Raw genomic sequence first — 115,343 nt, forward strand, 5'->3', positions numbered from 1 at the left:
AACAGCAGCATCGGCCACAGCAACCACTTCTGATTGGATTTGGGACCAAGCGGACGAGGCTCCAAAGCATACCGAACACAGAACGGAATACACAAAAACTCGAAGAACAATCATTACATTCACATCAAGGTTCCATAAGCAATCACGGCCAGAGCAACGACCAGAATGAAAAACAACACTAGCAAAGACGCCTTGTGCCCACCCGACCGGCCACGCTTTTGCCGGGTTTTGCGCATCTCCGGTTTTCGTGTGACGTTAGGCTCCAGCTGTTGCGATTTGATCTGGGGCACGTCCAGATCAATCTCTGCGACCCTTGCATAGTCACGCGCGGTTCGAATGCGATCACGCGGTAAAAGCTTGCACCCCAAGTCAATCGCGTTCAGCAGGGCGTCATCATACGTATCCTGTACCCTGTTGCGGACCAGATTTTGACGCACGGGAACATACGGGTCACGCCCGGAAGAGCGCACGTCTTGCCAACGCTCTTCCGCATTGGGCGGCAAACTTTGGGATACCATTTCGTACAGGATCACTGACAATGCGAATAGATCGCTCCACGGTCCTTCATGTACGCCGCCAGCCAAACCCGTCTTTTCGGGGGGGAACTGTTCAATCGCTGCGTATTTCCGCGTGAACATTGACGCCAGCCCGCTGGATTTTCCCATTAAACGCGCGGCCCCAAAGTCGATCAGGATAGGCTGACCATCTTTTCGGATCATGACATTTGCTGGCTTCATATCCCGATGCACAACACCCACCTTGTGCACTGCATCCAAAGCCCCGAGCATAGACCGCAGAAAAGTCTTTACCAGTTCCTGCGGCACCGATCCGCGTGCATCGATCATACGCGCCATCATCCGGTCCAGCGGGTCGCCATGGATGTATTCCATCACACAATAGGCTGTACCGTGTTTGCGGAAAGCGGCGCGCACGCGCATCAGGCCCTGCTGCTGTGGCAGATCACGCAGCAAATTGGCCTCCTGCAGAAACGCCTCCAGCCCCATGTGAAACAGCTGCCGCCCCTCTGACGTCGGAGCAACTGCATTGTTGGGCCCTCGGTTCGCATAATCTGCCGGAAAATACTCCTTGATCGCGAACCTTTCACCGGTTTCCCGATTGCGCGACTGATAGGTAATGCCAAAGCCCCCTTGCCCCAGCACGTCCCCCAGGACGTAGCCGGCAAAGGTTTCTCCCTTTGGCAAGTGAACGGACACGGGCGGGGCTACTCCTGATCTATTGCACCTAAGGACGGTTGCTCGTCCTGATTGGTCACTTCGTCCGGGGTTTGATCCTCGGCGGCTTCAGATGATTCAGCTGGTGCACTGCTTTCATCCGTATCACTTTCATCGGTTGCATCCGGCTCAACTTCAGGCACCTGAGTGTCAGCCTCGTCAGACGGCGCGATCTGTTCCCCATCCGATGTGTCATCTGACGGTTCCGGATCGGTCGTAACCGAACGATCGCCTATGCTACGCTCTTCCTGAGACGGTGCCGCCGTCTCTTGCGCGGGATCAGGCTCGGTCTCGGCCACTTCTTCGCCTTTGAAGGTGAGCGCGCCAACAGCGGCCCCAATCGCCAAAGCGCCAAGGCCAATTGCAGCATATTTCAACGTTTTCTTATTGTTTTCTGCACCGTTGAAAGCCCATTGGCTGCCGCGAAGCATACTGCTCATGCCATCTTGAACATGGGCATAAACAACAACCGTTGTATTATCCTGCTTTGGCTTACCTTTCGCTTCGACCGCGTTCAGCAAGTCCGAGGCAACGCCACGCATATCTCTGCTTTTGCCGTTTTGCAGAACGCTAGCGATTTCGGCTTGGGGCAATGTGTCCAGCCCGTCCGAACACGCCAATACCACGTCGCCGGGCTTGAGGCTTATTGCATTGACGTCCGTCAACGAGATCCGATCGCCCATGAGCGCAGACCGCAGCGCGTTGCGGCGTGGATGATTGTCCGCCTCTTCTTGCGTGATCTGGCCTGCGGCCACCATTTGCAGCAATTCGCCATAAAGCGAATGATCTGCGTTCAGCTTTTTCAACCTCCCGTCGCGTAGCAGAAACAGACTGCTGTCGCCCACGGAAACCCAAACCAGACGATCCCCCAGTTTGAGTGCAGCAATCAGTGTGCAACCCATACCCTTTAGGTCGGGCTGGCTGGCGATCTTCTGACGCAGTGCTTCATTCGCTGCGGTCAACGAATCCTGCAACCGTTCACGCGGGCGCGGTGCGACCGAGCCTTCGATGAAATGAGATTTAAAGACCGACAGCGCCAGATTTGCCGCCACCTCGCCCCCGGCATGGCCGCCCATTCCATCGGCGACCAGCATGAGGATATCGGATTTTGGGTCGCGCTCGTTTTGAAAAACGATGTCGAACGCGTCTTCCTGGTTCTCTCGCTGACCCAGGCTCTGTTTGCCGCTGATGATTGTCATCTGGATCAGTCGTCAGAGCTTTCGGCCAGTTCAGACCAGTCAAAATCCTCGTTACAGAAGGCCACAAAGCGCACATGCGTCTGTTTCGACAACTCGATCAGCGCGTAATTCTCCAGCGGCATGGTCGTTGCCACGATCTGGCCGTTGATCCGGCTGATGTTCCGCCCGGTCCCCGGCGCCGCAAAGAACACTCGGTTTGCGTCATCGAAGATAACCCGCAGATGGTCCTTGCCGGAAATCATCTTGTCGCCGAAATCCAGGGCCACACGCTCATCACCATCCCGGCCCAAAGTGTTCATGCCAGAGCCCAGATTGACCGATTGGCCAAGGCCCGGACCTTTGACTACGACCAGCCATCCGGTGATGGGATCGACCATAGGATCGAACTCGGCCTTTCCCGAAAACTCTTTGGACATCCCGCCATGATAAATCTGAGTTTTCTCGGATTCGACGTATTCGGTTGGAGCTTCGCTGAACGACGACCCGCCAATCGCGTGTGTCGGTTCGTTGTCAGACGGAGAAATGCTCTCGGTAAACCCTTCATCCGAGCCGAAATCCACGTCGCTCAGCTCTTCTTCGTCCTTGTCGAACAGCCAGCTGGTTTTGTTGTCATTTCCCATTGTTTTCACCTTTCCTGTTCAGTTGATCCCGCGGCCTATGCCCGGACCAGTTTCAGGCGTACGGACCCAAGGCCCACAGTGTCACCTACATTAATCTTCTGCGCGCCTTTGATTTTGCGGTCATTCACAAGCGTGCCGTTCAGACTGTCCAGATCGCTGAGCGTAAACCGCCCGTCCTGAGTTCCGCTCAGCTCGGCATGGACACGCGACACGCCACCGTCAGGGATGACCACTGCGTTAGTGCTGCTGCGCCCCAGCGTCGAACGGCCTGCCGGAACCGGGAAGCGATGCCCGTTATCGACACGCACCAGATAAGCTACCGGAGGTGGAGCATATGCTGCGGTCGGTGCGCTGTCTTGCGCGGGCATTTCCGTTACATCCTGCAGATCATCTGGACCAAGATCGTCCAGATCATCCTCTTCTTCGGTGCCACCCCGGCGCATAAGCAAAACCGCCAGCAAAAGGGCCAGCAGGGCAATAACACCAGCGCCAATATAGACATAAAGCGCAGGCAGGCCAAAAATCAGCGGTTCTTCCTCAGCGGGCTCGGCTGGTTCCTCCGGTTCTACCGCTGCAACGTTTACGGGCTGGAATTCAGCTGAGTAGCTTTTGGTCTGGGTTTGACCAGGCTGCCCAACCACCGGTTCAATCATGTCGATTGTGATCCGTGCCGGGGCCGGATCACCAACCGGCACAATCAGCCCAGAGCCTTTGACAGCGTTTCCGTAGCTGCGGATAAAACTGGAAACAACAGTGTTTGCCGTCTGCTGGTTCTGCAGGAAAACTTCTTCCATCAACCCGTTTTGTGGGTCGGTCAGGCGTTTCAAAACATCTATGCCGCGGGTGGTGCGCGCATTGCCTTGCGCGCGCCAGAACATCCCCAAAGCAGAGACCGACACGCCAGCCTTTTCCGCCGCTTCCGAAATTTCTTCGACCGTGGCCAGCCCTTCTTCGTCGCCATCAGTGATCAGGATCAGGTTCTTTAGAAGAACATCGTCCTGCTCGCTCAGCAGTTCTATCGCCCGCGTGGAATTCGCCACCAAACGCGTGTTCTGTTCTTTGATTTCCAGCCCATCGATTACGTCTTCGGCCCGAGACCGACTGGTGGAGAACGGCGAAAGCTCGACAATATCGTTGCCAAAGCCGTAGATCGCCACTTTCTCATCCGGTGGCAGGTTGGCTACCACGCGTGAAATGAGGTCGCGCTCTCGGGTCCAACTACGTACGCGACCGCTGCGATCCCCGACCGACAGGTCAATCAGAACCATCGTGGCGGACAGAGTCAGGTTTCCGGGGATTTCATCAACGTCTTTCACGAACTCAAAATCGGCTTGGCTGTCGCCCAACGACCGAAAGCTCATGCCACCCCGTTCGTTGCCCGAAGGGACGCGCACCAGGCAACTGTCTTCTGGCGCGGGCTTTGCAGGAGCGCAATCGAGAATGGCAAGACCCGTCGCTGGCGCGCGTGTCTTACCGTCTTGCGCGGTGGCCGCGCCTGCAAAAAACATTGCAGCCGCAACCGCAATAAATGTGCGTGAAATTCCGTAGGTCACGATCCCAAGACCCCCCTCAGGCAAGACGTCCCGGTCGTCGCATGCGTCGACAAGCGCCGACCTGACGTGTTTCGTATCAGATTGACAGCGCGCGGTAGGCTGACTTGATCCGGCTCAACTCCGAACGCACCACAGATGGGCTGGCCCCTGCGGCAACATCCCGTTCAACAGCGTTGAGCTGGCTGTCCAGAGCCTGCACTTGTTGCAGTTTGGCCGGATCCGATGCCGAAGCGGCACGCGCCTTGGCCCCTTGCGCCTTTACATCGGCAATCTGCTGCCGCAGCGCGTTAATCTCGCTTTGGTTGGCGTCACGCTGTGCTGCCAACTGTGCGTTACGCTGTTCAGCAGCTTTGTTCTGGGCCAGGATAGCGTCCGCCTGCGCTTTGTTCTGCGCAATCTGGCGGTCGTATTCACCCGAGTTTAAGTTTGCAATGTTGTCGAAAAGTGTTGCCGTAGTCGGGTCAGTCGACCCTGTACATCCTGCTACTGTGATGACGGAAACCAGTACGAGCGGTTTCGAGAAACGAAAAAGATCAGAGTTCATTTTACACACTTATGATTAGAAAACCCGCGCCTGTCGCCAGGCGCGGGTCAAAGAAATTCTTAAAGAAGGTTGATGGACGCACGTGTGCGCGCAAGGCGATTCTTATTGCTGACTGCCGCGTTGGTCGCGCCACCCAGACCGGGTTGGCCCTTGCTGGATGCGGTGCGCAACTCGGAAATCGTTTTGTCCATATTCTGTTCACTGCGCTTCAGCTCGTTCGACACAACCTGACGGTTCGATTTGATCGCGTTGACGCGCTTGTTGTAGGCGGACTGTGACAGTTGCCCACCGTCCAGCTGCCGACGCAGAGACTTCAACTCGGCGTTTTGCGACGCCAGAACCGAACGCAGGTTCGCCTGAACCGAATTCAGCTGAGTGCTTACGTTGGACAGGTTGGCCAGAACGGCCTTGCTGTTGACGATTTCAACATTCTTGGCTGCAGCTTTCTTGCCAACCTGGTTGCCGCCGACACCACCGATCAAGCCGCCTGCCGCTGCACCAGCGGCACAATCACTGGCACCGCCGCCAAGCAGCAAGGCCACGCCACAGCCCACTGCGGCACCGGCCAGTGCGCCCTGCACCGTATTGTTCACGATGATATCCTTTGAAACCTGATCAAGGCTGCGCACCTGTTTCTCAAGTTGCTTTTCCTGCTGCGTCTTGCCCGCAACTGCCGACGATGTGGCAGATTGAATTGTTTCTTCAGTACAGGCTGACAGTAGCAATGAAAAAGCGGCAAAAATGGAAATAGCGACTGAACGCATCAAGTAACTCCGTACATATAAATTATTCTTCGTAGTTGATTATGAACTCACATACTTTTTATTTTCAATCAACGATTCGCGTGTTCGCGTGATTAACAAAAATCGATGACGTTTGGTGCGGCTTATATTATGGACACTTTCTCTCAAAGCTTGGTTACAATATGAAATTACCCTTTGAAGTCAGAGACAAAATCTCTCTTGCAAATGATGTTTTTTCTTTTCTTGGCAACATTGGCGCCGGAATTGGCGCATTGTTGGCATTTCTTGGAATTACCTCTAATTTAGCGAACAATACCACAAATGTCATATTTAATGTTCAGGTTTCTTCACTCTCGCTACCGGTGCGCCTTACACTTCTACTTTTGATTGCAGCGGCTTTGGGATGGGGGATTGGGGCAGTTGTTGGAAAACTCTGCCGTTCCAGAAATGACTCGCTGAGTTTCATAGCATATATTGTTGCTCTGCTCTGGGGGGGCTTGATGGTCGGGGCGGCTGACTGGCTTGCTGTTGCACCGCGCCATCAGGTCTTGTCCGAGACCTTGTTGTTCACCGTGGCCGGAACCGGACTGGCCCTTTGGATCGCCGGATTCCATTTCCAAAGCGCCTCTTCAAGGAGCAAGCGCATACTGCGTGTTCAATGCGATGCGTTGCTTTTGTTTTCGATTGGTTCAGCCTTGTTCTTGGCACTGACACTGTTGGGGGCAGGCACATGAAGCTTGGTGGTCCACTAGATTCCAAAAGCGCGGCACGCTTGCTGAGCGCGGCCGCAATACTCGACTTCATGTTTCTTGGCTTTGTGCTGGCAACCATAGAACCTGTCCTGCGTCAGGAATTGGGGTTGCGCCACGTCGGCCTGGCCTTGCCAATCGGGCTCTATGTGGCTCTTGTACTGATCTATTGGCTGATCTGCGAAGGGTTCCTAGGTGGGCTGAGCCTTGGGCGCTACGCCATGCGCCTGAACATGCGGGACAAGCAAGGTAAACCCATTTCACCTGTGCGGCGATCCACCCGCGCCGTCAAAAAGATCATGTCTCTAGGTCTTACAGGAATGAACCCCAATGCCGTTTCGGGATATGACCGAGCGGCTGAGGTGACATGGTACAGCCCCATGGCACCGCGCCCCCTGGCCTATTGGCAGCTTGCCGTAATGGATGGCCCGGATCGCGGCAAAGTCATCGAGTTTCGGAAGGTGGCGGGCTTGCAGAAATCCCATCAAATCAAGATTGGCCGCGATCCAAACTGGGCAGATCTGACACTGTCCCGCAGCGAAAAAGCCTCGGGCCAACATTGTGTGTTAAGGGTTGAAAAGAAGGGTGTTCTGTACATCCGGGACATGAACTCTTCCAACGGCACCTGGACAGGTGGTCGCCGGGTTGGACCCGAAAAATGGATGCCTCTGGCACCAGACGGTCGGTTCCGCGTCGGGAATATAACGGTCGCTGTGCTGCGGTGATGCGATCATAAGCCGCTGCTTCAAGTTTCAAACGCTCCAGCTTAGTTTCGCTGGCTGCAACCACCTTGAACCAGTTGACGGGTCTTCAATTGAAAACCAGGCGAGGGAATCCTCGCCTGGTTTTTTCATACTTTAGGCGACCAGATCAAACCGGTCGTTGTTCATGACCTTAGTCCAGGCCGCAACGAAGTCGCGCGCGAACTTCTCGGCGTTGTCATCCTGAGCATAAACCTCGGCATAGCCACGCAGGATCGAGTTCGAGCCAAAGACCAGATCAGCACTGGTGGCCGTGAACTTGACCTCACCGGATGCGCGATCTCGCAACTCGTATGTACCACCCTCGACCGGCTGCCAGCTGAGCGACATATCCGTCAGGTTGACGAAGAAGTCAGTGGTCAGCTGTCCGACACGGTCGGTGAAGACACCGTGCGCCGATCCGCCATGATTGGCACCCAGAACACGCAGGCCGCCGACCAGAACGGTCATCTCAGATGCCGTCAGGCCCAGCAATTGCGCACGGTCCAGCATCATCGCCTCGGGCGACACGGCGTATTCTTTCAGCTGCCAGTTACGGAACCCGTCAGCCAGCGGCTCGAGCACCGAGAAGCTGTCTGCGTCGGTCTGTTCGTCTGTCGCGTCGCCGCGACCAGCCGAGAAGGGAACCGTGACATTAAAGCCTGCAGCCTTGATCGACTGTTCCAGACCGACATTACCTGCCAGAACGATCACGTCAGCGACCGACGCTCCGGTTTCAGCAGCGATCGGCTCCAGCACGCCCAGCACTTTTGCCAGACGCTCAGGCTCGTTGCCCGCCCAGTCTTTCTGCGGTGCCAGACGGATGCGCGCACCATTTGCGCCGCCGCGTTTGTCAGACCCACGGAAGGTGCGGGCGCTGTCCCAGGCGGTGGTGATCATCTCGACTGCAGTCAGGCCGCTGTCCGCGATCTTTGCTTTGACCGCATCAACGTCATATCCAGTCGAACCTGCAGGGATCGGATCCTGCCAGATCAGGTCTTCTGCGGGCACGTCCGGACCGTAGTAGTTAACGCGTGGGCCCATATCGCGGTGGGTCAGCTTGAACCACGCACGGGCGAAGGTGTCCGCGAAATAGTCCGGATCGGCCATGAATTTCTGACAGATCGCGTTGTAGGCCGGATCAACTTTCATCGCCATATCCGCATCGGTCATCATCGGCATCCGGCGGACAGACGAGTCGGTCGGATCGACCGGCTTTTCATCTTCCGGCATGTCGATGGGCTGCCACTGATGCGCGCCAGCGGGCGATTTGCCCAGTTCCCATTCGTAACCGAACAGATAGTCGAAATAGCCCATATCGAACTTCAGCGGCTCTTTCGTCCAGGCTCCTTCAATGCCTGATGTGAACGCGTTGGTCGCCTTGCCGTTCTGATCAGGATTGTCCCAACCCAAGCCCTGGCCAGACACAGGGCAGGCTTCGGGCTCGGCACCGATGTTGTCACCCGCCATCGCGCCGTGCGCCTTACCGACCGTGTGACCACCGCATGTCAGCGCTGCAGTCTCTTCGTCATCCATAGCCATACGAGCAAAGGTTTCACGGATATGCAAAGCGGTACGTGCCGGGTCCGGGTTGCCGTTCACACCTTCGGGGTTCACATAGATCAGACCCATATGTACTGCGCCCAGCGGGTTTTCCAGCGTGCTGGGTGTTTCCAGATCGCCATAGCGGCTCTCGGACGGGGCCAGCCATTGGTTTTCTGAACCCCAGTACACGTCTTTTTCCGGGCCCCAGATATCTTCGCGGCCAAAACCGAAACCAAAGGTTTTCAGGCCCATGGATTCATACGCAACAGTGCCCGACAGGACGATCAGGTCAGCCCAGGACAGTGCGTTGCCGTATTTCTTTTTCACCGGCCACAGCAGACGGCGCGCTTTATCCAGGCTGGCGTTGTCTGGCCACGAGTTCAGCGGAGCAAACCGGATGTTGCCCGAACCCGCGCCGCCACGGCCGTCGCCCAAGCGATAAGAGCCAGCCGAGTGCCACGCCAGACGGATCATCAGGCCGCCGTAGTGACCCCAGTCCGCCGGCCACCAGTCTTGACTGTCGGTCAACAGCGCCTCGACATCGGCGCGAACGGCTTTGAAATCCAGACCTTTGACCGCTTCACGGTGGTTGTAATCCGCATCCATCGGGTTGGTGCGCGTGTCGTGCTGGCTCAGAATGTCCAGGTTCAGCGCATCCGGCCACCATTTGGTAACAGAATTGCCCGTGCCTGTGTTCCCGCCATGCATAACAGGGCAGCCGCCGGATTGGTGATTGTGAGGGTTACCGTCCATTGTAAATCTCCTGAGTATTTACCTAGGGGTTCAGATAGGTTGACTCGTACCCGACCCTAGCGATAAATGGAAATTTGTATTTTCTATCATTGTGATTAGTTTTTCAAATGAAAGCACTGACACTCAAGCACCTGCGTTACTTCGAGGCTCTTGCCACTCATGGTCACTTCGGCAAAGCCGCGGCAGCCAGTGCAATCTCGCAGCCTGCCCTCTCCATTCAAATCAAAGAGCTGGAGGCCATAATGGGCGGTCCGCTGGTGGAACGCGCCGCGCGTGAGACCCGGCTGACGGCACTTGGAGAAGACGTTCTGAGCCACGGCCGTGAAATCCTGATGCGGGTCGAAGATTTGGGCAATCTGGTACAATCACCGTCCGGCCCATTGTCAGGCCGTTTGCGGATTGGCGTTATCCCGACAGTGGCACCCTACCTGCTGCCGTCGATCATCAAGGCTTTGTCGCAGCGATTCCCACAACTGACAATCGAACCCAAAGAGACCATCACAGAGTCGGTGATCCGGGAGATTCTCGACTCGCGGCTGGATGTCGGCGTTGTCGCCCTACCTGTTTCCGAGCCCAGCCTTCGGGAGTTTTCGCTGTTCAACGAAGACTTCTTATTGGTCCGCCCAGCACATGACGCCAGCCTTCCGATGCCCAGTTCGTCGCAGCTCAGAACAATGCGGTTGTTGTTGCTGGAGGAAGGCCATTGTTTCCGTGACCAGGCCCTGTCTTTTTGTTCGATCCGCAACATCGAACCGCAGCAGATCATGGAGGGAAGTTCGCTTTCCACGCTCGTACAGATGGTTGGGGCCGGGATTGGCGTGACGCTGATACCGGAAATGGCAGTCGGCTTGGAAACCCGTTCCGCCGACGTTTCAATCGCCCGGTTCCAGGACACACCGCCTGCCCGAACGATTGGATTGGTCTGGCGCAAAACAAACCCGCTCAGCGAAAACCTTCTCAAGATCGGTGCGATTGTGCGCAAAACCGCGGAAGAGAATATTCTGCACGCGGGACAAAATGGCCAAGCGATCGCTGATTGAGTGTGAGGCGAGGTCAGCCAGGCCTTTCAGCGCTCATCTGGCTGTCTGACGCTCACGCAGAAAAAACATCATAAGCTTTGAGAGCCTTTGCACTGTAAGCATAGGACGGCCCGCCGCCCATATAGGTCGCCATGGCCAACGCCTCGCACATCTCTTCGCGCGTGGCCCCCAAACGAACAAGCGACTTCACATGAAACCCGATGCAGCTGTCACAACGGGTCGCGACAGCGATGCCCAACGCGATGAATTCCTTGGTCTTCTCGCTCAATACACCGTCGGACTTGGCGGCCTTGCCCATGATGCCAAAGCCACGCACCGTTTCGGGAACCTCTTTCGAGAAGGTGCCGATGTTGGCCTCGGTCTCGGCCATGAAATCTTTCCAGTCCACAAGTAAGCTCCTTATCCGCGCTCATCTGCGCCCATGCGGCGTTCCAACCAGCGCACACCAGCACTGATGATCAGTACGAGGATCAAATATTCAAAGATCAGCAGTGTGTAGATTTCCAGCGGGCGGTATTCCGTCACCACCAATTCATTCGCGCGGCGAGTCAATTCCTGCATCCCGATGACGCTGGCAAAGGCGCTCATCTTGACGATGTAGATGAACTGGTTGGCCAGCGGCGGTAGAATACGCCGGATCGCCTGAGGCAGGATCACGTAACGCATGGTCTGTACATAGTTCAGACCTATGGTTTGCGCCGCTTCACGCTGACCGCGCGCGATGGATTGAATACCCGCGCGATAGATCTCGGCGGTAAAGGCACTGTCCGAAATCGCAAGGGTAATAATCGCGCCCCAGAATGGATCGATTGGGACGTTCATTCCCATCGACTGGAACACGATGGGTAATCCGTAGAACACCCAAAACAGCATAGGCAGCAGTGGAATGGCGCGAATGAATTCCACATAAACCCTGTTGACCAGCCGCCAGCCGCGTTTCTCGGACAACCCCGGCAACGCCACCATCAGGCCCACGACAATTGACAGAACTGCGGCGATCAAAGAGATCTGGATCGTCGCCCACATGCCCGAAATCAGGAATTTTACATTGGTCCAGCCTGATGCCGTGGTGGGGTCGATCACATACCATCCCCAAGTCTGGGACGAGGAACAACCCGCAAGCAACAGCAAGGGCGCTATCAGAAGTAGTTTTTTCATAGCCCCTCTCAGTGCTGCAATATCTGCGATAGGAATTTACGACACCGCTCGGATTGCGGGTTGGTGAAGAAATGCTCGGGATTGCCTTCTTCGACGATCTCGCCCGCGTCCATGAAGATCATCTTGTCGGCCACCTTGCGCGCAAACCCCATCTCATGGGTTACAACAACCATGGTCATGCCCTCATTCGCCAACTCGACCATGACATCCAGCACTTCCGAAATCATTTCGGGATCCAGCGCCGAGGTCGGCTCGTCAAATAAGAGCACACGCGGCTCCATGCACAGAGATCGCGCAATGGCGACGCGTTGTTGTTGGCCGCCGGACAACTGAATGGGTTTCTTGTCCGCCTGATCGGGAATATGCACACGCTCCAGATAAAGACGTGCCTTTTCCTCAGCCTCTTTACGGCTGAGACCCCGCGCCTTGATCGGACCCAATGTCAGGTTCTCCAACACAGTCAGATGCGGAAACAGGTTGAATTGCTGAAACACCATTCCAACTTCAGACCGGATAGTCGCCGCAGATTTGGCGTCGTCCGTCAACTCGACCCCATCCACGCGGATGGTGCCTTTCTGGTGTTTTTCCAACCGGTTGATACACCGAACGACGGTCGACTTACCTGAGCCCGAAGGCCCGCAAATCACCACCTTTTCGCCGCTGTTGACCGTTAGATTAATGTCTTTGAGAACGTGAAACGTGTCGAACCACTTGTTCACGCCGACAAGTTCAATTGCGGCGTCTGGCATAAGCTGGTCTGCCCCTGTTTTAGTCGCGTTGTTTTATTTTCTTGAGGTTATCTTTGTCTTTCGGCTTAAATCAATGATGAATACGGCAGCAAGGCCGAAACGCCACCAACAGGAGAATTCAATGAACACTTTTTGGAAAACCGCGGCTGCTGCCGCGCTTGGACTGGTATTGTCGAGCGCCGCACACGCGCAATCTGCACTGAATGAGGTGTTGGATTCCGGCGTGCTAAAGGTCGGCACTACCGGCGACTGGAACCCTATGTCGCTGCGTGACCCGGCCACCAACAGCTATAAAGGCTATGACATCGACATCATGAACGAGTTGGCCGCCGATCTAGGGGTTGAGGTTGAATATGTGCCAACCGATTGGAAAACACTGGTCAATGGCGTGGTGGCAGGCAAGTACCACCTGACCGGTTCGGCCTCAATCTCGCCGCCGCGCATGAAAGTGGCCGGTTTCTCGGATAGCTACATCGCGGTGGAGCTATTCCCGTACACGACCAAGGACAAGGCGGACAAATTCGACGGTTACGACTCCATCAACCAGCCGGGTGTCACGGTTGCCACCACGCTGGGCACGACGTTTGAAAAGCGTGTGCGTGAATGGTTCCCGAACGCCGAGATCAAGGTGGTCGAAGCCCCGGCCCGTGGTTTTCAGGAAGTGATCGCTGGACGCGCAGATGTGTTCATCACGTCAAACATCGAAGGCTCAACACTTGAAGAGAAGTTCCCTGTGGTCCGTGTCAAGAATGCAGGTCCCCGGTCGCCGTCGCCCATCGCGATGATCCTGCCGCAGGGCGATCAGGTCTGGATCAACTACGTGAACAACTGGATCGAAGTGAAAAAAGCGCAGGGCTTCTTCGAAGCTAACCGCGCGAAATGGGGTCTCTGATCCCTTTTCAGAAAGACCCTGCACCTTAACGCCCGGTCTTCAGGATCGGGCGTTTTCTATTTTGACGTGACTGGGCAAAGTGCTTTGCGCACTAATTTTTCGATTAATACGTCCGCGGAACCAGACCGGCCTGAAACCACTGAATGAACGAGACGATAGAAAACACGGGCAACCCGGTGGCCTGTTGGATATCGCGTGCATAGGGGCACATATTTGTGCATTCCAGCACGATTGCACCCAAGTCAGGGTTGTCCGCAACCAAGGTACGCGCCGCCTGAACATTATCTTCACGCGCTTTCTGAACATCCAGCCTTAGCTCATTTCCAAGGATCGCGCGGGTGAACTCCTGCCCGCCTTCGGTTGTGCCAATCGGGGTATCCAACGGCACGTTGGCCGCGCGCAGATGATCTTTCGTCAGGGTCGAGGCTGAAATGGTCAATACCCCGGCACGCTTACCCGCAGGCAGAACGCGATTCACCATCTCGACCTGCATCAAGGACGATGTAGCCACCGGAACCGGGACGGCTTGGGCCAGTTCTTTCTGGAACAAGGACAGGAAACCGCAATTGGTGGTTATGCCATCCACACCATCCCGCACCAGATCCTGAGCCGCCTCGATGAACGGATCCAACATCCCCTCGGCCCGGTGCCGAACCACCCGATCCGGCGAGGCATCGCGGACAATGCGATAGAGCACCGGAAACGGCCAAGTCAGCGCGTTGCCCATGTCACCCGGGATTCTCGGGAACTGGGCATCCAGCATCAGAATACCGACGGATGCGCCGTAGATGGATTTTCCCCCCTGCGCGATCATCCCTCGACCTCCTCGATTATCCGGGCCGAGATTTCTTCGGACCCTTCCATATAAATGCTGCTAATCCCGTGACGCACAGCGTCCTGCACCTGATCCATGCGCTTGGTGATATGAGCGCCCAGAACACGTGCGGCTTCTTCCGTATCCCGTTCCATCAACGCCTGCATAACTCGCTTATGCTCGTCTTTTGAACGTTGCACCCGGTCCATACTCATGGAAATCCATCGGATATAGCGAATACGCTCATTGATCCGCGTCAGAGTTTGCAAAAGTTCCATATTGCCCGACAGTTTAGCTATCCCAAGGTGAAACGCCTCATCCCGGCTGACGGCTTCTTCGACGGTCAGGCCGGTGATATCGATGCCCGTTGAGTAAAGCTCATCCCGCAGATTCTGCAGGTCTTTGTCAGAGGCCTTGGAACACGCCGCACGCGCGGCGGCAGTTTCGATAATCTGGCGCAGCTCGAAAAGGTCAAACACGCTTTGCGCATCCAACGGGCGGCAGAAAAACCCTTGCCCGGGGCGAAAGTCAAAAAGCCGCTCGGCAACCAGCCGGTTCAACGCCTCGCGGAGTGGCGTTCGGCTGACGCCCAGTTCCTTGGACAGAGCAACTTCATTCAGACGATCCCCGGGGCGCAGGCGGAACGAAACCGCCATCGCCTTAACCTGATCATAGATGTCGCCGACCCTTGGACCCGCCATTAACCTACCTTTCCTCTTGTTTGCCACAGGTGCCACAGGCAGAACTTGAAATCAATATACAAAACTGTATACAGTTCTGCGTACAGATAGGAATCGAGAGGCTCGCAGATCATGACAGGGACGAATTATCTGACCGGAGCAGAGGCTATGGTGCGTATGCTCGAGGCACATGGCGTGAAGCACATGTTCGGTCTGTGCGGCGATACCACCTTGCCATTCTATGACGCTCTGGCCCGCATGGATCACGGTATTCAGCACATTTTGACACGGGATGAACGGCACGCAGCCTATATGGCGGATGGTTACGCGCGTGTGACAGGAAAACCCGGTGTCTGCGAAGGTCCCTCGGGCGGTGGCGCAACTTACATTCTGCCCGGCGTTGTCGAAGCCAATGAAAGTTCCGTTCCGATTCTGGCGATTACCTCGGACGTCGCGACAACCAGCCGGGGCAAGTACCCGTTGACCGAGCTGGATCAGCCCGCCCTGTTCAAGCCGTTGGCCAAGTGGAACACCTCGCTGGACGACGCCGCGCGGCTTCCGGCCATGGTGCGGGCAGCCTTCCGGGCAATGACTACGGGCACGCCGGGCGCCACGCATCTGGCTTTGCCCTTCGACACGCAAAAAGCGCAGGTGGATGAGGCCGAAATCTGGGCGGATGACAGGCATCGCAGCTATCCTGCCGAACGCGCTGCCCCGGACATGGATGCGATCGAAGCCGCGGCGGATATTCTGGCGCGAGCCAAATCCGCTGTTGCGGTCTGTGGCGGGGGGCCAGTTCTGTCAGGTGCAACCGACGCACTGCGACAGGTCGCAAATTTGTTGGACATGCCCGTTGCCACAACCGTTTCCGGCCAAGGTTCCATCGCCGAAACCGACCCTCTGGCTTTGGGCGTTGTCGGGTCTAACGGAGGTGTGCCCGCGACACGTTCTGTCGTGGATCAGGCGGATGTTGTTCTGTTCATAGGCTGCCGCGCCGGCTCGGTCACAACCGAACGGTGGAGAAGCCCAGGGCGCGATACCACGATCATTCACATCGACAGCGATCCCATGGTGATTGGCGCAAACTACCAGACCGAAGTGGCAATCTGCGCAGATGCCCGACTGGCGCTGGAGGCTCTGGCACGCGCACTAGAAGATCGGCAGGATCTAAACGCACAAGGCGGGGCGGATAAAGCCCGTGCCGCGTGGGATGCCAAGCTGGCCGCTTTCGCGCCACTGGCCGCAAGTCGTGAAATGCCGCTCCGACCCGAAGCTGTCATGGCTGCGTTGATGGATATTCTGGATGACGACGCAATTGTTGTGGCGGATCCAGGCACCCCCTGCCCCTATTTCAGCGCGCATTATCGCTGGCGGACATCGGGACGGCAGTTCATCACTAACCGGGCGCATGGCGCTCTGGGCTATTCATTAGGTGCGGCGATGGGGGCACATGTCGGGCGTCCGTCGGTCAAGACCCTGGCCGTCATGGGCGATGGCTCGTTCGGCTTCACATGTGGTGAGTTCGAAACGATGGTACGTCACAAAATGCCCATCACATCGATTGTCTTCTCAAATGCGGTCTTCGGCTGGATCAAAGCGGGTCAGGATGCGGGCTTTGGTCAAAGATTCTACAACGTTGACTTCAACCGCACAGATCATGCCGCAGTGGCGTCAGCCTTTGGTGTGAAATCATGGACGGTCAAAGACCCCGAAGACCTGCCAAAAATCCTGAAGCAGGCCATCACACATGACGGTCCCACACTGGTCGACATCCATTCGCAACAGCTTCACAACGCGGCTGCGCCAGTATCCGAATGGGTAGCGTAAGAGGCGATTGACGGGATCAGCTGATCCAGAAACTCCTGAGCGATCCTGGATAAGGGGCGACCTTTGGCTGTGATGATTGCAAGTTCCAACATGACTGCGGGTTTGAAAGGGCGGGTTTGATATCCGCTCTCTTCATCGAATGTTACGGTGAAGGGGTCGATCATCGCGACCCCCATGCCTTGCTTCACGAAGCTCAGCAGGTTTTCTGACAAGTGTGTGTGAACCTGCGTTCGCCATGTCCGCCCGGCACGTTGAAAGATGTCACGGGTTTTACGATGCGTCTGGTGTTCCGGGCCCATGACAATAAAAGGCTCATTTTCCAGAATTTCTGGCGTCAGAACGTCATGCGCTGACAAAGGACTGTCTTCCGGGAAAGTGGCCAGCGTTTCGAACTGAAACACCTGATAGTTCAGCGTGTCATGCAAAATGGGCATCTCGACGATACCGATCTCAAACAGGCCAGACGTCACCCATTCTTGAATCTTCGACGAGTATTGCGACTGAAAGCTGACGGACAGGTTCGGGCGACTTTCGGCAAACCGCGCGATCTCACGTGGCATGAAACCAAATGAAAGCAGGTGTGGCGCAGCAACCTGTAACTGACCGGGATGCTTGTTTTGCAAATCCGTTACTGCCTGCGCAACATGGTCCAACCCACGCACAACAGTGTCGACTTCGCGGTACAACAACTCGGCTTCGGGCGTAGGCAACAGACGCCCCTTGTTGCGTTCGAACAGAGGTAATCGCGCCTCGCGCTCCAGTTGCGCCAAAAGGTTGCTGATGCCGGGTTGCGAGATGCCAAGAACCGATGCTGCGCCGGTCACGGTTCCGGTTTCCATGATGGCGTGAAAGGCTTGAAGCTGACGAAAGCGCAATGACATCGGTATAGTATCATTTTTTTTGATGAACTGTCGAAGATATAGTATTTGAAATGATATGCCGGTCAAGGCAGGCTTCCGCACATCTATAGGGGGCCGAATGAGCGATCTGTCACAAAAAATCACGGGCTATGACCTATGGCACCTCAAGCTGCCAGTGACCTCGCGGCGGGATCACGGCATTGGATCTGTCGAAGGCTTTTGTGAAATTGTTATCCTGCGGCTGACATCCGAGGACGGCTCGCAAGGGTTTGGCGAAGCATCGCCCTGGTCAGTATTCACCGGCACGCCAGAGGCAACCTTTGCTGCGCTCGATCGGTATCTGCGCCCACTTGTTTTGGGCGCTAAGGTCGGAGACAGATCCGCGATCATGGCGCGCGCCGCTTATGCCGTGGCGCATTGCACCGAGGCCAAAGCCGCACTGGAAACCGCGCTGCTGGATCTTGCAGGCCAGATCAGCAACGTTCCTGTTTGGTCCTTGTTGGGCGGGAAATGCCGGGACGCAATACCGCTGAGTTGTTCCATCGCCAACCCTGATTTCTCGCAAGACGTCGACCTGTTGGCACGGTTGCAGGACGATGGTGTCCGGATTGTCAAACTCAAGACCGGGTTCAAGGATCACGCCTTTGACATCATGCGGCTGGAATACCTGGCCCAGAACTGCCCCGAGTTTTCGGTGCGCGTGGATTATAACCAAGGACTCAGTATCGAGGATGCCCCGGCACAGGTCCGCGACGTCGCCCGGTTCGATCCCGATTTCATCGAACAGCCCGTGCGCGCTCATCACTTCGGCATGATGGCCAAGCTGCGCCAAATGACAGATGTGCCTTTGCTGGCAGACGAGAGCGTTTTTGGCCCCGAAGACATAGAGCGTGCGGCACGCGAAGCGATTTGCGACGGTGTTTCCGTCAAGATCATGAAATCCGGCGGCCTGACGCGCGGTCAAACCGTTGCGCGTATTGCGGCGGCTCACGGCCTGACAGCCTATGGTGGCGACATGTTCGAGGCTGGCCTGGCCCATTTGGCCGGCACGCACATGATTGCCGCGACACCAGAAATCACTCTGGGCTGTGAGTTCTATCAGGCGTCGTATTTCCTGAAAGAGGACATATTGGAAGAACCGTTCCAGATCAGGAACGGACAGGTGTGCGTGCCGGATGGTCCTGGGCTTGGCAGCAAACCAGACTTGGACAAACTGAACCACTTCGCAGTGTCAAAGGCGGTGGCGGCGTGAGCGAGAAGAAGACCATAGCCATCATCGGGGCTGGAATTGTCGGAGTCTCCGCGGCTATCTGGCTGCAGCGCGACGGTCACGATGTGATTTTGATCGACAAGGCCGGACCGGGCGAAGGAACCTCGCATGGCAATGGCGGCGTGCTTGCGTCATGCTCTATCGTGCCTGTGACGGTTCCGGGACTGCTCGGCAAAGCGCCGAAGATGCTGTTAAGCCCCTCTCAGCCGCTGTTCCTGAAATGGGGGTACTTACCGAAGTTATTGCCATGGCTAAGGCAGTATTTAAGCCATGCAAACGCCACAGACGTGGAGCGGATCGCAGCAGCCCTGACGCCCATCGTGGGCGACAGCCTGAACGACCACAAAGCGCTGGCCGCCGGAACTGGCGCTGAGAAATGGATCGTCCCCAGCGATTATCTGTTCCTTTATGAAAACCGAGCCCATTTCGAAGGCGATGCCTTTGGTTGGGGCATTCGGCGTAAGCATGGCTTTGCGTGGGAAGAATTGGAGGGCAAGGCTTTCCACGATTACGATCCCGTGTTCAGTCAGGATATTGGGTTTGCGGCCAAGCTGTCAGACCATGGCCACATCACTGATCCGGGGCGATATGTCAAAGACCTAGCTACACATGTTGAAGCGCAAGGAGGTCGGATCATCCGAGCCAATGTCGAAGACGTCAGGCGCGAAGGCGGAAGCGTCACCGGCGTTCGCACGAGCGGTGAAACCATTGCGTGCGACACAGCTATCGTGACGGCAGGCGTCTGGTCAGGACCTTTGGCCAAGCGCCTGGGGGTTTCGGTCCCACTGGAAAGCGAACGCGGGTATCATCTTGAATTGGTGGAACCTTCTGCCATGCCGCGCAGCCCGGTCATGGTTGCATCGGGTAAGTTTGTTGCAACACCCATGGATGGGCGCATACGCTTGGCAGGCATTGTAGAGTTCGGAGGGCTGGATGCACCGCCCTCTCGCGCGCCGTTTGAATTGATGCGCAAGAATGCCCGGGCAGCTTTCCCGGGCATAACATGGAAGGAGGAAGTGGAATGGATGGGGCACAGGCCTGCCCCGGCTGACTCGATCCCGATTATTGGCGACGTGCCCGGCATCAAGGGGGCCTATATGGGCTTTGGGCACCATCACATCGGCTTGACAGGCGGGCCAAAAACCGGACGCCTTTTGGCCCAAATGATCGCGGGCAGAACCCCAAACGCGGATGTCAGCGTCTACGCGCCGTCACGCTACACAACATAAGAACAAGCTGATGAGAAACATCGGCGTTTCAAAATCCACTAGGGAGAAAACGATGAAAAAACTGACAAACCTTCTGGCAGCGACAGCTCTGACTGCAGCTGCAGCCGCACCGGCCATGGCCGAAAAATGGGACATGCCGATGGCTTATTCGGCGTCAAACTTCCACTCGGCCACAGGCGCGGAGTTCGCTAAATGCGTGACCACAGGCACTGGTGGTGAGATCGAGATCGTCACACACCCTTCCGGTTCACTGTTCAAGGGCGCCGATATCAAACGCGCAATTCAGACAGGGCAGGCCCCGATTGGTGAACGTCTTCTATCCGGCCACCAAAACGAAAACGCGCTGTTTGGCTTTGACTCGATTCCGTTCCTCGCGACCTCTTTCGACGACAGCGCCAAGCTTTGGGAGGCCGCCAAGCCATCTATTGAAAAAGTACTGGCCGAACAGAACCTGACGTTGCTTTACGCTGTACCGTGGCCGCCTCAGGGTCTGTATTTCAAGAACGAGGTAAACTCGGTCGCTGACATGAAGGGCATTAAGTTCCGCTCATACAACAATGCGACCTCGCGGTTGGCCGAGCTGACCGGGATGCTACCGGTGACGATTGAAGCGGCGGAAATCAGTCAGGCCTTTGCAACGGGTGTGGCAGATTCGATGGTGTCATCGGGATCGACCGGTTATGACCGCAAAGTCTGGGAAAGTCTGAACTATTTCTACGAAGTCGATGCGTGGTTGCCGCGTAATTACGTGATGGTCAATTCTGATGTCTGGTCTGGTGTGTCTGATGCCAACAAGAACGTCATCAAAGGCTGCGCTGAACTGGCAGAGTACGCAGGCAACTGGCGCGCCAAGGAATATACCGGGTTCACCCTGCAGGGTTTGCGGGATGGCGGTATGACTGTTGGTCCGGCCTCTGAACAGATGACCAACGAGCTGAAAGAGATCGGCGTGACCATGACCAACGAATGGCTGGAAGCTGCCGGTGACGAAGGCAAAGCCATCGTCGACGCATTCAACGCGTCTCAGTAACCTTTCGATTTGGGCGGCGGTTCACCCGGCCGCCCTTTTCGCATCCAATCAAAAACAGCGGGGACAGTATGGCGGTTTTGCGAGGGCTTCGGTCCGTACTCGACTTCATCTATCTGGCGGCAGGGGTTTTAGCGGCACTCAGCCTGATCGCCATTCTGTTGCTGATCGTCGTGCAGATGCTTGCCCGCTGGACCGGTGAAGTGTTTCCCGGAGCACCCGACTATGCCGGTTACGCGATGGCCGCAGCATCTTTTCTGGCTTTTGCCAATGCACTGAACCGGGGCAGTCATATCCGGGTTTCCATCCTTCTGAACGCCGTTCCGGATGGGGTAAGGCGTATTCTGGAGGTCTGGTGCTTCGCCATAGGCACCGCTGTCATGTGGTATTTTTGCTGGTACGCATATCGCTTTGTCTATTGGAGCTGGAAGTTCAACGACATTAGCCAAGGCCAGGACCGAACTGCCCTTTGGATCCCACAATCCGCGATGCTGTTAGGCGCGATCATTCTGGCCATTGCACTGACTGATCATTTAATCCACGTGCTTTTCAAGGGCGAACACCGCATCGTCCGCGATCTCGCCGATCAGAGCCACGGAGAGTAAATCATGGAAAACCTCTCTGTCATCATCCTCTTTCTCTTTGTTCTCTTCACTTTGCTGGGCACCGGCGTCTGGGTCGGGTTGGCCCTGATGGGCGTAGCCTGGGTCGGGATGGAACTGTTCACCACCCGCCCCGTCGGGGACGTGATGATCACCACCATCTGGTCGGCGTCGTCGTCGTGGACCCTGACCGCACTGCCCATGTTCATCTGGATGGGTGAAATCCTGTATCGAACGCGATTATCGGAAGACATGTTCAAGGGCCTGTCCCCGTGGATGGCCCCTTTGCCAGGCGGGCTGGTACACACCAATATCGTTGGTTGCACGGTTTTTGCGGCTGTCTCGGGCTCGTCAGCGGCCACGCTTACAACGGTTGGCAAAATGTCGATCCCCGAACTGCGCAAGCGCAATTATCCCGAACGCATGATCATCGGAACATTGACCGGCGCGGCGACACTCGGGCTGATGATCCCGCCCTCGCTGACCCTGATCGTCTACGGTGTGACAATCAATGAATCCATCACCAAGCTGTTCTTTGCCGGGATCCTTCCCGGTCTGGTTCTGGCGGCGATGTTCATGGGATACGTGGCGATCTATTCCAAACTCGGCAAAGACTGGAGCCCCAATACCGAAGCCAAGCTGAGTTTCTCAGAAAAGATCAAGAACTCTCGCTTCCTTCTGCCTGTAATCCTTTTGATCATGGTGGTTATTGGGTCGATGTATCTGGGATATGCCACCGCGACCGAGGCCGCGGCTTTTGGGGTCATCGGCGGGCTGCTGTTGGCGGCGGGTCAGGGATCTTTGAGTTGGAAAACCTTTACCGAAAGTCTGATGGGGGCCACTCGCACCAGCGCGATGATTGCGCTCATTCTGGCGGGCGCGGCGTTCCTTTCGCTGTCCATGGGCTTTACAGGCTTGCCGCGTGGTCTGGCCGATCTGATTGCTGGCTGGGAACTGACCCGGTTCGAACTGCTCATGGTGCTGCTGGTTTTCTACATCATTCTGGGTTGTTTTCTGGACGGTATCTCTTCGGTCGTACTGACAATGGCGGTGGTCGAGCCCATGATCCGCGACGCCGGGATCGACTTGATCTGGTTCGGCATCTTCATTGTGGTCGTCGTCGAGATGGCGCAGATCACGCCTCCGATCGGGTTCAACCTGTTTGTGATGCAGGGCATGACCAACCACGAGATGAGCTATATCGCGCGGGCGGCCATTCCAATGTTCCTGATCATGGTTCTGATGGTCTTTATCCTGATCTGGTTCCCTGATCTCGCGACCTGGTTGCCTGAAAACCTGCGACAAAGCCCTGGCGGATAAGGCGGTTTTGAACCCGCTTCATCTGGCCGCGCGCCATGGACCTTATGTTCTGATCGGCGGATTGGCAGCAGGTCTTCTGTTGCCATCTCTGGCGGAACCAATGCGAGATCTGCTGGCCCCTTTGGTCGTTCTGTTGCTGTTCGTGACTGTGCTGAGGATGGACCCCAAAGCCATCGTTGGGTCATTGAGCGACCTGCCCAAAGTCGCCCTTACAGTTGTCGGATTTCAGCTGGTGACGCCGATGATCGTCATAGCATTTGGATATGCCTGTGGGTGGACCGGAACGCCAGTGCTGCTGTGCCTGCTGATCATGACGGCGGCCCCGTCTATTTCAGGCAGCCCGAATATGTGCATGATGATGGGTCACGCACCAGAACACGCGATGCGGCTGATGGTTGTCAGCACAGCTCTGCTGCCTTTGACCGCACTGCCCATTTTCCTGTTCATGCCCGCACTTGGCGATATTCAGGCGGTTTTAGAGGCTGGCTTGCGTCTTTCACTTACAATTTTAGGTGCAACCGGTGCAGCCATATTCGTACGAAAGACAGTCCTGCGCGCGCCTTCGCAATCCACTTTGCTAAGTCTTGAAGGATTGGGAACGCTTACGCTGGCTATATTTGTTATTGGCCTGATGCCGTCGGTCAGCGCAACAGCGTTGGAGGATCCGGCTTTGGCTGCATTCTGGATCGCCTTTGCCTGTCTGGCCAACTTTGGCGCACAGATTGTCATGTTTCAATTGACGCGAAGCAGGCTTCCCGCGGCGCGGGCAGCGGCAGTTTCGTTGATCGCTGGTAACCGAAACATCGCGATCTTTTTTGTAGCCCTGCCGCCCGAGGTGACTGCGCCAATCATGGCCTTCATCGGCGCCTATCAGATACCTATGTACCTCACGCCCATGATCATGCGGCGTTTTTACGGTCGCGGAACCCCTGATGGCCGTTCGACGTAAAGGCTGACCAAACGCGCAGAATCCTAGGATCGGCCCGGCGAACACCCCAATCTAATGCAAAAAGAACGATTTTGTTGAAGGTCAACACAAGTACGCGCGTCGCTTCCGGCGCAATGCCAGAACCCGTGTTAACCTTCCACGCCGGGGTATCAGCCAAGACTAACCCGCATAGATCGATCGGGGAGAGCTCAGTCTTTTTGCGGTGCCGTGAACAGGTCTTTGCGCAAGGTCATCAACGCACTTGGGTCAATTTTGGCCTGAATAACCGTTGTTTCATTCGACGCGATGGCCTTTTGCAACGCCGGGCCCATGCCACCGGGCCCATCGACCCATATACCTTTCCCACCACATAGTTCGGCAAATTTGTCAAAACGGGGCGATTGAATTTCTGAACCCAGCAAACGGCCTCCGTAAAACTCTTGCTGGTAAGCCTTTTCCGCTCCCCAAGCCTGGTTGTCCAAAACAACGATGGTGATTGGCAGATTGTGCTGAATGGCAGTCTGAATCTCGATCATTGTATAGCCGACGGCGCCATCACCCATCACAGCCACGGCAGGGCGATCTGGCGTAGCGGCCTTGGCTCCGATTGCGGCAGCGAGACCAAAGCCAACAAGACCAAAATCCAAAGGTGTGATCAGAGACATCGGTGCATAGTGGGCCAGCCGGTCTGCGGCTTGCAGGCAAGTGTTGCCCGTGTCCAGCGTTACGATGGCGTTTTCGGGCAAGGTCGCGCGGATTTCGGCCAGAGCACGGCGCGGGTGCATAGGCAAGCTGTCTAGCTCTGCCTCAGTCGCGCGCACGGCTTCGAGGTCGGACATGCCAGACCGAAACGCTTCGCGCCACGGATCGCAATCCGGGCGCGTTGCTGTATCTGTCAAAGCTTCGGCAGTCAGGCGGGCATCGCCCTGTGCCGCGATCTCGGCGGGGAAATAACGACCAACTGCTGCACCTTCGATATCGACATGGGCAATCCGGGTATCAGCCCCGACATAGTCGTTGGAATGAAAGGTCGAGTTGAACCCAAGGCGGGCTCCGAGGACCACCATGACATCCGCCTCGCGCGTCAGCCTGCTGGCGACCACATTGCCGCGTGGCCCGGCTTGCCCTGCAAACCACGGGTGGCCGTGGGGCATGACGTCGGCATGGCCGGTTGAGGCGACGACAGGAACGTCAAGCTTTTCGGCCAACGCCGTCAAAGCGTCGCGCCCGTCCCCCCATTTGAAGCCCCCACCGGCAAAGATCACCGGCCTTTCGGCCCCAGATAGCAGCTTGGCAATGGCGGCGACGTCCGACGGTGCGGCAGGGCCGGGGCGCGCGATGTTCACCCGGGTCGGCTCAAAAGCTGGTATCTCAGCGGCAAACAAGTCACGCGGGACATGCAGCACCACTGGTCCGCGTCGGCCAGTGTTGGCCAACCGGATGGCGTCTTCCAGCATCGGTGCCAGCCGCGCCGGATCTGTCACCATGACCGAACGCTTGGCAATAGGTGCAAACAACGCGACCTGATCTATTTCCTGAAACGTATCCTTGCATTGATCGGCACGGGTGATCGCTCCGGCAATCACCACAAGTGGGGAATAGGCCAGTTGCGCCTCGGCCACTGCTGTCACGATGTTGACCACGCCGGGCCCCGCTTGCGCGCCCAGAACCACACCAGGTTTGCCCGTCATCCGTGCCCAAGCATCAGCCATATGGCCCGCAGCACGTTCGTCCCGCGCTCCGACATATGCGATCTGACCGCCTTTATACATGGCATCGTAGAGTTCCAGCATCGAGCCGCCCAACAGGCCGAAAACGGTATCGATGCCGTTGGCTTTCAGAACGCGATAGACGGCTTCTCCGCCGTTGATGGTGGTCATGTTCAGTCTCCGGAAATTTGGCGTTCAATCTGGCGGGCAAAGCGCAGCAGCCGCGCGTCCGACCCTTTCGGACCGGTGATGTGAAGACCCACGGGCATACCGTCGGAGGACTGCCCCATGGGGATGGAAATCGATGGAAGCTCTAACGTCGGTGTCAGAGTCACTGTACGCCAGTCTTCGGTGATTTCCCCGTCTCGCAGGTCAGCGCTGAACGGCAATCCAGTGGCGGTGGGCCAAAGGGCAAAATCATAGTGGGCGAAGAATGTAGCAACAGAGTCCCAGACATGACGGCGTGTCGTCTGATAGGCGATCAAACCGGCAAAGCTTTGCCGTTCTCCCTGTGCGCAAGCCGTGCGATAGCTGTCTGTGGCCAGCGTCATGTCGGGATCGAGCGCCGCGCGAATTTGCAGGGCACATTGGCCCCGAATGATGTCGCCATATGCAAGCAGCGGCGCAAGGTCCGGGGCTGTGTTTTCATCGACATGCCAGCCCAAAGCGCGGAAAACATCTGCGATTGGTGCCAATGCCGCCTGAACCGATGGCTCAACACTTGACCCGAAGGGCGAAAGGCTCAACGCCACGCGGCCCGCAGTCAGCGGGGTATCAATCTCAACCGGGGCCGGGTAAGCGCCGGTGTATGCCAATGGCTGGTTGGGCGTCGGGCCTTGCATCACACTCAGCATCAAAGCGAGGTCCGAAACCGTACGCGCCATCGGGCATGGCACGGACAAACCGTCAAACGGGGCCGGGTTTGGATCCATGGGCACCAAACCCGATGTTGGCCGCATACCTACTACACCGCACCATGCAGCAGGTGTACGGGCACTGCCCCCAAGATCCGAGCCATCAGCAAGGGCAACCATGTTGGCCGCCAACGCGGCAGCCGCGCCACCAGAACTGCCCGCAACCGTCTTTTCAGGGTTCAATGGATTGCGCGTCGTGCCCGATACAAAGTTCGTGGTCTGGCCAGAAAATGTGAACTCGGGCGTGTTTGTCTTGCCAACGATCACGGCACCTGCCGCCCTCAGACGCGCGACGTGTAGCGCGTCACTGGACGGGACATGATCAGAAAAGCTTCTTGATCCATGCGTTGTGCGCAGACCGGCGGTATCAAAACAGTCTTTGATCGCGACCGGCAACCCGTGCAGTGGCCCTGCGAACTGCCCCCGCGCGGCCATCCTGTCCAGTTCATCAGCACGGGCGCTGGCAGCGTCCCAATCCAGCGTGACAAAGGCGTTCACACCGGCTGGATCGCCTTCGATACACGCGCGATAGGCTGCCAAAACCTCCGAGCTGCTCAGGGTTCCTTTACGCAGGTCTCCCGCAAGCTCGATGGCCGACTTCTGAGTGATATCTATCGGTTGCAGCAAGAGTTATTCCTCGGATCGGGGTCGCAAATTCTGCGGATCGAAGAGCGCATCTTGATGTACCGTAACCGGGATGTCACGATTTAGAATTCGAACGCTGAGGCCCGTTTGCGGGGTACCCTTGCGAACAAACAACCACCCCAGGGACTTGCCGATCGTATAGCCATACCCACCCGATGTGGTCAGGCCCACAGGCCGATCGTTCAGCAACACCGGTTCGCCACCATGAATGTCGATGTCTTCTGAGTGCAGCTCTGCATAGAATAGCTGCCATGCCGGATCTCGGCTGAGCAGCGCATTGCGGCCCAGAAAATCGCGTCCTTCGCTCACGACAAAGCGTTCGAGACCGACGTCAAGCGGGCCGACATCCGTGGTCAGATCCCCGCTGGCGCGATAAGCCTTTTCCATACGCATCCCGTTGAACGCGTAAGAACCCAGATCCGTCAAACCGTGTTTGGACCCGGCTTCGAAAAGCGCGTCGTAGATTGCACCAATCTGATCCAGCGGCGCGTGCAATTCCCAGCCCAATTCGCCGACAAACGAAACGCGTAGAGCATAGCAAGGAATTCCTGCAACGCGGATTTCCTGCCCAGATAACCAAGGGAAAGCGCGATTGGACAGATCAACGTCTGTCAGTTCAGACAGGATACGGCGGGTCGCGGGGCCTGACAGTGCCAGCATCCCCCAATCTGCCGAGCGGTTGATCATCGTCACATCCTCGCCGGGTCGGATGTGGGACTTGATCCAATCGAAATCCGGTGTGGCGCGGGCAATGGGGGAACCTGTGAAGAACCGGTCTTCGGCCATGCGCCAGATCGTGATTTCTGTCTCGAACCTTCCCTGCGCCGTCAGCAAATGGTTCAGGCTCATCCGCCCGTCTTTCGAAGGTATTCGGTTGGCCGACAGCCGGTCCAGCAAAGCGCCCGCATCCTTGCCCGAGATCTCGAACTGGGCAAAAGCGCAGAGATCAATGACACCGGCGGCATTGCGCGTTGCTTTTGCCTCGGCCGTCGCGTTTGCATGCCACGGCTGATGACCCCAGCCGATCTGTTCTGCTTCGCCTACTCCACCGAAATAGCGCGGACGCTCCCAACCGGCGACTTCTCCGAAAACTGCACCCTTGGCGGCAAGGCGGTCATACAGTGGGTGTTTTTTCAGCGGCCGAAGGCTGTGGAACTGCTTACCCGGGCAAGGCGTGTCATGGCGGCGCATGAACTCGTCCTTGGTGCGCTCGACAATGAAGTTGTCCGAGGCGAAATCTCCGTATCGGCGCGGGTCGAAACCGCGGGTGTTGATTTCGGCTTCACCATGCACCATCCAATCGGCCAGCACTTTGCCCGCGCCGCCGCCCCAGGCCAGCCCGATGGACGAGCCGCAGGACAACCAGACGTTCGGCGCACCCGATGGCCCGACCAGCATTCCGCCATCAGGTGTGTGCGTGATTGCCCCACGCACGACGCGTTTGATGCCAAGATCAGCCAGAATTGGCATTTTGTCGAAAGCCACCATCAGGAAATCGCCAATCGAGTCGTAATCGGCCTGGAACAGCTCATTCTCCGCCGCCCAAGGCGCGCCTTCGGGCATTTCCCAGACCGTTGGGCAGACATGGCCTTCGTAAATTCCGATCAAGCCGGATTTCTGCTCCTGCCGGATGTAACCGCCAAAGGCATTGTCCCGCATCACGGGCAATTCCGGACGGTCGGCGAACTGTGGTACGGTGTCCGTCACAAGATAGTGGTGAAGGCACGACACCGAGGGGATTTTCAGCCCGAACCACTCCCCCACCTGATTGGCGTAAGACCCAGCGGCAATCACCACATGTTCGGCCAGCACATCGCCTTTTTCGGTGCGCAACAGCCACATATCGCCTTTGCGGGACGCCCCGATCATCCGGTTGTGCCGTTCAATCCGGGCGCCGCGCGACCGGGTTGCAGCAGCCAGCGCCATGGTCACGCTTGAGGGGTCGATATGACCATCCTCGTAAGTGCGCACCGCAGCTTTAACGTCGTCGACTTTGTAGAAGGGATTAACCTGCGCCACCTCTTCCGGGCCGATCAGATCCATTGGCAGATCCAACAGCTTGCCCACGCCCATGATCGACTTCATCCAATCGACTTCATCGTCGGTGGTGGCAATCCGGATGCCGCCGACTTCGTGCCAACCTATGCTCTGTCCGGTTTCGGCCTCGACCCGTTTATAAGTTTCGATGGAGGTTTTGTTGATCCACCCCATCAGGCGACTGCCTACCGCATGGGCAATCTGTCCGGCCGCGTGCCAAGTGGAACCGCTGGTCAATTCGGCCTTTTCAAAAAGGATCGTGTCAGTCCAGCCATTCTCGGCCAGTTGAAACTGCGCGGCCACGCCCATGATACCGCCGCCAATGATCGCCACTTGGGTGGATTGGATCGTGTCGCTCATGCAAAAGCTACCTTTACGGGTTTGAGAGAGGCTTTGGCTGTGTAACGGGCGCACGCGATTTCGACTTCGAACCCGTCCAAAACGTCTTGGGTTTCAAGCAGGCCCAAAGGCGCGTTGATCAGGCCAAGCGCCACGGAACGACCAAACCGGTAGCTCCATGCGGCTGAGGTGATCTGCCCCACGACCTTGCCGTCAAAGTAAATGGGTTCATCATGCAGCGGGATCGCGTCAGGATCGTCGAACAGGATCGACACGATTTGCCGTTCGGGACTGTGATCGCGCAAGGCGTCTTCGCCCACAAAACCCGTGCCCATGGCGCAAAACGCACCTAGCCCGGCTTCAAGCGGCGTGGTGCCCGGTGTGAGTTCGTGACCGAATGCCCGAAAACCGCTTTCGATGCGCAAAGATCCACTTGCGTAAAGACCCGCATGGGTTGCACCTGCGGTGACCAGCGCCTCATAGGCGGCCATGGCCATGTCGGCAGGGATGTAAAGCTCAAAGCCTTCTTCCCCGGTAAAGCTCAGCCGACCTGCCCAACCTCGGGCCAAACCAATCTCGACGGGTGCAAAGCAGAACCGCTTGAGGTCCGGGACAGCCGCGTTTGTCGTGGCCTGAAGCACGTCTCGGGCCCGTGCACCAGCAAGGCCCAGAATGGCATACCCGCTGGTAACGTCCGTGAACTCCGCACGGTAATCACTTCTTGTGTCCCGCATCCGCTGCATCACACGAACGGTTTCATTGGCCCCGACGATCAGCAGAAAAGTTTCTTGCCCATGCCGCTGAACGGTCAGATCGCTTTCCACGCCGCCCTTCGCATTCAGGATCTGGGTATACGCAATGCGCCCCTCGGGCACGTCCATCTGCGCGGCACAGAGCCGGTTCAGAAAGGCACAGGCATCCGGCCCCTGCACCATGATTTTACCAAAGGCGCTTTGATCCAGAATGGCAGCGCCCGATCGGCAGGTTTCGACCTCTTGCCCGACCTGTTCGCGCCATGCAGGCGCGCCGAAGGTCAGTGGCAGATGGGCAGGTTCGCCCCCGAAATGCACGGCACGTTCCCAACCGCCCCGCGCTTCGAACCGCGCCCCGGCGGCGACGAGACCGGCATGGATTGGCGAACGACGCTGACCCCTTGCGGTCTCCATCGAACGACCGGGAAACGGGTTGTCATAGTGGCGTCCAAGAACTTCAGGAATACGGGCTTCCAACGCGCCCAGAACGTTCATTTCGGGGCTGAAGCGGCGAATGTCGGCCTCGTTCAACTCCATCGTGGGTTCTCCGGCGATGATCCATTCTGCCATGGCTTTGCCTGCCCCACCTGCCAGAGCAATTCCGGTCGAATTCATCCCTCCCATCAGGAACAGCCCCGGCACTTCGGGGCTTTCGCCCAGCATGAATTGGCTGTCGAGCGTGAAGCTTTCCGGGCCGTTCAGCAACATCCGAACCTCGGCCTTTTCCAGTGCCGGAATGCGGCGCAGTGCGTTTTCCATCATCGGCATGAAATGATCCCAATCCTCGTCCAGCAGATCGAACGAGAAATCGGCGGGCAGCCGATCCAGCGGCAGGCCTTTGGCATGGCGTTCGAACGAGCCAACAAGCAGCCCTTCGACATCGTCGCGGGCATAGAGAAACGCATCCTGATCGTTCAGCGTTGGCAGGTGCGCGCCTTTGCCAAGGGCCTGAACCTCGGGCAAGGGCTTGGTCAGAATGTAGAAATGTTCACAGGCATAAAGCGGCATGTGCGCCCCGGCCATGGCCGCGACCTCACGCGACCAAAGCCCACAGGCGATCACAACCTCGTCGGCCTCGATCACATGGTCACCGACCTCGACGCCCGATATCCGCCCGCCTATCTTTTGCAGCCCAGTCACGCGGGTATCTTCAAAGATCTGAACCCCTCGTGCCCGTGCACCCTTGGACAGCGCCAGAGCCACGTCGGAGGGGTTGACCCGTCCGTCCGACGGCGACCAAACCGCGCCGATCACGTCATCGACCTCGATCAGCGGCCACAAGTCCTTGGCACGGGACGCATCCACAACCTCGGCCTCAAGCCCAAAGGCGCGGCCAAGCGAGACCTGACGTTTGATATTCGTCAGTCGGTCCTGGTTGGTGGCCAGCGTCAGCGAGCCGGTTTGGGTCCATCCCGTGGCTTGCCCGGTTTCACGTTCCAGTTCACCATAAAGGTCGATGGAATAGTTGATCAGCTTGGTCAGTGTCGCCGACGGGCGCAAGCGCCGCACCAGACCAGCCGCATGCCACGTCGTGCCGCTGGTCAGTTTCGAGCGTTCCAAAACGACAATATCTTTCCGACCTTCGCGGGCCAAATGATAGGCAATCGAACAGCCGATGACGCCGCCACCAATGATGACGGTGCGGGCATGGGTGGGCAATGTCATGACAACACTCCGTCGCGGACCATATCCGAAATAGTGTCGCGGAAAAGTGCGACCGCCTCGTCAATCAGGCCGGGTGTATGCGGCAGGCCAGTTACGCAGGAGGTGAAAGACATGAAATCCACGCCTCGCTCTAACAACCCGTCACGCAAGCTTTTGACGACAGCGGGCGGCGTTTTTCGGATTTTTGCGGCATCCAGCCCTTCAATGGATCGTCCACCGAAATAGAGGTGGCAGGTCGAGCTGTCGCCATAAGCCAATGCCTGCACGTCCAGTTCAATGAAGGCTGCGTTGAAGCCATCCCGCAGACGCGCGGCCATTGCATCGGCATGGGCCTGAACGTCGCCGGTCGAAAGAATTTCCATCGCCTTAACCGCCCCCGCAGCCACCAAGGGGGCCGCGTTGAAAGTGCCTTTGTGTCCGACCGGAGGCGATAGCCCTTCACGAGTCTCGCCGGGGCTGAGCAAATCCATGACGTGAGCCCGACCAACAACGGCCCCGCCCGGCAGACCACCAGTGACGATCTTGGCCAATGTTGTCAGATCCGGCGTCACCCCATCTCGCGCCTGACGGCCGCCCGGCGACCAGCGTAGACCCGTGATTACCTCATCAAAAACAAGCACATGGCCCGTTCTTTCGGTCAAGGCTCGCACCCCCTGCAGAAAACCGTCCGGCAGCGGGACCGAGCCATAATTTGCGCCGGAGGCTTCGACAAAGACGGTTCCGATCTGTGGATCGCTGTCCAGCAGGTCGGCAACGGCGTCCAGATCCGGCGGGGATACCACCGTCAGGTCGGTCACGGCCTGCGGTATACCCAGACTCGGCGCTGTGTTGGTGCCGGGTTTGGCACCTTTCATCAACATGTCATGCCAGCCGTGGAAATGGCCGTCGATACGCAGCACCTTGTCACGGCCCGAGTACGCCCGACCCAGCCGCAGGGCCAGCATTGTTGACTCTGTACCAGACCCGGTGAACCGCACACGGTCGGCAGAGGGAAACAGGCGTGCCAGCCATTCGGCCCATTCAACCTCAAGCGGATGACAGTCTGCGGTGTAAGGCATCCTCTCCATCTGACGGGCCACTGCTTCAGCAATCTCAGGGTGGGCATGACCCAGAATCTGACTGGCCGCGCCTAGTTTGAAATCGATGTAACGCTTGCCGTCCACATCCCATTTCTCGGCCCCTTTGGCGCGGTCGAAATAGATCGGATACGGGGTTTTGTAACGCAACTCGTGACTGACGCCACCAGGCATAACCGCACGGGCGCGGGCGCTTAGGTTTTGACTTTTCATGAGGATCTGCCGGTTTGCTGTCGTGTCAGACGGATGTCGAAACACGTGCGCAACGCGCGGTCAACGTCGTCGGGAATGTGCTGCGGGAAGTGATTGGACAAAATCTCGCGCGCTTTTTCCCGAGCAACGTCACCGACAGGCTGAGAGCCGTCTTCCTGCCATTCCCGCGGCGTCCTCCGGTCACCGATTTCGGGATAGAAATAGTCTGATTTCATCCTGTTGAATGTATGCTGTTCACCCAAATAATGCCCCTCGCCCCGGCAAACGTCGGCGATTACGTCGGCAGCGATGTTTTCAGGCGTGGCTTCGATCCCGCGCAAAGTGCGTAGGATATTCCCCAGCATGTCATTGTCACTGACATAAGCCGCATGGCTAACGCCCAGCAAGCTGGCCTGCATCCCGGCCGCCTGGGTGACAATGTTCGAACCCGCGTGTGCAGCCATGGTGACAGCAAGCGATTTCTCGGCCCCGTATTGCGCATCCAAACACTTGGCATCGGTAATGCCCGCAATAGAGGAGGTTGGCAGGTCGAAATGCCGCCCCATCTGTGCAGCGCCCGCCATGAGGATCGCCTGCTCCCCTCCGCCGCCGCACATAGAGCCGGTGCGCAGATCCGCAACCAACGGTTTTGGTGCAAAGATCGCCTTGACCTCTGGGTCGACAAGACGGGCGAACACCAGCCCTGCCAGCGTTTCCGCAACGGCCTGAACCAATGAACCGGCAATGGTTGCCGGGCTGGTAGCACCGGCCTGTCCAGCGCTGATCAATTGAACCGGGAACCCGGCCAGAATTGCGGCTTCGAGAACTTCACACGCTTCTTCGGCAAAGCGCATGGGTGGCACGACGTGGCACACCATCACAGTCAAGAAAGGACGCGCGCGAAAGGCCTCTTCACTGCCGGCAATGGCATAACACAGCTGTGCGATCGCGGGCACATTGTCGGGCTCGGTGATCGAGATCGACACATGCTTGGACGTCCCCGCCAGACATGCATAAGCCGTGTTGAGATCCATAACCGCGTTGTCTTCGATATCCCGGGCAACCACTGAACGGCTGAAATGGTGGATATTGTCCATCTGGTCGACAATGCGGGCCGCGTCATACAGGTCAGCCAGTGTCGAGTCCCGATAGACGCCCGTGTCCAGATCAAAAACACCGGGGGCCGCGCCGCCACTGGACATGTGCGCGCGGGCCTGACTGATATCCAGATCATGTTCAGGAACTTGACCGCAAAGGCTAAAATCACGGTTTGCTTCGCTGATCGCCTGACGCACCAAAGCGCGGGGGAACTGCAAACGGTGGTCATCTGTCAATGACCCACCCGCAGCAACCACCTTTTCGATCATCGAAGGTATAGCCTGACTCAGGCCAAGCGTTTCCAGAAGGGTCAGCGCCGTTTCTTCAACCAGCGCGACCTCTTGGGGAGAAAGCGGCTTGAAACGCCCGCCACAGATACCTGGCCAAACAGGCGGGTTCGACTCGGGTTCTGTTGTTTGGGTGAGGCGCTGTTTGCGGCCACGCCTGCGCACTGTAGCGGTCATTTTACATGAGTCCAGATTACCTACTTGCCATGATTACAGCCCAAACAGCAGTTTACAAATGGTCTTTCCTCAGCGACTAGTAAGTTTCACTCATCATTAGGACGGTTATGCTCCCCTCTCTTTCCGCACTACGCGCTTTCGATGCAGCCGCGAAAACCGGCAGTTTTCGCGCCGCCGCCGAGCATCTTGTGGTGACGCCAACGGCCATCAGCCACCACATCCGTGGACTGGAAGATCAACTGGGCACCCTATTGTTTGAACGCGTGGGGCGCGAGGTCAGACTAACGGAGGATGGAACACGGCTGGCCGAAACGACTGGACGGGCGTTTGGGATGCTGGAAGACACGGTTGGAGCCTTGCGCAGAACATCACGCAAGGTTGTGCGATTGGCCGCCGGACCCATCTTAACGGCCCGGTGGCTGATGCCACGCATCAGCGACCTTTGGCAGAGTTTCCCCGAGGTCGAGCTTGAGGTCGTGCCTTCGTATCGTCCGCGGATGGCGGACCAAACCCACGCAGATATTGTTCTGAGCTGGCATCGATTGGCGGACATGCCGCGCGGCTCACTCAAACTGCTGGAACTTCGACCTGTCGCCATAGCAAGCGCGCAGTACATCGACCAATATGGGCCCATCGATGCGCCTGAAGATCTATTGAACAAACCCATCCTGCACCAACGCAATCATTGGGGCTGGTTGGACTGGTTTGCCGCGATGAACGTGCAGCCGGGGTCCCCCCTGATGGGCGTTGTGTTTGAAGATGCAAACATTCTGTTACGCGGGGCTGCCGAAGGACAAGGCGCAGTGGTGGGCTGGCTGCCACTGATTGATCAAGATCTCAGGGAGGGGCGGATTTTGCGCCTGTTCGACGAAGATATCAAACCCACACACGGCTATTTTGTCGAGGCACAGGACGGAAGCCGGGACAAGCGTGAAGTCCGGGACGTTATTGAGTGGCTGAGGTCCCAGAGCTGCGAACCTGGCTAAAAACATTGGCCATTGAACGCAAAAGCACGCCGCTGAAGGCAGCGCGCTTAATTTGTCTCGTCGGACACAGATCGGTTTTGACCTGGCGCGTCCTTCTAAGCCTATGTAAAGCTTAGCTTCGCAGTCTGCTGCCCATGGGGTCAAACGGCGCCTCTGACAGAACACGCCCTTTGTGCGCCTTGCCAATCACCTGAATCACCACCTCATCTCCGGGTTGCGCCACTTCGGGGTTGCGGAAGCCAATGGCCAGTGATTTCCCGACCGAATAGCCATACGCCCCGGATGTGACCCGGCCAACAGGCGTGCCGTCGGGTGTAAAAATCGGCTCACTGCCGGTGGCATCTGCGTCCTCGGTCACGTCCAGTTCGAAGACCGTCAGAACTTCTCGTGGGGCGTTGTCCTTTACGGAAAGGTAGGCGTCCTTGTGAAGGAAATCCTTGTCGAGCTTGATCAGACCGGTCAGCCCAACCTCTTGCGGCCAGTATTCCTGGCTGTATTCCCGACCCCAGGATCCATAGCCCTTTTCGATGCGCAACGACCCCAGCGCACGCCCGCCAACGGGACCGCCACCGCAGTCTTTGGCGGCCTCAAGCAATGCGGTGTAAAGCGCGACCTGATCAGCCTCGGCGCAGTGCAGCTCCCAACCCAGATCACCTGAAAAACTGACGCGGATGGCCACACAGTCCACACCTGCAACGGTGATTTTCTGGGATCGCATGAAACGGAACGCTTCATTGGACAGATCGGCATTGGTCAGACGTGCCAATGCCTCACGCGATTTCGGACCTGCGACGTTGAACCCGGCAATGCGGTCTGTCGCGACCTCCAGCGTGGTGCCCTCGGGCATCTCGACCATCTGGAAAAAGCGTTGATGATAGCGCTCGGCCATACCCGATCCGATCATCATGTATTCGTCTTCGGCCAGCTTGGTAATGGTAAAGTCCCCTGCCACGCCACCGCGAACCGAGATCAGAGGCGTCAGGCAACTGCGCCCGACTTCGGTTGGCACACGGTTGGCCACTAGACGGTCCAGCCAGTCGTAAGCACCCGGTCCTTTGATCACGTAATTTGCAAAGTTCGAGATGTCGATGACGCCCACGCTGTCGCGCAGCATCTGCACCTCGCGACCAACCGGATCGAACCAATTTTGGCGGGTAAAACCGGTTGTCTCTTGGGCGCCGGGTTCATCCGCGAACCACAGCGGGTGTTCCCAACCGCAGTTCAGACCAAAGACACAGCCCATCTGTTTTTGCATCTCAAAGGCCGGGCGCACACGGGCCGGACGGCCAGCGCTGCGTTCTTCATTGGGGAAGTGGATCTTGAAACGGTGCGTATAGGCGTCTTCCACCCGCGCTTTGGTGAATTTCTTGTCGGCCCAGTCGCCAAACCGTGCCAGATCCCAAGCGAACATGTCATATTGCGGCTCGCCCTCGATCATCCACTGCGCTGCCAGCAAGCCCAACCCACCTGATTGCGAAAAGCCCGGGATCAGACCGCCACAGAGGAAATAATTCTTCAATTCTGGCACAGGCCCCCACAGCATGTTGGCATCGGGCGACCAGATCATCGGCCCGTTGATCACCCGCTTGACCCCGGCTGTTGCTGCAACCGGTACGCGTTCGGTCGCGCGGATCACGTTTTCCATGATCCGGTCCAAATCGTCAGGGAACAGATCGTGGGCAAAATCCAACGGTGTGCCCTCTTCGGCCCAGAACTTCATATCCTTTTCATAGGCACCAATAAGAAGCCCGTTGCCTTCCTGCCGGAAGTAATACTCGCCATCCCGGTCGGCGATCGAAGGTAAGCGACGGCCCAGATTGGCGACTTCATCGATGGTTTCGGTCACGAAATACTGATGTTCGGTCGGTTGCAGCGGCAGCGTCAGCCCTGCCAGAGCCGCCACTTCGCGACCCCAAAGACCAGATGCATTGACCACCCATTGTGTGTGGATATCGCCTTTTGGTGTCCGAACAATCCAGCTGCCGTCCTGTTGCTGCTCGGTCCCTGTTACGGGGCAGAACCGCTCGATTGTTGCGCCCATGGCACGTGCCCCGGCAGCATAAGCATGGGGCACGCCCGAAGGGTCCACATTGCCGCCATCGGGTTCGTACATGATGCAACGGATGTCATCGAACTGAGCCAGCGGGTGAAGCTCTTTTGCTTCTTCGCGGCTGACCTCGTGAAAATTCAGGCCGTAAAAACGCGCTTTGGCCTCTTGCAGGCGCAATTGCTGCTCGCGTTCTTCGGTTTGTGCCAAGTACAGCGAGCCCGGCTGGAACACGCCGCAGCTTTGGCCGGTTTCCTTCTCCAGCTCTTTATACAGGTTCATCGTATAGTGCTGGATTCGCGTGATGTTGTTGTTGTCGTGCAGCCCGTGAATATTGGCCGCCGCGTGCCAGGTCGAGCCACTGGTCAGTTCATCACGCTCCAGCAGGATCGAGTCCGTCCAGCCGAGTTTGGCAAGGTGATACAAAATCGACGTACCGGCGAGACCGCCACCGATGACAACAGCTTGTGCGTGGGTTTTCATGAATCTGTTTCCCTAGATATGACGCGGCTCAGGCGGCGATTTCTTTCATAGCGGCAAGGAATTGAGCGACCTCGCCAATTGAGTTGTAGTGACACATCGAAACCCGCACGCACGAGTCGTAGCCCAACGGGGTGAGAATATTCCCTGAATAGTGATCTGCTTTGCGCAGATGGGTACGAATGCCCTGATCGTTCAGTCGTTTCACCACATCGACAGAGGCTACACCCTCAACACGCAGCGAGACCAAGCCTTCGCGCGCCGGGTTGTCGACCCCACCCAGAATGGTGACTTTCTCCATCTCGGCCAGGCCGCTCAGGTTGCCAGTGCCGTGGATCATCGCATCGGTCAGCGCTTTTTCCTGCGCGTGGATGGCATCACCCGCCGCCAGGAACTTGCCACGCCGGTCTCGGGCATCGCTGACTTGGCTTCCCAACCACTCGAAATAAGACACAACATCGGACATGGTGGCATAAGCCCCGGTGTCGCGTGTCCCCATTTCCCAATTTTCCGCAGGGCCATCCAAAAGAGCGTTGTGGTCCAACGCGGTCAATCGGTCGGATATCCAGGCAACACCATATCCATGACGCGAAAACACTTTGTAGGGTGAGATCACGTATCCATCGATGTCATAGGCAGTCAGGTCGATCCGACCATGCGCCGCGTGCTGGATGCCATCGACGATAATGAAACAGTCGGGTGCTACGGCGCGGATTACTTTTGATACGGCGGCCACATCCACGCCCATCCCTGTCACCGGCGACGTGTGCAGGATCGTTGCCACTTTTGTCTCCGGGGTGACGGCTGCTGCATAGGCATCGGCCGTCACAAGCCCCGTCTCGTTATCATGCGGTATCAACACATGTTCCTGCCCGGCAATGCGTGCCCAACGATCGCACGCCGAACGCGTGGCGGGGTGTTCCAGCGTCGATCCCAGTACGACACCTGAACCTGTGCCCAGACAGGCGTTCATGATCAACCGAAACAGTAATTCAGTGCCGCTTTCCCCAACAAAGAACTGCCCGCCGGGCGCATTCATGAAATCTCGCATATCGGCTTTTGCGGCATTGATGGTATCAACAAGCGCATGTGACCCCGGGTTGTCGCGCCCCTGATTGTCCGGGATCGCCGCGTAACGCACAGAACTGTCCAGAACCGAATTCAGGGTCAGCGCGCCGCCTGCATTTTCGAAAAAAATGCGCTCACCCTGTTCGGGGCAATGGTCGATCTGGGCAAACTGGTTGCGGATCTGCTCTAGCAGGCTTTCTGATATCTGGCTCATGACACGCGATGCTTTGTGTTGATGGTGCACGGTATGTCGCGGACCCTATGACGGTTCCACCTGCAGGACATGCAAAAAAAACGGATGCAATGCAGTCGAATTTTCTGCACCAAAGGCAAACACCGATTGGCTGGCTGGGGTGCAGTCGGGGTATCGAACGCACAGCTAGGAATGGACAGATTGACCAATCTGACCCTCCGTTTCAGCCGCGACTTTCAACAACCAGTTTTGAAACAGTCGAACCGCTGGCGTGGCATTCGCCTCGCGCAGATTGGCATAATACGCCCATGGGCTGTCGAGGTTCAGGGCAAATGGCTCGATCAGAAGCCCCCGTTCGACATAAGGCCGGGCCAGCGATTTCGGCAAAGCCACACATCCCAGGGATTTTGCCGCCAATTCCAGCGCCAGGTTCGAACTGTTGCTTCTTGGGCCTTCTTTCTGGTCCAGATCCTTTAGCCCAAATTTTGCCGCCACTTTTTCCCAATACGCCGAGCGACCCAGAATATGGATCAGTTGCGCATCGTGCAATTGCTGTGGGTCAGTCAAAGGTTGATCACCGACGGTATAGCCCGGCGCACAGACCACCGTCAGCTTTTCCGCCCACAAACGCGTCAGACTTTCAGATGCATCATCCCTATGGTTAACCGTGATCGAAATGTCCGAAACGTTGGGGTCCACATCCGTCCAGATGGTCCCGTGGACAGTCACGGAAATACCCGGGTGATTTTCGGAAAATCCCCGAATGACGTCGGGCAGCCAGTTTGCGGCGAGGCTAACAGGACAGGAGACGACCACAGTTCGGGTATGCGGTCGAAGTACAAGTGACTGAGTGGCTACGTCAATTTCCTGCAACGCATGGCGCACTGAAGGTAGATACGCTTTGCCCACATCGGTGAGTGACAGAGACCGTGGGTGGCGCACAAATAGCGGTCGTTTGAGAAACTCCTCAAGCGACCGGACGTGATTGCTGACGGCAGATTGCGTGCAATTCAACTCTTCCGCGGCACTTGTAAAGCTCAGATGGCGGGCAGCAGCCTCGAAGGAGCGCAGAAAAGACAGGTGCGGCAGGTTCATCATGTGCAGTGATCCGGTGCGGTATATATGTCGAGTATGGCGTGACCGGCCCGGCCTCTTGTTCTTTTGCGACATAAACACTGTTACGCAAGCGACATGGCCACCAGCGGACCCACAAAAATTCCGGTGCCATAGCCCAAAGATTGTTTTCGTGCCGCCGGACACAATTAAGCCTACCATGCGAGCTGAGACCGGTATCCAGACTTCAAACGCAAGCAGGCAGCCCGTGGCAGACAGATTTCACAAAATAGCATGTTTTACTCTTGAAACGACTGCCGGAGATATCCCGGAGTCGACGCTGAGCGCCGCAGCCAGAATGACGCTGGACACGCTGGGCATCACAATCGGCTCAGGCCCCATGACAGCAGGGGTGATCGCGCGCGAAAGCGCACTTGCCTTGTACGGCGCCGGTGACGAAACATTCAGCGCACGTATGATGTTTGATGGGCGTCGGGTCAGCGCCGCTGGGGCGGCTTATGCCGCTGCTACACAAACTGACAACCTGGACGGGCATGACGGCTACAACCCGACCAAAGGCCATATCGGGGTGGCGGTCGTTCCCGCGCTTGCAGCAGTCGCGGAAACGATAGGGGATATTTCTGGCCCCGAGGCACTGAGCGCCGTGACCATCGGCTACGAAGTTGCAGGGCGCGCCGGTATTTCACTGCACAACACTGTCAGCGATTACCATACTTCAGGCGCTTGGAACGCGTTGGGGGTGGTGGCTGTCGCTGCGCGATTGCGCGGAATGAACCAAGACCAGATGCGGCAGGCCATGGGTATCGCCGAGTATCACGGACCCCGCAGCCAGATGATGCGCGAAATCGCCAATCCCACAATGCTGCATGACGGCTCGGGCTGGGGTGCGTTGGTCGGGCTCTCGTCGACCCTACTGGCCGAAAAAGGATTTACTGGCGCCCCCGCCATCACCGTCGAAGCCGACGAGGTCGCGCCATATTGGCAGGATCTGGGCCAGTTCTGGCAGATGGAGCATCAATACGTGAAGCCTTATCCGATCTGCCGCTGGGCGCACGCTGCAATCGACGCCACACGCGCCCTGATGCGGGATCATGACATTACGCACAAGGACATCGCATCAATCCGCGTCAACACGTTCCGCGAAAGTGCTTGTTTGTTTCAGGGAATGCCGGACGACACGTCAAAGGCGCAATACTCCCTGCCGTTTGCGGTCGCCACCATGGCCGCGTATGGGCGGATAGGGGTCGAACATATAACAGGGTCCGGATTGTCAGACCCTCTTGTTGCGTCGATTGTAGACCGCGTTTCCGTTTTTGAAACCGAACGCCATTCGGCGCGTTTCCCGAAAAGCCGCATTGCTGATGTTTCCATAACCTTGAAAGACGGCCGCATTCTGGACTCTGGCGACGTTCACGCCCGGGGTGGGCCCGAGGCGCCGATGAATGACGCGGAAGTGGACGAAAAATTCATGGAGTTTGCGGCCCCCTCGCTGGGAGACACCCGCGCCGCTGCCATCCGCGATGCCGTATGGGGGCTGTGCCAGCCGGGTTCCAGGTTCTCGGACCTTTCAGCGCTGCTCTATGACGCGCCAAAAGCGTAGGTGGGGCTTACTGGAATGCCATTTACGCTCCTGAAATACGGGTTGTCTTCGACCTATCCCGTGACCGGTGACATCCCGGCGACGCCCGATCTAAAGCCCAACTATGACGTGGTGATCGTGGGCGGCGGGGGCCACGGTTTGGCCTGCGCACACTACCTGTCCAAGTATCACGGCATCTCAAACGTCGCCGTTCTAGAAAAAGGCTATCTGGCCGGTGGCAATACCGCCCGGAACACCACAACAATCCGCTCGAACTATATCACCAAAGAGGGCATCGCATTCTACAAGGAAGGCGTTCAGCTTTATGAGGAGATGAGCGAAGAGCTAGACTTCAACGTGATGTTCAGCCAGCGCGGTCAGCTGACTTTGGCCCATACCGAGGCCACCTTGCGCAGTTTCCACCTGCGCGCCGAGATGGGCAAGCACGCGGGCACCAATATTGAAGTGGTGGATGCGCAAACCGTAAAAGAACTCAGCCCGCATCTGAACATGGACCAAGGCGGCCCGCTTGAGATCATGGGCGGGCTATGGCACGCCGATGGCGGCACAGCTCGGCATGACGCGGTGGCATGGGGCTATGCGGCGCAGGCCAGCCGTCGGGGCGTAGAAATCCACCAGCGCACCGAGGTCGAAGGCTTTGACATCAACGGCGGCAAGATCACCACGGTCCGCACCAACCGGGGCAACATCTCTGCCGGTCAGGTGATGATTGCCGTGGGCGGTATGAATTACGATATGGCCCTGAAGGCAGGCGTTGAGCTGCCGATCCGCTGCTTTCCCTTGCAGGCCATGGTGACACAGCCGCTGAAACCCTGGCTGCACACGCTGGTCAGCTCGGTCAGCCTGCACACCTATCTGGTGCAATCTTCTCGCGGAGAGATCGTGATCGGCGGCGGCTCGGACCCGTATCAGCTGTATTCCACTCGCTCGACGCTGGATATGAAAGAGCATCTGGCCGAAGGCGCAGTGCATCTGTTCCCCTTCCTGCAAGGTGTGCGTCTGCTGCGGCAATGGGCCGGGATCACCGATATGACGCCCGATTATTCGCCCATCATGGGGGCCAGCCCGCTGTCGAACCTGTGGCTGGATTGCGGCTGGGGCACGTGGGGGTTCAAGGCGACGCCCGTAGCCGGGAAGTACATGGCCCAGACCATCGCCAACCAAAAGGTCGCGCCGATCCTCGAACCCTTCACCATGGAACGCTTCGCAACGTTCGCTCTGCTCAATGAAATGGGCGCAACCGCCGCGAGCCACTGACATGAAGATCCTGACCTGCCCGATGAACGGCCCCCGCAATATCAACGAATTCCAGTGCTTTGGCCCCGTGAAAGCCGACCCCGATCCTGCCACAACCTCGGATCAGGATTGGGCGCGGCATTTGTTCCGTGCTGACAATACGACCGGAGTGATCACCGAGTGGTGGCGACACGTGCCGTCGAACTATTTCTTTCTGGCCGAGCGCAACGCGACGACCAACGAGGTGATGCGTACCTTCGACGCATCGGAGATCGCTCAATGACCCGCCTGCCCGAACCCTATGGCACGCGCATTCGGCGCGACACCCCGGTGCGGTTTACCTTTGAAGGTCAAAACTTTAGCGGGTTTGACGGCGACGTAATCGCCTCGGCGCTGGCCGTGAACGGCCAGTGGATGCTGTCGCGCAGTTTCAAGTACCACCGCCCGCGCGGGTTGATGTCTATGGCGGGATCAGAGGCGGACACGCTGGTGCAGTTGCCCTCGGACCCCAACGTGCAGGCGGACCGCCACCCGATCACCGAAGGGCTGACGGTCACGGCACAAAACGTCAATGGCTCACTTGCGCGGGACCGGGATGCGTTTCTCGACAAGCTGGGCCGTTTCATGCCCGTGGGCTTCTATTACCGCACCTTCATGGGCCCCACGCGTAATAGTTGGTTAAAGCTCTGGGAGCCATTGATCCGCAAGAAGGCGGGTCTGGGTGTGCTCGACACAAACGCCGAACATAAGGACTTCGAAAAAGCAAACCTGTTCTGCGACCTGCTGGTCGTGGGTGGCGGTCTGGCGGGACTGACTGCAGCGATTGAAGCCGCTGAGGCAGGCGCCGATGTGATCCTGGCCGAGATGGAGCCGGATCTGGGTGGTGCGTTAACTTACCGCCGCGACGGCGCGGACCGGCTGGCACACCTGACAGAGCGCGCAGATAAATTGGCCAACCTCCGGATCATGACCTCAACGATTGTGAATGGCTGGTACGAGGATAACTGGTTGCCGTTGATCCGAGGCAACAAACTGTTCAAAACCCGCGCGCGAGAGGTCATTCTGGCAACCGGCTGCATCGAACAGCCCGCTGTGTTCCGCAACAACGACTTGCCAGGGATCATGCTGGGTTCGGCCGCGCAACGTCTGATACGCCACTATGCGGTCAAACCCGGTCAGCGTGCGGTGGTTCTGGCCGCCAATCCCGAAGGCTATCGCGTCGCGCAGGACTTGCGGGACGCGGGGGTCGAACTGGCCGCAATTGTTGACCCGCGCGATGGCGGCTCGGGCGAAGCACTACAGGGCGTCCAGACCATTGCAGGCGATATCACTGAGGCGCACGGTAAAACCCATGTCACCGGCATCACAGTCGCCGGTCAGCGGATCGACTGCGATCTGGTGGTGGTCTCCGTCGGGTCAGCGCCCAGTTGGCAGTTGCCTTGTCAGGCTGGCGCAAAACTCAGCTACGATGACGCGACCGCCCGGTTCTCTCTGACTTTGCCCAGTGGCCCACTTGGAACCGCAGGCAGCATCAACGGACCGGTCGCTGCGGATGTGGTGATCAATGATGCCCGCATCGCGAGCCATGCGGCGCTGGCTCGGCTGGGTCTGCCGCATGAAAAGATAGCCCAGATCGCCGACCCTGAAGCTGAATTGGCCAATTTCGAGCCCAACATCACCCCGCACCCCAAAGGCAAGGATTTCATCGACCGCGACGAGGATATTCAAGTCAAAGACCTGCAAAATGCGGCGAAAGAGGGCTATCGCGAGCTGGAGCTGATCAAGCGGTTTACCACTGTGGGCATGGGACCATCGCAGGGTCGCCACTCCGCTCTGGCAACGGCGCGGGTTGTGGCCGACGCCACCGGGCGCAGTATTGCCGAGACCGGCGTGACCACGGCGCGGCCCCCTTTTGCGCCGGAAACGCTGGGGGTATTGTCCGGGCATCACCATCCCGCGCAGCGGCGCAGCGCGTTGCATCAGGAGCACCTTCGCCTTAACGCTGATGTGCGACCGGTCGGCGCGTGGTGGCGGCCCTATTTCTACGGGCCTAAAGCCGATGCCAACCGGCTGATCGAAGAAGAAGTCAAAGCGGTACGCGAAGGTGTCGGCGTGCTGGATGTCTCGACCCTTGGCGGGTTGGAAGTGCGCGGCCCGGATGCGGGCGAATTCCTCAACCGTATCTATACGATGGCGTATAAAAAACAGCCCGTCGGAAGATGCCGGTATTGTCTGATGACCAATGAAATGGGCACCGTGATAGATGATGGCGTCGCCTATCGTCTGGCTGAAGACATGTATTATGTCACAGCCACCACCGGTGCTGTGGCCCGCGTCTATGCGGATATGCTGTTCTGGAACGCGCAATGGCGGCTGGATGTGGATGTGCTGAATGTCACTTCTGCTTTCTCCGGGTTCAACATCACCGGGCCAAAGGCGCGTCAGGTGGTCGAAGCACTGGACAGCGACATCGACTTCTCGCGCGACGGGTTTGCCTATCTTGACGGGCGCTCGGGTTCGGTGTCGAGCATACCAGTACGTGCCATGCGGATCGGCTTTACCGGCGAGCTGAGCTATGAGCTTCACTGCCCTTCAAGCTACGCCAAAACCCTATGGGATGCGATTTTGGCGGCGGGCGAACCCGTTGGTCTACGCCCTTACGGCCTTGAGGCAAGCCGGATCTTACGCCTAGAAAAAGGGCATATTCTGATTGGGCAGGATACAGACGCGCTGACCTCGCCGGACGAGCTGGGCTTTGACTGGGCCGTGTCCAAGACCAAACCGTTCTTCGTCGGCAAACGCTCCATCGAGATGCGCCGGAACAAGGGGCTGTCCCGCAAGCTGGTGGGCCTTAGCTTTGAAGGGGGCGATGTTCCGCACGAAAGCTGTCTGGTTCTGCGTGACGAAGTGCCGGTGGGGCATGTAACCTCGGTTCTGTGGTCCCCTACCCTGCGTAAACATATCGCGTTGGCCTATGTGGACGGGCGCGACGCTGAAATCGGCTCTCCTGTCACGGTGAAGTGTCGCAATGGCAATCGGGTTCAGGTGCCGGTCGAAGGTCATGCCTTCTTTGACCCGGACAACACGCGGCAGGAGGTATAAGGATGCAGATCTATCCGTTGCAACCGGGCGGGGCCGCCGAGGGTGTGACCCTTGCGTCAGGACCGGTCACGCTGTCTGACATGACCGCTCTGCCACGCTTTGGCCTGAAGGGCCGCGGTAGCGCCGACTGGCTTGCCGCACAAGGGCGTAAACTGCCCGAGATCAATCGATTGAGCGATGGTGTTCTACGCCTTGGCGGCAATGATCTTGTTGTCATCGAAGGGGCCGACGACCTGCGCGCCGCATGGCAGGCAGCAGACGCGCCCAAAGGTTATAATGCATGGCGCGAAGAAACATGGGCCTGGATGCATTTGTCCGGCCCGCGGCTTGATGATCTGATGGCCAAGATTTGCCCAGTGAACCTGCGTGCAAACGCATTCACCGAAGGCCATATCTTCCAAACCCGCGTCGGTTACACAGAAGCGGTTGTGTGGCGCGCGCATCATAAGGGGTTGGACGGATTCTGCGTTCTTTTCGACATCTCCGCCACTGCCTTTTTCGCCCAAGCCATTGAAACCGCCGCTCAGGAGTTCAAGAAAGAGGCTGCACTGTGAATTCCCCTGTCACCATCCTTCACACAGACAACCCCGCTGCGTCCAAGGCCCTACTGGCCCAGCGGCACCCGGATTTGGAAATCCACACCTGTGACAGTTACGAGGCTTTGCCGCAGATGATCGCGGATACCAAAGCTGAGGTGGTCTATTCCGTCCGCTTTGCAGGCACACCCGGCTTTCCCCGCCAGGTACTGATTGATGCGCCCAGCGTCAAATGGGTTTCGGTCGGCGGCTCGGGCACCGACCATATGAATCCTTGGGACCCTGAAACCCTTACCGTGACCAACGCCGCCGGGGTGGCCGCTGACATGATGGCGCAATATGCGCTGGGGGCAATGTTCCACTTTACGTTGGACCTGCCTGGGTTTCGCGCGGCTCAAACCCGTCGCGAATGGGTGTCGGGCACGGTTGAACCAATTGACGGCAAAACGGTACTAATCCTCGGCCTCGGCCAAACCGGTATGGCTGTCGCCGCACGGTACAAGGCGATGGGTTTGACCACGGTCGGTGTACGGGCCCGTCCAAAACAGACCCCAAACGTAGATGAAGTGTATGGCATGGACGATCTGCACGACCTTTGGGCGCGTGCGGATTTCATCGTCGTCTGTGTCCCGCTGCTGGACAGTACCAAAGGTCTGGTCAATGCCCGCGCATTTGCCGGCATGAAGCCCGGCGCCGTGATCATCGACGTCTCGCGCGGCGGTGTGATAGATGAAGCCCCTCTGGTTTACGCGCTGGAAACCGGCGCGTTGAAAGGCGCGGCGCTTGATGTCTTTACCATCGAACCACTGCCTTCAGACCATGTGCTTTGGGGCTTCGAAAATGTGATCATCACCCCACATTGCTCATCGGTTTATGAGGGGTGGGACCTGAAATCGGTCGAGATGTTTTCTGACAACCTCTGGCGCTATCGCAAGGGTGAAGCGCTGACCAATATCGTTAACCCCGAACGAGGATACTGACATGGCAAGAGAAAGACGCAGCACCCGGGGTGGCGGGCGACGTGGCAAAAGCGATCGCGGTAGCGCGGCCATCCGGCAGTTGCCCTGGCAGGATGTGATCAACACGTCACCCAAGATGGAATTGCTGAGCGAAGAGCAACTGGATCAGCTTCACGCCACGTCGATGCGTATCCTGTCTGAAGCAGGTATTCGTGTCATGGGCGACAACGTGATGGACCTGTTTGAACAGGCCGGAGCCCTGGTGGACCGCGACACCAAGACGATCCGTATCGACGAAAGCATCGTCAATGAGGCTCTGAAAACCGTTCCGAAGACCTTTACGCTGACAGGCCGCAACTCGGACAAACGGATTACGTTGGGTGGCGACCACGTCAATTTCGGTCTCGTGGCCGGTCCGCCGAATGTGCATGATTGCATCAACGGGCGACGTTCGGGCAATTATGAAGACTATTGCAACTTCATCAAGCTGGCGCATCATTTCAACGCCATCCACCTGATCGGCAATCAGGTGACCGCGCCGCAGGAAATGCCAGCCAACAACCGACATCTGGATACCTACAACGCAAACCTCAGTTATAGCGACCTCAGTTTTCACGCCACAGCGATTGGCCGAGGGCGGGCGATGGATGGCATCAATATGATGGCCATCGCGCGGGGTATCTCGTTGGATCAAATGCGAGCAGATCCGGGGCTGATTACCATCATTTCCGTGAACTCGCCCCGCCTGTTTGATGACGCGATGGGCGACGGATTGATTGCCATGGCCGAACATGGCCAGCCGGTCACGATCACGCCCTTCACCCTGATGGGCGCTATGACCCCTGTCACCCTTCCCGCCGCTTTGGCCCAGCAAAATGCCGAGGCGCTGTTCGGCGTGACCCTGACCCAATTGGTCAATCCCGGCACGCCGGTGATGTACGGGGCGTTCACGTCGAACGTGGACATGCGCTCGGGGGCGCCCGCCTTTGGAACGCCAGAAAACACCAAGGCCAATATGATCAGCGGTCAGCTGACCCGCCGTTATGGCATTCCCTACCGAACTTCGAACGCCAACGCCTCGAACGTGGTCGATTTGCAGGCAGCCTATGAGACGATGATGGCAACTTGGGGCGCTGTGCTGGGTGGGGCCAATCTGGTCTATCACGCAGCCGGTTGGCTCGAAGGTGGGCTGACGGCGTCTTATGAGAAGCTCGTCATGGATGTGGAAATCCTGCAAAACATGATGGAGTATCTGAAGCCTCTGAAATTCGACGAAAGCGAACTGGCGCTGGACGCGATCAAAGACGTGCCCACTGGTGGCCATTTCTTTGGCACTGAACACACGATGGAGCGCTATGAAACTGCGTTTTATGCCCCCATGCTGTCCGACTGGCAAAACCATGGCGCATGGGAAGCCGCGGGGTCCAAGACAGCGCTGAACCGGGCTACCGAAATCTGGCAGCAGGCGCTGCGCGAATACGAAGAACCGGTAATGGACCCAGCGATCCGCGAGGAGTTGGACGCTTATATTGCCAAGCGCAAAGAAGAAATCGGTTCCGACGAGCCCTAAAGAAAAGGCCGGGTTATCAGCCCGGCCTTTGTTTACAACAGATCGAACAAGCGCCCCGGCACGTTTCCTTGTCGGGGCAAGCCCAAAGCCCGCATCAGCGCAAACATCATGGCCTGATTGGACGTCACCACGGGTTTGCCCAGCGTGGCTTCGATCCGGTCTACGGCCTCGACCGCGCGCATGTCGGTACAGCTGAGCACGATGGCTTCGGCTTCTGGATGGTCGGCCTGACAGGCCAGATCGAACACCTCATCCGGGGTTAGTTCACCCTGCCCGTAATTCCCAAGTTCACGACCAATATCTGCGCATTTGACTGTTGTGATCTGGTTCTGTGCCAGAAAATCAACCGCCTGCGTGTTGATCTCGCCCAGATAGGGTGACGAGAACCCCACTTTGGTCACGCCCAAAGCCTTGATCGCATAGATCAATGATCCGGCGGCGGTAAAAGATAGTGCACCGGACCCTGCCTTGATGTCCTGTGCCAATTGCTCATCAAATGACGGGCCGTGTGTCAGGGTGGCGGACGTGCAGCCATAGAGCACCGCATCAGGCCGCACGCCTGCTATCATCTTCAGATCATGGCTGATGTCCGAGGCGCCGAGTCCAGCCATCTGGTCCGAACCTGGGATCTCATCCACATCATATCCACCCATGCGCTGAAAATGCACCGTCGTGTCCGGGCAACGCATCAGCATCATGTCTGCCTCAAGGTTGGTGTTGGTGAACGGCACCAGCACACCGATCTTGGCCCGTGTTCGGGTTTCGTGGGTCATGACGTCACCTCTTTCAAAACGGTCAGGCACCGATCCATTACGGGTTCTTCACAGATGGTGGCGCGCAGACAACCGCCCAGACCATAGCCCCCCATGCCGCGCATCAGTAAACCTTGGGCACGCAGGGCAGCATCTGCCTTTTGCGCCATCTCCACATCCGCAAAACGGATCAACACGAAATTCGTATGGCTGGGCGCGACCGTCAGCCCCAGAGCGCGGCACCCATTGGCGAACTGATCCCGAATAGCAGCGGTTTTGGAAACCGTATCCAGCATATGGTCCTGATCCCGCATCGCTGCGGTCGCCATGGCCTGCGAAGGGATCGAGACATTGTTCGGGTTCAACAGCTTCCGCACCTCACCGGCAATAGCGTCGGGGAACAGACCCCAACCCACGCGCGCGCCCGCCAATCCGTAGGCCTTGGAAAAGGTTCGCATGACCACAGTGTCGCCGCGATCTACCAGCGCGAAGACTTCGTCCGGGTTTTGATCCTGATCGGCGAACTCGGCATAGGCCTGGTCGAACACCAACAACACGTCCGCCGGTAACGCGTTACGCAGGCGGACAATTTCGGCATTCGGGATCAATGTCCCGGTGGGGTTGCCCGGGTTACAGACAAAAGCAATCCGCGTTTGAGGTGTGATAGCGGCCAATATGTCATCAACCGAAACGGTCAAATCCACCTCACGCGCTTTCACGTAGTCGGCCTGCACTTGCGCCGTTGCAGAAGCCACGTAAGCATAGCCATAATCCGTTCCCAGCACCCGGTCGCCCGGCCCGGCGAATGCCCGGATCAGGCATCCGATCAACTCCATAGAGCCCGCACCGCACAGGATATTCCCGGCCGCGACACCATGGGTTTCGGCAATTGCAGCGCGAAGCTCTGGCCAATCGGGATCGGGGTAAAGTGGCATTTGATCCAACGCCGCCTGCCCTGCCGCAACCGCCGCTGGACTGGCTGGAAAGGCGCTTTCGTTTTGGGCCAGAGACACGGTTTCGGGCCCACCCAAATCCGCCAGCGCGTAAGCTGCCATCAGGCGGACATGCTCGACTGCGCGGATCATGACGTCCCTCCATATGCTTTCGCGCCTGCTTCGGTCACGAGACCACGTTTGAGGTCCAGCGCCAGAGCCTTTGGATCCCGTTCTGAAGGATCGCCAAAGCCTCCACCGCCCGGCGTGTCGAAGATCAGGTAATCATCGCCTTCCACTCGCAGTTCTCCTTTGCCGGGAATGTCACCGTTGCCATCGCGGAACCGGATGCGCCCCGGGGCACCGGGCTGGCCGCCCATTCGGCCCAAGGCTGGGAACTTCAGACGCTCGACCGAAAGGAAAACGATGAAAGGCGCGTTGTTGGACGAGGTCATTTCGATCCTTTGTCCCAACCCTCCGCGATATTTACCTGCGCCGCCTGAATCCGGCAGCAGTTCGCGCCGCCACATCACGACTGGTGCGACGCTTTCAGTGATCTCGACCTGCGATCCAAACACGCCCGAGGGGTAGGCGGTTGCAGACAATCCGTCTGCGTGGGGTCGCGCGCCGGTGCCACCATTGTGGACCGGTTCGATCGCAAATTCCCGCCCGCCATTGGCTGCAACTTCGGGCGCGTGGCGCATCGGCAGGTCGAACATACAAGAAGCTCCTTCAGCCGGGACCTGATCCGGCAAGGCTTGATGCAAGCACCCCAGGACCAAATCAGGTGTCACCTGTCCCAACGTATGGCGCATCGCAACCGGCACCGGGCGTTGCGCATTCAGGATGCAGCCCTTGGGGCCATCCACCGTGAACGGCTCCAGCGAGCCTGCATTGTTCGGAATGTCCGGGCCAACGATGCAGCGCAAGGCAAACACCGTATAGGCCGTTGCATAGTTCAACGGGACGTTGATACCTTTTTTCGAACAACCCGATGTGCCGGTAAAATCCACATGCATCCCGTCCTTGGTGACAGTCAGCGTGGCGTGCAACTCCAGCTCATTCTCATATCCGTCCATGCGCAGCACGTTCTTGTAAACGCCTTCTGGCACCTCGGCGATGGCCTCTAGCGCGCCCTTGCGCGAGGTTTCGATGATATAGCTGCCCAACGTGTCCAGATCGTCGATCCCGAACTCTTCCATCATCGCCACCAGACGGTTCACACCGGCTTCGCAACAAGCGATCAGAGCGTAGATGTCGCCTTCGTTGGCAATCGGCTCGCGCGAGTTGGCGCGGATAATGTCCATCAAAAGCGCGTTGGGCGTACCTTCTTCGACCAGTTTACAAGGCGGGATCAAAAGGCCTTCGTCGTAGATGTCTGACCCCTCTGGCCCCATCCCCAGACCACCCAGATCGACCAGATGCGAGGTGCACGATGTAAACCCAACAACTTTGCCATCCTTGAACGCGGGCATCATCAGCAGAAAGTCGTTCAGGTGCCCCGAGGCCAGCCACGGATCATTGGTCATGTAGATGTCGCCGGGTTTCATGTCCTGCAGCGCAAATCGCTCTCGCAAGTGCAGAACAGCTTCGGCCATTGTGTTGATATGGCCGGGCGTGCCGGTCACGGCCTGGGCCAGCATCCGACCATTGACGTCAAAGATACCGGCGGAAATATCGCCACATTCGCGTACAATGGGCGAGAACGCGGCACGGATCAGGGTTTGGCCCTGCTCTTCTACTACGGCCAGCAGGCGGTTCCACATCACTTGCAAACGGGCGGGGGAAAGTTCAGCAGTCATTTTGCGCCTCCTTTCTGGTCCTGGACCAGGACAAGGTTGCCAATGGCATCCATGTGCGCCGAGAAATCGGCAGATACGAGCGTGGTGGTTTGCGGTTCATGGATCAGCGCCGGGCCGCGTACATGGTCACCGGGTTTCAGGTCGGCACGGGCCACAAAGGCCGCGTTTTTCGCAGCACCATCCACATCGCAGGTGATGGGTCGCGTTTCAGTGACGTCAAACGCCGAGAGGTCCGGTGTTTGAGGCACCGGCGGCACAGAACTGTCCGGCGTTGCGACCCGAACCGCCCAATTGAGAATCTCAATCTCCATCCCCGGCACGGGGCGCGAGAATTGCTTTTTGTATTCCTCTTCAAAGGCGGCGGTCAGCGGCGCAATATCGTCGCGCGTCAGGGCACGATCCGGTAGCTGGATCTCGATCTCGTGGCCCTGCCCGTTATATCGCATAAAGGCAGTGCGCTGGCTTTCGGTCGGTGCATCGCCTGCCCCTTTGGCAACAACCTCTTTTGCTTCGGCAATCATTGTATCGAAAAGGGCGTTCACCCCATCCATATCCATACTGTCGAGCAAGGAATAGCGTGAGCGGACGATTTCGAACGACACCGGCGCAAACAGGAAGCCAACCGCCGAACCGACACCCGGATTGGGTGGGATCACGATACGCGACACCCCGGCTGAGCGTGCAACGCGGCTTGCATGCAACGGCCCGTTGCCGCCAAAGGCTATCATCGTGCGCGGCCCCAGATCCTTACCGCTTTCAACGGCATGCATACGCCCGGCGCTGGCCATGCTTTCATCCACGATCCGGCTGACGCCGTCCGCCGATCCGACCGCATCCAAGTCCAGTTTCTCGCCAATCACGCGCTTCAACGCGGCCTTTGAGCCTTCGGGGTCCAGTTGAATATGCCCCTCGGCAAACGTGTCTGGCACGATATAGCCAAGCGTGATGTCGCTGTCGGTCACGGTTGGATCCGTGCCGCCGCGCATGAAGGCCACCGGCCCGGGTTCTGACCCCGCGGATTTGGGGCCAACGGTCAGACGGCCCAGACGGTCAACACCTGCTATCGAGCCACCACCAGCGCCGATTTCAATCATCTCAATCACCGGGATACGCACCGGCATGCCCGAGCCTTTGATGAACCGTGCCGCACGGGCAATTTCAAAGGATCTGGAAGTCTGAGGACGCGCGTTGTCGATCAGGCAAAGCTTGGCTGTGGTGCCACCGACATCAAATGACAGGACCTGATCCAGCCCAGACCGCGCCGCAATCCGTGCAGCCAGAATGGCCCCACCCGCAGGGCCGGATTCAACCAGACGGATTGGAAACCGTGCAGCAGTTTCCACGGTGCACATCCCACCACCCGCAGTCATCATCAAGATCGGACAAGTTACACCCTCGGCCGCGAACTGCTCGACGAACCGGGACAGATAAGATTCCATCAACGGTTGAATGTAGGCGTTTGCGACGGTGGTGCAGAGCCGGTCAAACTCACGCGCTTCGGGACTGACGTCGGACGAGATCGAAACCGTTAAGTCGGGACGGTGTTCAGCCAGAAGATCGCGCAAGCGTTGTTCGTGGGTGGGGTTGGCGTAAGAGTGCATAAGGCAGATCGCCACCGCCTCGGCACCGCTGGCATCGAGCTCGATCAGCAGGTGCTCAATCTGCGCCTCATCCAAATCGATCAGAACCTCGCCTTCGGCCGACATACGTTCGCGGATGACGAAGGATCGTTCACGCGGCACCAGAAGGTCCGGCTTTTCAAGATTAATGTCGTATTGGGAATAGCGCCGCTCGTACCCGATATCGAGAATGTCTCGGAACCCTTCGGTGCAGATCGTTGCCACAACCGCCCCACGCCGTTCAATCAGCGCGTTGGTCGCAAGCGTCGTACCATGAATAAACCCGGTAACTTCCTTTAGCGACCGACCGGTCTGCGTCATGACACGCTGAGCGCCTTCCATAGCGCCTTCGGCTGGGTTTTTATGCGTGGTCAGGGTTTTCGTCGACGCCAGTATCGTCTCATCCCCCGAGACCAGAACTGTGTCGGTAAAGGTGCCACCAATATCGATGGCAAGGCGTAACGCGGTAGTCATTTGGTATTCCGTTGTCGTCTGAAAGCATGCAGGTAGTTCGCCCCGCAGGGCGGCTACCGGCGCGGTGTCACCAGATCACAACCGGTTGCACGGCGGTCCAGACGATTGGGGATACACAAACGAGTCATACCGTTTTTTGGCCCCTTGACCAAAATCCCACTAGCGAGTTTGCGACATTACTGTCCTCAAGCGACACAATCTTGTCCACCTCGCCGATAGACTTCAGGTCATATCCACTTTGTGTGTTTGATGAGAGGGGACAGAGACCAGATCATCCGCAAGCAAGTCATCAACAAAAAGACTTAAAAGTTGCAATCGGCCCGATACTCCGGCCTTTCGGTAAATTGACGCACATTGCGCTTTGATCGTGCCCTGTTTTGTCGCCCGAATTTCAGCGATTTCAGCGATCGCGTATCCTTTTATCGCCAGAATGGCGACGTCCCGTTCGGCCTGAGTCAACGACCATGCCTGGAACCGCGCTTCAAGCACCTCGCCAAACGCGCCAGAGGCGACTTTCATCTGATCCTCAAGCTTGGCCTGACGGCTCAGCATTTTGCGCAGCTCGACCGTGGTGAACGCCAACCCACTAATCAACGCGACGGTGACCAGCAATTCGACAAGATCACTTTCTGCCAGAAAAAAAGTGGAGTTGGGCCAAAAGTCCAAAACAATGTCCAACAGGAAGTAAGCGCTACAGCTAGCCTGCACCGCAAATAAGGACCATAAAACTGTGGCACGTGTCATGATTTTGCTTTCGGTCAGTCCGGGGTGCGTCCGGAGCTGGACACACCCCATTTATATCAGCTGTCGTCCTCGTCGTCTTCCAGCTCAATTTCCAGAACGGCGCCGGTTTCGGGCGAAACTTCGATCTCATAGGTCTTGCCGTCGAGTGACGCATAAACTTCAATCTCGTCCTCTTCGACTTCGAACTTTGTGATGGAATAGCCCTTGGCTTCCAAAGCCGCGCGAATTGCACCCTCAGAGGATCCCAGCACATCATTCACGTTGATTTGCGCCAACGCCAAGCCCGGTGTCGCAAAAGCCGCCAGCACTGCCAGTTTGCCAATTTTGTTCATTTGCATTCCTTTCAAGGATATCAGTCACCGCGAGATTGCGGTTGTCCTGAACTGTGCGGCTTGCTGGCTCAACAAAATTGGACTTTTGGCAGAATTCAACCGGCTTAGGTCAAAGGTTTATGCAGAAAAACGTTAGAGCGGCTGACAGTTTCCAAACCTGTTCAGTACATTGCGCGTGATCTGCTCGACCTGACGATCTTGGCGCACAAGGCCCATCACCCATTCACACGTGCCTGCGGTAAAGACCTCTCCAAGCCCACGTTTCCAATAGATGACCGCCCCGTTGCCCCGGCTGCTGCGATCCAGTGTCTCGTCCGTGCAAACCCCAAACATGCTTTCGGCTTTAAACACCGCATCTGAGCTTCCGATATACAAGGTCTCGCCCCAGATTTCGTGGTCAGGCTCGATATTGGTCGCCAGACCAAGTGCAAGGATCTGTACGCCCAAATCCGCGCCATCCAAGCCGGTGGGAAAGGGCAGCCCGTCATCCATTCTGTAATCCAGCCCATCGACTTCATACCCGAAGATACGCGCACCTGCGCCCAATTGGTCGCCGTATCCCAGTTGTGCGCCTTCAAACGCCCAGTGGTCGGGTCGATAGACCGTAAATCCGCCACTTCCCTGCCCGACACATCGGCCCAGACCTGCATAGACGCCCTTCAAGCCGTTAACCCCAAAGGTCCGGGCACCAGGCCAGTTAGCGGGAAAGACCTCCCACGCCGATGTCACGAGATGTTCGCGGTCGCTCGCCACCAAAGGGTCAAGATCTGCGGTGTATTTATAGCAAACCTGGGTTCGGCCCTGATCTTCGATCCGGGTTTGCCACAGGAAGTTTCCAGCAAATCGGGCGACACGCCCGCCACCTTCCGTAAAGCTGTCGACAGCGTGGCGCATATTGGCTGACCAATATTCGTCGTGGCCCACAAAAACAGCGCATTGATAGTCCTTCAACAGGTCCGGGTCAGCCTCAAGATCATGCTGGGTCGCGAAATCGAACTCGTACCCTTCCGCTTCGGCCCAGCGCGCAAAATGACGCTCGTAGCTGGCCCATCCCGCCGAGGCGTATTTCTTGGAATATCCATAGGAATAGGCCCATTCCATATAGGGGTAGCGCACCATATCTCCTGGTTTATGCGGTGTATCCGGCACAGCACGCGGGGCACCTACAGGAAGCTTACAAAATCCCCGTGACCACGGCCGTTGTGTCGACACCACCGGAGAGAACGACTTGCCCTCGGGTCCGGTGATGCCTTCGTAGTGATTGGACCCTCCCCAGCAATTGTAGGCCAGCCATGTCCCAGTGGCGCAGATCAGTACAAAAGGTGCTGCTGGTTTTTCAGGCGCGCGCCGCAGCAGGAACAAGTGATGCTCTTCCACCCGATCCCCATCTTGTTCCGCACGCAATGTCACCAGGTAGCCGCCTTCACGCCAGTCGTCCGGTATCCTGAACTCGTAAGTCACCTCCCACCCGCATCCGGTGACCGAGCAATCTTTGGGCGTCCTCTGATGCACACCTTTCAAGCCGCTCTCGCGATGCATCACCTCGTAAGTTGCACCATCGCGCCCGATCTCCAGATCCCACTCCCGAGCGGTGGTAGAAACGCGCAGAGCCAACAGTTCGCCCGGCGCATAAGTCATACGCTCTGTGTACCCCCATATCTCAAGAACCGACGCGTCACGGGACGGCCCGATGTAGTAGTGGTCGAGAATATGTCGCGCCTTGGCGCGGGTTCTTGGGGTGATGGCAGGGCCTTGGTCCTCAGAACGCGTCATGGGTTGGTGTCACTCCGGCAGGTAGCGGTCTGACCAGCTTTCACCTGCCGAACCGCTGGCGATCATTGCGTCAATTTCCGCGTCAGAAAACCCGACTTCGCTCAGGATTGATCGTGTGTCCGCGCCGTACTTTGGCATCGGTCCGGGGATTACGATCCTAGCTCGTTCAGGCCGAACTGCGTTCGGAGCAACAAGATCACACCAACGACCCATAGGGTGCAAATCATGCCGGATGACGCTGAACGTATTCTGCGTCAGATCAACCTGACCAGAGCTTTCGAGATGCAAAACAGCATCACGTGTGTCGTGCAGCGAACCCAGCGGCACAACAGTTGAAGACGTGCCCGTGAAAGCTTGTTGCCAAAATGCGGCGGGTTGCGTGGCAATCCGATCTGCCAGGGCTTTGGCCATCTGCGGTTCCGGCATGTCAGCAATATCTGCCAGTTCGTCAACGTGGCGCAAGGCGTCTCGTTGATCTTTTGGTGCCGCGAAGAAAAGCCAACCGTCAGCGGCACGGTAACAGTGGTAATACGGGCCCCATCCCAACGCCGAACGCCCTGCGGGTTCGTCAAAATGGGCGCGGGTTTCAAAATCATACATCAGCTGTGCTTGAATGAGGTTCCCTGCCCCAGCCAGCGCCGCTCGCGCGATTCCGCCTTTGCCGGTTTTCTGCAGCCTCAGAAGTGCCGCGCCCAGCGCAACACAGGCGCAATATCCGGTCAGAACGTCGATCGTGCCGAAATGCGCGTGTTCTTCCGGTGTCTCCATCCCTCCGCCAAAGCGCACCATCACCCCTGTCGCGGCTTGTGCCAGATCATCATAGCCCAAATGGTCCGATTTGGGGCCGCGTGCAGGACCCCCGAAAGCATCCAGTTGAACCAAAATGAGCCGTGGGTTGATCGCGGCCAGCTGCTCTGGGCCAAGGCCCAAGGCGTCGCGCTGTTCGTCCGTGCCGTTCATCGTAATGACGTCTGACGCTTCGATGAGCCGCCGCAAAGCGCGCTGTCCCTGCTCTGAACCGAGGTTCAGCAACACGCTGCGTTTGCCACGATGGGCGTGTAAACCAAATACAACCGTGTTCCACGGATCGACCGAAGGTTCTGCCGGCTGAACCGAGGTAACCTGAGCCCCGTAGCGCGTCAGCGTAGAGCCTATGGTTGGACCAGCGATGACATTGGTCAGGTCCAGGACTCTAAGCCCCTCGAGCCAGCCGCTTTCTTCCACACCCGCCACCCCGTTGCGCGGTGACTCGGCCAGGATAGCGGAAATGGGCGCATTGTCCGGGTCCGGTCCCGGCTGTTTGCCAAGCGCCCCGGCGTCATCGGCAAGCCAAGCCACATTGCCCATCTGTTTCATGTCGCCGTGACGCGGGTCTTGCACCTCAACCACCAGTCCCGAAGCCAAAGCGTGCGGATCTGCCAGCCATTCCCCGGTGAACCGCTGCGCCGTAGCAGGAGCTTTGGCGGCACCGAACAAGGCTTCCCATTCATGAGAAGGCTTGGTTCGAAACGCCTGTTTCATTGCAGCAGATACCCGTGCCCGGTCTCTGGCGCCGACCGGGTAATTTCGCAAAGACCATTCATCAGGCCAGTCTGTTGTGTCCAAGTAAGCATCAAAATCCGGCAATTCGTCTGCCAACGCCCCTAGACCCAGAACCTCCAGCACGCGCCGGGGATGCGTTTTCACACTGCCTGCGACCACATAAAATCCTCGGCCATCAGCGCAGGTATAGGTTCGGTAGAATGGATCCAGAAACTCTTCCAGTTCTGCAAAGCTCAGGTCCATTGGCAGACCTTCGGCCGTGCGTCGGTCCAGCTCCACCTCTCGAGGGGATTTGTAGCGTTCGGGATAATCCTCAATCTGCTCGCAATTATAAACCAACCCTTCCAGCAAGGCCGAGGCCAAAGGGACTTCGATGTGATCCCCCCCATTCCGGTCGCGCGCTGTCAAGGCAAATTGCACCGCCATTGCCCCAAAGGCTGCTCCGTAAGCCGATGCCAGGGTGAGCGGCGTAAAGGACGGGTTGATCCCCATCAAACGCCGGTTCAACCCCATATCCGTAAACTGCCCTGTGCGCGCAGCGATCACCGCCTCCCACGCTGGTAAATTCGCAAGAGCCGGGTCGTTCGACGCGAACCCCGGCAATGAGACAGATACGATGCGCGGATTGATATCACGCAGCGCCTGAGGGCCAAGTCCCAAGCGGCTCATCACGCCGGGGCGGAAGTTTTCGATCACGACGTCGGCTCTTGCCACCAGATCGCGCGCTAATTTCAAACCCTCATCCGACTTGAGGTCGATGGTAATGGCCGACTTGCCCCGCGACAGCATGTCGGTGGCCGGATCCTTTAAGCGCGGTCCGCCGGGCGGATCGATACGGATCACCTCGGCCCCCATGTCGGCCAGCATCATGCCAACCAAAGGACCAGCCAGATACTGGCCAAAGTCGAGAACGCGGATATGGTCGAGAGGTCTTGATGTCATGCGCGGCACTTTTGTTTCAGGCTGATATGAGAAAACACACCGCAGGAAGACAGAGGCACATCTGAGTGATCAGGGTTTGGTTGCACCGCATTGTGTCCTCCCAAGCGCGTTAGCACCATCTTGGGCGCGAATGAGCGGAGGAGGTTGTTTGAATCGACCAGCCAATGTCGCAATTTGACCGCTTTAATCGCAGCAAAAAGGTCTTTGGTGCAGCGCGGCGCTTGGAAGAGCCTTTCATTGCAGAAAGGCGAAACGGGGAAATTAGGAAGTTATTCGGGTGTGGTCAGACCCAACTGCCCAAGAGCGGCCTGTGCCGATTGGCTCCAACGTTCTTTCAAAGCGCTGTTTCGGTTGTGACGCAAACCGATTGAAGTCAGGAAAGCGAACCGTTTCGGATCATCTCCACCAAAGGACAGCGCGACGCGGGGCCACCAATAGTCCACGGCATGTTGCATCTGCTCTGTTTCTCCGCCTTCTGCCAGCTTCACTGCGCCTTCTAGGGCAAGTGCGCCATGATGTGCTTCGACAGGGGCGATCTGTCGGAAGGCTTCAGCCAGCGGTTGGTATGAAACCGTCGAAAACTCAGCCAGTTGTTCGGCCACCGCGCGGCTCATCAACAGGTTCATGATCACAGCGTCGGTCCAGCCCGAGATCGGATAATTGAACACAGCAAGGCGCATGTCATGTGCGCTGCGCGTTGCGCCGATATCGTCATCGCGATCCAGTCGCGCGGTCCATGGATGGTGCGTGGCGTATCGTTCGGTATCTGCGCCAAACTCGCCCATTATTTTAAGAACGCGATCTGCATGATCGGTTTTCTCAAGCACTATTTTTGCTGCCGCGATCCGTTCCTTGATGCCCGGCCCCTGATTGATGATATCCGCAAAACCCGCGGCGCCAGCCAATTCGCTGTCCACAAAGGTGGCCATCAGCTTCATCAATTCGGCGCGGTAGCGTGGTGGCACGTTTGTCGGATTGGTCAGAACTCCGCCTGCGGCCAGATAGCTGTCGAGTGTCATGGCTTCGGTCATTGATCCTCTCCCTTTACTGGTCGTAGTCCACGACCACACGGTCGGTCACCGGATAAGCCTGACAGCTCAGCACATAGCCTTTTTCGACCTCGTAATCCTCGAGCGCGTGATTGGCGAGCATTTCGACTTCGCCTTCCAGAATGCGACAGCGACAGGTGGAACAAACCCCGGCCTTGCACGCGTATGGCGCGTCCATAGCGTTTTCCAAGGCTGCGTCCAAAATGGATTGATCCTTGGGCAGGGTTACTGTCTGGGTCGAGCCGTCCAGAGTGATTGAAGCGCTAGTCTGGTTCGCCTGCGTGCCCGCCTCTGCTGCATTTGTCTTGCGCTTGGCCCGCCCAGGTTGGGCGCTGGCAAATAGCTCGAACTTGATCTGGCTGTCCTCAAGCCCGTGATCTCGCAGAGCAGCCGCGATCCCCAGCATCATTGGCTCTGGTCCACAAATAAAGGCCGTATCCACGTTTTTGATGTTGATCCAGTGTTCGAACAGCTCGCCGCATTTTTCCTGCGTCACAAGCCCCGTGAACAAGTCGATCTCCTGCGCGTCGGTCTCAAGAATATGGATCACGTTCAGGCGACCCATATAGAGGTTTTTCAGGTCCTCCAGCTCCTCTCGGAACATGATCGTGTTGATGCCTTTGTTGGCGTAGATCAGCGTGAAGCGGGACTTGGGTTCACGCGCCAGCGTTGTTTTCAGGATCGAAAGGACGGGTGTAATCCCCGATCCGCCAGCAAAGCCGAGGTATTGTTTTTCCGCGTCCGCTTCGATTGGCACATGAAAGCTGCCCATTGGCGGCATCGCTTGAACAACGTCACCAACGCTCAACTCTACATTGGCCCAGCTTGAGAAAGCGCCCCCTTCGACGCGTTTAATGCCAACTTGAAGAACGCCGTCATCCTTTCCCGCGCAGATCGAATACGAGCGGCGCAGTTCTTCGCCTTCAAAATCGCGCCGGAAGGTCAGGTATTGACCCGCAGTGAAATCGAACTGTTCCGCTGCGCCATTCACAGGCTCAAGCGTCACAACAACCGCATCGCGGATGGTTTTGTGGATGTCGGTGACTTTCAGGTCATGAAAACGTGCCATCCGGTGCTCCTCCTCAGATGCACTTGAAATAGTCAAAAGGTTCCAGGCAGTCAGTGCAGCGCCAGTGGGCCTTGCATGGGGTCGAGCCGAACTGGCTGACTTTTTCAACAGCCTTGCTGTCGCAATGCGGGCACCGTTCTGGCCCGCCCGCCGGTTGCGGTGGCGCAATGCCATAGTCTTCCAGCTTGGCGCGGCCTTTTTCACTTAGCCAATCGGTGGTCCAGGCGGGCGAAATGCTGGTTTCGATCCTCACTTCGCTGATCCCATGGTCTCGCAGCGCGGTTTCGATATCCATGCTGATGACGGAAGTCGCCGGACAGCCTGAGTACGTTGGTGTGACGGTCACAACCAACGTTCCGGCGTCCCAATGCACACCGCGAACGATTCCCAGATCCACGACCGAGATCACCGGTATCTCGGGATCGGGAACAGCATCCAACCAACTCCAGATCTGATCAGTCGAGGATTGCATCCGCTCTCACCACTTGGCTCCGGGATAGGCGCGTTGCAGCCATTGCATCTGCGTCAGCAGATGACCCAGATGCTCGGTATGCATGCGCCCGTCACGCCCGCCCTTATGGGCAAACTGGCTTTCTGAAATGCTCAGTGTTGCCTGGGTCAGGATCCTTCCGATCAAAGCGTCATATTCTTCTCGCAAGTCAGTCGGATTGGGTGCGATACCTGCGGCGACCATCTGGGCGTCGACTTCATCGCTTGCGAACATCTCACCGACATAGGGCCACAGATAATCGAGAGCTTCCTGCATACGGGCATGGCTTTCCTCTGTCCCGTCGCCCAGCCCCACTACGGTGTCGCCCGAGCGTTCGAGGTGATAGGCAACCTCTTTGCTGGCTTTGGCGGCAATTGCAGCGACACGTTCGTCCGAGGAAGTCATCAAGCGCCCCAGCATGATCGAATGCCAGGCGTCGAACAGGAACTGGCGCATCAATGTGCGGCCGAAATCTCCGTTCGGAACCTCGACCAGCAGTATATTTCGGAAATCCCAGGCGTCGCGCAGAAAGGTCAGATCATCGGCGGATTTGCCACCTTCTATCTCACCCGCAAGACCAAGCCACATCTGGGTCTGACCGATCAGGTCCAGCGCTGTGTTGGCTAGCGCTATGTCTTCCTCCAGAACCGGCGCGTGGCCGCACCACTCGCTGACGCGATGACCGAGGATCAGAGTGTTGTCTCCCATCCGCAGCAGGAATTGCAGGAATGCTTCATCCCGGGTCATCACATCGCCCCCACTTCATCGGGGATGTCAAAGAAAGTCGGGTGACGATACACCTTGCTTTCGCTGGGTTCGTACAGCGGGCCTTTATCACTGGGCGATGAGGCCGAGATGTTGTTTGCCTCGACAACCCAGATCGAAACGCCTTCGTTACGGCGCGTATAGACGTCGCGCGCATTCTTGATTGCCATTTCGGCATCCGGGGCGTGCAGCGATCCAACATGTCGGTGGCTCATACCGTGTTGGCCGCGGATAAAGATTTCCCACAGGGGCCATTCGTTGTTCATCGGGTTTCCTCCTTGGGTTCACTCTGCTGCCAGATTGCCGGATTGCTTCTTGCGGGCGTGCGCCAAAAGACCGTCCCGCACCCATTTCCCGTCATCCCAGGCCTTGTTGCGTGCAGCCAGACGATCCACGTTGCACGGGCCATTGCCCTTGATCACGTCGAAGAATTCCGACCAGTCAGGTTCTGAGAAATCATAGTGCCCACGTTCTTCGTTCCATTTCAGGTCTGGGTCGGGGATGGTCAGGCCCAAATACTCGGCCTGCGGCACGGTCTGGTCGACAAACTTTTGACGCAGCTCATCATTTGTATTGATCTTGATTTTCCACGCCATCGACTGGGCAGAATGAACCGAGTCCTTGTCGGACGGGCCGAACATCATCAGCGACGGATACCAGAAGCGGTTCATCGCATCCTGAGCCATCTTGCGCTGCTCGGGCGTGCCTTCGGCCATTTTGCGGATCGCGTCGTAACCTTGCCGCTGATGGAAGCTCTCTTCCTTGCAGATACGGATCATCGCGCGTGAATAAGGCCCGTAAGACGTGCGTTGCAGCGGCACTTGATTCATGATCGCCGCACCGTCAACCAGCCATCCAACAGCACCAATATCGGCCCAGTTCAACGTCGGATAGTTGAAGATCGACGAGTATTTCATACGCCCATCAAGCAGCATCTCGGTGATCTCGTCCCGGCTGACACCCAGCGTCTCAGCTGCGCAGTAGAGGTAAAGCCCGTGCCCGGCTTCATCCTGCACCTTGGCCAACAAGATCGCCTTGCGCTCCAGTGTCGGCGCGCGGGTAATCCAGTTGCCTTCGGGCAATTGCCCCACGATCTCAGAGTGCGCATGCTGACCGATCTGACGGATCAGGGTCTTACGATAAGCCTGAGGCATCCAGTCCTTGGGCTCGATCTTGATATCGGCATCAATCCGCGCCTGAAACTCTGCCAGTTTCTCCGGATCTTCGTTTGATGCTTCGGATTTAACCATCTGAGCATACATGTCCCGTCTCCTCCGTTACACGCGTTCAAGAATGAGGGCCGCGCCCTGCCCGACGCCCACACACATGGTGCAGAGCGCAAAGCGACTCCCGGTTCGCTTCAATTGATAAGCTGCGGTCAGCACCAGACGCGCGCCGCTCATGCCCAGTGGGTGGCCCAAAGCGATGGCCCCTCCATTGGGGTTCACGTGGGACGCATCGTCCGGCAGGCCCAACTCGCGCAGGGTGGCAAGGCCCTGAGAGGCAAACGCCTCATTCAACTCAATCACGTCCATCTGTTCGATGCTCAACCCTGCTCGGGCCAGAACCTTGCGGCTGGCGGGCACCGGGCCAATGCCCATGACACGCGGCGCAACACCCGCAACCGACATGCCCACCACACGGGCCATCGGGGTCAAACCATTCTTGGCCGCTGCCGCCTCATTCGCCAACAGAATGGCTGCCGCGCCATCATTTACACCCGAAGCATTGCCCGCTGTGACGGTCTTTTCCGGTCCGTTCACCCCTTTGAGACCCGACAGTTTTTCTGCTGTGGTTCCCGGACGCGGGTGTTCATCCGTATCCACAATGATCGGGTCGCCCTTGCGCTGTGGCACCGAAACCGGCGTGATTTCATCGTTGAAAACACCCGCCGCATGAGCGGCCGCCCACCGTGCCTGGCTGCGTGCAGCAAAGGCATCCTGATCTTCGCGACTGATGCCATAGTCTTCGGCCACATTGTCGGCAGTTTGCGGCATGGAATCCACGCCGTAGTCCTGCTTCATCTTCGGGTTCACGAAACGCCATCCGATCGTGGTGTCGTACACCGCGTTGTTGCGAGTGAACGCCGAAGTTGCCTTGGGCATCACAAACGGTGCGCGGGACATGCTTTCAACGCCCCCCGCAATGGCCAGATCGTAATCGCCTGCCTTGATGCCACGGGCTGCCATTCCAACGGCATCCATACCGCTGGCGCAAAGACGGTTTACCGTTGTGCCCGGAACGTCGATTGGTAGCCCGGCCAACAAGGCCGCCATGCGTGCAACGTTTCTGTTGCTCTCTCCAGCTTGATTGGCATCGCCATAGATCACATCGTCGACGCTGGCCCAATCGACCTGAGGGTTGCGTTCTTTCAACGCCGCCAGTGGCAAAGCCGCAAGATCATCCGTGCGAACCGAAGACAGCGCGCCACCATACCGCCCGATCGGTGTACGCGTCGCGTCGCAAATGAATGCGTCCATGTCCGAGGTCTCCTGTTCGCGTCTGTATTCATTAACCGTCTGGTCGGTTTTTATTAAAGCAACCGATTCGAGGCAAGCCTTATGTTACCTTTTTTTGACCACTTTCACCATTTTTGTAACATATAAAGTCAGAACTTTATCGTTGCGATATTCGGGGCCGATTAGGGCGGTGATCCCAACAATACTCAGCTGACCGGGCGACACTCACGTCCCGCTCGGAATCAATCCCCCAATACGGCTTCCAGTGACGCAAGGTTCGGGCGAGGCAACCTGTCTAACAGCTGCGCCACGGACTGTCGGCACTCCGCACCTTTCCAGTCTTCTGGCAGAAAGGCAGGTGGCAAAGGGGGATGGCGCAGGATAAGCCGCCGCCACCCATGTACGATCAGAACACGCAAAACGGCAGTTTGCAGGAGGTCGTCCATCCCCTTGGCGGGCAAATGCTGTTCGACGAACTGAAGTGTGGTCCAGAACTGACTGTACGCGTCTTTCAGAGGTTCAGGTCCACATAGATCCCGCATCCAATCGGGCACTGATATGGCACTGCTTTCAATCCCCAAAAGGTCTTCCAGCCCATCAGGGACCGGGCCCGGCGCCATGGCCATAGAGGCATTGACAGAGATATAATCCCCAATGAGCATCAGATCTGACAGTTCTTTGCGGGAACTTTCAGAACTGCTGGCGATCAGCACATGCCAGATGTCGGGCTTTTCGGTCTCACGGGAATAAATACGCGGCGCGGCGGCGGCACTTTGGCTGCGACCAAAATCCGTCAAGCGGTGCACGCTGTTGCGCCCCACCCGCGTACTTTCGATCCAACCTTCTTTCCGCAGCCGATGTAGTGCAACACGCGTCGCCTCAGACTTGATTCCGGCCAGACTGGTGAGCGCCGTGATCAAGCTGCCGCTGACCTGGTCCGATCCGCTGGGCGCCAAATCTCCAAATATCGTAACCAGCACTGACCACACCCGCTGTGTGCCGGTGTTGGTCAGTTGACTGACACAGGTTTCGAACCAATCAGGGCTGATGTCTTTCATACACGAAGTATAATCGGGCCGAAGGGAATTACCATCCGGCCCATCGCACGCATGCAAGTAGCTAGTAAGCAACCATCGTCAACAGCTCATATTCTGCGACCTGTTCGTCATCTTGCTGGGTTAGCGTGACGTGCCAACGAACTTCGCCATATTCATCATTGCGTTTGGTTTTGGCCTTGACCGTCAGGCGAACTTTGATGCTGTCACCGGCTTCAACCGGCTTCATAAAGCGTAACCCATCAAGGCCCGTGTTGGCCAGCACCGGCCCTTCATTTGGTTCGACGAACAATCCAGCGGCAAATGACAGCAACAAGTAGCCATGGGCGACGCGCCCCGGAAAGAATGGGTTCCGTTCCGCCGCGGCCTGATCCATGTGGGCGTAGAAGGTATCTCCTGTGAAAGTGGCGAAGTGTTCAATGTCTTCCATGGTGATGGTGCGGGGTTCCGTGTGAATCGTCTCGCCAATCGCAAGGTCATGAAACCGCCGCGTGAACGGGTGGGCTGGGCCTTTGACCTCGGTCGCGCCGGGCACCCATCTTTTTCCAATCGCGGTCAACAGATCAGGTGAACCCTGAATGGCTGTCCTTTGCATATAGTGTTTAACACCACGCACGCCGCCCATCTCTTCGCCGCCGCCGGCGCGCCCGGGGCCACCATGCACCATATGAGGCAAAGGTGAACCGTGACCGGTGGATTCTTTCATCGAGTCACGGTTGTTGAAGTACAAACGCCCATGATAGGCCCCTGCCCCAATGGCGACCTGACGCGCCACGTCAGGATCATGCGTGATGACCGACGCCACCAAGGATCCCTGTCCTCGGTTTGCCAGTTCAATCGCATGGTCGAGATCGCGATAGCCCATGACCGTGCTGACCGGACCAAAAGCTTCGGTATCGTGCACACGCTGCGCCGCGTCAGGGTTGGCACAATGGTAAAGCATGGGCGGCAGGAACGCCCCTTTTTCGGGATCTGCTCCATCGACCTCAAAATCATCCGGGTTGCCAAAGACACGCTCGGCCTCTTGGCCAATGATCGCCGCCTTTTCCAGAACGTCACGTTTCTGACCATTCGAGACCAATGCGCCCATGCGGGTGGTTTCTAGCCTTGGGTCGCCGATAACGGTCTTGGCCAGCCGTGCGGACAACGCCTCTATCACGGCTTGCACCTGCGCCTCTGGCGCGATGATCCGACGGATTGCGGTACATTTCTGACCAGCCTTCGCCGTCATCTCGCGCTGGACCTCTTTGACGAAAAGGTCAAACTCGGGTGTACCCGGTACGGCATCAGGGCCAAGAATCGAACAGTTCAGGCTGTCCTGTTCGGCGACGAACCGTACAGAGTTTTCAAGGATCACGGGGTTGGATCGCAATTTCAACGCCGTATCTGCCGAGCCGGTAAAGCTGACCACATCCTGCAGGGTCAAACGGTCCAGCATGTCGCCCAAACCGCCCGACACCAACTGAAGCGCCCCGGCGGGCAAAATACCGGATTCCAACATCAACCGCACACACAGCTCGGTCACGTAGCAAGAATTCGTCGCCGGTTTAACGATGGCAGGAACACCTGCCAACAGAGTTGGCGCCAGTTTCTCCAACATACCCCAGACCGGAAAGTTAAACGCATTTATGTGAACCGCCACGCCGTGCAACGGGGTGCAGATGTGTTGGCCCAAAAACGTCCCGTTGCGCGACAGTTGCTCAACATCACCGTCCAGATAGACATGACCATCCGGCATTTCCCGGCGTCCTTTCGAGGCAAAGACAAACATCGTGCCAATGCCGCCGTCGATGTCGATCATATGGTCCGACTGCGTCGCGCCTGTGTTGAAAGACAGATCATAGAGCGCCTGCTTGTGCTGGCCCAGATGCAACGACACCGCCTTGAGCATTTTGGCCCGCTCATGAAAGGTCATCTTGCGTAGGGCCGGCCCGCCGACGTCGCGCGCATAGTCCAGCATTCCTTGCACATTCAGTGCCGCGTTGCCTGCGGTTGCAATGACCTCGCCCGTTACGGCGCTGGCAATAGTGCGCGCCCCGGCACCAGGCGGCACCCATGCACCGGCGACAAAGCTGGATATCTGTTGGATGGTCATGAGCGTCTCCTCATCAGTGTCTGGATCCTCACATCACCTAGTCGAACGTGTGAGGTCATATCTTTAACCGTACGGTCGGTCGTTATTTTTGCACAGCAACACCACAAACCGTACCCTTCAAACCTGCGCGGGCAATCGCGCGAAACCCCGAAACCGGATACGGCCACCGCGTTCAGCACCATCGGTGATGCAAAAATTCGGGAAGCGGGCCAGAAACCGCCCGACTGCCACGCGGCCCTCCATACGGGCCAAGGTCAGGCCAACGCAGGTGTGGGGTCCACCTGCAAAGGCGTGGTGTTTATTGGGGCGCCGGTCCAACATCACTTCATCAGGCTGCGCAAACTGTCGCGGGTCGCGGTTGGCGGCTCCGATGCAAAGATGGATATCTGTTCCAGCGGGAATGGTTTGGCCGTGGAAGATGACATCCTCGGCGGTTAAACGGTTGCCGAATTGGTTGGGGCTTTCCAATCTTAGAAACTCGTCCACGGCGGTGTTTATAAGCTCTGGGTCGGCCAGCAACTCGGCACGCTTGTCACGGTGCCGGTCCAGCAACTCCAGCGCATTGCCGATCAGATTGGTCGTGGTCTCATGCCCAGCATTCAGGATGAAAATGCAGTTCTGGTACAGCTCGACCTCGGTCAACCCGCCATCGGTGTCATCCTGCATCAATCGTGTCAGCACGTCCGTTGACGGGTCACCTGGATTGGCGCGACGATCATCCATGATGTGGCGCAGGAATGCCTTGAAGTCAGACACCGCGCAATTGCCCCAGTCTTCTTGTTCCCGGGTCAGCTGAGGCTCCAAAGCGCCCAAAATGGCCAGAGACCAATCCCGCAGTGGGCCGCGCTCGGATCGGGGAATGCCCAGTAAGTTGCCGATGATTTCAATCGGGATGGCCCCGGCAAAATCCTCGATCAACTCAACAGAGCCCTTGGCCTGCATCTGGTCCAGCAAGCCGTCGACAAGCTGCACCAGGCCAGGCTCCATCTGCGCCAGCGCGCGCGGGTTCATCGCACCGACCATCACCTTACGAACACGGGTGTGCAAAGGCGGATCATTGAACACCAAACTGGTCGTGTGATGTTCGTATAAAGGGCTGTCGACCCCGTATTTCGGCCCAAAAACCGCCTTCTTGTCCGAAATGAAACGTTTTGTGTCCCGATACACCAGATCCAGATCGTCATAGCGCGACAGGATGACAGACCCATCGGCTTGAAAGCAGACGGGCGTGTTTTCGCGCAGCGCAGCATAGGCCGGATAAGGGTCTGCGTGAAAACCGGTTGGAAGTGCGGTCAGCGAGAACATCAGTGTCCCATCGCCCCCATATGTTCAGGCAGAACCAGCACCAGCCATGGTACAAGAACGATCAGCGCCAGGCGAAAGATATCGGCCACCCAAAACGGTGTGACGCCTTTGAAGATGGTCCCGGTCGAGACATCCCCCACCACACCCTTCAGAATGAACACGTTCAAACCGACTGGGGGAGTGATCAGGCTGATCTCAGTCACGACGACAACCACAATACCGAACCAGATCGGATCATAACCCAGCGATGTCACCAGCGGGAAGAAGATCGGCACTGTCAGCAGCAGCATCGACAGTGATTCAAAGACACAGCCCAGAATGATGTAGATCCCGAGAATCATCAGGATCACCACAAACGGCTCCACCTCATAGGCTGTGACCAATGCGATCAAAGCTTCGGGCAGACCGGCCAAGTTGATGAAGTTCGAAAAGATCTGCGCCCCGATCAGAACCGAGAACAATGCCGCAGCAGTGAAACTGGTCTCTTTCAACACTTCAAAGGTGGAACCAAGGGTTAGCCCACCCCGAGACAACGCAATCAGGAAGGCACCCATTGCGCCCATGCCAGCTGCCTCGGTCGGGCTGAAGGTCAGGTTCAGCGGATAGAAGTCAAACACCCCGTACAACCCGCCGATCACAAGGAAGAACAGCAGCAGCACGGCCCAGACCGAGCGCAGCGCCGAAAGGCGTTCGCCCCAGCCATGCCGCTCTCCTGCTGGTCCGGCGTCGGGCCTGCGCCAAACGGTCCAACGCACCGCCAGCAGATAGAACAGGATGCCCAACACACCGGGGATGATGCCCGCAACGAACAGCTTGCCAATCGAGGTTTCGGTCAAAAGGCCATAGATCACCAGAATGACCGATGGCGGGATCAGAATGCCCAGTGTTCCACCCGCCGCAATCGACGCCGTCGACAACTCATCCGAGTAACCGTAGCGGCGCATTTCCGGCATTGCGACTTTGGACATCGTTGCCGCTGTGGCCAGCGACGAGCCACAAATGGCAGAAAACCCACCACAGGCCGCAACCGTTGCCATGGCGATGCCGCCGCGGAAATGGCCCAGGAAGGCATTCGACACCGCATAAAGTTCACGCGCAAGGCCACCCTTGTTGACGAACAGGCCCATCAGGATGAACAGCGGCACAACAGACAGCCCATAATCCTGGGCCGTGTCGGTTATCTGGCGGCCAACCATGGACATCGCAGCCTTCAACCCACGTTCGGACAGGATGCTGCCACCGCGTTCGTATGCAAAGCCAAGCGTCCCGACCAGGCCCATCGCAAAGACTATGGGCAGGCGCAGCAGCACCAGAACAAGGACAAGGGCAAAACCGATCAAAGCGGCAGTCATCAGGAGTGCTCCGACAAGGCTTGGGGGGCAAAAATGTGCAAAATCCCGGTGATGATCATCGCGAAAGCAGTGATCGCGGTGAAGGCGGCGATGAACCAGCCCACATAGAAGACAGGGATCGACAAGTATTCGGTGACATCGCCGTAATCCCGCGCCCGCTCTGCCAGCACCCACACGCGCTGAATTGGCCAGATCAGCATGATACCGGATACCAGAAATACAATCGCGTCACGCGCTCGGCTTAGCCGCAAACGTGCGAAAATTCCATCTGTCAGGTCCACAGCGATCTGTCCGCGTCCGGCCGAGATTATCGGTAGGACCGAAAAGACAAGGATCGCCATCAGAATCCGCGTCAGCTCGGTTGCAGCCTCGATTGGCGCGTTGAAGACAGAGCGCAGGATGACGTCGAAGAAGGTCATCACCATCAGGATGAATAGCGCCACGCAGGCCAGCATCGTCGGAACGACACTGATGCGTCGCGCAAAGGTCACGAGTGAGTGCATGATTGGTCCCCAGCGGGTGAAAATGGCTGGCGGGTCACACCCGCCAGCCGGGCTGCATTACTGCGAAGCCATTTCATTTACGATCATGTCATAAGCGGCCTGAGCGTCGATACCCGCGCCGTTGACTTCGTCAATGACCTTGGCGCGCACATCGACGGCAATGGTGTTGAATTTCTCAAGATCTTCAACAGAGGCCGCGTTGATCGCGTTGCCCTCGGTGGTTTCGGTTGCTTCGCGACCGATAGCGTCGATCTCGTCCCAGATCTTGCCAATCTCACGGCTCAGCGGTTCACCAAAGACGTTCTCTTCCAAAGCAGCCTGCAGATCGGTGGGCAGATCGGCAAAAGTGTCTTCGTTCATGATGAAGGCAAACGATCCGCGATAAAGACCACCTGGAACTTCGTAAACATTCTGCGCCACTTCGGTCAGCTTGAAGCCCTTGCGGGATTCAAAGGGCATCACAACCCCATCCGCAGCTTTCGAGGCCAGGGTTTCATAGACTTTCGGCGCAGGCACCTGAATGCCGGTCGCACCCAGAGCCGTGCCGACGTCCCCGCCAACGCCACCCGGGATACGCACTTTGAGACCCGAGACCTCATCCAGAGAGGTCACAGGACTGCTGGAATGTAACTGGGCAGGGCCATGCGTGTGCAGAGCGATCACCTTCACACCGCGATGTTCGTCTGCCTCTTTGAGGAACTTGTCATAGGTGCGCCAATAAGCGACCGAGGCGTCCTCGGCCGAACCCTCATATCCGGGCAGTTCGATCATCTTGGTGGTGACAAAGCGACCCGGCTGGTAACCATGGAAGATGATCGACGCATCAGCTGCACCATCCATGATCAAGTCCATCTGCGCCGGTGGCGGCGCAATGCCCAGCTTGAGTTCTGCCGTGACCTTACCGTCGGTTGCCTCTTCAACCATCTCGACGAATTTCGGCCACATCTTGGCATTGATGCCATGGGTCGGCGGCGCCCAGCTTGAAATGGTCAGCGTATAATCCGCAGCCAGTGCCACTGTGCCCGAAACGGCCAACGCGGCCGACGCCAATAATGTGCTTATCTTGGTGAATTTCATGGTTCTGTCTCCTCCCAGTGAAACATGAGTCAAGAATGCGTTAATGGTCGCTTTTGTAACCATCAACATGTTAATGGTTCCCTTCACGGTCCGCGATGCGCCACGACCCAGGGTTTTCGTTTGCAACTGTCAGCATCATTGCGTGAGATACTTCGATACCGATCTTGTTGCTGTAGTGCATTGGCCCTCCACGCCAACGCGGGAAACCGTATCCATGGATTTGTACCATATCGACAGCGTCTGCGTTCTCTGCGATACCCTCTTGGATGATCAGGGCACCCTCGTTAGCCAGAACCGCCAGAATACGGGATGAAATATCCTGTTCTGTGAAAGTCCGGCGGGTGATGCCCTGTTCGGCTGAATAGGTTTCGATCAAAGCCTCAACTTCAGGGTCTCGGGTCGGTGTGCGGTCGCCATCCGCGTAACGATACCAACCCTTGCCCGCACGCTGACCAAAACGCTCCATCTCACACAGTTGATCAGGGATGGGCACATAGCGTTCGTTTGGGTCGCGAGTTGCGGCATTGCGCTGCCGGTTGGCCCAGGCGATCTGAAGACCAGTCAGATCCTGCAGCTCATAAGGTCCCATGGGCATCCCAAACGCCCGCATCGCCGCATCCACCTGATAGGGCAGCGCCCCATCGGCCAGCAAATAGTCGGCTTGTCGCCGATAGGCGGCCAACATGCGATTGCCGATAAAGCCATCGCAAATGCCGGACAGAACCGAAACTTTTCGCAGCTTCTTACCCAACGCAAAGCCAGTGGCGACGGTGTCTGGGGATGTCTGCGGCATGTGCACTATTTCCAGCAACTTCATGACATGAGCTGGACTGAAGAAATGCAGACCAATGCAGCGGGTTTGGTTTTCAACACCTGCAAAAATATTCACCGGGTTCAGGTAGGATGTATTCGTGGCCAGGATGGCATCGTGGTTCATGTATCTAGCCAGTTCCGCAAACACCGCCTGCTTTACGGGCAAGCTTTCGAACACGGCTTCGATAGCCAACTCGGCATCCGCAGCTGCGGCATAGCTATGGGCAGCCTTGAATTTGGACAGGTGGTCTCGCAGCTGCGCCTCGGACATCCTGCCCCGTTTAACAGCGCCTTGAAGCAGAGATTCAACCCGCCCCTTCGCCGCCAATGCGGCCTCGGCGTTTTGCTCGATCACAGTGACCGACAATCCACCATTCAGGGCGGCCGTAGCAATGCCTGCGCCCATCAGCCCGCCGCCCACAACCGCGATCCGGGTGATGTCGCGCGCAGTAGCGCCCTTGATCAACGCAGGTCTGGACACGGTGCGTTCGGCAAAGAATGCGTGGCGCAACGCCCGGCTTTCAGCGCTTTGGCGCAGGGCCAGATGGCGGGCGCGTTCTTTCGGTTGCCCCTTAGCGAATGGCTCAACGGACCAGCCGAGAGCGCTCAGGTTTTCCAGCGGAGATTGTTGCCCTTTCGCGCGTTTCTGCAACGCCAGACGGCTTGTTTCAAACAGATCGGGCGCAAAGTCCGGTACAGTGCGCTGACTGACAGGCAGTGGACGTTCGGGCAAGTTGGCAACAAATTCCGAAACTGCATCCAATAGGTCGTCGGCGACCAGATCAACGCCCCCGAGTGCCGCCAATGCATCAGCTTTCTGAATCTTCCCGGAACACGCCATGTCGATTGCTGCCTGCATCCCCACAAGACGCGGCAAACGTTGGGTGCCCCCTGCCCCGGGGATCAACCCCACATTGACCTCGGGCAAACCAAAACCGGTGTCCGGTGCTGCGATCCGCCACGCGCAGGCCATGGCAATTTCGAACCCACCGCCCAGCACATTGCCGTGCATACAGGCGACAAACGGCACTTTGCTGTCTTCGATCTTCTGAACAACATCCGGTAAATGCGGCTCAATCGGCGGCACATCAAACTCGGACATGTCACCACCAGCGATGAAGGTCCTGCCAGCGCAACACAACACCGCCACGCGCGCACCTTGAACCGCATCAACTGCGTCGGACAGCCCCCGCCGCACTGCGGTAGAGGTCGCGTTCACTGGCGGGTTGTTGACCGTGACCCAAGCCACGTCACCCTTGAATTCAACGCTCACCAGCGACGACTGCAACATCGACAACCCTTTTTGATCGGCCCAGATTCGGTACTGGTTTATATATTGACCAACCGTTCGGTTAATGCAATGATTAAGTTGAAATGAGGCCAGAAGAGACAGTCATGAGCGATACGATACTTGCACAAGACCACGGGAACTGGGTTGAAATTACCCTGAACCGCCCAGACAAGTTGAACGCGTTCAATGAAGACATGCACGTCGCCCTGCAAGACGCGTTGAAGACCGCGCGCGACAACGGGGCCCGCGCGATATTGCTGACCGGTGCCGGGCGCGGGTTCTGCGCAGGTCAAGACCTGGGCGATCGCGATCCATCCAAAATGGATGGCCCTCCGGATCTGAGCAAAACGGTACGAACGTTTTACGCTCCTCTGGTCCGGTTGATCCGGTCCCTGGAGTTCCCGGTCATCTGCGCCGTAAACGGGGTCGCCGCAGGTGCAGGTGCGAATCTGGCGTTGGCCTGTGACATGGTTCTGGCCGGGGAAAATGCCAAATTCATTCAGAGCTTTTCCAAGGTCGGCCTGATACCGGATACGGGTGGCAGTTGGCACTTGCCGCGCCTGTTGGGTGAGGCACGCGCTAAGGGGTTGGCGCTAACCGCTCAACCTCTTTCAGCCAAACAGGCAGAGGATTGGGGACTGATCTGGAAAGCACTGCCCGACGATCAACTGATGAGCGAGGCGCGCACGCTTGCCGCGCAATTGGCCAACGGCCCCACGCTCGGGCTGGGCTTGACTAAACAATGCATTCAAGCCGCGGCCACCACATCCCTATCAGATCAGCTTGAAATTGAAGCTGACGCAATGAAAACTTGCGGGGAAAGCGCAGACTACTCAGAAGGCGTATCCAGCTTCCTCGAAAAACGCGCACCGCATTTTCAGGGACGTTGAGGATGACCCCAAAAGAACGCGCCGAAAAATCCGCCGCTGCAATGTGGGCAAATGACGAGGCAAGCAAATGGTTTGGCATGGAGCTTGTTGAGATTGACGAAGGCCACGCAGTTCTGGCACTGACCGTCGCCAGCCATCACTGCAATGGTCATGGCACATGCCATGGGGGCGTCACCCACGCTCTGGCCGACAGCGCCTTCGCCTTTGCCTGCAATAGCCGAAACAAGGCAACCGTCGCGCAACACACAATGATCAGCTTCCTCGCCCCCGGAAGCAAAGGCGACCGTCTGACAGCCACCGCGAAAGAGGTCACTGTGTCCGGACGCAGCGGTATTTATGACGTTCGCGTCACAAACCAAGACAACATTCTGATCGCTGAGTTTCGCGGCATGTCACGCGCGGTGGGCGGTCAGAATTTTCAAGAATAGCTTCGCGACTGGAGGAGTGACGCGATGGAAGACCTATCCCCAAACAAAGCGGATCTGGACCCGATCGAGATCGCCTCAATCGACGAAATTCGCGCCACACAGCTTGAACGGCTCAAGTGGTCCGTACGCCACGCATACGAAAACGTTGCGATGTACAAACAGCGGTTTGACGAAGCCGGTGTGCATCCCGACGATCTACAGCAACTGTCCGACCTTTCGAAGTTTCCGTTCACATACAAAAACGATCTGCGTGACAATTACCCGTTTGGTTTGTTCGCAGTTCCGCGCAGCGAGATCATCCGTCTGCACGCGTCCTCGGGCACGACGGGCAAACCGACCGTGGTGGGTTACACCAAGAATGACATCGACAACTGGGCGGATTTGGGCGCGCGCTCTCTGCGCGCTTCGGGCCTACGCAAAGGCGACATGGTCCACAATGCTTATGGTTATGGGCTGTTCACCGGTGGGCTGGGTGCACATTATGGAATTGAACGCCTTGGCGCGACCGTTGTTCCCATGTCCGGGGGGCAAACCGAAAAGCAGGTTAACCTGATCAACGACTTCCGGCCCGACGGGATCATGGTGACACCGTCCTATATGCTCAATATCCTTGAGCAGTTCCACAAGGCCGGTCTCGACCCCCGTGAAAGCTCGTTGAAGGTTGGGGTGTTTGGTGCTGAACCCTGGACAGACGCCATGCGAGCCGAAGTCGAAGCCGCGTTTGATATGCATGCGGTCGATATCTATGGCCTGTCCGAGATCATGGGTCCCGGGGTGGCCAATGAATGCGTTGAAACCAAAGACGGTCCTGTGATCTGGGAAGATCATTTCCTGCCGGAAATCATCGACCCCGTGTCTGGTGAGGTTTTGCCCGACGGCGAAACCGGCGAATTGGTGTTCACAACCCTGACAAAGGAAGGGTTGCCGATGATCCGGTACCGCACGCGCGATCTAACGTGCCTGCTGCCGGGAACAGCACGTTCCATGCGCCGGATGGCAAAGATCACAGGTCGCAGCGACGACATGATGATCCTGCGCGGCGTCAACGTTTTCCCCAGCCAGATCGAAGAACAGGTCATGGCGACGGGGGGTCTTGCCCCGTATTATCAGATCGAATTGTATAAGTCGGGCCGCATGGACGCGATGCGGGTCTTTGTTGAATCCTCAATCGATTCTACCGACGAACTCTCCAAAACCGCGGCGGCCCGCATGCTGACCAAGCGGATCAAGGACGTCGTTGGCGTTTCAACGGAAATTGTTGTAGGTGACCCCGGCGACGTCGAACGCTCTCAGGGCAAGGCGAAGCGCGTCGTCGACAATCGCGATAAGGAATAAACCGTGGCCCGAACAATCGCCAAAGACCACGACCAAAAGCGGGAACAGATCCTGAAAACGGCGGCCAAAGTGTTTGCCGATCAGGGATTTGATCGCGCGTCGATGACTTTGCTCGCCAAGGAATGCGGGATCTCGAAGGCCAACATTTATCACTACTACGACAGCAAGGATGCCATCCTGTATGACATCCTTGAAACCTATCTGCGCGAGTTAAGGGATCGGATCTGCAACGTGGATCTGAGCGGTTTGAACCCTGAGCAGAAGCTGCGCAAGGCGGTGCGCGAAATCCTGTTTGCCTATCAGGGAGCGGATGACGAACACCGTGTACAAATCAGCGGCATGAGCGCGCTGACGGACGATCAGCAGAAACTTCTGCGGGGCTATCAGCTTGATTTGGTGAATTTTGTACGCGACATCCTCAAAGAGTTGTCTCCCGACGCTTTCGACAATGCCAAAGACAAGTTGCGCGGTGCCACGATGTCGGTCTTCGGGATGCTGAACTGGTATTATATGTGGAATACCGGCGCGGGCCCCAAAGCCCGCGAAGACTATGCCGATCTGGTCAGCACGCTGACAGTGCATGGCGTGCAAAAGCTGTAGCCGCACGGCACGGCCCACAATACGCTATGTCGAAGCTTTGAACCTCTTCAGGTAGGCTTGTTTTGCGACCACAACATCCTCGTCCGACATGTTTGATCGGTTCAGATCAAGAAAGTGTTCTGCTGCCCCAACTGGCTGAACATTCAGGTTGTTGACGGGCTTCAGATCGTCCGACCGTACATTCAAAATCGAAAGCAACTTGGTGACAGGAAACAGACGATCGCTTAAACCCGAGGTGTTCAAAGAGATAACGTCCGCGCGTGAGGACATCTGATCTGCGACCCGAGCCACAACGCCATCGAGGTCCGCGCCCGGGTTCAGCAGTTCGGTGTATTCGCACAGGTCTTCTTGAATTCTGTTTCCGCGAATGTTCTGCCAATACACGCTTTTGATCCAATCAGCGGTATCTCTGCTCGTGTAAAAGAATGTGATCCGCGCCTTGTTGTCTATGAGTCTGTTGATTTCCTCCCAGATAACTTCAGCAAGGATGTGCGTTTGGCCATAGGACCACACACCCTTGCGCCCCGGGATCATGCCTGCAAACTCTTCGCTGCTGATCAGCAACGGCAATTCAGAGTGGCCATCCAACGACGGCAGAGCCTGACGCAATTCCTTCCGGAATTTTTCAAGCGCTCTTTCTGCCGGTACTACTGAAAAACGGCGCGCGGCAACACCAGCGTCTTTCAAATTCCGTGGCACCAAAACAATGACTCGGTTCTTTAACCGGAAACGGTTCCTGTACAGCATCGTTTGCAGGGTTCTGGTTCCGGTTTTGTGAAACCCTTGATGGACAACAACCTTCAGCATCGACCCTTTTGATCTAACCCACGCCTCACATCAGCATTTAGGGTTACCGCATCAAAAACATCAAGCTGTCCAGTCGATGCTCAGGTCTTCTCGAAACGCAAAGCGGATCAAATGCGTCTCGATCACCTGTTGCCAACGACGCAGATCGCCTCGCGGGCCGGTTGTGGCGGTCACCGTCAAAGCGGTTGCATCTGCTTTCAATGTCACCCGATCGCCATCAGGGAAAGATACGCTGCCCTGTGTTCCATCGAAGGAGATCTCGGCCTTGTGCGACCAATGTTTGCAGAGCTGCTGCAGGTATTTTGAGGCCGCGCTCGTTTGCGCAATGCCTGTTGCGGTCTGATCAGGCAGCAGGCTCAGACCCGCGACAGCGGCAGACCGGATTGCTTTGGCAAACAAGGTCACGTCGATGCTGGTGGCCACGAAAGTTGCGCCAATATCCAGGCACTTGCGTTGAAGATTCAGGTCCAGTGTCAAAATCCCGGCGGCCTTGCCTGCCGTCACGATCCGATGGATTGCATCCAGCACTGCTGCAACCACCTCAGGGTGGTTCGCATCCCCCAGATGACCCATATCGGCGGCCAGGTCGGCGGGTCCGATGAACACCCCGTCCACATCAGTCGCCAGAATATCATCCAGCGCGTCCATGCCATTGTTGTTCTCGACCTGCACAAGCAGGCAAATCTGTTCGTCGGCGGTTTTCAAATAGTCCGGGATCGCAGCAAAGCGTGACGCCCGCGCCAACGATGATCCAACACCTCGAACACCATGCGGTGGATACTGAACGGCCCGCACCAGTTCGCGCGCCTGATCGCCGCTTTCGACCATCGGCACCAGAATATTCTGAACACCGGCGTCCAGATACTGCTTGATCATCCAGGTTTCGCCGATCGGCAAGCGTGCAACCGGCACACTGCCGGACCCCTCAATCACGCGCACCTGTTCGAGGATCGATTGCAGATCGTTAGGCGCGTGTTCGCCATCAACCAGCAACCAATCGAACTGCGCTGTGGCAGCGATCTCGACCGCATAGGCATTGGCCAAACCAACCCAGCATCCGATCTGCGGAGAGCCGGCCTTTAACGCAGCCTTGAATGCATTTTGTGGCGCAGGCATTGGTATTCCTTTCAGGCGAAATTGATATCGACCGAGCCAAACGGCCCGAAATCCGCGTGAATTTTGGTGCCCGAGGGGCATTCGACGGGGCGGATGAAACTGCCGGACAAAATAGTCTGCCCCGGTTCGATGCTCTGACCATATTGCGCCATGCGACGCGCCAACCAAACCACGCTTTCAATAGGGTCATTCAACACACCAGCACCCAGACCGGTTTCTTCGATCTCACCATTACGGAAGGTAAGCGCCCCAACCCAACGCAGATCAAAGGCATCAACTGCGTGGCGTTCGGCACCCAAAACGATGCCTGCATTGGCGGCGTTGTCGCTGATCGTGTCAAAGACAGTGCGCGCCTTGCCGGTCTCGGAATCCACTCTTTGTATGCGAGTGTCCAGAATTTCCAGTGCAGGGGCGACGTAATCCGTGGCAGCGATGATGTCGTCGCGAGATACGTTTTCGCCACCAACGGCGGACTTCATAACAAAGGCGATCTCGGCCTCAATCCGGGGCTGAATGAAACGGCCTGCCGGAACGGTCGCGCCATTGTCAAACGCCATGTCATCAAACAAAATTCCACTGTCGGGAATGTCGATGTTCAAGGCATATTGCATCGCCTTCGAAGTCAGCCCAATCTTCCACCCGATCACCTTGCGCCCTTCGGCCAGTTTCTGGCGATAGATGGCGTTCTGAATCTCATAAGCGTCATCCATACCCATCTCGGGGTGCCGCAGGCTAAGCAGGCCGATCTGTTCGCGCCTGCGTTCGGCTTGCAACAGTTCGGCGGCGGCTCGGGCGTGGTCTTCGGGCGTCATACCTCTTCATCCTCGACAGTGTTGCGCAGGATTCCGATACCTTCGACGGACACCTCGACAACATCTCCGGGCACCAGGTACTTCGGCGGGTCGAACCGTGCCCCTGCCCCGGTTGGTGTACCCGTTACAATGATGTCGCCCGGCTGAAGCGTCATGAAGGTCGAGATGTATTCAATCTCGCGCCGGATCGGGAACATCATGCGGTTCAGAGTATCGTCCTGTCGAAGCTCACCGTTCACGCGGGTCTGGATGCGGGCATCATCCAGTTGGGCCGCGTCCGTGAACGGCACCAGCCATGGACCAATGGCCCCCGAATTGTCCCAGTTCTTACCTTGCGTGACATTGAACTTTGCGTGCCGCACCCAGTCGCGAATGGTGCCTTCATTGCACAAGGTCAGCGCGGCAATGTGATTGTATGCATCGTCCTTTGAAATGCGCCGACCAGCCTTGCCAATTACGATGGCCACTTCGCCTTCATAGTCCAGAGTGTGGTTTTCCGGTGGGCGGACCAGAGGGCGGTCATGACCGGTGAACCCGCTGGCAAAGCGCGGGAACAGCGACATGTATTTCGGCTGTTCGCTGCCATCTTTGTATTCGGCATTCCGGTCAGGGAAGTTTACGCCGACACACAGGATGCGGCGCGCATCTGGCATCACCATGTCATAGGTGAAGTCGGTATGCGTGACGGCTTTGCCCTCAGCGGCTTTTGCAAGTTGCTCGAACGCCCCCGCGGCAATCACCTCGTAAAGGTTGTCGTGATCGGGGAACGCTTGGTTCAGTGCTATCGCACCGTCGTCAGTGATTGCTCCGAAAAACCGTTCCTCACCCGCTAAGAAAGTTGCAAACTTCATTCAAGTGTCTCCCACACGTCCCGGATCACGTCGGCTGCAATCAGCACGTCATCTCGGGTTGTATCGAATTGCCCGACCTGAAAGCGGATGATCTTGCGGCCGTCGAACATGCCTTGGGTAAGATAGATCCGGCCATCATCGTTCAACGCATCGACCAACCGCTGCTGCATTGCATCGTCTCCCGAACACCGGAACGAAAACAGGCTTAGAATCGGGCCGGTCGTGATCTCGAACCCCTCCATCGCTCCGATCCGATCAGCGAGCTCCTGCGCCCAAGTCACATGATTGCGGATGCGTTCGCGCAGTCCTTCCAATCCGTATGAGCGCAATAGAAACCAGATCTTCAACGCCCGGAACCTGCGCCCCAGTGGGATCGTCCACTCCGAGTAATTCGTCACCTCTGCTCCGGTTGTCTTGAGGTATTCCGGCTCGATCTTTAGCGTGTTGAGCTGCGGCGCGGCGTCCCGTAAGAACTGGATAGCGCAATCAAATTGCGCGCCCATCCATTTATGCGGGTTGAAAACAATGCTGTCATAGCGGTCGGCACCCTGCCACAGGGCTTCGCGAAATTCAGGGCAGATCATGGCCGATCCGGCCCAGGCTGCGTCGAGATGGGTGTAAAGGTCGTGTTTTTGCGCGCTATCTGCAACCGCCACCAAGTCATCACAGGCCCCAACACCGGTTCCGCCCGTGATGGCAATGATACCAGCAGGGACATGACCGGCGGCTAGATCGCGTTGAATGGCAGCTTCAAGCTCGGAGGCGTCAATTGAAAAGCTGGTCCCCTGCGTGGGCAGCTTGACCAGATTGTCCTGTCCAATCCCCGCGACCCAGCAAGCCCTGTCGATGGACGAATGCACTTGATCGGAACAATAAATTCGCAGCGCGCCCTTGGTGTTCAATCCTTCGCGGTTGCTGGTAAAGCCCGTGGCCCGTTCCCGCATCGTCAGAACCGCCGACAAAGTGGCGGATGAGGCGCTGTCCTGAATAACTCCGGTCCTACCTTCGGGCAGCCCGAGGGCCTGCCGCAACCAGTCGACCATGACGCCTTCGACCTCGGTCGCGGCAGGCGAGGTTTGCCACAACATGCATTGCGCCGCGATTGTCGTGACCAGCATCTCGGCCAGCATCGACGGGGGCGCGGCATTGGCCGGAAAATACGCAAAGAATCGTGGGTGTTGCCAATGGGTGATGCCTGGCATCACGATCCGTTCAAAATCAGCCATGATGGCATCCATCGGTTCACCCGCATCGGGTGGGGTTGCCACAAGCTGGGCTGCGATTTCCCCCGGTGCGGTCTGCGCGCGCACAGGGCGTTCCGCAAGTGTCTTATGGTAATCGGCCGCCCATTTTGAAATGTGCTGGCCCCAATGCGAAAACGTGTCCCAATCCATGCGTTAGCCTTTTGTTGTCGCAGAAAACTCATCCCGAGCGACCCTGCGAGATAAGCGGTCTTAACAAACCGATACGTTTTGATCTAATGAAGCAATCCCTGATGCCTGATGTCAGACCGAAAAGCTGACATTTGCCTGACCCGTGCCAGAGCTGCCAAAGTATGGGGTATAGATGTCAATCTTACCCTTGTAGCTGCCCCAGCCCAGCGCTCCGAATAGCAGGGCGGTGTCGTTCATTGCACACTCTCCGGTGCATTTTTTGGCATAGTCGGGCAGCATTTCAAGGAACTCTTCAAAACGGCCCTGCTCCCACAATTCCAACACCCGCATATCCATCTGGCGATTGAACTCACCATTCACCGCGTTCAACCCTTCGACCGATCGTTCATTCGGGGTGAAATCATGGCTGAGAGACCCTGATGCCAGAACAGACACATTGCGGTCAGAACGCCGGATGCCTTCGGCAATGGCCTCACCCCAAACCCGGTTTTCCGCAATTGAAGAGAATTGATTAACAGCCACGGGCAAGACCCGCGCATTCACCCCTTCGTTGATGAAATGCATGGGCAACAGGGTCCCGTATTCCATACCCATATCTGGGTGCGAATGGCCGAGCGCGCGCTCTCCACGCTCGCGCAGAACATCAAGGATCGTTTTCCCCAACTCATGATCGCCGCGATAGTCAAACTCCATATCCGCTAACATATGCGGAAGTTCGTGACTGATGAATCGACCCTTATGGTGCTCTTTCGTGTTCAGGTGAAAGCCCTGATTGGTGATCCAATGGGTATCGAACACAATGAACGTCTCGACTTCGCGGTCTATCGCGTCCTGACGCAGGCGGGCATACCCATCAATGGCAGATTGCCGGATACCTTTGTATTTCGGCATCGTGTGGGACATCCAGATGCTGGGCACATGCGTTATTTTCGCGGCCTGTACGATCTTTCCCATGACGGTTCCTCCTGATGCGTGCCGGTGGCCCCGTTTTGGGATCACCTGAAGGGCTTACTTCCCCAATTGCATGATCTTGTGCTGACCGGTGGCAAAACCGATGTGCTTTTGTTCCATATAGAACTCAAAGCTCCAATCCCCGCCGTCTCGCCCGATTCCAGACGCTTTGACCCCGCCAAAGGGCGTAGGCAGGTGACGCACGTTTTCTGAATTCACCCAAATCATCCCAGCCTCCAGCTTGTCTGTAAAGCGTAAGGCACGGGTCAGGTCGTTGGTCCAGACATAGCCCGTCAAACCATAGGGCGTGTCGTTGGCAATCTGAAGCGCCTCGCCCTCGGTTGCAAAGGGGATCGAGGTCAGAACAGGGCCAAAGATCTCCTCGCGTGCGATGCGCATCTGGTTGGTGGCATCGGTGAACAAGGTCGGACGGATAAAGTAGCCTTCGTCGCCCACCTTGACCCCGCCGGCAGCGACGGTTGCACCGTCCTTTTTGGCGATGTCGAAGTAGCTGGTGACTTTGTTGTAGTGCTCCTCGGTCACCAGTGGTCCAATCTCGGTCGTGGGGTCCAGCGGGTGGCCCACCTTGATGTTGTTCACACGCTCGACCAGCTTTGCCTCGAACTCATCCTTGATCGTATCTTGCACCAGTAACCGCGAGGATGAGGTGCAACGCTCGCCGTTGATCGAATAGATCATGAAAATCACCGCATCCAGCGCACGATCCAGATCGGCGTCATCAAAAACGATCACAGGGTTTTTTCCACCCAGCTCCAGATGGTTGCGCTTATGCGTGTCCGCGCCCTGTTTGACGATAAGGCTGCCAGTGCGGCTTTCGCCGACAAAAGCAATCGCCTTGATCAGTTTATGTTCGCACAGGGCTTTGCCTGCATCGGGGCCAAACCCATTGACCGTGTTCAGCACGCCTTTGGGCAACCCGGCCTCTTCGGCGATTTCCACCAGCAGGCGGGCCGTCAGGGGAGAATCCTCTGCGGGCTTATGTACCACCGTGCAGCCCGCAGCCAATGCAGGGGCGATTTTCCAGGTCGACAGCATGAACGGTGTGTTCCATGGGGTAATCACCCCAACTGGTCCAATTGGAACGCGCGTGGTCACGTTCATCAGCGTCGGGGATTTCAAGTGTTGCCCGTCGCGCGCCTGAACCACTTGATCTGCAAAATACCTGAAGTTCTCAGCACCCCGCAACGCAGCCTTGGACATGAAGCGCAGCGTCTGGCCCGTGTCCCAGCATTCACACAGCGCGATTTCCTCGGCCCGCGCTTCGATGGCATCAGCAACGCGCAACAAGATGCGGCGGCGTTCGGTGGCAGACATGTCGCGCCATTCAGCAAAGGCGGCATGGGCGGCCTCGGCGGCGGCGTCGATGTCTGCTGCGGTGCCATGAGCAACATTGCAAATCACAGATTTGTCGACGGGCGAAGTGGATTGGAACACTCCTTCGGACCCGTCCCGGTCTTCGCCAGCGATACGATTGCGGATACCGGCTTCCCTGAACCGGGCCAGGAATCCCGTTAGTTTTTCAATATTCGTATCCAGCGCACTCATGTTTCAGGTCTCCTGCGTAGTCGCGGCCAGATGGTCGCGGATCGTGCCGGTCTTGGGCGAAAGCTTTGGGTCGATGTCGCGCATCTCAAGCGACAGAGCGATGGAATTTTGCGAAAGAGCCGGCGCCAGATAGGCTTTGACCGCGTCAAATACACGCCGCGTCGCGTCCTGCTTGACGTCTTCCGACCGCCCTGCACGCAGACGGATCGAGATATCAACAAATCCATGCGCCGGATTTCCATCCGCAATGGCATAGTGGTCCACACGCGTTGCGCGCACGCGAATGCCCGGCATCGGAAAGGTGTCGATCTCGGCAGCTGTTGCCCTTATGCATTCGCACAGGCCACCCATGTCGATCTTGTCTTCCAGGTTTCCGGAATATTCGACGTGGAAATGCGGCATGATTCCTCCTTATTACTTAACATGTTTAGTATTTAATGCGCCCCACGTCAAGAGATTGCTTTGTTAATCTTTGCAATTTCCGAACCACCGCTCTAGAAGGCCGCATGACCACTCAAAGCCACACCAAGAGCACCGCCCGGTCCCTTCCTATCGCGCTGTTGCGTGCCCGTGAAACCGTCATGGCCCCGATCCGGGACATGCTGCAAGGCATCCAGATAACCGAGCAGAAATGGCGCATACTGCGTGTGCTGGACGAGCTGGGCGAAGTGGAACAAAGCACCATTGCGCATGAGGCTTGTCTGCTGCTTCCAAGCGTGACCCGCATCTTGCGCACGATGGAGGCTGATGGCCAGATCACCCGCCGCCAGGACAGTAACGACAAACGCCGCACCATGGTCACGATCACGGATGCAGGCCGGTCCATCCTTAAGAAAAACCTGGCCACGTCACTTGCGATCTCCAGCAATATCGAGGCTCAGATGGGTCGTGAAAAGCTGGACCAATTGCTGGATCTTCTTGAAGAACTACAAGCAGTTAAAGTTTGACCTCGCCTTTGGTAGACGAGGCCGATTGAACGCTCAAAGAGTCGACAGACCCGTATCCAACGCTGACAGGATCTTAGTCACATCATCTGACGTGATAATCAGCGGTGGCGACAGAATGATGTTGTTGCCGGAAACGCGCACCATTACGCCATCTTCGTAAGCCGCTTTCTGAACCTGCAACGGCAGGTGTTTGGCAATTGGGGCTTTGGTCGCCCGATCAGAAACGAGTTCGAGCGCGCACATCAAGCCCTCGCCACCGCGCACGTCGCCGATCGCATCGTGCTTTTCGGCCAGCTTCTGCAACCCGGCAAACAATTCATCCCCGCGCGCCGCTGCATTTTCCCAGACCCGCAAACGGGTGATCTCGGACAGGGCAGCCAGCGCCGCAGCGGCCCCGACCGGATGGCCGGAATAGGTGTAGCCCTGATCGACAGATGCCAGCCCCGTGGTGTCCTTTTCGAAGACTTCAGCGACAGCGCCCGAAATCATTGCCGCGCCAAAAGGAAAGTACCCGTTGGTGATCGCTTTTGCTGTTGTCATGATATCCGGCTGAACGCCCCAATGCCGCGCGCCGCTTTCGCTGCCAGTGCGGCCAAATGCGGTAATGATCTCGTCAGAGATCAAAAGAATACCGTGTTTGGAACACACCTCGCGCACCATGGGCATGAAGCTTTTGTGCGGTGGGATCACACCCCCTGCCCCCAGAACCGGCTCCATGATAAACGCCGCAACCGTGTTCGCCCCCTGAAACGCAATCTCGGCTTCCAACGCCTTGACGCAAAGTTGCGCCAGACGCTCGGGGTCCGTCTCGTCAAACGGGTTGCGATAGGTCCAGGGTGCGGGCACGTGGAAACAACCCGGCATCATCGGCTCATAGACCGCGCGAAACTTTTGATTGCCGTTGACGGATGCAGCCGCGAAATGTGTGCCGTGATAGCCCTGCTTGAGGCTGATGAACTTGGTGCGACCAGCATCGCCCCTGACCTTGTGGTATTGCCGTGCAAGCTTCAGCGCAATTTCGACAGAGTCCGATCCACCCGACGTAAAGAACGCGCGGGTCAAACCGTCAGGTGCGAAAAATTGCGCCAGCTCATAAGACAGTTCAATGGCTTTGTCATTGCTGGTTCCGCGAAAGGTCGAGTAATAGGGCAACGCGTTCAGCTGATCGGCAATGGCCTGTTTCACCGGTTCGCAGGAATAGCCCAAATTGACGTTCCACAGCCCCCCCACGGCATCCAGCGCTTTGTGACCATCAACATCGATAATGCTGACACCTTCACCGCCATTCAAAATGGTCGGCGGGTTCTTTTGACTGTCGGCAGGATGCGCCATCGGGTGCCAGAAATAACGGGCGTTGTTTTCCTTCAGAAAGTTCGAGTCTTTCATGGTGCGGGCCTCCGGAAGTATCGTTCACCCTCGGTCATGGGTGGAATTCAGTGGGAAAAGTGTCGGGTAACTGACCGCCAAAATCGGCGGTCAGGTCCGTCGAAAGAGTGTGCAATGCAGACAGAATGGATGGCAGGCGGTCGTCGGTGGCGCGGCCTTCTGGCACAGCAATTGCAATGGTCCCCAGAGCGACTTGATCAATACCAAAAATCGGCGCGGCGTACCCAAAGACGCCCTCTTCATAGCTGCCGTTGCTGTTGGCCCAGCCTGAGGCGCTGATCCGCGCAACCCGTTCTTTGATGATTTCAGGATCAATGAGCGTGGCGTCCGTGAAGCGCGCTTGCTCTTTGTGATCCAAATCTTCCATCAAACTGGGTGGGCCAAAACTGAGCATACAAAGACCCGAGGCCGTTGCATTGATCGGCAGGATCTCACTGGGGTCAAGGCTGACGCGCACGCTGTGCCGCGTTGTTTCAACCACCAATGCGGTTTGCAGCCCAGTCTTTTCCAACAGCGACAGATGCAGGCTTTCGCCAACGCGTTGCATCGCCATTTGCATTTTCTGGCGCGCACTTTCGATGCCTGGTCGCGCGATTTCACGCAGCGCTGCCAGGCGCAAGGCCGCCGGTCCGATAGCATAAGACTTGGTCATAGGATTCTGTTCGATCAGACCGTATTCCTCAAGCGCACGCAGGTGGCGCAGCGCGGTTGCCTTGTTCAATCCGGACAGTCGCGCAAAGTGACTCAGCCCGATTTCCGGTCGCGCGCTTGAAAAGTAATCCAGCATTTTTAAGGCGTTAAGGGCTGTGCCCATGTGTTTCACTTCCTCTTACTCAGGGAATACTTGACAGAACTAACTTAACAAAGCAACATTATTATTGTTAACGCGGATCAAATAATGAACCACGTATGGGAGGAGTCAATGAAGAAATTTCTTACAGCTGCGGCTTTAGTGGCATCAGCTACCGCTGCACTGGCCGAGTACCCCGAAAAGCCGGTCAGCTTTGTGGTGCCGTGGCCTCCGGGCGATCTGGAAGATGTTCTGACGCGGATGATCGCCGATGAATTTCAAGCCATGTACGGCGTTCCAGCCGCTGTCGTGAACAAACCCGGCGGTGGCGGTGGTCCGTTCCCGGGTGCCGTCGAGGTGGCAACCGCCCCTGCGGACGGCTACACCATCGGGTCTTTTGTCATCGGCGTGCCAGTCATTGGTCCCGAAATCGGCATCCCCGAGCTCAACCCCAACCCGTTTGATCCCATCGGGATCTTCTTGACCTATCCCTTCGTGATCGCAGCCAGCAAGGATGCGCCTTTCTCAAGCTGGGAAGAGCTGGCGGAACACGGCAAGGAAAACGACGTCGCACTTGGCCATTTCGGTTCCGTTTTACCACCGACCCAGGTGACCTTTGCCGCAGCCGTCAGCAGCGGGTTCGACTTTGCCAGCGAAGCGGCGTTTGACGCGCTGGACTGCAACACTTTGGCATCGGGCGACGTCGACGTGATCAACACCACCCTTCAGCTTATCCTGCCCTGTCTGGATCAGGTGAACGTCCTTGCCAGCATCGGCGGCGAGCGGATTTCGCTGGTGCCCGATACACCAACAGTCGTTGAACTAAACCCGGATCTGCCTTTGGCCCTGTGGAACGGATTGTTTGTCCACAAGGACACCCCAGCGGACGCCCGCGAAAAGATTTCGGCGGCGGCTCAAAAGGCGCTGAGCTCTGACAAGGCCAAACAATTGGCCGAGGAAACCGGCGCTCTGATTTATTGGCAGGATCCGGATGCCTCCAACGCTCAGATCGAGCAGGACAAAGCCTCGTTCGCCAAGATCGAAGAGATCCTGGGCGAATAAACCGGAACGGGCCCGGCACGTTTTACACTGCCGGGCCTCTTTCCATCCAACAGGAGGCCACGATGATTGCAAAGACCTTGCAAGACATGTTCCGGCGCTATCGACGCCCCGGTGACATCGTGTTTGCCACGATGTTCTTCGTGTTCTCGCTGTTCCTTCTCAGCCAGCTTGGAAGCGAAACTCAGGTCGTCAAACGGACAAAGTGGTTTGCGCAGCCTGCTTTGTGGCCAACTGTCGCGATCTGGGGCATGGTTGTGTTCAGCGGTCTGCATTTGCTGAGCTCATTCCTGTCACCACGTATTCCAGGCCGTTTGCGAGAGATCACGTTTTGGCTGAAATCGCTTGAATACGTTGTCTATTTTCTGATTTACGTTGTTGCTGTTCCATGGCTTGGATACTTGCCCTCGACCATGCTGTTTGCAGCCCTTTTAACTGTCCGTCTGGGGTTTCGCTTGCCCGGGGCCTTTTGCATCGCCCTTGTCTTTGGCGCGGTAGTCGCAATCGTCTTTCGGGCGCTACTGCAGGTGAACATCCCCGCTGGTCGCGTTTATGAATACCTGCCCGACGGGCTGCGCGCCTTTGCGCTGACCTATCTATGAGGCCGCAATGGACAATCTGATTTCTGGATTTGCAATTCTGGCCCAGTGGCAAGTCATGGTGGCGCTGATCATCGGCTCTGTCGGGGGTGTTATCATTGGCGCCTTGCCCGGCGTGGGCGCCGCCGTGGCCATCGCGATCCTGCTGCCTGCTACATTTGCTTTCGAACCTATCGTTGGGCTGACCCTTCTGCTGGGCATCTACGGGTCATCCATGTATGGCGGCGCAATCCCGGCCATTCTGATCAACACCCCAGGCACGGCCGTGAACGCCCTGACCACCTATGACGGCTATCCCATGACCAAACGCGGCGAAGGCCATCGGGCTTTGTCGCTGGCCTATTCAGCCTCGTTCTTTGGTGGTATATTTTCGATCCTTTGCCTAATTGTCCTTTCGCCCGTTCTGGCCTGGGTCGCCCCGCATTTCGGCAGTCGCGAGATTTTTCTGGCCGCTTTCATGGGTATTTTACTCGTGATCCTGGCCCATCGTGGACAGACCTTTTCCGCCGCGATGCTGGCGTTTTTTGGCATCTTCCTGAACACGGTGGGGCTTGAGCCTGTCAAATACACGCGGCGTTTCACCTTCGAGCAAACCTGGCTGTCATCGGGCGTCGATCTGATCGTTGTTGTATTGGGCCTGTTTGCCATCAGCCAAGCGCTGCTTTTGCTGGTCGATAAGGAACACGCTCCTGGCGAAGCCCATGTTCGCGGCAATATATTTACCGGCCTAAAAGAGCTTCTGGGCCTGAAGCGCATCGCCACCGTATCGTCATCACTGGGTGTTCTCATGGGTATGGTGCCAGGCACCGGCGAATTCACCTCCCAGTTCCTGTCTTATACCTACGCTCAGAAGAGCTCGAAAGATCCCGACGCTTTTGGCAAAGGATCGCCCGAAGGTCTGGTGGCGTCTGAGGCCGCCAACAACGCTGTTCCGGGGGCCGCAATGATCCCGCTTTTGGCGCTGGGCATTCCGGGTGAGGCTCTGACCGCGATGATGCTGTCGGTTTTCTACGTCCACAACGTGATCCCCGGCCCGCAACTGTTTGCGGAACAGATGGACTTTGTCATGGCTCTGTATATGGCGTTGATCCTTCTGAACGTGGTTGTTCTGATCTTTTTGCTGTTTTCGACCAATCTGCTGCTGAAACTCATTCAGATTCCAACCCGCTTTCTGGGCATCATGATCCTGACCCTTTCTTTTGTGGGCGTGTACAGCCTGCGAAACTCGATCACCGATTGCGCGATTGCGACCGGGTTCGGCGTTTTTGGCCTGATCCTGAAACGCCTGAACCTGCCGATCGTACCCATAATTTTGGGTATGGTTCTGGGTGGCATCATGGAGGTCAAACTGCGCAGCGCCATGGCCCGGGTGAAATCACCGCTTGATTTCATCGACCGGCCCATCGCGGCAGTCCTTTTTGTGATGATCCTGGGGATCATACTGTTGCACATCCGCTCTCTGATCCAGGAACACAAGGACCGCGTCAAACCGCAACCGGTTCTCGACGAAGACACGACACAGCAAGGATAAAGCCTCATGGATCAGTCCTCGATTGACGCGCTGCGCACTCAGGCAATCGCTCCGCGCGGACATTTCATAAACGGCCGCTTTCAGGATGGTGAAACCGGTGCTCAGCATCAGGTTCATTCCCCGATCAACGGTCAGCCGCTGGCGTTGATCGCCGAAGGCAGTGCCGCAGATGTCGACGCCGCCGTACGTGCGGCGCGGGCATCGTTTGAAGATGGGCGCTGGTCACGACTGGCACCTGCGGGCCGTAAGAAAGTGTTGATGAAGCTGGCCGACCTGATCGAAGCCCAAGCGCTGGAGATTGCTGTTCTGGGCGTTCGCGACAACGGGACCGAGATCAATATGGCCTATAAGGCCGAGGCGCTCTCGGCTGCGGCAACGTTCCGGTACTATGCCGAGGCCATCGACAAGCTCTACGGCCAGATCGCCCCCACGGGTGACGACATTCTGGGTCTGATACATCACGCACCCGTCGGCGTAGTCGGCGCGATTGTGCCGTGGAACTTCCCTTTGATGATCGGTAGCTGGAAAATCGCCCCGGCGTTGGCGGCAGGCAACTCCGTGGTCTTGAAACCAGCAGAAAGCGCTTCGCTCAGCCTGTTGAAAATCGCCGAACTGGCAGCTGAGGCCGGGGTGCCAGACGGTGTGTTCAACGTGGTGACGGGGCGCGGCCCAGTCGTCGGCGAAGCGTTGGCGCTGTCTATGGATGTCGACATCCTTGTCTTCACCGGGTCCGGCGCGACAGGGCGGCGGCTTTTGGAATATTCCGCGCGGTCCAACTTAAAGCGTAGTTATTTGGAACTGGGCGGCAAATCGCCGAACATCGTCTTTGCCGATGCCCCGGACCTTGCCGAGGCGGCCAAGGTTTCAGCCGCTGGTATTTTCCGCAATGCGGGCCAGGTCTGCGTCGCCGGATCGCGCTTGTTGGTCCAACAGGAGATTTACGAGGACTTCGTCTCCGAAATCACCCGCCACGCCTCAGCCTTTCGCGTTGGCGATCCGTTGGACCTGAATAGCCAGATCGGCGCGGTTCACAGCCTGTCCGAACTGGAGGCCAATCTGGATTTCGTGAGCACAGCCGAAGCGGAAGGCGCTGAGCGCCGCACAGGTGGCGCCCGTATTCTGACCGAGACTGGTGGTTATTACATGGCCCCGACGGTCATGGCCGGGGTGAAAGAGACCGACACGCTGTTCCAAAACGAAGTCTTTGGCCCTGTTCTGGCCGTCACGCCCTTCACGGACGAAGAAGACGCGATCCGTTTGGCCAATGCGACCGTTTACGGGTTGGCGGGCGGGGTCTGGACCTCGAACTTGGGCCGCGCGCATCGCATGGTCGCAGGCATCCGTGCCGGGGTTGTCCACGTGAACACCTATGGAGGCGCAGACCTGACTGTTCCCCTTGGTGGCGTTCGTCAGTCGGGCAACGGGCATGACAAGTCGCTGCATGCAATGGAAAAGTACTTCGATCTGAAAACCGCTTGGATCAAACTCTGACCGCCGAAAAACAATTGAGGCACAAATGACCAAAAAAACAATCCTGTTGATCGGCACCTACGACACCAAAGAACCCGAAATGCGGTTTATCGAAGAAACAATTCAAGCGCAGGGTGCCATTGTATTGACGATGGATGTGTCTGTTTTGGGCGATCCCTCTGCACCAACTGACATCTCAAAGCATGACGTGGCCGCAGCTGGTGGCATGACAATTGATGAGGTCATCGCCCAAGGAGACGAAAATAAAGCCTTCCGCATCATGTCTGCCGGGGCGGCCAAAGTGGTTGCACGGGCCTATGCCGACGGACGGTTTGACGGGATGCTGGCCACCGGCGGTACAATGGGCACCGACCTTGCGCTGGATTGTGCGCAGGCGCTGCCGATGGGCGTGCCGAAATACATTGTCTCAACCGTCAGCTTTTCACCGCTTATCCCGCCACACCGGCTGGCCCCCGATATTCAGATGATCCTTTGGGCTGGCGGGCTCTATGGCATGAATTCGATCTGCCAATCATCGCTCAGTCAGGCGGCTGGGGCGGTGGTCGGCGCGACAAAGGCCGCCATTGCACCGGACCGTAGCAAGCCACTGGTTGGCATGACCAGCCTGGGGTCGTCCTGCCTTCGGTACATGAAGACCCTGAAACCAGCACTGGAAGAGCGCGGGTTTGAAGTGGCCGTGTTTCATTCCACAGGGATGGGTGGCATGGCCTACGAAAAACTGGCCAGCGAAGGCGCGTTCGCCTGCGTGATGGATTTCTGTATGCAGGAATTCGGAAACCTCATGGCGGGCTCTGTCGTTTCAAGCGGCGAGGACCGGGTTACCAATGCCGGGCGCATGGGTATCCCGCAGATGGTCGCCCCCGGCGCGCTGGATTTGCTGGATTTTGCGGGATGGCAGGACATCCCCGAACACTATGCCGACCGGCCTTTCCACGAACACAACCGGCTGATCAAAAGTTCGGTCTTCAACGGAGCCGAACGGCGCGCCTGGATTTGGGAACTCGCCAATCGATTGGGTACAGCAAAAGGACCAACGCATTTCTTTCTGCCACTGCAAGGCATCGAAGCCTGGGACAAGGAAGGTGAAGAGGCGTATGACCCACAAGCACTAGCCGAATTGATCGACGAAGCCCGCCGAGTGATGCCTGATCAGGTGCCAATGACCGAACTGGACGCCCATATCAACGATACCGCGTTCTGCGACGCCGTTCTGACGCTTTTCGACGATTGGGTCGAACGTGGCGTGGTTACGTCAACGCCACATAGTTGACTTTTCACGGGGCGGTATCGTCCTCATTGAAACATGAAGACTTCGGTGCGTAAGTTTATAGGCTACGCCGTGTATTTGAATGAATTGCATTCACAAAAATCAGCTAATAATGGAATTGAGCTAAAACTACACCCTTCCTAAGATGCGCGGGAAAACACCTCATCAAGGACGCGCTCATGCGGCGAACACGATCAAGACGGGCTTCTGGTTCCGCGACGCCACAGATGACTTTACCGCCCATTGGCGGTCAATTTATGCCGCTGGATAACAGCAAACTGGTGCATATCACCGATACCGCCTTCGACATTTTGGAAAAAATTGGTGTGTCCGGCGCACCTGAAGACATTCGCACACTGGCGTTAGAGAATGGGGCGACGGAACGGGCTGATGGCCGCATCACCTTTTCACGCACCTTGGTCGAGGACATAATCGCAGGCGCGTGTAAACGCGTAGAACTGCCCGGTTTCAATCGGGATCGCGGGATCGAGGTTGGCGGCGGTCGCGTCCATATCGGTACCGGTGGCGCAGCGGTGCAAGTGCTTGACGCCGCCACAAATACGTTCCGCGACAGCACGTTACAAGACTTGTACAGCCTGATGCGCATCGTGGATGCCTGCGACAGCATTCACTATTCCCTGCGTCCTGTTGTGGCCCGGGATCTGGAAGACCCGCTGACCCTGGATATCAACACGGCATTTGCCGCGATGAAGGCGACCTCGAAACCCATTGGCACAAGCTTTTTCGAGCCCGCCAGTGTAACCCCCGTGGTTGAAATGTTCGACGCGGCTTTAGGCGCCAACGGCGCGTTCAAGGCGCAGCCCTTCTGTTTCGCATCCGTTTGTCACGTGGTGCCACCGCTGACGCTGGCCGAAGAGGCCTGCGGGGTGATGCGTGAATGCGTCCGATTGGGGATACCGCTGCAGATTTGCTCAGCGGCGCAGGCGGGGGCAACAAGTCCGGCCGCGCTGGCTGGCGCATTGGCACAGGGTTTGGCCGAGTCTCTGGCCGGTCTGGTTCTGGTCAACATGATGCAGCCTGGCTTTCCATGTATTCTAGCGTTCCTGCCGTTCATTTCCGACCTGCGGACTGGCGCTATGACCGGCGGTTCTGGCGAAGCTGCTGTGGCCAATGCTGCCGCTGCGCAACTGCTTTTGAACCTCGGCCTGCCTTCAACCGTTTCAGCGGGCATGACCGATGCCAAGACGGCGGACGCGCAGTCGGGCTATGAAAAGGGTTATACAATTGCGCTGGCCGCACAGGGCGGCGCTGACATGATAAACTTGTCCGTGGGTATGCTGGGCTCGATCATGGCAGCTAGCAAAGAAGCTCTGGTGATCGACAACGACATGTGCGGTGCCATCCTGCGTTCAGTGCGCGGCGTTGAAATGTTCGAAGGCTCGATTGATCTGGACATGATCGAACAGGTCGTGACCGGCGAAGGGCACTTCCTCGGCACCGCTCAGACCCTGGATCTGATGACCAAGGAATACGTCTATCCGTCTCTGGGCGATCGCCAGAGCGTCAATGACTGGCTTGAAAGCGGTGCGCAAACCGTCTGGGACAAAGCCATAGCCCGCGTTGCCGAGATCGAAGCGCAGCCTGCGCCTTCCCACCTGCCGGCCGATATCGAGGCCGCCCTGCGCGCTCGCCTGCCCATCCATCTGAAAGATTAAACACATGAAAAGCCAAACCAAAGTTGTGATCATCGGGGGCGGCGCGGTTGGTGTCTCGACCCTTTATCATCTTGCCAAAGCCGGGGTGACCGACACACTGCTGATCGAAAAGAACGAATTGACCAGCGGATCGACCTGGCACGCAGCAGGTAACATCCCCACCTATGCCAACAGCTGGGGCGGCATGCGCGCGGGCAACTACGCCTGGCAACTGTATAAGGAACTGGCGGAAGAGGTCGACTATCCGATCACCTACCGCCACACCGGTGCGTTCTGGCCCGCCCACACGCCCGAACGCATGGACCTGTTCCGTCATCTTGTCGGCATCTCGAAAGGCTTGGGCTATGACATGGCGATGCTCACCCCGTCCGAAATGGACGACATGCATCCCTATTTCAGCTCGGGTGACAGCATCATCGGCGGGATTTTCGACCCGTATGAGGGTGACGTGGACCCAAGCCAACTGACTCAGGCACTGGCCAAAGGCGCGCGGGATCAGGGCGCGGCGATCGCGCGGTTCACCACAGTCACCGGCATTAGTCGCCGCGTGTCCGGCGAGTGGGAGGTTCAGACCGATAAGGGCAATGTTGTCTGTGACATCGTGATCAACGCCGGGGGCTATTACGGTCGTCAGGTCGGTGAGATGGTCGGCCAGAAACTGCCCGTTGTCACGCTGGAACATCAGTATCTGGTCACCGAAAGCCTGCCGGAACTTGAAGCCAATCCGGAAAACTTCCCGCTCGTCCGCGACCCAGACATCATGTACTACCTACGGCGAGAGCGGAACGGGCTGCTGCTGGGCTCATACGGTCACGAAGGCCGGCCCGCATGGCTGGACGGGATGCCCGATTGCTTTGCCAATCAGCTTTATCCCGACAGCGTCGACGACATCGCCGAAATCCTCGAAGCCGCATTGGAACATGTTCCGCTGCTGGGTGAGGCCGGGGTCAGCCGCTTCGTGAATGGTCCGATCCCCTACAGCCCCGATGGCGCGCCGCTTTGCGGTCCGGCGTTTGGTCTGCCGAACTTCTACCATGCCTGCTGTTTCCCGGTGGGTATCACCCACTCAGCAGCAGCAGCGAAAACCCTGACCGAGTGGATCACCGAAGGCGAAACCGAATGGGACATGTCCTTCTGGGACCCGCGCCGCTTTGGCGAGGAGTGGGCGACGTTCGACTATACTGTCAAACGATCAAGTGAGTTGTATGAGCACCAATACGCGATCCCCTACCCGCATCGCTTGTGGAAATCGGGCCGACCAGTTCAGACAACGCCGCTTTACGAGACGCTCAAAGACAAAGGCGCAGTGTTTGGGCAGGTTGCAGGATGGGAACGCGCCTTCTGGTTTGAAACGGACCAAATCAAGGATGATAGCCAGCTGAGCTTCCATCACGAGGTCTGGCACGATGCGGTCAAAGCTGAGTGCGAAGGCGTACGCGACCGGGTTGGCGTTATGGATCACGGCGGCTTCACCCGGTATGAGGTTGAAGGACCAAAGGCCACCGAGTTCCTCAATCGTGTCTTCTGCGGCGCAATGCCCGCCGTGGGCCGGGTCAAGCTGTCCTATATGCTGACCACCAAGGGGAAGATTTGGTCCGAGGCCACGATTGCGCGGCTCGATGAGAACAAATACCTGCTCTGCGGCCCCACTCTGGCCGATCAGCGCGATCACGACTGGATGTCGAAATTCCTACCGGACGAGGGCGTGACCCTGACCCGAGGCTCTGATTTTGACGCTGCTCTGATGGTCATGGGACCAAAATCGCGCGAGGTGCTGCAACCGTTGACCGAGGATGATCTGTCCAAAGAAAACGCCCCTTGGATGTCGGTGCGCGAGATCACCATTGCAGGTGCACCGGTCATCGCGCTGCGGGTGTCTTATGTCGGTGAATTGGGCTGGGAACTGCACATGCGCAGCGCGGATCTGGTCCGCGTCTACACCACTATCATGGAGCAAGGCGCAGTTCACGGTATTGTCGAGTTCGGCTCTTACGGGTTGAACGCCATGCGGCTTGAGAAAGGCTATCACGGCTGGGGCGCTGATTTCGGCATCGAATATACTGCCTTTGACGCCGGTCTGGATCGCTTTGTCAGTAAGAAGAAAAGCAGCTTTGTCGGGCGCGACGCGTTTCTGGCGCAGGCTGAGCAGCCGAAAGACTATCACTTCACCGCCTTCGTACTCGACGGCCACGGCGCCGACGCGCTGTCTTCCGACCCCATCTGCCGGGATGGAAAGCCGGTGGGCTATGTCAGCTCGGGCGGCACCGGCTTCCGCATCGGCAAGCGGATCGCTCTGGGCTATCTGACAGAGGCCGCGAAGCCCGGAGACGTTTACCAGATCGAAGTGCTAGGTGTTCCGGTCAATGCGACTGTGGCGACCGTACCATTCTACGATCCTGAAAACGACCGGTTGCGGGGATAAGACCCATGGCGAAATCTCTTCCGACGGACGTTCAGGTCGCCATCATTGGCGGCGGCATTGTCGGCTGCGCGACCGCTTATCACCTCGCCAAGGCAGGCTGGTCGGTCGCCCTGTTCGAGCGCAAGAAACTGACCAGCGGAACGACATGGCACGCCGCCGGTCTGGTCAGCGAAACGCAGGGTGTGCCGGTCATGTCTGCGCTGGCGAAATACGGCCTCGACCTGATGGAAAGCCTCGAGGACGAGACAGGGCAGAATACCGGGTTCAAGCGCAACGGCTCGATGACTGTGGCTCTGACCGAGGCGCGCATGGAGGAGCTGCGGCGCAAGGTCGACTATGCCCATGGATGCGGGTTGCGCGCAGAAGAGATCAGCCTGAGAGAGGCACAGGATCGCTGGCCTCTGCTGTCCGTCGACGGTGCAAAGGGCGCGTTCTGGTTTCCCGGCGACGGCTATACCAATCCCATCGACACGACGATGGCTCTGGCCAAGGGCGCGCGGATGAACGGCGCGCAGGTTTTTGAAGATACCAAGGTCACCCGCGTTGTGATCGAAGGCGGGCGCGCTGTCGGCGTTGAAACCGCCGAAGGTCTGGTCCGCGCCGAGCATGTGGTAAACGCCACCGGCATGTGGGCGCGCGAGTTTGGCCTGACTCACGGGGTGCAGATCCCGCTGCATTACACCAACCACTATTACGTGGTCACCGACCCGATTGAGGGCGTGACCGGAGACCTGCCTGTCCTGCGGGTGATGGATGAATACGCCTATTACAAAGAGGATGCGGGCAAACTGCTGATCGGCTGTTCCGAGCCCAACGCGACCCCTTGGCTGCCCAAGGATGGCCTGCCCGAGACGTTCGAATTCGACGAACTGCCCTGCGACGAAGAACACCTCTACCCCATCCTCGAAGCGGCAATGGAGCGGGTTCCCACGCTGGCTGAATCCGGCATTCGCAAGTTCTTTAACGGGCCTGAGTGTTTTACCCCGGACGCCAAACACTATCTGGGGCTGGTCCCGGATGTGAAAGGCTATTGGGTCGCCGCAGGTTTCAACTCAACTGGCATCCAGAACGGGCCCGGCGCGGGCAAGGCACTGGCTGAATGGATCATGGCCGGTCACATGACCATGGACCTCACCGATGTGGACAGCCGCCGCATCGTGCCTGGCTTGAACGCGCGCAGCTACACCGCGACCAAGGCCGCCGAAACTCTTGGGCATGCCTATGCTATGCACTGGCCTTATCTTCGCAAGACTGAGGCACGTGGTTTGCGGCGGACGCCCTACTATACGCATCTACGCGACGCGGGCGCGCAATTCGGCAGCGCCAATGGCTGGGAACGTCCGCTCTACTATGGGCGCGAGATGACGGATGGGTTCGGACGCGAGCCGTGGTTCGACGACTGGCAAGCAGAACATCAGGCTCTGCGCACCGATCTGGGCTGTATCGACCTGACCTTTGGGCGGTTCATCGTCGACGGGCAGGATGCCGAGTCACAGATGCAACGGCTTTGCGGGGCCAATATGGCCGTCGCGCCGGGTGCTTTGATCTATACCCACATGTTCAACCCACAAGGCGGGATCGAAGCGGATGTAACCGTCGCTCGGCTTAGCACATCCCGCTATTTGGTCATGGCGTCTGCCGGGGCTGAACCGCAAACGGAATATTGGCTGAAAACGCAACTGACAGGCACCTCGGTTTCAGTTGTCAACGTCACCTCATCTGAGGCGACGCTGGCCCTGATGGGCCCGCGTGCGCGGGACTTCCTGGCCGGGCTGACGGACGCGGATCTGTCGAATGACGCCTTCCCCTTTGGATCGTGGCAGTCCCTGCATGTTGGTCACGCGCCAGTTCGCGCCCAGCGGATCACCTATGTGGGCGAGCTAGGGTGGGAATTGCACATCCCGGCCGAATTCGCGCAGCAAGTGTTCGAGACCATCATGGCCGCCCCTGACGCGCCGCGCCTTTGCGGTGGCATGTCAGTAGACAGCTGCCGGATCGAAAAAGGTTTCCGCCATTGGGGCCACGACATCGGCCCGCATGACAGCCCGGTAGACAGCGGCCTGACTTTTGCATGTGACTTCACAACTGATTTTACTGGTAAAGAGGCCATTGTTGCCCGCAAATCGGCAGGCCCCGAAAACCGTTTGCTGTCACTGCGGCTCGACGATCCAGACGCCCTGATCTTTGGAAAAGAACCCATCCTGTGCGATGGGGAAATCGTTGGGCGTTTGACCTCGGCCAGCTATGGCTGGAGCGTCGGTGGGGCCATTGGCATGGGATATGTTTCGCGGCCCGAAGGCATGACGATGAAAGCTCTTGCGGCACGCAGCTATCAGGTGAAGGTGGCGGGACGGACTGTGACGGCACAAGCCAGCCTGCGCCCGCTTTACGATCCGGACAATGCCCGGATGCGCGGTTAAGCAAATCGGGAGAGGTGTTCGGATCAAATCTTGGTCCGAAAGCCTCTGCCAACCATTAGATGTTGGCCCTAAGGCGCGCTCTGCTCGATATGAGGTGAGATTCCGAATTGCCTGCGATACAGCTTTGAAAAATGACCGGCAGAGGAAAAGCCGCATGCGACGGCGACGTCGATCACGCTCATATGGGTCTGTTGCAACAGCACGCGTGCTCTGTCCAACCGCAGGTTCGTCATATAGGTTTTAGGCGTACATCCCAGATAACGCCCAAACAGACGCTCCAGTTGGCGCGTAGATATTCCGACTTTCTGTGCAAGCATGGATGTAGGGAGAGGATCTTCCAGACTGTCTTGGATCACCGCGACCGCCCTTGAGAGTTTTTCGTTCCTATGCTGCAATCTGCAACGGTCAGTCATAGTTTGACGGCTATCGCCCGGTCGCACCGACGCGCACAGCAGGTCGTCCGCAACACGGTTCGAAATCGCCGTACCCGCTGTTTGCCGAATTAAGGCTAGAAACAGATCAAGCGTCGCAGCCCCGCCGGCGCTGGACAGGAAATTGGCTTCTTCTTCATAGATTGTGCAGACAGGATCCAGTTTCAGGAAGGTTTCCTCAAAAACCGGCTGCAAGCGCCAATGCGCGCAGATCTTGCCTTTTTGCGCCAATCCGATGAGGGCCAGATAAAGCGCTCCCCCACCCAAGCCACAAAGCCGAGCCTCCTGCCGTGTGGCCTTTCGAAGCCAGGCATTGATCCTTTCCGATGTTGGTCCCTTCTGGGTGTCGATGGAGGCGCATACAACAATGCAATCGCCGTTCTGGACCGCTGGCAGTGCGCCCTCAACCGCGATGTTCATACCCGCTGATGACACCACTGGGGCGCCGTCTTCGCTGACAATCTTCCAACGGAACAAAATTTGCTCTGCCGCTTTGTTGGCGGCGGCCAATGCGTCAACGCCAGAGCCCAGATCAAGTGCCGAAAACCCCGGCATTGCAAGGAAGATGAAGCGCTTCAGTTCAACCGGGCAACCCCGGCTTACTTTGAACTCTGAATCGAAGTGCCCCATCCTGATCATCCTGCCTTGCGGAAACGTTTCAGTTCCGTTGATGTGCGGGACCGTCAGTCGCCACCCAGCTCATTTACCGCAGCGAGAAGACGAGCGATTTCCTGTTCTGTGTTGTAGTGGCAAAACGAAATGCGGATACAGTCCGGCAGACCCAACGGTGTCAGAACATTACCCGAATAGTGGTCCGCTTTGCGGGTGTGGGTGCGGATGCCTTGCTGGTTCAGTACTTCAACTACGTCTTCCGAGGCTTTGTCTTTGACCACGATAGAAACCAACCCCTCGCGCGCCGGGTTTTCTGCCCCTGCCAAAATGGTCACGTGATCCATGTCGCGTAGTCCCGGCAGGTTGCCTGTGCCGTTTATTGCAGTGTTGGTCAGATGCGTTTCATAGGCGTGAATAGCGTGACCTGCGGCCTCGATCCGCTTGCGAGGGTCGGTTTCATCCGAAACTTCGCCACCCAGCCAATCGAAATACGAAACCACGTCCGATACTGTCGCGTAAGACCCGGTGTCGCGGGTACCGAACTCCCACCCTGTGGCGGGTGCGTCGATCAGCATATCATGCGGCAGCGCGCTTAGCTTGTCAGAGATCCAGGCAATGCCATAGCCATGGCGCGAGAAAACTTTGTAGGGCGAGATCGCGTAGCCATCGACATTATACGCATCCAGGTCCAGTTGCCCGTGTGCCGCGTGCTGGATGCCATCAACAACAATCAAACAGTCCGGCGCAACCGCCCGAATGGCCGCAGAAATTGCAGCGACATCCATACCCATGCCCGTGACGGGTGACGCATGCAGGATCGTCGCCACGGCCACATCCGGAGTCATAAGTGCGGCATAGTCCTGAGGTGTTACCAGACCTGTTTCATTGTCATGGGGCACGTTGACATAGTCCAGACCTGCGATCTCAGCCCAACGTCGCGCGGCACTGCGGGTAGCGGGGTGCTCGATGGACGACCCGATCACCTTGGACCCTTTTGGCGCGGCCAAGCAGGCCGTGCGGATCATGCGGAACAACAGTTCCGTCCCGCTTTCCCCGGCAAAGAACTGACCAGACGAGGCGTTCATGAACACGGCCAGATCTTGCTTGGCCTTGTTGATGACGCCCTGGGTGCCCTGCCCCGCTGGGTTGATACGGCCCGGATTGTCCGGGATCGCTGCATAAAAGGCCGAGGTTTCCGCGACTGATTTCAGCGTCAACGCACCACCTGCGTTCTCGAAAAAGATCCGTTCACCTTGAAACGGGCAGGAATCGACATGCGCGAACCGGTTACGGATTGCTTCGATGAGGGCGGGATTGTCTTGGATCATTGTTCAGTCCTGTAAGTTTTCAGAGCGCGCGGCTCACGATCGTGCGGCAAAGCTCGGCCACCGCGATATGGCTTTGGCGTGGGAAACCGTCGACACTGTCATCGACGATCCCGTGAGTTGAGTTGATCAGGCCGCTGGCGACCATCGTTTCTAGCAATAGGGCCTCTCGGTCTGGTGTGTGCAGCAGTTTCGCGTCACCCGCACGAGCGGCCATTGCTGCGGCAATTGCAGTGCAGCCCCAGTTTGAACAAGCGGCTGTCACCAGCACATCACAGCTGGTCACTGCCCCAATGCCACCGCCGCATCCGCATTGGCATTTATCTCCGTACGGTACGTGTGCCTTGACGTGGTCGGCGACTTTGCCCATGCCAATCTCGTTGCCGCCATCTCCGACTGCGACAACAGGAATACCGCGCTCCAAAGCCAGATCGAACAGGAAATCAACACGCGCACGACCCATTCCATAGTCGATACCGCGCATGGAATGATAAACACCGAATTCATTGCGCCCAACCCGTTCTGTCGAGAACAGAAGGTCGGGTTTCAGGTCTGACAGCAGCATTTCTGCCTGCGCCTGCCCGCCCGCGTCATCGGTCGCGTATGGCAACATGACAATCGTGGCCAGGCTTTTGTCAGCCTTGGCAATCGCCGCCTGTTCCAGCGTCACCGGAAACAACCCCGCTGCCTGACAGGTTTTGCGAATTGCAGGCAGCAGAGTTTCTTCGCACAACATCACGCAGGTCACGTTCCGCGCCAGCACCAAAGCCCTTGCAATCGCCGCCGCACCCGAGGGGCCATCGTTTTCGCCCAAATCCGGCGTGATCCAAGCGCGCGAGACCGAACCGGTGGTCAACACAACCGTTCCACCCTCGGGCACCGCCATCAGTGCTTCCGCTGCCGCACCGATCAACGAGCGACCTTCCAGCGCACGTGCGGCCTCGAACAGGTGCTCGACGCCACGCTCGCCCATGTCGATATTCACCAACTGGTCCAGCCGGGTGTCCAGCCGGGTGATCAGAGTCGTATCGGCCATTCACATGTCTCCAAACAGTGTTGCCGCGAACCATGTTTTGTCGTTCAAATTCTGCGCCGTCTGGCGCATTGCCGACATCAAACAGTCAGCCACCGCCACTGCGCCTCCGGCGCGGGCCACGGCACCAGATGTTGGTTTCAACCGGATCGAAACACGCCCGCCGGGTTGACCATGTGTATTGACCGTCACAATGCCTTTGTCACGCAACATCAACATACCAATCGCGGCCGTAACTTCGGCAGGGACGACATTGACCTTTTCGAATCCAGCCATGCCAAGAACGATTTCCATCGCGTCTTGTTCGTCAATTTTCGGGCCCAGCGCTGATCGCGTTACCTGACCTTTCCCCAATGCGGCTTCCAACGCATCGGCCAGGTCGTGCCCATCCTGTGCCTCTTGCAGCAACAGGTCCGGAGTGAACCCCTGTAAACTGCGCATTGCACCAACAGCAACGGGCGCGCGGGCTTCCATGCCCAATTCGCTGGCTTTGGCCTGCACGGGGACCAACACAACCGGGTCGCCACAAAGAACTCCGGCACGCGGGCCGGACAAACCTGCCTTGTCCGCATTGGTGATGACCAGATCGGCCCCAAAGGAAAGCGACGCCCCACCGCCATGCAGAACAGGGCGGAACCGCGCCCCGTAAGCGTCGTCAAGGAACGTGACGCAGCCCGCATTTTTGCCTGCCGCCACCGCGTCGCGGATCAGGTCATCGCACAGCATGGACAGCTCTGAAGTGACAGGCGTGATCACAAACAACGCAGGGCTGTCCTCGGCTAACGCCTGTTTGACAGACTCCAGATCGTGAACTTCACGGACCTGCACATTGGCCAGCCGCGCTCCGCGCAGAACCGAGGCATGGCTCCGGTCACCTTTTGCAACCAATGACAACACCGGCTTGCCTGTGGCATGCGCCAATACAGTTGCAACGATCCCGGCGCTTGTACGGTTCACCACCGCTGCAGCTTCGTGCCCCTGCCCACCCATATGAGCTATTGCGGCTTGGCGCAGTTCTTCGCCAAAAAGGCCGGGACCGATCCATTCTTCGCACAGCAGGCTCAGATCGCCCGGGGTTGCTGGGTAGAAGCGCAGGTTTCCAGTGCAGATGGCGATCTTGTCGATACCTTCGCGTGCTACGAAATCCGCGGCGACGCGACCGGCCTGCGCGAGTCTGCGCACCTCATCCGCCGAGCCTTGCAGCAGCGCCCCCCGGGCGTATCCCACACCCGGATCAATGGTATTGCCGAAGCGATCCGTGCTCACGCGCCACCCTCGATATTGATGGTGACACATTTGCGGTAAGTATAGGCCTCAAGTGCGCCTTCGATCGAGTATTCGCTGCCCATGCCCGATTGCTTGGTGCCGCCATAAGACATACCGGGGATTTGCCCGCCGCCCTGATTGACCTGTATCCAACCCGCATCGATGGCACGCGTCAGGCGCGTGATGCGGCTGACATCATGAGTGAATAGAAACGCGGCCAGCCCGTAATGGGTGTCATTGGCCATGGCGATGACTTCTTCTTCCGTCTCGAAGGGGATGGCGACCATAACCGGGCCGAACACCTCTTCCCGCGCGATGCGCCAATTGTTGTCGACGCCGGTGATGATGGTCGGGTTGGGACAGAAGCCGGCCGGATCCTCAGCCGGAGTTTCCCCGATCAGGAAAGTGGCCCCTTCGGCTTCGGCTTCGGCCACATAGGCGCGGATCTCGCCATAGCGTTCAGCGTTCACGACCGCGCCCATATCTACATCCGGATCCAGCGCGTCGCCCACATTCAGTGCGGCGGATTTCTGGGCAACCTTGGGCATCAGCTCGTCCCAGATATCCTTGTGCACAAACAGCCGTGAACCCGCGGTGCAGCTTTGACCCTGACGGGCAAAGCGCATGGCATTCGCCACCTGCTGCGCTGTGCTGTCCAGACGACCATCGGCAATGGCGTCTGGGAAGACGATTGTGGGGGATTTACCGCCCAGTTCCAGAGTCAGCTTGGCGATGCGATCAGCCGTGGCCCTGCCGATCAGTTTGCCAACCTCGCTTGAGCCGGTAAAGGACACCTTGTCGATGCCCGTATGCGAAGCAAGTGCTGCGCCTGCTTCTTCACCCAGTCCCGTCACAACATTGAAGACGCCAGGCGGGAACAGACCATCCGCAAGTTCAGCCAGTTTCAGGATAGCCAGCGGTGCGTCTTCGGCCGGTTTCAGCACCAGACAATTCCCGGTCGCCAGTGCCATCGAAATCTTCACCGCCCCCAACTGCAAAGGAGAGTTCCAGGGGATGATCGACCCGACAACCCCATGCGGTTCGCGCGTGGAATAACTGAGTAATCCAGGCCCAAGCGGCAGAGTCTCGCCTTTTTGTTCAACCGCCACGCCGCCGTAATATTTGAGAACACCGGCAGCCCCCATCGCCTCGCCGCGCGATTGCGTCTTGATGGCGTTACCGGACTCTGCCGCCAAGACACGGGCCACCTCTTCAGCGTTTTCTTCCAGGCGACGTCCGAGTTCGGTGAGCAGTTTTCCACGCTCACTCGCAGCCAAAGCGCGCCACGCTGGCAACGCGGCACGGGCGGCGGCGACAGCCAAATCGACCTCGGTTGACGTGCCGCGACCAACTTCGCAGATCGGCGCACGGCGCGAGGGGTTTTCGATCTCGAGCCGCCCTTCAGGCCAATGCCAAGCCCCGTTGATATAGTTTCCAGCCAAACCCGCATCGGGCAGTTTCGGTTCCAGCGGTGTTGTCATCCCTGTTCTCCTTGGCAGGCTGGGGCAATTCAAAATAAGGCGCGCCGCCGAAAGTTGGGAGAGCCGGCGGCGCAGAGATCAGGCGAGAGCAAATGCCCAACCTCAATAACGTAATCAGGTTTTGGCGCGCACCACAGCCCAGGCATCGTCCAACGCGCCTTTGAACCGCTCTGTTGCGATATCGATCTCATCCTCGTTGATAATCAGCGGCGGCATAAAGCTCATTCGATCACCGATTGCTCGCAGATAGAGGCCCCGATCATGGGCAAAGTTCTGCACAAGTTCACCGACTTTCCAAGAGGGATCGAACGGTTCACGGGCTTTAGCGTCTTTCATAAGCTCAAAGCCGCAGAACAGGCCGACACCGCGCACCTCGGCGACCAGCGGATGGTCTGCCATGGCGTGGCATTTTTCCAGGAACCGTGTCGAGACTTTGCGGACGTGGCCCACCAGATCCATTTCATCGTAAATGTCCAAAGCCTCAAGCCCAACGGCAGCGCCAACCGGGTGACCGGCGTATGTGTACCCGTGACCAAAAGTACCGACCTCATCCGAGTTTTTCATCATGTCGGCATACATCTCGTCCTTGAACATCAGGGCAGAGATTGGGAAAAACGCGGCCGAAAGCGCCTTGGCGCAAGAGATCATGTCAGGCTCCAGCCCCCAGGTCTGAGAACCCCACATATTGCCGGTTCGACCAAAGCCGCAAACCACCTCGTCAGCCAGAAACTTGATGTCATACTTGCGCAGAACCGCCTGCATTTCCTTCCAGTAGCCTTCAGGCGGCATCAGCGCGCCGCCACCGGAAATGGCGGGCTCGGCGAAGAAAGCTGCAACAGTTTCAGGACCTTCCGCCAGAATCAGCTCTTCGAATTTTGCAGCCATCCGGGCCGAGAACTCTTCTTCGCTCTCGCCATCTATGTGGAAGCGGTAATAGTTCGGCAGCTCGGTATGCTTGAACTCGGGCAGCGGCAGACCGAATTTGGCGTGCATATGTGGCTGACCGGACAGCGAAACCGTAGCGATTGTGTTGCCGTGGTAACCCCGCACCCGCCCAATGATCTTGCGGCGGTTCGGCTCGCCTTTGGCAGTGTTGGTGTACCACAACAGTTTGATTGCGGTGTCGTTCGCCTCGGACCCCGAACACTGGAACATCACCCGGTCCATATCAACCGGAGCCATACCAATCAGACGCTCACCCAACTCCGCAACCCGTGGATGTGAACGATTGTAGAATGTGGGCGCAAAAGGCAGCACATCCATTTGCCGCTTTGCCGCGTTTGACAGACGTTCGTTGTGGTAACCCAGCGACACGCACCCCAGCCCGGAAAAACCATCGATGATCTCGCGCCCTTCGCTGTCATAGATGAAAACCCCCTTACCATGAGTGATCATCGTCGGGCCGTTCTCGGCATGTTGGCGCAGATTAGACTGAGGATGGACGTGATGGGCCTTGTCCTGTTCGATCGCGCGTCGGGCGTCAACGTTCATGGGGGATGCTCCAAAAGAAAACCTGGCGGGACTTCACCTTGTTATTGACTGAATTTCAATTTCGAAGTTTTTTGGTTTTTGTGAATTTTTTTCAGGCTAGAAACACATGAAACCGCTGCTTGACCTGCGCCACCTGCAACTGATCCAAGCCATCAACGAAACGGGTCGGATCACCGATGCCGCCAAGAAACTGGGGGTGACGCCATCGGCCCTTTCGCACCGTCTGCGCGAGGCCGAGCGCCGCCTTGACGTGCCCCTTTTCACCCGAATGCACAAGAAACTGCGTCGCACACCGGCGGCGGACTATATGGCAATCGTGGCCGAACGCATCCTGACCGACCTTAGCCGTGCAGAAGAAGACGTGCGGCGCATGAACGCCAACGTCCAGCATGTGGTGCGTCTGTCGGTCGAAGCTTACAGCAACTATCGCTGGTTGCCTTCTTTCATCAAATATATGAAATCGCGCACCGACGGGATCGATATCCAGATCATGGCGGGCGCACGTAGCGATCCGCTGACCGGTCTTTTGAACCGGCATCTGGACATTGCGATTACTTCGGGCACGGTTTCGCAAGCGGGGCTCAGCAGCATCAAACTGTTCGATGACCCCCTGCTTTACATCATGCCACCGTCGCACCGACTGGCCGAGCGTGCATATGTCGAAGGCTCAGATATCGTAGGAGAGCCCTTTATCACTTATACAAAGATCCCAGAACCCGACCGGGAATTTGCATTGCTGTTCCGCCCGACGGACAGTTACCCGAAATGGGCTGCAACCGTTGAACTGCCCGAGGCAATTGTCGAGTTGGTCGCCTCGGATCTGGGCACAAGCGTGCTGTCCAACTGGGCGCTGCAATCCGCGCTGAAAGAAGGTCGCATCGTTGGCGCGCAGGTCACTCAAGATGGCATCACTGTTCCCTGGCATGCCGTTTTGCGCTCGGAAGATTTGGAGGAAGGTGATCCGATTCATCAGATCGCAGAATTATTGTCTGAATGGTGTGGCTTACCGGGCTGTGGGTTTCACATAACCTGAACCCTAAGGTCAAAGTCTGGCTAAACCGCAGCTACAGGATTGTTCCAGGCGCAGACATGAGAGGTTTTTCGTTTTTCAGGTGGCGGTCTATCAGTTTCCGCTGTTGCTTGCCCGTAGGTATGAACCCGGCAGGCTCTGGCAACACGTCTGTCTGCGTCAGTTCCGGGAAAAGCGCGATGATCTCTTCCCGTGCCGCGTCGCTGATCGCTTTCAGCGCTTCGGGTCCGGTAAACAAACTCTCGGACGGCGTGCCTTCCGCGAAGACAATCTCGTGTCGATCAAACAGTAAATGGAAATACTCGACCTCCCGAACCGACTTGTCCACGTAAATCCCCGGAAGGCTTGTCAACTTGATTGCCGGAACAAGAACCTCTGAGACACCAAACATGCGGCTGGCAATGGTCGAGCAAACCAGCATTCGGTGTTGCCGGGACACCAACAAATCCCGCTGCGGAAAGCCATTTCCAAGCGAACCGGCCAGAATTCGAACCGGGTAAAGTTTGGAATTGGTCCGAAGCTCTGCCTCTTCAACACGCCGCCTGCCGATCCACCGTAACGGCTGTGGGCCATGGTCCCGCGTTAGAACAAGGTCCGACAAAGTGATCTGTTCGATTTGCTTTGGTCCGGTTGTCGTTGCGATCCACGTGGACCGGGTAAAGCACGGCACAAGTGTGTTTTCGTTGATCGGCGGGCGGCCCCCAGATCCCGGGCCTTCTGCTGCCGAAATAACCTCAAGCGGTACCCCGCGCGGTGGGAAAGAGCCGACAAAAGCCACGCCTTCGGTGGTTCCGAACGAAGGAGACGAGCTAACAATGTTGACACCAAGTACCTGATAGGTTTGACCGGTGCTGTTGTCGCGCAGCGTAATGACGTATTCGGCCTCAATACGCGTTCCATCGGAATAGGTGGTGCCATCAAATACCTGATCGCCGTTTAAACGCTGGTTCCCGTCGTTGTCGTCAAAATTGACGTCTGAACCACCGTCTGACACGTTCAGATCGGTCAATGGGCCAGTGCCGATCGTAATAAACTCGCCGACAAGGTTGGACCCATCACCCTGGCTGAAGCCACTCAGGCTTTCACCCCCGGTGATCAAAACCTGGCTGGCACCCAATGCATGTACGATATAGTCGGCCATGTGCCTGCTATTCCTGTTCAGCCCTCGTTTACAGGCTAATGGATATGCGGACCCTTGCAAACATATCCACAGGGCGATCCTTAACGAGTGTTACCTATTGGTCGTTGTTTCGCCTGACGCCGAGAGGAACGCGGTGATCATTACGCCTGATCTGACCTGCTGCTGGCCAGCACAGAGCGCAGCGCTTCGGCGGCGGCCTCCAGATCAGCGCAGACTATGACACCGATTTTGGTTAATCGGTCAGAGACATCCACTGGCAGGCTTGTATTGCTGCCGTCGGGTATTTCATTCAACCGGCCACCAATTAAAACCGGCACGTCAAGCCCGGCTTCTTTCAGCTTGTGCAGCAGGGATTTGGAATAGCGCAGCGCCACGCCATTATAAGTGCTGAGCGCGATGGCGTCGACAGAGCTTTGCCTGACCAATGCCACTACATCATCCGGGTCGCTGGAGACGCCGCCATCTTCAACATCAAAACCTGCTTTGGTGAACACCAGATCCAGAAGCATTTTTCCATGTTCGTGCACATCGGTGGTAGCCGTCAGAATACGCGCAGGCGATTCAGCCAGACGGGCCATTGCCTGACCGGCGTCAGATGCCAGAAAGCGCGCGGCTTCTTCCTCTAGTTCGCGATATGTTGTGGCACTTACGATGGGAATTCTGCGCCGCGGTGCATCAGGCCTTTGCGCGCCTCCGCCAAAGGTCTGTTCCAAGGCACGCCCACCGATACGGCGCAGAGCCAACAGCATCTGGAACGGATCGTTAGTGTCGATGCCACCTTGCGACAATCCCGCAAGAACCCGATCTGCAAAACGATGACCCTCTCGCAAGAGCGTGTTGCTGATCCGGTCAATCTCGGCCGTGTCAAACAGCGGCAGATACCCCTCTGCCAACTCGGTCAATCTGCGCAGATGACATTGCGCATCGCAGATCTCGGTCACGTCGGGGATGCGTTCATTCTCACTCACCGGAACCGGATTCAAAGCGTGCCCGCTTGGGCGCAGCCGCTGCGCCACAATGTCGGGTAAAAGATATGAGGACAGCCCCGCATAGTTTTCAGCATGTGATCCCTTGTACAGCACCGTTGCACCGTAAATCTGCGATCCCGGCACTCCATCACTGATCTGTGCCAAAGCATGTTGAAAGGCCATCCGCGTCAAAGGTTCAGTGAAATGGTGGCCATAACACACTGCGTAAGGCGCACCGATCAGCCCCGTCACAATGTGTTTTTCAAGCAGCGCCTGACCCAGAACCGATGTTAAATCCTCGAAAACCGCAGCATACCCGTCGTCCAGATTGGAGTGCACCAATACCGGCACCGGCTGAGCGGCAATCAGGCCAAGCGCCTGAACCGTCGCTTGTGTGGTCTCTACGTCATTATCGTATTCCGGCAAACGAAACGTGAAATATTGCCCCAGATTGCCGATCGTCGTGGCCCCGGCCGCCAGCGCGGCGCATGTGTTTTCAAGGGCTGCCGGAAAGCCCAGCATGAAGTCACCAAAGTGCATTGCCGCTGGGCTGGCCTGTGTCAGACGTGCAAAGGCATCTGCGTCATTCAAAATGACCCCGGTCCCGCGCGTATTTTCCGTTCGTTGATGTCTTGGAAATCCCATCGACCAATCCAGGCACATGCCGAACCGATCAACCCGCGCACCGCGTCCGAGGCAACTGTCGTAAACCCTTTGGATGGCATCGACGCTATGTGATAAATCGCGAAACCCCAGATGTGCGTGCTGCATCACCCGCCCGGATTGGATCATCGCCTTTTTATAGTCAATTTCGTTCCTATAGCCGGCCGACGCCTGAAACGCGCTTGTGCCGACTTTCCAGTCCGACACCATTTTTTTGCCAGCGTTCAACAGATCTGTACCACTGATCAAACCCTGCTCTGGAAGCAGCGTTGCTCTGTCGATTCTCAGGTTTGGTTCGCTCATTTCGCCACAATGGCCAATCCAAGGCTACAGGCAAGGCCATTTCAAACGGTAATCCAAGCCTGTCCTGGTTTGGATTGGGAACACGCCTAGACACTTTCCCAAGGGAAACTGTCGAGCCGCTCAATCCCTATTTCGGTCACCAGAACTTGCGTTTCCAGTTTCACGCTTTCCGACCCGTTTTCGCCGACAAGGCTTTCGACACAAACGACCATCCCCGGTTCAATAAATCCAGACATGGCCGTCTCATCGAAATCTATGTGCAAAGGGATGACGGGCCATTCATCCGCCATACCCACGCCATGCACAGCAAGCGAATACCGATAGTCGGCATGCCGATCCGGGATACGCCAGCTTTTTTCGTTAAACTCAGCATAGCTCACACCCGGCTTCAGCACGTCAAGGTTATGGTTGATCTGCTCTAAAGCCGTCGCATAGATCCGCCGCTGCGTATCCGTCATGGGCGTGTACCCGCAAGTCCAGCTGCGGCTGAGGTCCGCGCAATAGCCATAAGGACCGACCATATCCGTATCGAACGAGATCATTTCCCCCGGTTGGCAAACCCTATCCGAACACTCCTTGTACCAAGGGTTGGTATTCGGCCCACAGGTCAAAAGCTTGGTTTCAAGCCAATCACCGCCCGAACGCGCGTTTTCAAAATGCAGATGACCCCAAAGCTCGCGCTCGGTCACGCCCGGCACTGAATGATCATATATGCGCGCCATTCCGGCTTCGCAGACCCGAATGGTCCAGCGCATCAACTCGATTTCCTCTGGGGATTTGATCGACCGGGCGCGTTCCGTCAATTCGGCCCCTTCGACATAGGTTAACCCTCGCTCCTGCAGCGCGTGCAATCCCGGGCCGTCCAGCTTATCTGCCGCAAAGCGCTTGTTGCCACCCCCATGCTGACCGAGCACATCGGCTATTTCATCGGCCCAGGTTTCGACCCCGGCGGAGGCTTTGTCGCCCTTGGTCATAAACATCCACGACACAGCAGTTCGGATTTCGTCTATTCCCGGCAGGCCTTCGTTCAAATGTTCGCAGCCTTTGAACTCCCACAGGATCGCAGGACCACCTGCCAGGATCATCGCATACCGGACCGGATTGTGGCTGGTCCATACCTGCATATTTGAGCTGTCGAACGCATACCGAATGTTGATCGGGTCATAAAGCAACAAGCCTGCCACATCATGCTCTGCCATTTGTTCGCGCA

Annotated in this window: 97 protein-coding genes (2 of these 97 cut by a window edge); 33 read left to right on the forward strand and 64 right to left on the reverse strand. The window is 57.5% G+C overall.

The annotated features are described in order from the left end of the window. The 7 genes from ACR3EH_RS18270 to ACR3EH_RS18300 form a co-directional block, all read right to left on the reverse strand. A protein-coding gene (locus tag ACR3EH_RS18270) for a trypsin-like peptidase domain-containing protein (RefSeq protein WP_171648111.1) crosses the window boundary here: on the reverse strand, positions 1-114 show its 5' end (the start). The gene continues 1,143 nt to the left of window position 1, outside the view; the window shows 114 of its 1,257 coding nt (coding positions 1-114); it begins with the start codon at positions 112-114; its stop codon lies off the left edge, out of view. A gap of 5 nt (positions 115-119) precedes the next feature. Further along, on the reverse strand, positions 120-1,214 hold the full coding sequence (locus ACR3EH_RS18275; protein ID WP_171648109.1) for a serine/threonine protein kinase: 1,095 nt from the start codon (positions 1,212-1,214) through the stop codon (positions 120-122). 8 nt (positions 1,215-1,222) lie between these two features. After that, positions 1,223-2,431 carry a protein phosphatase 2C domain-containing protein gene (locus ACR3EH_RS18280; RefSeq protein ID WP_171648107.1) on the reverse strand — a complete coding sequence of 403 codons (1,209 nt, stop codon included), beginning with the start codon at positions 2,429-2,431 and terminating at the stop codon, positions 1,223-1,225. A 5-nt stretch (positions 2,432-2,436) separates the two neighbouring features. After that, positions 2,437-3,051 carry an FHA domain-containing protein gene (locus ACR3EH_RS18285; RefSeq protein ID WP_171095062.1) on the reverse strand — a complete coding sequence of 205 codons (615 nt, stop codon included), beginning with the start codon at positions 3,049-3,051 and terminating at the stop codon, positions 2,437-2,439. Between the two features lie 35 nt (positions 3,052-3,086). Further along, complete coding sequence (locus ACR3EH_RS18290; protein ID WP_171095064.1) at positions 3,087-4,604, reverse strand: FHA domain-containing protein; 1,518 nt, start codon at positions 4,602-4,604, stop codon at positions 3,087-3,089. Between the two features lie 76 nt (positions 4,605-4,680). Further along, a complete protein-coding gene (locus tag ACR3EH_RS18295; RefSeq protein ID WP_171095067.1) occupies positions 4,681-5,148 on the reverse strand; it encodes a hypothetical protein in 468 nt (155 codons plus the stop codon). A 59-nt stretch (positions 5,149-5,207) separates the two neighbouring features. Further along, positions 5,208-5,912 carry a hypothetical protein gene (locus ACR3EH_RS18300; protein WP_171187779.1) on the reverse strand — a complete coding sequence of 235 codons (705 nt, stop codon included), beginning with the start codon at positions 5,910-5,912 and terminating at the stop codon, positions 5,208-5,210. Positions 5,913-6,073: 161 nt separating this feature from the next. On the opposite strand from ACR3EH_RS18300, the gene ACR3EH_RS18305 reads away from it, so the two are divergent. Further along, on the forward strand, positions 6,074-6,625 hold the full coding sequence (locus ACR3EH_RS18305) for a hypothetical protein (RefSeq protein ID WP_171187777.1): 552 nt from the start codon (positions 6,074-6,076) through the stop codon (positions 6,623-6,625). After that, positions 6,622-7,365 (forward strand): FHA domain-containing protein, encoded by a 744-nt coding sequence (locus tag ACR3EH_RS18310; RefSeq protein WP_171187775.1) that lies wholly within the window; start codon positions 6,622-6,624, stop codon positions 7,363-7,365. The genes ACR3EH_RS18305 and ACR3EH_RS18310 overlap by 4 nt, the downstream gene beginning before the upstream one ends. 132 nt (positions 7,366-7,497) lie before the next feature. Here the strand turns inward: ACR3EH_RS18310 and katG are convergent, their stop codons facing one another. Further along, on the reverse strand, positions 7,498-9,678 hold the full coding sequence (katG, locus tag ACR3EH_RS18315) for a catalase/peroxidase HPI (RefSeq protein WP_171187773.1): 2,181 nt from the start codon (positions 9,676-9,678) through the stop codon (positions 7,498-7,500). Positions 9,679-9,785: 107 nt separating this feature from the next. On the opposite strand from katG, the gene ACR3EH_RS18320 reads away from it, so the two are divergent. Then, a complete protein-coding gene (locus ACR3EH_RS18320; RefSeq protein ID WP_171187771.1) occupies positions 9,786-10,718 on the forward strand; it encodes a hydrogen peroxide-inducible genes activator in 933 nt (310 codons plus the stop codon). A 52-nt stretch (positions 10,719-10,770) separates the two neighbouring features. On the opposite strand, the gene ACR3EH_RS18325 is transcribed toward ACR3EH_RS18320, so the two are convergent. From ACR3EH_RS18325 to ACR3EH_RS18335, 3 genes are read right to left on the reverse strand one after another with little or no spacing between them, the layout of a single operon-like run. Beyond that, positions 10,771-11,106 (reverse strand): carboxymuconolactone decarboxylase family protein, encoded by a 336-nt coding sequence (locus ACR3EH_RS18325; RefSeq protein WP_171187770.1) that lies wholly within the window; start codon positions 11,104-11,106, stop codon positions 10,771-10,773. Between the two features lie 11 nt (positions 11,107-11,117). Beyond that, complete coding sequence (locus ACR3EH_RS18330) at positions 11,118-11,876, reverse strand: amino acid ABC transporter permease (protein ID WP_171187768.1); 759 nt, start codon at positions 11,874-11,876, stop codon at positions 11,118-11,120. A gap of 8 nt (positions 11,877-11,884) precedes the next feature. Further along, positions 11,885-12,625, reverse strand: coding sequence for an amino acid ABC transporter ATP-binding protein (locus tag ACR3EH_RS18335; protein ID WP_171187766.1), 741 nt, complete (start codon positions 12,623-12,625; stop codon positions 11,885-11,887). Between the two features lie 121 nt (positions 12,626-12,746). Here ACR3EH_RS18335 and ACR3EH_RS18340 point away from each other — a divergent pair, with 121 nt between their 5' ends. After that, on the forward strand, positions 12,747-13,517 hold the full coding sequence (locus ACR3EH_RS18340) for a transporter substrate-binding domain-containing protein (RefSeq protein ID WP_171187764.1): 771 nt from the start codon (positions 12,747-12,749) through the stop codon (positions 13,515-13,517). Positions 13,518-13,620: 103 nt separating this feature from the next. Here ACR3EH_RS18340 and ACR3EH_RS18345 read toward each other — a convergent pair whose 3' ends face one another. Together ACR3EH_RS18345 and ACR3EH_RS18350 are read right to left on the reverse strand one after the other, a co-directional pair. Then, positions 13,621-14,331: an aspartate/glutamate racemase family protein gene (locus ACR3EH_RS18345; protein WP_171187762.1), complete on the reverse strand. Its 711-nt coding sequence runs from the start codon at positions 14,329-14,331 to the stop codon at positions 13,621-13,623. Beyond that, a complete protein-coding gene (locus ACR3EH_RS18350; RefSeq protein WP_171187761.1) occupies positions 14,328-15,032 on the reverse strand; it encodes a GntR family transcriptional regulator in 705 nt (234 codons plus the stop codon). Before ACR3EH_RS18350 ends, ACR3EH_RS18345 begins: the two co-directional genes overlap by 4 nt. A gap of 111 nt (positions 15,033-15,143) precedes the next feature. Here ACR3EH_RS18350 and ACR3EH_RS18355 point away from each other — a divergent pair, with 111 nt between their 5' ends. Then, on the forward strand, positions 15,144-16,838 hold the full coding sequence (locus ACR3EH_RS18355) for a thiamine pyrophosphate-binding protein (protein ID WP_171187759.1): 1,695 nt from the start codon (positions 15,144-15,146) through the stop codon (positions 16,836-16,838). Here ACR3EH_RS18355 and ACR3EH_RS18360 read toward each other — a convergent pair. Further along, positions 16,799-17,719, reverse strand: coding sequence for a LysR family transcriptional regulator (locus tag ACR3EH_RS18360; protein WP_171187757.1), 921 nt, complete (start codon positions 17,717-17,719; stop codon positions 16,799-16,801). The two genes, ACR3EH_RS18355 and ACR3EH_RS18360, sit on opposite strands and share 40 nt — an antisense overlap. Before the next feature lie 97 nt (positions 17,720-17,816). On the opposite strand from ACR3EH_RS18360, the gene ACR3EH_RS18365 reads away from it, so the two are divergent. The 6 genes from ACR3EH_RS18365 to ACR3EH_RS18390 all read left to right on the forward strand — a co-directional run bounded on the left by ACR3EH_RS18365 (position 17,817) and on the right by ACR3EH_RS18390 (position 24,095). Next, on the forward strand, positions 17,817-18,950 hold the full coding sequence (locus tag ACR3EH_RS18365) for an enolase C-terminal domain-like protein (protein WP_171187755.1): 1,134 nt from the start codon (positions 17,817-17,819) through the stop codon (positions 18,948-18,950). After that, positions 18,947-20,197 (forward strand): NAD(P)/FAD-dependent oxidoreductase, encoded by a 1,251-nt coding sequence (locus ACR3EH_RS18370; RefSeq protein ID WP_171187753.1) that lies wholly within the window; start codon positions 18,947-18,949, stop codon positions 20,195-20,197. The genes ACR3EH_RS18365 and ACR3EH_RS18370 overlap by 4 nt, the downstream gene beginning before the upstream one ends. A gap of 52 nt (positions 20,198-20,249) precedes the next feature. Further along, positions 20,250-21,227 (forward strand): TRAP transporter substrate-binding protein, encoded by a 978-nt coding sequence (locus ACR3EH_RS18375; protein WP_171095086.1) that lies wholly within the window; start codon positions 20,250-20,252, stop codon positions 21,225-21,227. A 68-nt stretch (positions 21,228-21,295) separates the two neighbouring features. Continuing rightward, positions 21,296-21,829, forward strand: coding sequence for a TRAP transporter small permease (locus ACR3EH_RS18380; RefSeq protein WP_171187751.1), 534 nt, complete (start codon positions 21,296-21,298; stop codon positions 21,827-21,829). Positions 21,830-21,832: 3 nt separating this feature from the next. Continuing rightward, on the forward strand, positions 21,833-23,146 hold the full coding sequence (locus ACR3EH_RS18385) for a TRAP transporter large permease (protein ID WP_171095090.1): 1,314 nt from the start codon (positions 21,833-21,835) through the stop codon (positions 23,144-23,146). Positions 23,147-23,153: 7 nt separating this feature from the next. Further along, positions 23,154-24,095 carry a hypothetical protein gene (locus ACR3EH_RS18390; protein WP_171187749.1) on the forward strand — a complete coding sequence of 314 codons (942 nt, stop codon included), beginning with the start codon at positions 23,154-23,156 and terminating at the stop codon, positions 24,093-24,095. 188 nt (positions 24,096-24,283) lie between these two features. On the opposite strand, the gene ACR3EH_RS18395 is transcribed toward ACR3EH_RS18390, so the two are convergent. From ACR3EH_RS18395 to ACR3EH_RS18420, 6 genes are read right to left on the reverse strand one after another with little or no spacing between them, the layout of a single operon-like run. After that, complete coding sequence (locus tag ACR3EH_RS18395) at positions 24,284-25,954, reverse strand: thiamine pyrophosphate-binding protein (RefSeq protein WP_171676303.1); 1,671 nt, start codon at positions 25,952-25,954, stop codon at positions 24,284-24,286. 2 nt (positions 25,955-25,956) lie between these two features. Next, a complete protein-coding gene (locus ACR3EH_RS18400; protein ID WP_171187744.1) occupies positions 25,957-27,324 on the reverse strand; it encodes an amidase in 1,368 nt (455 codons plus the stop codon). A gap of 3 nt (positions 27,325-27,327) precedes the next feature. Beyond that, complete coding sequence (locus ACR3EH_RS18405) at positions 27,328-29,739, reverse strand: GcvT family protein (protein ID WP_171648097.1); 2,412 nt, start codon at positions 29,737-29,739, stop codon at positions 27,328-27,330. Continuing rightward, positions 29,736-32,135 carry a GcvT family protein gene (locus ACR3EH_RS18410; protein ID WP_171187740.1) on the reverse strand — a complete coding sequence of 800 codons (2,400 nt, stop codon included), beginning with the start codon at positions 32,133-32,135 and terminating at the stop codon, positions 29,736-29,738. Before ACR3EH_RS18410 ends, ACR3EH_RS18405 begins: the two co-directional genes overlap by 4 nt. Further along, entirely contained in the window at positions 32,132-33,424 is a 1,293-nt protein-coding gene (locus ACR3EH_RS18415) for an aspartate aminotransferase family protein (protein ID WP_171187738.1), read from the reverse strand. Before ACR3EH_RS18415 ends, ACR3EH_RS18410 begins: the two co-directional genes overlap by 4 nt. Further along, positions 33,421-34,965 carry a trimethylamine methyltransferase family protein gene (locus ACR3EH_RS18420; protein ID WP_171187736.1) on the reverse strand — a complete coding sequence of 515 codons (1,545 nt, stop codon included), beginning with the start codon at positions 34,963-34,965 and terminating at the stop codon, positions 33,421-33,423. The genes ACR3EH_RS18415 and ACR3EH_RS18420 overlap by 4 nt, the downstream gene beginning before the upstream one ends. 107 nt (positions 34,966-35,072) lie before the next feature. On the opposite strand from ACR3EH_RS18420, the gene ACR3EH_RS18425 reads away from it, so the two are divergent. Continuing rightward, positions 35,073-35,951, forward strand: a complete 879-nt coding sequence (locus ACR3EH_RS18425) for a LysR family transcriptional regulator (RefSeq protein ID WP_171187734.1) — start codon at positions 35,073-35,075, stop codon at positions 35,949-35,951. Between the two features lie 112 nt (positions 35,952-36,063). On the opposite strand, the gene ACR3EH_RS18430 is transcribed toward ACR3EH_RS18425, so the two are convergent. From ACR3EH_RS18430 to ACR3EH_RS18440, 3 genes are all read right to left on the reverse strand, one after another. Next, positions 36,064-38,481, reverse strand: coding sequence for a GcvT family protein (locus ACR3EH_RS18430; RefSeq protein ID WP_171187732.1), 2,418 nt, complete (start codon positions 38,479-38,481; stop codon positions 36,064-36,066). 28 nt (positions 38,482-38,509) lie between these two features. Continuing rightward, positions 38,510-39,760, reverse strand: a complete 1,251-nt coding sequence (locus ACR3EH_RS18435) for an aminotransferase class V-fold PLP-dependent enzyme (protein WP_171676301.1) — start codon at positions 39,758-39,760, stop codon at positions 38,510-38,512. Between the two features lie 165 nt (positions 39,761-39,925). Continuing rightward, positions 39,926-40,837 (reverse strand): LysR substrate-binding domain-containing protein, encoded by a 912-nt coding sequence (locus ACR3EH_RS18440; protein ID WP_171187728.1) that lies wholly within the window; start codon positions 40,835-40,837, stop codon positions 39,926-39,928. A gap of 223 nt (positions 40,838-41,060) precedes the next feature. Between ACR3EH_RS18440 and ACR3EH_RS18445 the strand changes: the two genes are divergently transcribed. The 7 genes from ACR3EH_RS18445 to ACR3EH_RS18475 are packed head-to-tail and all read left to right on the forward strand — an operon-like array spanning position 41,061 to position 49,816. Beyond that, positions 41,061-42,413, forward strand: a complete 1,353-nt coding sequence (locus tag ACR3EH_RS18445) for an MmgE/PrpD family protein (RefSeq protein WP_371732120.1) — start codon at positions 41,061-41,063, stop codon at positions 42,411-42,413. Between the two features lie 15 nt (positions 42,414-42,428). Next, complete coding sequence (locus tag ACR3EH_RS18450) at positions 42,429-43,670, forward strand: FAD-dependent oxidoreductase (protein WP_171187724.1); 1,242 nt, start codon at positions 42,429-42,431, stop codon at positions 43,668-43,670. A 1-nt stretch (position 43,671) separates the two neighbouring features. Then, entirely contained in the window at positions 43,672-43,932 is a 261-nt protein-coding gene (locus ACR3EH_RS18455) for a sarcosine oxidase subunit delta (RefSeq protein ID WP_171187722.1), read from the forward strand. Continuing rightward, a complete protein-coding gene (locus ACR3EH_RS18460) occupies positions 43,929-46,751 on the forward strand; it encodes a 2Fe-2S iron-sulfur cluster-binding protein (RefSeq protein ID WP_171187720.1) in 2,823 nt (940 codons plus the stop codon). The genes ACR3EH_RS18455 and ACR3EH_RS18460 overlap by 4 nt, the downstream gene beginning before the upstream one ends. 2 nt (positions 46,752-46,753) lie before the next feature. Continuing rightward, complete coding sequence (locus tag ACR3EH_RS18465) at positions 46,754-47,305, forward strand: hypothetical protein (RefSeq protein WP_171187718.1); 552 nt, start codon at positions 46,754-46,756, stop codon at positions 47,303-47,305. After that, the gene (locus ACR3EH_RS18470) at positions 47,302-48,267 is read left to right on the forward strand and encodes a D-2-hydroxyacid dehydrogenase (protein WP_171187716.1); all 966 of its coding nucleotides are present in this window, start codon (positions 47,302-47,304) and stop codon (positions 48,265-48,267) included. The genes ACR3EH_RS18465 and ACR3EH_RS18470 overlap by 4 nt, the downstream gene beginning before the upstream one ends. 1 nt (position 48,268) lies before the next feature. Further along, entirely contained in the window at positions 48,269-49,816 is a 1,548-nt protein-coding gene (locus ACR3EH_RS18475; protein ID WP_171187714.1) for a trimethylamine methyltransferase family protein, read from the forward strand. Between the two features lie 32 nt (positions 49,817-49,848). Here ACR3EH_RS18475 and ACR3EH_RS18480 read toward each other — a convergent pair whose 3' ends face one another. The 22 genes from ACR3EH_RS18480 to ACR3EH_RS18585 all read right to left on the reverse strand — a co-directional run bounded on the left by ACR3EH_RS18480 (position 49,849) and on the right by ACR3EH_RS18585 (position 76,051). Continuing rightward, positions 49,849-50,589, reverse strand: a complete 741-nt coding sequence (locus ACR3EH_RS18480; protein ID WP_171187712.1) for a maleate cis-trans isomerase family protein — start codon at positions 50,587-50,589, stop codon at positions 49,849-49,851. Continuing rightward, complete coding sequence (locus ACR3EH_RS18485) at positions 50,586-51,653, reverse strand: pyridoxal phosphate-dependent aminotransferase (protein WP_171676299.1); 1,068 nt, start codon at positions 51,651-51,653, stop codon at positions 50,586-50,588. Before ACR3EH_RS18485 ends, ACR3EH_RS18480 begins: the two co-directional genes overlap by 4 nt. Then, entirely contained in the window at positions 51,650-53,302 is a 1,653-nt protein-coding gene (locus tag ACR3EH_RS18490) for a hydantoinase B/oxoprolinase family protein (RefSeq protein ID WP_171187708.1), read from the reverse strand. The genes ACR3EH_RS18485 and ACR3EH_RS18490 overlap by 4 nt, the downstream gene beginning before the upstream one ends. Next, entirely contained in the window at positions 53,299-55,395 is a 2,097-nt protein-coding gene (locus tag ACR3EH_RS18495; RefSeq protein ID WP_171187706.1) for a hydantoinase/oxoprolinase family protein, read from the reverse strand. Before ACR3EH_RS18495 ends, ACR3EH_RS18490 begins: the two co-directional genes overlap by 4 nt. Positions 55,396-55,617: 222 nt before the next feature. Then, complete coding sequence (locus ACR3EH_RS18500; RefSeq protein WP_480634851.1) at positions 55,618-56,061, reverse strand: helix-turn-helix transcriptional regulator; 444 nt, start codon at positions 56,059-56,061, stop codon at positions 55,618-55,620. Between the two features lie 134 nt (positions 56,062-56,195). Further along, entirely contained in the window at positions 56,196-56,471 is a 276-nt protein-coding gene (locus ACR3EH_RS18505) for a PepSY domain-containing protein (RefSeq protein WP_171648087.1), read from the reverse strand. 132 nt (positions 56,472-56,603) lie between these two features. Further along, positions 56,604-58,244: a N,N-dimethylformamidase beta subunit family domain-containing protein gene (locus ACR3EH_RS18510; protein ID WP_171648085.1), complete on the reverse strand. Its 1,641-nt coding sequence runs from the start codon at positions 58,242-58,244 to the stop codon at positions 56,604-56,606. Positions 58,245-58,253: 9 nt separating this feature from the next. After that, the gene (locus ACR3EH_RS18515) at positions 58,254-60,728 is read right to left on the reverse strand and encodes a CoA transferase (RefSeq protein ID WP_171676297.1); all 2,475 of its coding nucleotides are present in this window, start codon (positions 60,726-60,728) and stop codon (positions 58,254-58,256) included. A gap of 269 nt (positions 60,729-60,997) precedes the next feature. After that, complete coding sequence (locus ACR3EH_RS18520; RefSeq protein ID WP_171095143.1) at positions 60,998-61,759, reverse strand: Phenylacetic acid catabolic protein; 762 nt, start codon at positions 61,757-61,759, stop codon at positions 60,998-61,000. Between the two features lie 13 nt (positions 61,760-61,772). Beyond that, entirely contained in the window at positions 61,773-62,846 is a 1,074-nt protein-coding gene (locus ACR3EH_RS18525) for a 2Fe-2S iron-sulfur cluster-binding protein (RefSeq protein ID WP_171648081.1), read from the reverse strand. 13 nt (positions 62,847-62,859) lie between these two features. Then, complete coding sequence (paaD, locus tag ACR3EH_RS18530; protein WP_171648079.1) at positions 62,860-63,318, reverse strand: 1,2-phenylacetyl-CoA epoxidase subunit PaaD; 459 nt, start codon at positions 63,316-63,318, stop codon at positions 62,860-62,862. Between the two features lie 6 nt (positions 63,319-63,324). Continuing rightward, positions 63,325-64,083 carry a 1,2-phenylacetyl-CoA epoxidase subunit PaaC gene (gene paaC, locus ACR3EH_RS18535; RefSeq protein WP_171676295.1) on the reverse strand — a complete coding sequence of 253 codons (759 nt, stop codon included), beginning with the start codon at positions 64,081-64,083 and terminating at the stop codon, positions 63,325-63,327. Further along, positions 64,083-64,367: a 1,2-phenylacetyl-CoA epoxidase subunit PaaB gene (gene paaB, locus ACR3EH_RS18540; RefSeq protein ID WP_010437865.1), complete on the reverse strand. Its 285-nt coding sequence runs from the start codon at positions 64,365-64,367 to the stop codon at positions 64,083-64,085. Before paaB ends, paaC begins: the two co-directional genes overlap by 1 nt. A gap of 18 nt (positions 64,368-64,385) precedes the next feature. Further along, positions 64,386-65,363, reverse strand: coding sequence for a 1,2-phenylacetyl-CoA epoxidase subunit PaaA (gene paaA, locus ACR3EH_RS18545; protein ID WP_171187691.1), 978 nt, complete (start codon positions 65,361-65,363; stop codon positions 64,386-64,388). A gap of 15 nt (positions 65,364-65,378) precedes the next feature. Beyond that, complete coding sequence (gene pcaF / locus ACR3EH_RS18550) at positions 65,379-66,581, reverse strand: 3-oxoadipyl-CoA thiolase (protein ID WP_171676293.1); 1,203 nt, start codon at positions 66,579-66,581, stop codon at positions 65,379-65,381. 221 nt (positions 66,582-66,802) lie between these two features. After that, positions 66,803-67,618, reverse strand: a complete 816-nt coding sequence (locus tag ACR3EH_RS18555) for a PaaX family transcriptional regulator C-terminal domain-containing protein (RefSeq protein WP_171676292.1) — start codon at positions 67,616-67,618, stop codon at positions 66,803-66,805. 61 nt (positions 67,619-67,679) lie between these two features. After that, positions 67,680-69,710 carry a phenylacetic acid degradation bifunctional protein PaaZ gene (gene paaZ / locus ACR3EH_RS18560; RefSeq protein ID WP_171187686.1) on the reverse strand — a complete coding sequence of 677 codons (2,031 nt, stop codon included), beginning with the start codon at positions 69,708-69,710 and terminating at the stop codon, positions 67,680-67,682. A 117-nt stretch (positions 69,711-69,827) separates the two neighbouring features. Then, the gene (locus tag ACR3EH_RS18565; RefSeq protein WP_171187685.1) at positions 69,828-71,015 is read right to left on the reverse strand and encodes a cytochrome P450; all 1,188 of its coding nucleotides are present in this window, start codon (positions 71,013-71,015) and stop codon (positions 69,828-69,830) included. Then, positions 71,015-72,367 (reverse strand): TRAP transporter large permease, encoded by a 1,353-nt coding sequence (locus tag ACR3EH_RS18570; protein WP_171095159.1) that lies wholly within the window; start codon positions 72,365-72,367, stop codon positions 71,015-71,017. The genes ACR3EH_RS18565 and ACR3EH_RS18570 overlap by 1 nt, the downstream gene beginning before the upstream one ends. Beyond that, the gene (locus ACR3EH_RS18575; RefSeq protein WP_171187683.1) at positions 72,367-72,870 is read right to left on the reverse strand and encodes a TRAP transporter small permease; all 504 of its coding nucleotides are present in this window, start codon (positions 72,868-72,870) and stop codon (positions 72,367-72,369) included. Before ACR3EH_RS18575 ends, ACR3EH_RS18570 begins: the two co-directional genes overlap by 1 nt. Positions 72,871-72,927: 57 nt before the next feature. After that, on the reverse strand, positions 72,928-73,947 hold the full coding sequence (locus tag ACR3EH_RS18580) for a TRAP transporter substrate-binding protein (protein WP_171187681.1): 1,020 nt from the start codon (positions 73,945-73,947) through the stop codon (positions 72,928-72,930). 70 nt (positions 73,948-74,017) lie between these two features. Continuing rightward, positions 74,018-76,051, reverse strand: a complete 2,034-nt coding sequence (locus ACR3EH_RS18585; protein WP_171187679.1) for an FAD-dependent oxidoreductase — start codon at positions 76,049-76,051, stop codon at positions 74,018-74,020. A 104-nt stretch (positions 76,052-76,155) separates the two neighbouring features. On the opposite strand from ACR3EH_RS18585, the gene paaG reads away from it, so the two are divergent. Genes paaG through ACR3EH_RS18605 form a run of 4 tightly spaced genes read left to right on the forward strand, consistent with a single transcriptional unit; the run spans position 76,156 to position 79,304 of the window. Next, positions 76,156-76,941: a 2-(1,2-epoxy-1,2-dihydrophenyl)acetyl-CoA isomerase PaaG gene (gene paaG / locus ACR3EH_RS18590; RefSeq protein ID WP_171187677.1), complete on the forward strand. Its 786-nt coding sequence runs from the start codon at positions 76,156-76,158 to the stop codon at positions 76,939-76,941. A 2-nt stretch (positions 76,942-76,943) separates the two neighbouring features. Continuing rightward, positions 76,944-77,369, forward strand: a complete 426-nt coding sequence (gene paaI / locus ACR3EH_RS18595; RefSeq protein ID WP_171187675.1) for a hydroxyphenylacetyl-CoA thioesterase PaaI — start codon at positions 76,944-76,946, stop codon at positions 77,367-77,369. Between the two features lie 24 nt (positions 77,370-77,393). Continuing rightward, a complete protein-coding gene (paaK, locus tag ACR3EH_RS18600) occupies positions 77,394-78,704 on the forward strand; it encodes a phenylacetate--CoA ligase PaaK (RefSeq protein WP_171187673.1) in 1,311 nt (436 codons plus the stop codon). A gap of 3 nt (positions 78,705-78,707) precedes the next feature. Then, entirely contained in the window at positions 78,708-79,304 is a 597-nt protein-coding gene (locus ACR3EH_RS18605) for a TetR/AcrR family transcriptional regulator (RefSeq protein ID WP_171648067.1), read from the forward strand. A 24-nt stretch (positions 79,305-79,328) separates the two neighbouring features. Here ACR3EH_RS18605 and ACR3EH_RS18610 read toward each other — a convergent pair whose 3' ends face one another. From ACR3EH_RS18610 to ACR3EH_RS18645, 8 genes are all read right to left on the reverse strand, one after another. Continuing rightward, a complete protein-coding gene (locus ACR3EH_RS18610) occupies positions 79,329-80,003 on the reverse strand; it encodes a hypothetical protein (RefSeq protein ID WP_480634852.1) in 675 nt (224 codons plus the stop codon). A gap of 168 nt (positions 80,004-80,171) precedes the next feature. Further along, positions 80,172-81,227, reverse strand: a complete 1,056-nt coding sequence (locus tag ACR3EH_RS18615) for an aldolase/citrate lyase family protein (protein ID WP_171187667.1) — start codon at positions 81,225-81,227, stop codon at positions 80,172-80,174. 11 nt (positions 81,228-81,238) lie between these two features. Further along, positions 81,239-82,039 carry a 2-oxo-hept-4-ene-1,7-dioate hydratase gene (hpaH, locus tag ACR3EH_RS18620; RefSeq protein WP_171187665.1) on the reverse strand — a complete coding sequence of 267 codons (801 nt, stop codon included), beginning with the start codon at positions 82,037-82,039 and terminating at the stop codon, positions 81,239-81,241. Then, positions 82,036-82,890: a fumarylacetoacetate hydrolase family protein gene (locus ACR3EH_RS18625; protein ID WP_171187663.1), complete on the reverse strand. Its 855-nt coding sequence runs from the start codon at positions 82,888-82,890 to the stop codon at positions 82,036-82,038. Before ACR3EH_RS18625 ends, hpaH begins: the two co-directional genes overlap by 4 nt. Continuing rightward, positions 82,887-84,284 (reverse strand): pyridoxal phosphate-dependent decarboxylase family protein, encoded by a 1,398-nt coding sequence (locus ACR3EH_RS18630; protein ID WP_171648063.1) that lies wholly within the window; start codon positions 84,282-84,284, stop codon positions 82,887-82,889. Before ACR3EH_RS18630 ends, ACR3EH_RS18625 begins: the two co-directional genes overlap by 4 nt. 111 nt (positions 84,285-84,395) lie before the next feature. Continuing rightward, entirely contained in the window at positions 84,396-85,238 is an 843-nt protein-coding gene (hpaD, locus tag ACR3EH_RS18635) for a 3,4-dihydroxyphenylacetate 2,3-dioxygenase (protein ID WP_171648061.1), read from the reverse strand. A 54-nt stretch (positions 85,239-85,292) separates the two neighbouring features. Then, on the reverse strand, positions 85,293-86,801 hold the full coding sequence (gene hpaE / locus ACR3EH_RS18640; RefSeq protein WP_171187657.1) for a 5-carboxymethyl-2-hydroxymuconate semialdehyde dehydrogenase: 1,509 nt from the start codon (positions 86,799-86,801) through the stop codon (positions 85,293-85,295). Between the two features lie 3 nt (positions 86,802-86,804). Next, on the reverse strand, positions 86,805-87,203 hold the full coding sequence (locus ACR3EH_RS18645; RefSeq protein WP_171187655.1) for a 5-carboxymethyl-2-hydroxymuconate Delta-isomerase: 399 nt from the start codon (positions 87,201-87,203) through the stop codon (positions 86,805-86,807). A gap of 104 nt (positions 87,204-87,307) precedes the next feature. Between ACR3EH_RS18645 and hpaR the strand changes: the two genes are divergently transcribed. Further along, on the forward strand, positions 87,308-87,748 hold the full coding sequence (gene hpaR, locus ACR3EH_RS18650; RefSeq protein ID WP_171187653.1) for a homoprotocatechuate degradation operon regulator HpaR: 441 nt from the start codon (positions 87,308-87,310) through the stop codon (positions 87,746-87,748). A gap of 33 nt (positions 87,749-87,781) precedes the next feature. Here the strand turns inward: hpaR and ACR3EH_RS18655 are convergent, their stop codons facing one another. Then, a complete protein-coding gene (locus tag ACR3EH_RS18655; protein ID WP_171187651.1) occupies positions 87,782-89,134 on the reverse strand; it encodes an aminotransferase class III-fold pyridoxal phosphate-dependent enzyme in 1,353 nt (450 codons plus the stop codon). Between the two features lie 34 nt (positions 89,135-89,168). After that, a complete protein-coding gene (locus ACR3EH_RS18660) occupies positions 89,169-89,948 on the reverse strand; it encodes an IclR family transcriptional regulator (RefSeq protein ID WP_171095194.1) in 780 nt (259 codons plus the stop codon). 108 nt (positions 89,949-90,056) lie between these two features. Between ACR3EH_RS18660 and ACR3EH_RS18665 the strand changes: the two genes are divergently transcribed. The 8 genes from ACR3EH_RS18665 to ACR3EH_RS18700 all read left to right on the forward strand — a co-directional run bounded on the left by ACR3EH_RS18665 (position 90,057) and on the right by ACR3EH_RS18700 (position 102,389). Beyond that, the gene (locus ACR3EH_RS18665; protein WP_171176605.1) at positions 90,057-90,986 is read left to right on the forward strand and encodes a tripartite tricarboxylate transporter substrate binding protein; all 930 of its coding nucleotides are present in this window, start codon (positions 90,057-90,059) and stop codon (positions 90,984-90,986) included. A 62-nt stretch (positions 90,987-91,048) separates the two neighbouring features. Beyond that, on the forward strand, positions 91,049-91,585 hold the full coding sequence (locus ACR3EH_RS18670; RefSeq protein WP_171669801.1) for a tripartite tricarboxylate transporter TctB family protein: 537 nt from the start codon (positions 91,049-91,051) through the stop codon (positions 91,583-91,585). A gap of 7 nt (positions 91,586-91,592) precedes the next feature. Continuing rightward, positions 91,593-93,113 carry a tripartite tricarboxylate transporter permease gene (locus ACR3EH_RS18675; RefSeq protein ID WP_171676290.1) on the forward strand — a complete coding sequence of 507 codons (1,521 nt, stop codon included), beginning with the start codon at positions 91,593-91,595 and terminating at the stop codon, positions 93,111-93,113. A 6-nt stretch (positions 93,114-93,119) separates the two neighbouring features. After that, a complete protein-coding gene (locus ACR3EH_RS18680) occupies positions 93,120-94,604 on the forward strand; it encodes an aldehyde dehydrogenase family protein (RefSeq protein WP_171676288.1) in 1,485 nt (494 codons plus the stop codon). A 25-nt stretch (positions 94,605-94,629) separates the two neighbouring features. Further along, complete coding sequence (locus ACR3EH_RS18685; RefSeq protein WP_171676286.1) at positions 94,630-95,874, forward strand: Tm-1-like ATP-binding domain-containing protein; 1,245 nt, start codon at positions 94,630-94,632, stop codon at positions 95,872-95,874. Between the two features lie 176 nt (positions 95,875-96,050). After that, on the forward strand, positions 96,051-97,547 hold the full coding sequence (locus ACR3EH_RS18690) for a trimethylamine methyltransferase family protein (protein WP_171187643.1): 1,497 nt from the start codon (positions 96,051-96,053) through the stop codon (positions 97,545-97,547). Between the two features lie 4 nt (positions 97,548-97,551). Further along, a complete protein-coding gene (locus ACR3EH_RS18695; RefSeq protein ID WP_171187641.1) occupies positions 97,552-99,969 on the forward strand; it encodes a GcvT family protein in 2,418 nt (805 codons plus the stop codon). Between the two features lie 5 nt (positions 99,970-99,974). Further along, on the forward strand, positions 99,975-102,389 hold the full coding sequence (locus tag ACR3EH_RS18700) for a GcvT family protein (RefSeq protein WP_171676284.1): 2,415 nt from the start codon (positions 99,975-99,977) through the stop codon (positions 102,387-102,389). A 68-nt stretch (positions 102,390-102,457) separates the two neighbouring features. Here ACR3EH_RS18700 and ACR3EH_RS18705 read toward each other — a convergent pair whose 3' ends face one another. The 6 genes from ACR3EH_RS18705 to ACR3EH_RS18730 form a co-directional block, all read right to left on the reverse strand. Continuing rightward, the gene (locus ACR3EH_RS18705; protein WP_171648047.1) at positions 102,458-103,450 is read right to left on the reverse strand and encodes a GlxA family transcriptional regulator; all 993 of its coding nucleotides are present in this window, start codon (positions 103,448-103,450) and stop codon (positions 102,458-102,460) included. A 53-nt stretch (positions 103,451-103,503) separates the two neighbouring features. Continuing rightward, positions 103,504-104,760 (reverse strand): aminotransferase class V-fold PLP-dependent enzyme, encoded by a 1,257-nt coding sequence (locus ACR3EH_RS18710; RefSeq protein WP_171187633.1) that lies wholly within the window; start codon positions 104,758-104,760, stop codon positions 103,504-103,506. A 19-nt stretch (positions 104,761-104,779) separates the two neighbouring features. After that, complete coding sequence (locus ACR3EH_RS18715) at positions 104,780-105,793, reverse strand: glutamate cyclase domain-containing protein (protein WP_171187632.1); 1,014 nt, start codon at positions 105,791-105,793, stop codon at positions 104,780-104,782. After that, the gene (locus ACR3EH_RS18720) at positions 105,794-107,056 is read right to left on the reverse strand and encodes a selenocysteine synthase (RefSeq protein ID WP_171187630.1); all 1,263 of its coding nucleotides are present in this window, start codon (positions 107,054-107,056) and stop codon (positions 105,794-105,796) included. Continuing rightward, positions 107,053-108,537: an aldehyde dehydrogenase family protein gene (locus ACR3EH_RS18725; protein WP_171676282.1), complete on the reverse strand. Its 1,485-nt coding sequence runs from the start codon at positions 108,535-108,537 to the stop codon at positions 107,053-107,055. The genes ACR3EH_RS18720 and ACR3EH_RS18725 overlap by 4 nt, the downstream gene beginning before the upstream one ends. A gap of 114 nt (positions 108,538-108,651) precedes the next feature. Continuing rightward, entirely contained in the window at positions 108,652-110,028 is a 1,377-nt protein-coding gene (locus ACR3EH_RS18730) for an aminotransferase (protein ID WP_171187626.1), read from the reverse strand. A gap of 106 nt (positions 110,029-110,134) precedes the next feature. Between ACR3EH_RS18730 and ACR3EH_RS18735 the strand changes: the two genes are divergently transcribed. Further along, complete coding sequence (locus ACR3EH_RS18735; RefSeq protein WP_171187624.1) at positions 110,135-111,061, forward strand: LysR family transcriptional regulator; 927 nt, start codon at positions 110,135-110,137, stop codon at positions 111,059-111,061. A gap of 31 nt (positions 111,062-111,092) precedes the next feature. Here the strand turns inward: ACR3EH_RS18735 and ACR3EH_RS18740 are convergent, their stop codons facing one another. From ACR3EH_RS18740 to ACR3EH_RS18750, 3 genes are all read right to left on the reverse strand, one after another. After that, complete coding sequence (locus tag ACR3EH_RS18740; protein WP_171187622.1) at positions 111,093-112,199, reverse strand: Hint domain-containing protein; 1,107 nt, start codon at positions 112,197-112,199, stop codon at positions 111,093-111,095. A gap of 140 nt (positions 112,200-112,339) precedes the next feature. Beyond that, complete coding sequence (locus tag ACR3EH_RS18745; RefSeq protein WP_171187620.1) at positions 112,340-114,133, reverse strand: cobalamin-dependent protein; 1,794 nt, start codon at positions 114,131-114,133, stop codon at positions 112,340-112,342. 86 nt (positions 114,134-114,219) lie between these two features. Then, positions 114,220-115,343: the 3' portion of a M24 family metallopeptidase gene (locus ACR3EH_RS18750; RefSeq protein WP_171187618.1), read on the reverse strand. It continues 136 nt past the right edge of the window; only the last 1,124 of its 1,260 coding nucleotides appear in the window; the start codon falls outside the window, past its right edge; its stop codon occupies positions 114,220-114,222.

This window comes from Ruegeria sp. BG7 (assembly GCF_056535685.1).

Bases quoted from the DNA above. Each gene is read 5' to 3' on its own strand.
- hpaD (WP_171648061.1), bottom strand. From the start codon at position 85,238: ATGGGAAAGATCGTACAGGCCGCGAAAATAACGCATGTGCCCAGCATC.
- ACR3EH_RS18665 (WP_171176605.1), top strand. From the start codon at position 90,057: ATGAAGAAATTTCTTACAGCTGCGGCTTTAGTGGCATCAGCTACCGCT.
- ACR3EH_RS18305 (WP_171187777.1), top strand. From the start codon at position 6,074: ATGAAATTACCCTTTGAAGTCAGAGACAAAATCTCTCTTGCAAATGAT.
- ACR3EH_RS18335 (WP_171187766.1), bottom strand. From the start codon at position 12,625: ATGCCAGACGCCGCAATTGAACTTGTCGGCGTGAACAAGTGGTTCGAC.
- ACR3EH_RS18410 (WP_171187740.1), bottom strand. From the start codon at position 32,135: ATGACATTGCCCACCCATGCCCGCACCGTCATCATTGGTGGCGGCGTC.
- ACR3EH_RS18320 (WP_171187771.1), top strand. From the start codon at position 9,786: ATGAAAGCACTGACACTCAAGCACCTGCGTTACTTCGAGGCTCTTGCC.
- ACR3EH_RS18725 (WP_171676282.1), bottom strand. From the start codon at position 108,537: ATGACAACACCGCTGGAACCGAAACTGCCCGATGCGGGTTTGGCTGGA.
- ACR3EH_RS18420 (WP_171187736.1), bottom strand. From the start codon at position 34,965: ATGACCGCTACAGTGCGCAGGCGTGGCCGCAAACAGCGCCTCACCCAA.
- ACR3EH_RS18645 (WP_171187655.1), bottom strand. From the start codon at position 87,203: ATGCCGCATTTCCACGTCGAATATTCCGGAAACCTGGAAGACAAGATC.
- hpaE (WP_171187657.1), bottom strand. From the start codon at position 86,801: ATGAGTGCGCTGGATACGAATATTGAAAAACTAACGGGATTCCTGGCC.
- ACR3EH_RS18455 (WP_171187722.1), top strand. From the start codon at position 43,672: ATGAAGATCCTGACCTGCCCGATGAACGGCCCCCGCAATATCAACGAA.
- ACR3EH_RS18510 (WP_171648085.1), bottom strand. From the start codon at position 58,244: ATGACGCGTTCTGAGGACCAAGGCCCTGCCATCACCCCAAGAACCCGC.
- ACR3EH_RS18505 (WP_171648087.1), bottom strand. From the start codon at position 56,471: ATGAACAAAATTGGCAAACTGGCAGTGCTGGCGGCTTTTGCGACACCG.
- ACR3EH_RS18450 (WP_171187724.1), top strand. From the start codon at position 42,429: ATGCCATTTACGCTCCTGAAATACGGGTTGTCTTCGACCTATCCCGTG.
- ACR3EH_RS18565 (WP_171187685.1), bottom strand. From the start codon at position 71,015: ATGTTCTCGCTGACCGCACTTCCAACCGGTTTTCACGCAGACCCTTAT.
- ACR3EH_RS18580 (WP_171187681.1), bottom strand. From the start codon at position 73,947: ATGAAATTCACCAAGATAAGCACATTATTGGCGTCGGCCGCGTTGGCC.
- paaK (WP_171187673.1), top strand. From the start codon at position 77,394: ATGGAAGACCTATCCCCAAACAAAGCGGATCTGGACCCGATCGAGATC.
- ACR3EH_RS18730 (WP_171187626.1), bottom strand. From the start codon at position 110,028: ATGAACGTTGACGCCCGACGCGCGATCGAACAGGACAAGGCCCATCAC.
- ACR3EH_RS18485 (WP_171676299.1), bottom strand. From the start codon at position 51,653: ATGATCCGCGCAGTCGAGCATGTCCGCCTGATGGCAGCTTACGCGCTG.
- ACR3EH_RS18670 (WP_171669801.1), top strand. From the start codon at position 91,049: ATGATTGCAAAGACCTTGCAAGACATGTTCCGGCGCTATCGACGCCCC.
- ACR3EH_RS18515 (WP_171676297.1), bottom strand. From the start codon at position 60,728: ATGACATCAAGACCTCTCGACCATATCCGCGTTCTCGACTTTGGCCAG.
- hpaH (WP_171187665.1), bottom strand. From the start codon at position 82,039: ATGACGCCCGAAGACCACGCCCGAGCCGCCGCCGAACTGTTGCAAGCC.
- ACR3EH_RS18480 (WP_171187712.1), bottom strand. From the start codon at position 50,589: ATGACCCACGAAACCCGAACACGGGCCAAGATCGGTGTGCTGGTGCCG.
- paaA (WP_171187691.1), bottom strand. From the start codon at position 65,363: ATGTATGCTCAGATGGTTAAATCCGAAGCATCAAACGAAGATCCGGAG.
- ACR3EH_RS18555 (WP_171676292.1), bottom strand. From the start codon at position 67,618: ATGAAAGACATCAGCCCTGATTGGTTCGAAACCTGTGTCAGTCAACTG.
- ACR3EH_RS18280 (WP_171648107.1), bottom strand. From the start codon at position 2,431: ATGACAATCATCAGCGGCAAACAGAGCCTGGGTCAGCGAGAGAACCAG.
- ACR3EH_RS18310 (WP_171187775.1), top strand. From the start codon at position 6,622: ATGAAGCTTGGTGGTCCACTAGATTCCAAAAGCGCGGCACGCTTGCTG.
- ACR3EH_RS18630 (WP_171648063.1), bottom strand. From the start codon at position 84,284: ATGGATTGGGACACGTTTTCGCATTGGGGCCAGCACATTTCAAAATGG.
- pcaF (WP_171676293.1), bottom strand. From the start codon at position 66,581: ATGGACGCATTCATTTGCGACGCGACGCGTACACCGATCGGGCGGTAT.
- ACR3EH_RS18345 (WP_171187762.1), bottom strand. From the start codon at position 14,331: ATGATCGCGCAGGGGGGAAAATCCATCTACGGCGCATCCGTCGGTATT.
- paaD (WP_171648079.1), bottom strand. From the start codon at position 63,318: ATGCAATCCTCGACTGATCAGATCTGGAGTTGGTTGGATGCTGTTCCC.
- ACR3EH_RS18435 (WP_171676301.1), bottom strand. From the start codon at position 39,760: ATGAGCCAGATATCAGAAAGCCTGCTAGAGCAGATCCGCAACCAGTTT.
- ACR3EH_RS18300 (WP_171187779.1), bottom strand. From the start codon at position 5,912: ATGCGTTCAGTCGCTATTTCCATTTTTGCCGCTTTTTCATTGCTACTG.
- ACR3EH_RS18715 (WP_171187632.1), bottom strand. From the start codon at position 105,793: ATGGCCGATACGACTCTGATCACCCGGCTGGACACCCGGCTGGACCAG.
- paaZ (WP_171187686.1), bottom strand. From the start codon at position 69,710: ATGACCATCCAACAGATATCCAGCTTTGTCGCCGGTGCATGGGTGCCG.
- ACR3EH_RS18295 (WP_171095067.1), bottom strand. From the start codon at position 5,148: ATGAACTCTGATCTTTTTCGTTTCTCGAAACCGCTCGTACTGGTTTCC.
- ACR3EH_RS18705 (WP_171648047.1), bottom strand. From the start codon at position 103,450: ATGGGGCACTTCGATTCAGAGTTCAAAGTAAGCCGGGGTTGCCCGGTT.
- ACR3EH_RS18675 (WP_171676290.1), top strand. From the start codon at position 91,593: ATGGACAATCTGATTTCTGGATTTGCAATTCTGGCCCAGTGGCAAGTC.
- ACR3EH_RS18405 (WP_171648097.1), bottom strand. From the start codon at position 29,739: ATGAGCGACACGATCCAATCCACCCAAGTGGCGATCATTGGCGGCGGT.
- ACR3EH_RS18330 (WP_171187768.1), bottom strand. From the start codon at position 11,876: ATGAAAAAACTACTTCTGATAGCGCCCTTGCTGTTGCTTGCGGGTTGT.
- ACR3EH_RS18695 (WP_171187641.1), top strand. From the start codon at position 97,552: ATGAAAAGCCAAACCAAAGTTGTGATCATCGGGGGCGGCGCGGTTGGT.
- ACR3EH_RS18365 (WP_171187755.1), top strand. From the start codon at position 17,817: ATGAGCGATCTGTCACAAAAAATCACGGGCTATGACCTATGGCACCTC.
- ACR3EH_RS18495 (WP_171187706.1), bottom strand. From the start codon at position 55,395: ATGACTACCGCGTTACGCCTTGCCATCGATATTGGTGGCACCTTTACC.
- ACR3EH_RS18340 (WP_171187764.1), top strand. From the start codon at position 12,747: ATGAACACTTTTTGGAAAACCGCGGCTGCTGCCGCGCTTGGACTGGTA.
- ACR3EH_RS18425 (WP_171187734.1), top strand. From the start codon at position 35,073: ATGCTCCCCTCTCTTTCCGCACTACGCGCTTTCGATGCAGCCGCGAAA.
- ACR3EH_RS18660 (WP_171095194.1), bottom strand. From the start codon at position 89,948: ATGGGCACAGCCCTTAACGCCTTAAAAATGCTGGATTACTTTTCAAGC.
- ACR3EH_RS18740 (WP_171187622.1), bottom strand. From the start codon at position 112,199: ATGGCCGACTATATCGTACATGCATTGGGTGCCAGCCAGGTTTTGATC.
- ACR3EH_RS18490 (WP_171187708.1), bottom strand. From the start codon at position 53,302: ATGACTGCTGAACTTTCCCCCGCCCGTTTGCAAGTGATGTGGAACCGC.
- ACR3EH_RS18585 (WP_171187679.1), bottom strand. From the start codon at position 76,051: ATGTTGCAGTCGTCGCTGGTGAGCGTTGAATTCAAGGGTGACGTGGCT.
- ACR3EH_RS18360 (WP_171187757.1), bottom strand. From the start codon at position 17,719: ATGTCATTGCGCTTTCGTCAGCTTCAAGCCTTTCACGCCATCATGGAA.
- paaC (WP_171676295.1), bottom strand. From the start codon at position 64,083: ATGACCCGGGATGAAGCATTCCTGCAATTCCTGCTGCGGATGGGAGAC.
- ACR3EH_RS18460 (WP_171187720.1), top strand. From the start codon at position 43,929: ATGACCCGCCTGCCCGAACCCTATGGCACGCGCATTCGGCGCGACACC.
- ACR3EH_RS18745 (WP_171187620.1), bottom strand. From the start codon at position 114,133: ATGAGCGAACCAAACCTGAGAATCGACAGAGCAACGCTGCTTCCAGAG.
- ACR3EH_RS18440 (WP_171187728.1), bottom strand. From the start codon at position 40,837: ATGATGAACCTGCCGCACCTGTCTTTTCTGCGCTCCTTCGAGGCTGCT.
- ACR3EH_RS18615 (WP_171187667.1), bottom strand. From the start codon at position 81,227: ATGCCTGCGCCACAAAATGCATTCAAGGCTGCGTTAAAGGCCGGCTCT.
- ACR3EH_RS18380 (WP_171187751.1), top strand. From the start codon at position 21,296: ATGGCGGTTTTGCGAGGGCTTCGGTCCGTACTCGACTTCATCTATCTG.
- paaB (WP_010437865.1), bottom strand. From the start codon at position 64,367: ATGAACAACGAATGGCCCCTGTGGGAAATCTTTATCCGCGGCCAACAC.
- ACR3EH_RS18465 (WP_171187718.1), top strand. From the start codon at position 46,754: ATGCAGATCTATCCGTTGCAACCGGGCGGGGCCGCCGAGGGTGTGACC.
- paaI (WP_171187675.1), top strand. From the start codon at position 76,944: ATGACCCCAAAAGAACGCGCCGAAAAATCCGCCGCTGCAATGTGGGCA.
- ACR3EH_RS18575 (WP_171187683.1), bottom strand. From the start codon at position 72,870: ATGCACTCACTCGTGACCTTTGCGCGACGCATCAGTGTCGTTCCGACG.
- hpaR (WP_171187653.1), top strand. From the start codon at position 87,308: ATGACCACTCAAAGCCACACCAAGAGCACCGCCCGGTCCCTTCCTATC.
- ACR3EH_RS18350 (WP_171187761.1), bottom strand. From the start codon at position 15,032: ATGGCGGGTCCAAGGGTCGGCGACATCTATGATCAGGTTAAGGCGATG.
- ACR3EH_RS18475 (WP_171187714.1), top strand. From the start codon at position 48,269: ATGGCAAGAGAAAGACGCAGCACCCGGGGTGGCGGGCGACGTGGCAAA.
- ACR3EH_RS18385 (WP_171095090.1), top strand. From the start codon at position 21,833: ATGGAAAACCTCTCTGTCATCATCCTCTTTCTCTTTGTTCTCTTCACT.
- ACR3EH_RS18285 (WP_171095062.1), bottom strand. From the start codon at position 3,051: ATGGGAAATGACAACAAAACCAGCTGGCTGTTCGACAAGGACGAAGAA.
- katG (WP_171187773.1), bottom strand. From the start codon at position 9,678: ATGGACGGTAACCCTCACAATCACCAATCCGGCGGCTGCCCTGTTATG.
- ACR3EH_RS18710 (WP_171187633.1), bottom strand. From the start codon at position 104,760: ATGATCCAAGACAATCCCGCCCTCATCGAAGCAATCCGTAACCGGTTC.
- ACR3EH_RS18375 (WP_171095086.1), top strand. From the start codon at position 20,250: ATGAAAAAACTGACAAACCTTCTGGCAGCGACAGCTCTGACTGCAGCT.
- ACR3EH_RS18415 (WP_171187738.1), bottom strand. From the start codon at position 33,424: ATGAAAAGTCAAAACCTAAGCGCCCGCGCCCGTGCGGTTATGCCTGGT.
- paaG (WP_171187677.1), top strand. From the start codon at position 76,156: ATGAGCGATACGATACTTGCACAAGACCACGGGAACTGGGTTGAAATT.
- ACR3EH_RS18680 (WP_171676288.1), top strand. From the start codon at position 93,120: ATGGATCAGTCCTCGATTGACGCGCTGCGCACTCAGGCAATCGCTCCG.
- ACR3EH_RS18625 (WP_171187663.1), bottom strand. From the start codon at position 82,890: ATGAAGTTTGCAACTTTCTTAGCGGGTGAGGAACGGTTTTTCGGAGCA.
- ACR3EH_RS18735 (WP_171187624.1), top strand. From the start codon at position 110,135: ATGAAACCGCTGCTTGACCTGCGCCACCTGCAACTGATCCAAGCCATC.
- ACR3EH_RS18570 (WP_171095159.1), bottom strand. From the start codon at position 72,367: ATGACTGCCGCTTTGATCGGTTTTGCCCTTGTCCTTGTTCTGGTGCTG.
- ACR3EH_RS18395 (WP_171676303.1), bottom strand. From the start codon at position 25,954: ATGACCACCATCAACGGCGGAGAAGCCGTCTATCGCGTTCTGAAAGCC.
- ACR3EH_RS18525 (WP_171648081.1), bottom strand. From the start codon at position 62,846: ATGGCACGTTTTCATGACCTGAAAGTCACCGACATCCACAAAACCATC.
- ACR3EH_RS18700 (WP_171676284.1), top strand. From the start codon at position 99,975: ATGGCGAAATCTCTTCCGACGGACGTTCAGGTCGCCATCATTGGCGGC.
- ACR3EH_RS18655 (WP_171187651.1), bottom strand. From the start codon at position 89,134: ATGAAAGACTCGAACTTTCTGAAGGAAAACAACGCCCGTTATTTCTGG.
- ACR3EH_RS18520 (WP_171095143.1), bottom strand. From the start codon at position 61,759: ATGACCGAAGCCATGACACTCGACAGCTATCTGGCCGCAGGCGGAGTT.
- ACR3EH_RS18685 (WP_171676286.1), top strand. From the start codon at position 94,630: ATGACCAAAAAAACAATCCTGTTGATCGGCACCTACGACACCAAAGAA.
- ACR3EH_RS18355 (WP_171187759.1), top strand. From the start codon at position 15,144: ATGACAGGGACGAATTATCTGACCGGAGCAGAGGCTATGGTGCGTATG.
- ACR3EH_RS18430 (WP_171187732.1), bottom strand. From the start codon at position 38,481: ATGAAAACCCACGCACAAGCTGTTGTCATCGGTGGCGGTCTCGCCGGT.
- ACR3EH_RS18690 (WP_171187643.1), top strand. From the start codon at position 96,051: ATGCGGCGAACACGATCAAGACGGGCTTCTGGTTCCGCGACGCCACAG.